At 66.8% G+C, this 115,343-nt stretch carries 91 protein-coding genes, 1 pseudogene and 1 riboswitch (1 of these 93 cut by a window edge); of the genes and pseudogenes, 45 read left to right on the forward strand and 47 right to left on the reverse strand.

What is annotated here, in order from left to right; translation table 11 throughout:
• From ACWV14_RS36620 to ACWV14_RS36655, 8 genes are all read left to right on the forward strand, one after another.
• On the forward strand, nt 1-1,468 hold the 3' portion of the coding sequence (locus tag ACWV14_RS36620) for an ABC transporter substrate-binding protein (protein ID WP_454908722.1). The gene continues 155 nt to the left of window position 1, outside the view; 1,468 of the gene's 1,623 nt are visible here — the last part of the coding sequence; the start codon falls outside the window, past its left edge; its stop codon occupies nt 1,466-1,468.
• Nucleotides 1,469-1,630: 162 nt separating this feature from the next.
• Entirely contained in the window at nt 1,631-2,587 is a 957-nt protein-coding gene (locus ACWV14_RS36625) for an ABC transporter permease (RefSeq protein WP_454908723.1), read from the forward strand.
• Nucleotides 2,588-2,597: 10 nt separating this feature from the next.
• Complete coding sequence (locus ACWV14_RS36630) at nt 2,598-3,503, forward strand: ABC transporter permease (RefSeq protein WP_454908724.1); 906 nt, start codon at nt 2,598-2,600, stop codon at nt 3,501-3,503.
• Complete coding sequence (locus tag ACWV14_RS36635; protein WP_454908725.1) at nt 3,503-5,131, forward strand: ABC transporter ATP-binding protein; 1,629 nt, start codon at nt 3,503-3,505, stop codon at nt 5,129-5,131. The genes ACWV14_RS36630 and ACWV14_RS36635 overlap by 1 nt, the downstream gene beginning before the upstream one ends.
• A gap of 11 nt (nt 5,132-5,142) precedes the next feature.
• Nucleotides 5,143-6,231, forward strand: a complete 1,089-nt coding sequence (locus ACWV14_RS36640) for a tartrate dehydrogenase (protein WP_454908832.1) — start codon at nt 5,143-5,145, stop codon at nt 6,229-6,231.
• Nucleotides 6,232-6,252: 21 nt separating this feature from the next.
• On the forward strand, nt 6,253-7,731 hold the full coding sequence (locus ACWV14_RS36645; RefSeq protein ID WP_454908726.1) for an NAD-dependent succinate-semialdehyde dehydrogenase: 1,479 nt from the start codon (nt 6,253-6,255) through the stop codon (nt 7,729-7,731).
• A 146-nt stretch (nt 7,732-7,877) separates the two neighbouring features.
• A complete protein-coding gene (locus ACWV14_RS36650; RefSeq protein WP_454908727.1) occupies nt 7,878-9,317 on the forward strand; it encodes an aldehyde dehydrogenase family protein in 1,440 nt (479 codons plus the stop codon).
• A gap of 76 nt (nt 9,318-9,393) precedes the next feature.
• Nucleotides 9,394-10,719 (forward strand): NAD(P)/FAD-dependent oxidoreductase, encoded by a 1,326-nt coding sequence (locus tag ACWV14_RS36655; protein WP_454908728.1) that lies wholly within the window; start codon nt 9,394-9,396, stop codon nt 10,717-10,719.
• 42 nt (nt 10,720-10,761) lie between these two features.
• Here the strand turns inward: ACWV14_RS36655 and ACWV14_RS36660 are convergent, their stop codons facing one another.
• From ACWV14_RS36660 to ACWV14_RS36675, 4 genes are read right to left on the reverse strand one after another with little or no spacing between them, the layout of a single operon-like run.
• Complete coding sequence (locus ACWV14_RS36660) at nt 10,762-12,099, reverse strand: MmgE/PrpD family protein (RefSeq protein WP_454908729.1); 1,338 nt, start codon at nt 12,097-12,099, stop codon at nt 10,762-10,764.
• A 53-nt stretch (nt 12,100-12,152) separates the two neighbouring features.
• Complete coding sequence (locus tag ACWV14_RS36665; RefSeq protein ID WP_454908730.1) at nt 12,153-14,252, reverse strand: acetate--CoA ligase family protein; 2,100 nt, start codon at nt 14,250-14,252, stop codon at nt 12,153-12,155.
• 3 nt (nt 14,253-14,255) lie between these two features.
• Nucleotides 14,256-15,047 (reverse strand): enoyl-CoA hydratase/isomerase family protein, encoded by a 792-nt coding sequence (locus tag ACWV14_RS36670; RefSeq protein WP_454908731.1) that lies wholly within the window; start codon nt 15,045-15,047, stop codon nt 14,256-14,258.
• A 32-nt stretch (nt 15,048-15,079) separates the two neighbouring features.
• A complete protein-coding gene (locus ACWV14_RS36675) occupies nt 15,080-16,054 on the reverse strand; it encodes a tripartite tricarboxylate transporter substrate binding protein (protein ID WP_454908732.1) in 975 nt (324 codons plus the stop codon).
• Between the two features lie 179 nt (nt 16,055-16,233).
• Here ACWV14_RS36675 and ACWV14_RS36680 point away from each other — a divergent pair, with 179 nt between their 5' ends.
• The 7 genes from ACWV14_RS36680 (at nt 16,234) to ACWV14_RS36710 (ending at nt 23,135) form a co-directional block, all read left to right on the forward strand.
• Nucleotides 16,234-17,034: an IclR family transcriptional regulator gene (locus ACWV14_RS36680; protein ID WP_454908733.1), complete on the forward strand. Its 801-nt coding sequence runs from the start codon at nt 16,234-16,236 to the stop codon at nt 17,032-17,034.
• A 237-nt stretch (nt 17,035-17,271) separates the two neighbouring features.
• On the forward strand, nt 17,272-17,991 hold the full coding sequence (locus ACWV14_RS36685; protein WP_454908734.1) for a cupin domain-containing protein: 720 nt from the start codon (nt 17,272-17,274) through the stop codon (nt 17,989-17,991).
• A 20-nt stretch (nt 17,992-18,011) separates the two neighbouring features.
• A complete protein-coding gene (locus ACWV14_RS36690; protein WP_454908735.1) occupies nt 18,012-19,337 on the forward strand; it encodes an NAD(P)/FAD-dependent oxidoreductase in 1,326 nt (441 codons plus the stop codon).
• A 161-nt stretch (nt 19,338-19,498) separates the two neighbouring features.
• On the forward strand, nt 19,499-20,164 hold the full coding sequence (locus tag ACWV14_RS36695) for a haloacid dehalogenase type II (RefSeq protein WP_454908736.1): 666 nt from the start codon (nt 19,499-19,501) through the stop codon (nt 20,162-20,164).
• Between the two features lie 35 nt (nt 20,165-20,199).
• Nucleotides 20,200-21,264: a phosphotransferase gene (locus ACWV14_RS36700; RefSeq protein ID WP_454908737.1), complete on the forward strand. Its 1,065-nt coding sequence runs from the start codon at nt 20,200-20,202 to the stop codon at nt 21,262-21,264.
• A complete protein-coding gene (locus ACWV14_RS36705; RefSeq protein ID WP_454908738.1) occupies nt 21,261-22,619 on the forward strand; it encodes an aspartate aminotransferase family protein in 1,359 nt (452 codons plus the stop codon). The genes ACWV14_RS36700 and ACWV14_RS36705 overlap by 4 nt, the downstream gene beginning before the upstream one ends.
• 15 nt (nt 22,620-22,634) lie before the next feature.
• The gene (locus ACWV14_RS36710) at nt 22,635-23,135 is read left to right on the forward strand and encodes an Lrp/AsnC family transcriptional regulator (RefSeq protein WP_454908739.1); all 501 of its coding nucleotides are present in this window, start codon (nt 22,635-22,637) and stop codon (nt 23,133-23,135) included.
• A 73-nt stretch (nt 23,136-23,208) separates the two neighbouring features.
• Here ACWV14_RS36710 and ACWV14_RS36715 read toward each other — a convergent pair whose 3' ends face one another.
• From ACWV14_RS36715 to ACWV14_RS36730, 4 genes are all read right to left on the reverse strand, one after another.
• Nucleotides 23,209-23,889 (reverse strand): hypothetical protein, encoded by a 681-nt coding sequence (locus ACWV14_RS36715; RefSeq protein ID WP_454908740.1) that lies wholly within the window; start codon nt 23,887-23,889, stop codon nt 23,209-23,211.
• Nucleotides 23,890-24,051: 162 nt separating this feature from the next.
• On the reverse strand, nt 24,052-25,068 hold the full coding sequence (locus tag ACWV14_RS36720) for a patatin-like phospholipase family protein (RefSeq protein ID WP_454908741.1): 1,017 nt from the start codon (nt 25,066-25,068) through the stop codon (nt 24,052-24,054).
• A gap of 255 nt (nt 25,069-25,323) precedes the next feature.
• Complete coding sequence (locus ACWV14_RS36725; protein ID WP_454908742.1) at nt 25,324-26,883, reverse strand: linalool dehydratase/isomerase domain-containing protein; 1,560 nt, start codon at nt 26,881-26,883, stop codon at nt 25,324-25,326.
• On the reverse strand, nt 26,858-27,460 hold the full coding sequence (locus ACWV14_RS36730) for an SCO family protein (RefSeq protein WP_454908743.1): 603 nt from the start codon (nt 27,458-27,460) through the stop codon (nt 26,858-26,860). The genes ACWV14_RS36725 and ACWV14_RS36730 overlap by 26 nt, the downstream gene beginning before the upstream one ends.
• Nucleotides 27,461-27,549: 89 nt before the next feature.
• On the opposite strand from ACWV14_RS36730, the gene ACWV14_RS36735 reads away from it, so the two are divergent.
• From ACWV14_RS36735 to ACWV14_RS36745, 3 genes are all read left to right on the forward strand, one after another.
• Entirely contained in the window at nt 27,550-28,269 is a 720-nt protein-coding gene (locus ACWV14_RS36735; protein WP_454908744.1) for a TetR/AcrR family transcriptional regulator, read from the forward strand.
• A gap of 11 nt (nt 28,270-28,280) precedes the next feature.
• Entirely contained in the window at nt 28,281-28,421 is a 141-nt protein-coding gene (locus ACWV14_RS36740; RefSeq protein WP_454908745.1) for a hypothetical protein, read from the forward strand.
• Nucleotides 28,422-28,692: 271 nt separating this feature from the next.
• Nucleotides 28,693-29,838 (forward strand): helix-turn-helix transcriptional regulator, encoded by a 1,146-nt coding sequence (locus ACWV14_RS36745; RefSeq protein WP_454912879.1) that lies wholly within the window; start codon nt 28,693-28,695, stop codon nt 29,836-29,838.
• 43 nt (nt 29,839-29,881) lie between these two features.
• Here the strand turns inward: ACWV14_RS36745 and ACWV14_RS36750 are convergent, their stop codons facing one another.
• The 5 genes from ACWV14_RS36750 to ACWV14_RS36770 form a co-directional block, all read right to left on the reverse strand.
• Nucleotides 29,882-32,014: a putative bifunctional diguanylate cyclase/phosphodiesterase gene (locus ACWV14_RS36750; protein WP_454908747.1), complete on the reverse strand. Its 2,133-nt coding sequence runs from the start codon at nt 32,012-32,014 to the stop codon at nt 29,882-29,884.
• A 62-nt stretch (nt 32,015-32,076) separates the two neighbouring features.
• Nucleotides 32,077-33,546: an aminotransferase-like domain-containing protein gene (locus ACWV14_RS36755; RefSeq protein ID WP_454908748.1), complete on the reverse strand. Its 1,470-nt coding sequence runs from the start codon at nt 33,544-33,546 to the stop codon at nt 32,077-32,079.
• A 199-nt stretch (nt 33,547-33,745) separates the two neighbouring features.
• Nucleotides 33,746-34,927: an MBL fold metallo-hydrolase gene (locus ACWV14_RS36760; RefSeq protein WP_454908749.1), complete on the reverse strand. Its 1,182-nt coding sequence runs from the start codon at nt 34,925-34,927 to the stop codon at nt 33,746-33,748.
• A gap of 209 nt (nt 34,928-35,136) precedes the next feature.
• Nucleotides 35,137-36,861 carry an IlvD/Edd family dehydratase gene (locus ACWV14_RS36765; RefSeq protein WP_454908750.1) on the reverse strand — a complete coding sequence of 575 codons (1,725 nt, stop codon included), beginning with the start codon at nt 36,859-36,861 and terminating at the stop codon, nt 35,137-35,139.
• A 5-nt stretch (nt 36,862-36,866) separates the two neighbouring features.
• Nucleotides 36,867-37,874, reverse strand: a complete 1,008-nt coding sequence (locus tag ACWV14_RS36770; protein WP_454908751.1) for a Bug family tripartite tricarboxylate transporter substrate binding protein — start codon at nt 37,872-37,874, stop codon at nt 36,867-36,869.
• A gap of 155 nt (nt 37,875-38,029) precedes the next feature.
• Here ACWV14_RS36770 and ACWV14_RS36775 point away from each other — a divergent pair, with 155 nt between their 5' ends.
• The gene (locus tag ACWV14_RS36775; protein ID WP_454908752.1) at nt 38,030-38,923 is read left to right on the forward strand and encodes a LysR family transcriptional regulator; all 894 of its coding nucleotides are present in this window, start codon (nt 38,030-38,032) and stop codon (nt 38,921-38,923) included.
• Nucleotides 38,924-38,966: 43 nt separating this feature from the next.
• Here ACWV14_RS36775 and ACWV14_RS36780 read toward each other — a convergent pair whose 3' ends face one another.
• The 7 genes from ACWV14_RS36780 to ACWV14_RS36810 all read right to left on the reverse strand — a co-directional run bounded on the left by ACWV14_RS36780 (nt 38,967) and on the right by ACWV14_RS36810 (nt 47,771).
• A complete protein-coding gene (locus ACWV14_RS36780; protein ID WP_454908753.1) occupies nt 38,967-42,029 on the reverse strand; it encodes a two-partner secretion domain-containing protein in 3,063 nt (1,020 codons plus the stop codon).
• 54 nt (nt 42,030-42,083) lie between these two features.
• A complete protein-coding gene (locus tag ACWV14_RS36785) occupies nt 42,084-43,763 on the reverse strand; it encodes a ShlB/FhaC/HecB family hemolysin secretion/activation protein (protein ID WP_454908754.1) in 1,680 nt (559 codons plus the stop codon).
• A 157-nt stretch (nt 43,764-43,920) separates the two neighbouring features.
• Nucleotides 43,921-44,670 (reverse strand): class I SAM-dependent methyltransferase, encoded by a 750-nt coding sequence (locus ACWV14_RS36790; protein ID WP_454908755.1) that lies wholly within the window; start codon nt 44,668-44,670, stop codon nt 43,921-43,923.
• Nucleotides 44,667-46,163, reverse strand: a complete 1,497-nt coding sequence (locus ACWV14_RS36795; RefSeq protein ID WP_454908756.1) for a PAS domain S-box protein — start codon at nt 46,161-46,163, stop codon at nt 44,667-44,669. The genes ACWV14_RS36790 and ACWV14_RS36795 overlap by 4 nt, the downstream gene beginning before the upstream one ends.
• Before the next feature lie 85 nt (nt 46,164-46,248).
• Nucleotides 46,249-47,229, reverse strand: a complete 981-nt coding sequence (locus tag ACWV14_RS36800; RefSeq protein WP_454908757.1) for a hypothetical protein — start codon at nt 47,227-47,229, stop codon at nt 46,249-46,251.
• 29 nt (nt 47,230-47,258) lie between these two features.
• The gene (locus tag ACWV14_RS36805; protein WP_454908758.1) at nt 47,259-47,507 is read right to left on the reverse strand and encodes a CsbD family protein; all 249 of its coding nucleotides are present in this window, start codon (nt 47,505-47,507) and stop codon (nt 47,259-47,261) included.
• Nucleotides 47,508-47,579: 72 nt separating this feature from the next.
• Complete coding sequence (locus ACWV14_RS36810) at nt 47,580-47,771, reverse strand: CsbD family protein (RefSeq protein WP_454908759.1); 192 nt, start codon at nt 47,769-47,771, stop codon at nt 47,580-47,582.
• Between the two features lie 268 nt (nt 47,772-48,039).
• Here ACWV14_RS36810 and ACWV14_RS36815 point away from each other — a divergent pair, with 268 nt between their 5' ends.
• Nucleotides 48,040-50,265: an ATP-binding protein gene (locus ACWV14_RS36815; RefSeq protein WP_454908760.1), complete on the forward strand. Its 2,226-nt coding sequence runs from the start codon at nt 48,040-48,042 to the stop codon at nt 50,263-50,265.
• A 69-nt stretch (nt 50,266-50,334) separates the two neighbouring features.
• On the opposite strand, the gene ACWV14_RS36820 is transcribed toward ACWV14_RS36815, so the two are convergent.
• Complete coding sequence (locus tag ACWV14_RS36820; protein ID WP_454908761.1) at nt 50,335-52,773, reverse strand: catalase; 2,439 nt, start codon at nt 52,771-52,773, stop codon at nt 50,335-50,337.
• Nucleotides 52,774-52,898: 125 nt separating this feature from the next.
• Here ACWV14_RS36820 and ACWV14_RS36825 point away from each other — a divergent pair, with 125 nt between their 5' ends.
• The 3 genes from ACWV14_RS36825 to ACWV14_RS36835 all read left to right on the forward strand — a co-directional run bounded on the left by ACWV14_RS36825 (nt 52,899) and on the right by ACWV14_RS36835 (nt 55,005).
• Nucleotides 52,899-54,071, forward strand: a complete 1,173-nt coding sequence (locus ACWV14_RS36825) for a PAS domain-containing sensor histidine kinase (RefSeq protein WP_454908762.1) — start codon at nt 52,899-52,901, stop codon at nt 54,069-54,071.
• Nucleotides 54,072-54,262: 191 nt separating this feature from the next.
• Nucleotides 54,263-54,679: a DUF2934 domain-containing protein gene (locus ACWV14_RS36830; RefSeq protein ID WP_454908763.1), complete on the forward strand. Its 417-nt coding sequence runs from the start codon at nt 54,263-54,265 to the stop codon at nt 54,677-54,679.
• 2 nt (nt 54,680-54,681) lie between these two features.
• Complete coding sequence (locus ACWV14_RS36835; protein WP_454908764.1) at nt 54,682-55,005, forward strand: hypothetical protein; 324 nt, start codon at nt 54,682-54,684, stop codon at nt 55,003-55,005.
• A 149-nt stretch (nt 55,006-55,154) separates the two neighbouring features.
• Here the strand turns inward: ACWV14_RS36835 and ACWV14_RS36840 are convergent, their stop codons facing one another.
• Nucleotides 55,155-55,544: a hypothetical protein gene (locus ACWV14_RS36840; protein WP_454908765.1), complete on the reverse strand. Its 390-nt coding sequence runs from the start codon at nt 55,542-55,544 to the stop codon at nt 55,155-55,157.
• Nucleotides 55,545-55,710: 166 nt separating this feature from the next.
• On the opposite strand from ACWV14_RS36840, the gene ACWV14_RS36845 reads away from it, so the two are divergent.
• The 4 genes from ACWV14_RS36845 (at nt 55,711) to ACWV14_RS36860 (ending at nt 58,648) form a co-directional block, all read left to right on the forward strand.
• Nucleotides 55,711-56,427: a glycosyltransferase gene (locus ACWV14_RS36845; protein ID WP_454908766.1), complete on the forward strand. Its 717-nt coding sequence runs from the start codon at nt 55,711-55,713 to the stop codon at nt 56,425-56,427.
• A 176-nt stretch (nt 56,428-56,603) separates the two neighbouring features.
• A complete protein-coding gene (locus ACWV14_RS36850) occupies nt 56,604-56,957 on the forward strand; it encodes a hypothetical protein (RefSeq protein WP_454912880.1) in 354 nt (117 codons plus the stop codon).
• A gap of 160 nt (nt 56,958-57,117) precedes the next feature.
• Nucleotides 57,118-57,543: a CopG family transcriptional regulator gene (locus tag ACWV14_RS36855; RefSeq protein WP_454908768.1), complete on the forward strand. Its 426-nt coding sequence runs from the start codon at nt 57,118-57,120 to the stop codon at nt 57,541-57,543.
• 28 nt (nt 57,544-57,571) lie between these two features.
• Nucleotides 57,572-58,648, forward strand: a complete 1,077-nt coding sequence (locus ACWV14_RS36860; RefSeq protein ID WP_454908769.1) for an extracellular catalytic domain type 1 short-chain-length polyhydroxyalkanoate depolymerase — start codon at nt 57,572-57,574, stop codon at nt 58,646-58,648.
• A gap of 53 nt (nt 58,649-58,701) precedes the next feature.
• Here the strand turns inward: ACWV14_RS36860 and ACWV14_RS36865 are convergent, their stop codons facing one another.
• The 6 genes from ACWV14_RS36865 to ACWV14_RS36890 all read right to left on the reverse strand — a co-directional run bounded on the left by ACWV14_RS36865 (nt 58,702) and on the right by ACWV14_RS36890 (nt 65,624).
• A complete protein-coding gene (locus ACWV14_RS36865) occupies nt 58,702-59,112 on the reverse strand; it encodes a hypothetical protein (RefSeq protein ID WP_454908770.1) in 411 nt (136 codons plus the stop codon).
• 355 nt (nt 59,113-59,467) lie between these two features.
• On the reverse strand, nt 59,468-62,080 hold the full coding sequence (locus tag ACWV14_RS36870) for an excinuclease ABC subunit A (protein WP_454908771.1): 2,613 nt from the start codon (nt 62,078-62,080) through the stop codon (nt 59,468-59,470).
• A gap of 10 nt (nt 62,081-62,090) precedes the next feature.
• Nucleotides 62,091-62,492 (reverse strand): response regulator, encoded by a 402-nt coding sequence (locus tag ACWV14_RS36875; RefSeq protein WP_454908772.1) that lies wholly within the window; start codon nt 62,490-62,492, stop codon nt 62,091-62,093.
• Entirely contained in the window at nt 62,489-62,650 is a 162-nt protein-coding gene (locus ACWV14_RS36880; RefSeq protein ID WP_454908773.1) for a hypothetical protein, read from the reverse strand. Before ACWV14_RS36880 ends, ACWV14_RS36875 begins: the two co-directional genes overlap by 4 nt.
• Nucleotides 62,651-62,734: 84 nt before the next feature.
• Nucleotides 62,735-63,223, reverse strand: coding sequence for a hemerythrin domain-containing protein (locus tag ACWV14_RS36885; RefSeq protein WP_454908774.1), 489 nt, complete (start codon nt 63,221-63,223; stop codon nt 62,735-62,737).
• Between the two features lie 88 nt (nt 63,224-63,311).
• Nucleotides 63,312-65,624: an FdhF/YdeP family oxidoreductase gene (locus ACWV14_RS36890; RefSeq protein WP_454908775.1), complete on the reverse strand. Its 2,313-nt coding sequence runs from the start codon at nt 65,622-65,624 to the stop codon at nt 63,312-63,314.
• Between the two features lie 219 nt (nt 65,625-65,843).
• On the opposite strand from ACWV14_RS36890, the gene ACWV14_RS36895 reads away from it, so the two are divergent.
• The 5 genes from ACWV14_RS36895 to ACWV14_RS36915 all read left to right on the forward strand — a co-directional run bounded on the left by ACWV14_RS36895 (nt 65,844) and on the right by ACWV14_RS36915 (nt 71,932).
• Nucleotides 65,844-66,626 (forward strand): exodeoxyribonuclease III, encoded by a 783-nt coding sequence (locus tag ACWV14_RS36895; protein WP_454908776.1) that lies wholly within the window; start codon nt 65,844-65,846, stop codon nt 66,624-66,626.
• 171 nt (nt 66,627-66,797) lie between these two features.
• Complete coding sequence (locus tag ACWV14_RS36900) at nt 66,798-67,304, forward strand: 2Fe-2S iron-sulfur cluster-binding protein (RefSeq protein WP_454908777.1); 507 nt, start codon at nt 66,798-66,800, stop codon at nt 67,302-67,304.
• Entirely contained in the window at nt 67,301-68,287 is a 987-nt protein-coding gene (locus ACWV14_RS36905; protein WP_454908778.1) for an FAD binding domain-containing protein, read from the forward strand. Before ACWV14_RS36900 ends, ACWV14_RS36905 begins: the two co-directional genes overlap by 4 nt.
• Nucleotides 68,284-70,599 (forward strand): xanthine dehydrogenase family protein molybdopterin-binding subunit, encoded by a 2,316-nt coding sequence (locus ACWV14_RS36910; RefSeq protein ID WP_454908779.1) that lies wholly within the window; start codon nt 68,284-68,286, stop codon nt 70,597-70,599. The genes ACWV14_RS36905 and ACWV14_RS36910 overlap by 4 nt, the downstream gene beginning before the upstream one ends.
• A gap of 34 nt (nt 70,600-70,633) precedes the next feature.
• Nucleotides 70,634-71,932, forward strand: coding sequence for a cation:proton antiporter (locus tag ACWV14_RS36915; RefSeq protein ID WP_454908780.1), 1,299 nt, complete (start codon nt 70,634-70,636; stop codon nt 71,930-71,932).
• A 19-nt stretch (nt 71,933-71,951) separates the two neighbouring features.
• Here the strand turns inward: ACWV14_RS36915 and ACWV14_RS36920 are convergent, their stop codons facing one another.
• On the reverse strand, nt 71,952-75,140 hold the full coding sequence (locus ACWV14_RS36920; RefSeq protein ID WP_454908781.1) for an EAL domain-containing protein: 3,189 nt from the start codon (nt 75,138-75,140) through the stop codon (nt 71,952-71,954).
• 400 nt (nt 75,141-75,540) lie between these two features.
• Between ACWV14_RS36920 and ACWV14_RS36925 the strand changes: the two genes are divergently transcribed.
• The 5 genes from ACWV14_RS36925 (at nt 75,541) to ACWV14_RS36945 (ending at nt 81,122) form a co-directional block, all read left to right on the forward strand.
• On the forward strand, nt 75,541-75,861 hold the full coding sequence (locus tag ACWV14_RS36925; protein ID WP_454908782.1) for a hypothetical protein: 321 nt from the start codon (nt 75,541-75,543) through the stop codon (nt 75,859-75,861).
• A 62-nt stretch (nt 75,862-75,923) separates the two neighbouring features.
• Entirely contained in the window at nt 75,924-76,352 is a 429-nt protein-coding gene (locus tag ACWV14_RS36930) for a universal stress protein (protein WP_285412618.1), read from the forward strand.
• Nucleotides 76,352-78,973, forward strand: a complete 2,622-nt coding sequence (locus tag ACWV14_RS36935) for a cation-translocating P-type ATPase (protein WP_454908783.1) — start codon at nt 76,352-76,354, stop codon at nt 78,971-78,973. Before ACWV14_RS36930 ends, ACWV14_RS36935 begins: the two co-directional genes overlap by 1 nt.
• Nucleotides 78,974-79,150: 177 nt before the next feature.
• Entirely contained in the window at nt 79,151-79,579 is a 429-nt protein-coding gene (locus ACWV14_RS36940) for a universal stress protein (protein ID WP_454908784.1), read from the forward strand.
• Nucleotides 79,580-79,647: 68 nt separating this feature from the next.
• Nucleotides 79,648-79,719, forward strand: a riboswitch (Fluoride riboswitch).
• A gap of 86 nt (nt 79,720-79,805) precedes the next feature.
• Nucleotides 79,806-81,122 (forward strand): voltage-gated chloride channel family protein, encoded by a 1,317-nt coding sequence (locus tag ACWV14_RS36945; RefSeq protein WP_454908785.1) that lies wholly within the window; start codon nt 79,806-79,808, stop codon nt 81,120-81,122.
• Nucleotides 81,123-81,360: 238 nt separating this feature from the next.
• On the opposite strand, the gene ACWV14_RS36950 is transcribed toward ACWV14_RS36945, so the two are convergent.
• Nucleotides 81,361-82,299, reverse strand: coding sequence for a LysR family transcriptional regulator (locus ACWV14_RS36950; protein WP_454908786.1), 939 nt, complete (start codon nt 82,297-82,299; stop codon nt 81,361-81,363).
• Nucleotides 82,300-82,365: 66 nt separating this feature from the next.
• On the opposite strand from ACWV14_RS36950, the gene ACWV14_RS36955 reads away from it, so the two are divergent.
• The 6 genes from ACWV14_RS36955 to ACWV14_RS36980 all read left to right on the forward strand — a co-directional run bounded on the left by ACWV14_RS36955 (nt 82,366) and on the right by ACWV14_RS36980 (nt 86,864).
• Nucleotides 82,366-82,689 carry a hypothetical protein gene (locus ACWV14_RS36955; RefSeq protein ID WP_285412625.1) on the forward strand — a complete coding sequence of 108 codons (324 nt, stop codon included), beginning with the start codon at nt 82,366-82,368 and terminating at the stop codon, nt 82,687-82,689.
• A gap of 11 nt (nt 82,690-82,700) precedes the next feature.
• Entirely contained in the window at nt 82,701-83,705 is a 1,005-nt protein-coding gene (locus tag ACWV14_RS36960; RefSeq protein WP_454908787.1) for an alpha/beta fold hydrolase, read from the forward strand.
• Nucleotides 83,702-84,673 (forward strand): Bug family tripartite tricarboxylate transporter substrate binding protein, encoded by a 972-nt coding sequence (locus ACWV14_RS36965; RefSeq protein ID WP_454908788.1) that lies wholly within the window; start codon nt 83,702-83,704, stop codon nt 84,671-84,673. Before ACWV14_RS36960 ends, ACWV14_RS36965 begins: the two co-directional genes overlap by 4 nt.
• A gap of 362 nt (nt 84,674-85,035) precedes the next feature.
• Nucleotides 85,036-85,677 carry a hypothetical protein gene (locus ACWV14_RS36970; RefSeq protein ID WP_454908789.1) on the forward strand — a complete coding sequence of 214 codons (642 nt, stop codon included), beginning with the start codon at nt 85,036-85,038 and terminating at the stop codon, nt 85,675-85,677.
• A 40-nt stretch (nt 85,678-85,717) separates the two neighbouring features.
• Entirely contained in the window at nt 85,718-86,224 is a 507-nt protein-coding gene (locus ACWV14_RS36975) for a hypothetical protein (protein ID WP_454908790.1), read from the forward strand.
• An 88-nt stretch (nt 86,225-86,312) separates the two neighbouring features.
• Entirely contained in the window at nt 86,313-86,864 is a 552-nt protein-coding gene (locus tag ACWV14_RS36980; protein ID WP_454908791.1) for an SMI1/KNR4 family protein, read from the forward strand.
• Nucleotides 86,865-87,282: 418 nt separating this feature from the next.
• Here the strand turns inward: ACWV14_RS36980 and ACWV14_RS36985 are convergent, their stop codons facing one another.
• The 11 genes and pseudogenes from ACWV14_RS36985 to ACWV14_RS37035 form a co-directional block, all read right to left on the reverse strand.
• Complete coding sequence (locus ACWV14_RS36985) at nt 87,283-88,689, reverse strand: ABC transporter ATP-binding protein (protein WP_454908792.1); 1,407 nt, start codon at nt 88,687-88,689, stop codon at nt 87,283-87,285.
• The gene (locus ACWV14_RS36990; RefSeq protein WP_454908793.1) at nt 88,686-89,522 is read right to left on the reverse strand and encodes an ABC transporter permease; all 837 of its coding nucleotides are present in this window, start codon (nt 89,520-89,522) and stop codon (nt 88,686-88,688) included. The genes ACWV14_RS36985 and ACWV14_RS36990 overlap by 4 nt, the downstream gene beginning before the upstream one ends.
• Nucleotides 89,519-90,484, reverse strand: coding sequence for an ABC transporter permease (locus ACWV14_RS36995; protein WP_454908794.1), 966 nt, complete (start codon nt 90,482-90,484; stop codon nt 89,519-89,521). The genes ACWV14_RS36990 and ACWV14_RS36995 overlap by 4 nt, the downstream gene beginning before the upstream one ends.
• A complete protein-coding gene (locus ACWV14_RS37000) occupies nt 90,481-92,037 on the reverse strand; it encodes an ABC transporter substrate-binding protein (protein WP_454908795.1) in 1,557 nt (518 codons plus the stop codon). Before ACWV14_RS37000 ends, ACWV14_RS36995 begins: the two co-directional genes overlap by 4 nt.
• Before the next feature lie 157 nt (nt 92,038-92,194).
• A pseudogene (locus tag ACWV14_RS37005) lies at nt 92,195-94,206 on the reverse strand (TonB-dependent siderophore receptor); the annotation flags it as partial.
• 101 nt (nt 94,207-94,307) lie between these two features.
• Nucleotides 94,308-94,679, reverse strand: coding sequence for a DUF2946 family protein (locus tag ACWV14_RS37010; RefSeq protein ID WP_454908796.1), 372 nt, complete (start codon nt 94,677-94,679; stop codon nt 94,308-94,310).
• Between the two features lie 84 nt (nt 94,680-94,763).
• Nucleotides 94,764-96,191, reverse strand: a complete 1,428-nt coding sequence (locus tag ACWV14_RS37015; RefSeq protein WP_454908797.1) for a PepSY-associated TM helix domain-containing protein — start codon at nt 96,189-96,191, stop codon at nt 94,764-94,766.
• Nucleotides 96,191-98,227 (reverse strand): TonB-dependent receptor, encoded by a 2,037-nt coding sequence (locus tag ACWV14_RS37020; protein WP_454908798.1) that lies wholly within the window; start codon nt 98,225-98,227, stop codon nt 96,191-96,193. The genes ACWV14_RS37015 and ACWV14_RS37020 overlap by 1 nt, the downstream gene beginning before the upstream one ends.
• A gap of 49 nt (nt 98,228-98,276) precedes the next feature.
• Complete coding sequence (locus tag ACWV14_RS37025) at nt 98,277-98,936, reverse strand: DJ-1/PfpI family protein (RefSeq protein ID WP_454908799.1); 660 nt, start codon at nt 98,934-98,936, stop codon at nt 98,277-98,279.
• Between the two features lie 169 nt (nt 98,937-99,105).
• The gene (locus ACWV14_RS37030; RefSeq protein ID WP_454914585.1) at nt 99,106-101,277 is read right to left on the reverse strand and encodes a TonB-dependent siderophore receptor; all 2,172 of its coding nucleotides are present in this window, start codon (nt 101,275-101,277) and stop codon (nt 99,106-99,108) included.
• Between the two features lie 164 nt (nt 101,278-101,441).
• Nucleotides 101,442-101,837, reverse strand: coding sequence for a DUF2946 domain-containing protein (locus ACWV14_RS37035; RefSeq protein ID WP_454908801.1), 396 nt, complete (start codon nt 101,835-101,837; stop codon nt 101,442-101,444).
• 80 nt (nt 101,838-101,917) lie between these two features.
• Between ACWV14_RS37035 and ACWV14_RS37040 the strand changes: the two genes are divergently transcribed.
• Nucleotides 101,918-102,277, forward strand: a complete 360-nt coding sequence (locus ACWV14_RS37040; protein WP_454908802.1) for a hypothetical protein — start codon at nt 101,918-101,920, stop codon at nt 102,275-102,277.
• Between the two features lie 124 nt (nt 102,278-102,401).
• The gene (locus tag ACWV14_RS37045) at nt 102,402-104,726 is read left to right on the forward strand and encodes a TonB-dependent receptor (protein ID WP_454908803.1); all 2,325 of its coding nucleotides are present in this window, start codon (nt 102,402-102,404) and stop codon (nt 104,724-104,726) included.
• Nucleotides 104,727-104,750: 24 nt separating this feature from the next.
• Here ACWV14_RS37045 and ACWV14_RS37050 read toward each other — a convergent pair whose 3' ends face one another.
• From ACWV14_RS37050 to ACWV14_RS37075, 6 genes are all read right to left on the reverse strand, one after another.
• Entirely contained in the window at nt 104,751-106,112 is a 1,362-nt protein-coding gene (locus tag ACWV14_RS37050) for an ABC transporter ATP-binding protein (RefSeq protein ID WP_454908804.1), read from the reverse strand.
• Nucleotides 106,113-106,114: 2 nt separating this feature from the next.
• The gene (locus tag ACWV14_RS37055) at nt 106,115-107,857 is read right to left on the reverse strand and encodes an ABC transporter permease (protein WP_454908805.1); all 1,743 of its coding nucleotides are present in this window, start codon (nt 107,855-107,857) and stop codon (nt 106,115-106,117) included.
• Between the two features lie 162 nt (nt 107,858-108,019).
• A complete protein-coding gene (locus ACWV14_RS37060) occupies nt 108,020-108,181 on the reverse strand; it encodes an HHHH-motif protein (protein ID WP_454908806.1) in 162 nt (53 codons plus the stop codon).
• A gap of 186 nt (nt 108,182-108,367) precedes the next feature.
• Complete coding sequence (locus ACWV14_RS37065) at nt 108,368-110,221, reverse strand: phage integrase family protein (RefSeq protein ID WP_454908807.1); 1,854 nt, start codon at nt 110,219-110,221, stop codon at nt 108,368-108,370.
• Nucleotides 110,222-112,486: 2,265 nt separating this feature from the next.
• Nucleotides 112,487-113,443 (reverse strand): ParB/RepB/Spo0J family partition protein, encoded by a 957-nt coding sequence (locus ACWV14_RS37070; RefSeq protein ID WP_454908808.1) that lies wholly within the window; start codon nt 113,441-113,443, stop codon nt 112,487-112,489.
• Between the two features lie 447 nt (nt 113,444-113,890).
• Nucleotides 113,891-115,132, reverse strand: coding sequence for an AAA family ATPase (locus ACWV14_RS37075; protein WP_454908809.1), 1,242 nt, complete (start codon nt 115,130-115,132; stop codon nt 113,891-113,893).
• Between the last annotated feature and the right edge of the window lie 211 nt (nt 115,133-115,343).

A 115,343-nucleotide genomic window follows, 5' to 3' on the forward strand; every position in this document is an offset into this window, starting at 1 on the left:
GGGCATGGCGGTGTCGGCGCACGCGCAGACGCCGCGGCGCGGCGGCCGCATCCGGGTGGCCGGCGCCACGGCCGCCGCGACCGACACGCTCGACCCCGCCAAGCAGTCGAACCAGACCGACTACTCGCGCTGCAACATGGTCTACAACGGCCTGACCTCGCTGGATGGCAGCCTGGCGCCGCAACCCGCGCTGGCTGAATCCTTCACCACGAAGGACGCGAAGACCTGGGTGTTCACACTGCGCAAGGGTGTCGCTTTCCACGACGGCAAGGCGCTCGCGCCCGCCGACGTGGTCTTCTCGGTGATGCGCCACAAGGACCCCGCCGTCGCCTCCAAGGCCAAGGTGCTGGCCGACCAGATCGAGAGCGTGAAGGCCACGGGCGCGAACGAAGTGACGATCGTGCTGAGCGCGCCCAACGCCGACCTGCCGGTGATCCTGGGCACCTTCCACTTCCAGATCGTCAAGGACGGCACCACCGACTTCAACGCCGGCATCGGTACCGGCCCCTACAAGCTCAAGGAATTCAAGCCCGGCATCCGCTCGCTGGTGGTGCGCAACGATGCCTACTGGAAGCCCGGCAAGCCGTACCTCGACGAGATCGAGTTCGTCGGCATCGGCGACGAGAGCGCGCGCGTCAATGCGCTGCTGTCGGGCGGCATGGACCTGGTGGCCTCGGTCAATCCGCGCTCGGTGGAGCGCGTGAAGGGCACGCCCGGCTTCGGCATCTTCGTGACCCAGTCGGGCCAGTACTCCGACCTGGTGATGCGCAAGGACGTGGGCCCCGGCGCCAACCCCGACTTCGTGCTCGGCATGAAGCACCTGTTCGACCGCGAGCAGATGAAGAAGACGATCGCGCTCGACTACGCGGTGGTCGGCAACGACCAGCCGATCGACCCGACCAACCGCTTCCACTTCGCCGGCCTGCCGCAGCGCCCCTTCGACCTGGACAAGGCGAAGTTCCATCTGCAGAAGTCCGGTGTCACCGGCAAGGTGCCGATGGTGGCCTCGCCCGCCGCGCTGTACTCGGTGGAAATGTCCCTCCTGCTGCAGCAGACCGCGCAGCGCGCCGGCCTGGAGATCGACATCAAGCGCATGCCGGCAGACGGCTACTGGTCGAACCACTGGCTCAACAGCCAGGTGGGCTTCGGCAACGTCAACCCGCGCCCGAGCGCCGACGTGCTGCTCACGCAGTTCTTCCAGTCGGGCGCGGCCTGGAACGAGTCGCGCTGGAAGAGCGAGAAGTTCGACCAGCTGCTGCTGGCCTCGCGCGCCGAGACCGACCTGGCCAAGCGCAAGCAGATGTACGCCGACATGCAGACCATGATCCACCAGGACGCGGGCATCGGCATCCCGCTGTTCCTGGCAAGCATCGACGGGCACAGCGCCAAGCTCAAGGGGCTGTCGCCGATTCCGCTGGGCGGCCTCATGGGCTACAACTTCGCCGAGAACGTCTGGCTTGAATCATGACTCTCCCCCCAGGCTTCGCGCACTTCGTGTCGCTTCGCCAACCCCCTTCCGGGGGCAACACCTGCGGCCCGGCAAAGCCGGTTCCGCGGTGTTTCCCGAAGGGGCCTGGCTCCGCCGGCCGCGTCGGTGCGCTACTGCCTCCGGTGAAATGGGATTGCTGAGATGAATCGACTGATCCTCAAGCTCTTGGTGCAGCGCGTTGCGCTGGCGCTGCTGTCGCTTCTGGCGGTATCGGTGATCGTGTTCTCGATCACGGCGGTGCTGCCGGGCGACGCGGCAGAGGAGCAACTCGGGCAGGACGCGACGCCGGAAGCCCTCGCCGCGCTGCGCGTGCAGATGGGCCTGGACGTTCCCGCGCCCAGGCGCTATGCGCAATGGCTGCTCGGCATGGCAAAGGGCGACCTGGGCCGCTCGGCGACAACGCAGATGCCGGTGTCGGAACTGGTGGCCAGCCGCCTGCCCAACTCGCTGCTGCTGGCCGCCGTCACCGCCCTGTTCTCGGTGCCCATCGCGCTCGCGCTGGGCATCGCCTCGGCGGTATGGCGCGGCTCGTGGTTCGACCGCGCGGCCTCCACCTCGGCGGTGGCGGTGGTGTCGGTGCCGGAGTTCCTGGTCGCCACGCTGGCGGTGCTGGTGTTCGCGGTGAAGCTGCGCTGGCTGCCGGCGCTGTCCTTCGTCAGCGACATCGATTCGCTGGGCCAGATGCTGCAGGCCTTCGCGATGCCGGTGCTCGTGCTGTGCTGCGTGATCGTCGCGCAGATGATGCGCATGACACGCGCCGCCGTGATCGACCAACTCGAGGCGCCCTACATCGAGATGGTCCGGCTCAAGGGCGCCTCGCCGATGCGCACGGTGCTGGCGCACGCGCTGCCGAACGCGGTGGGGCCGATCGCCAATGCGGTGGCGCTGAGCCTGTCGTACCTGCTGGGCGGCGTGATCATCGTCGAGACCATCTTCAACTACCCGGGCATCGCCAAGCTGATGGTGGACGGCGTCTCGCAGCGCGACATGCCGCTGGTGCAGACCTGCGCCATGATCTTCTGCAGCGCCTACCTGATCCTGGTGACCGCCGCCGACATCTGCGGCATCGTCGCCAACCCGCGGCTGCGGCACCGCTGAAGGAAGCGTCATGGAAACGTCCACAACTTCCAAGGCCGTGAACGCCGCGGCCTCCCTGGCGCCAGTGGCGCAAGAACGCCGGGGCGGCTCGAGGCGATGGCTCGGCGCTTTTGGCGTCTCCGGCCTGCTCGGCCTCACAGTGCTGGTGTTCTGGGTGCTGGCGGCGGCATTCGGCCCCTGGCTGCTTTCGTTCGGCACGGCGGCCACGGGCACCTCGAACGTGTTCATGCCGATCGGCCCGGCGCACTGGCTCGGCACCGACTACCTCGGCCGCGACATGCTGGCGCTCGTGGTCCAGGGCGCGCGCTACACGGTCGGCGTGGCGCTGCTCGCCACGGTCGTGGCCAGCGGCATCGGCACCACGCTGGCGCTGCTGGCCGCCGCCAGCGGCCGCTGGATCGACGCGACGCTCAGCCGCGGCCTGGACACGCTGACCGCAATCCCGAGCAAGATGTTCGCGCTCATCATGGTGGCGGGCTTCGGCTCCTCGGTGCCGATGCTGGTCGCCACCGCGGCCATCATCTACGTGCCGGGCGCCTTCCGCATCGCTCGCTCGCTGGCCGTCAACATCAACGCGCTCGACTACGTGACGGTGGCACGCGCACGCGGCGAGGGCACGCTCTACATCATGCTGCGCGAGATCCTGCCCAACATCGTCGGCCCGATGCTGGCCGACCTGGGCCTGCGCTTCGTCTACATCGTGCTGCTGCTGGCGAGCCTGAGCTTCCTGGGCCTGGGCATCCAGCCGCCGGCCGCCGACTGGGGCTCACTGGTGCGCGAGAACATCGGCGCGCTGGCCATGGGCGGTGCCTCGGTCATCGTGCCGGCGCTGGCCATCGCGAGCCTGACCATCTCGGTCAACCTGGTGATCGACAACCTGCCCGGCCGTGCCGCGCGCGAAATGGGGAAACGCTGATGGGAGCACCACTCACCGTCGAAGGCCTGAGCATCTGCGCGGGCACCAGCACACTGGTCGACAACCTGAGCTTCTCGGTACAGCCCGGCGAGGTGCTGGCGCTGATCGGCGAGTCGGGTTCGGGCAAGACCACCACCGCGCTGGCGCTGATGGGCCATGCACGCCAGGGCTGCCGCATCTCGGCCGGCCGGGTGCGCATCGGCGACACGGAGGTGCTGTCGCTCGATGCCCGCGCCCAGCGCGCGCTGCGCGGGCGCACCGTCTCCTACATTGCGCAGAGCGCGGCCGCATCCTTCAACCCGTCGCGCACGATCATGGACCAGGTGATCGAGCCCACCGTGATCCACGGCCTGTGCAAACGGGCCGAGGCACAGGCCAAGGCGGTGCAGCTGTTCCGCGAGCTGGCGCTGCCCGACCCGGAAGGCATCGGCGCGCGCTATCCGCACCAGGTCTCGGGCGGCCAGCTGCAGCGGCTGATGGCCGCGATGGCGCTGATCGGCGACCCCGATCTCGTGATCCTCGACGAGCCGACCACGGCGCTGGACGTGACCACGCAGATCGAGGTGCTGCGCGCCTTCCGCCGCGTGGTGCGCGAGCGCCGCGCCACCGCCGTGTACGTGAGCCACGACCTGGCGGTGGTGGCGCAGATGGCCGACCACATCCTGGTGCTGCGCAACGGCAGCATGCGCGAGATGAACGCGACCGGGCAGATCCTCGCCGCGCCGGCCGACGAATACACCAGGAGCCTGCTTGCCGCCGCACGGCCGCAGACGCGCGCTTCGGCCAGTACCGCGGACGACGGCCGCGAGCTGCTGCTCGAGGTGCGCCAGCTTTCGGCGGGATACGGCCCGGTGGACGCGCAGGGGCGCCCGGCCAAGCCGATCCTGCAGGACATCGACCTGAAGCTCTACCGCGGCCAGGCGATCGGCGTGATCGGCGAATCGGGCTCGGGCAAGACCACGCTGGCACGCGCGGTGGCGGGCCTGCTGAAGCCAAGCAGCGGCAGCGTGCTCTTCCACGGCCGCGAACTGAAGCCGGCGCTGCAGCAGCGCGAACGCGACGAGCTGCGCCGCATCCAGATCGTGTTCCAGATGGCCGACACGGCGCTGAACCCGTCGCAGACCATCGAGCGCATCCTGGCGCGGCCGCTGGAGTTCTACAAGGGCCTGCGCGGCGAGCCGCTGCGGCGGCGCATCCGCGAACTGCTCGACCTGGTGAAGCTGCCGCAGACCGTCGCCGGGCGCCTGCCGGGCGGCCTTTCGGGCGGGCAGAAGCAGCGCGTGAACCTCGCGCGCGCACTGGCGGCCGAGCCCGACCTGATCCTCTGCGACGAAGTGACCTCCGCGCTCGACACGGTGGTCGGCGCCGCGGTGCTCGACCTGATCGCGGAGCTCAGGCGCGAGCTCGGCGTGTCCTACCTCTTCATCAGCCACGACCTGCACACGGTGCGCGCCGTGTGCGACGAGATCGTCGTGATGCAGCACGGCCGCAAGCTCGCACAGGTGGCGCGCGCCGACTACGACCGCGGCCCGCACCACCCCTACTACGAGCTGCTCGCGCGCTCGGTGCCGGAGTTGCGTCAGGGCTGGCTCGACGACATGGACCGCACCCATGCCCTCGCATCATGAGAAAGACCGAAATGACGCCCACCTTCCGCATCGCGGTGATCGCCGGCGACGGTATCGGCAAGGAAGTGATGCCCGAGGGCCTGCGCGTGGTGCAGGCCGCCGCGGAGCGCTTCGGATTCGAACTCGACTGCCGCACCATCGACTGGGCGAGCGCCGACCACTACGCGGCGCACGGCCAGATGATGCCGGACGACTGGAAGGAGCAGCTCAAGGGGGTGGACGCGCTGTACTTCGGCGCCGTCGGCTGGCCCGCGACGGTGCCCGACCATGTGTCGCTCTGGGGGTCGCTGCTGAAGTTCCGCCGCGAATTCGATCAGTACATCAACCTGCGCCCGGTGCGCCTGTTCGAGGGCGTGCCCTGCCCCCTGGCCGGCCGCAAGCCCGGCGACATCGACTACCTCGTGGTGCGCGAGAACACCGAGGGCGAGTACACCTCGCTCGGCGGCATCATGTACGAAGGCACCGAGCGAGAGATCGTGATCCAGGAGTCGGTGTTCTCCCGGCACGGCACCGACCGCGTGCTGCGCTTTGCCTGCGAGACGGCGCGCGCGCGCAAGCGCAAGCACCTGACGGTGGCCACCAAGAGCAACGGCATCGCCATCAGCATGCCGTGGTGGGACAAGCGCGCCGATGCGGTCGGCCTCGACTACCCCGAGCTGACGATCGACAAGCAGCACATCGACATCCTGTCGGCGCGCTTCGTGCTGCAGCCCACGCGCTTCGACGTGGTGGTGGCGAGCAACCTGTTCGGCGACATCCTCTCCGACCTCGGGCCCGCGACCACCGGCACCATCGGCCTTGCGCCTTCGGCCAACCTGAATCCGGAGCGCAGGTTCCCGTCGCTGTTCGAGCCGGTGCACGGCTCGGCGCCCGACATCTACGGCCAGAACATCGCCAACCCGATCGCGATGATCTGGTCCGGCGCGCTGATGCTGGACTTTCTCACCCAGGGGCAAGGCGCGGGGCGCGCCGCGCACGACGCGATCCTGCAAGCCATCGAGGCGGTGCTGCGCGACGGTCCGCGCACGCCCGATCTCGGCGGTTCCGCGAGCACAACCGAAGTGGGCCTTGCGATCGCCGAGCGCGTCGCGGCGGCCTGAAACCAGGAAAGACTTTAGACCATGACCACCGAACTCCAACATGCAGACCTGATGCCCGGCCGGCATCTCATCGGCGCCGAGTGGCGCGAAGCCAGCGACGCCCGCCGCCTCGATGTCACCGACCCCGCGACCGACGGCGTCTTCGCGAGCGTGCCCGACGGCACGGCCGCCGATGCACGCGCGGCCGTCGATGCCGCGCATGCGGCCTTTCCCGCATGGCGCGCCGTGCCCGCCAAACAGCGCGCGCAGATCCTCAAGCGCTGGAACGACCTCGTGATGGCCCGCCAGGAAGACCTGGGACGGCTGATCTCGCGCGAACAAGGCAAGCCGCTGGCCGAGGGCCGTGGCGAGGTGGCCTATGCGGCCAGCTACATCGAGTGGTTCGCCGAAGAGGCGACGCGCGCCAACGGCGAAGTGATTCCCGCGCCGGTGACGGGCCGCCGCATGCTCGCGCTGAGGGAGCCCGTGGGCGTGGTCGCCGCGATCACGCCGTGGAATTTTCCGGCGGCCATGATCGCGCGCAAGATCGCGCCGGCACTCGCCGCCGGCTGCACCGTGGTGTGCAAGCCGGCCGAAGACACGCCCCTGACCTCGCTCGCGCTCGTGAAGCTGGCACAGGAAGCCGGCGTGCCGCCGGGCGTTCTCAACATCGTGACCGCCTCGCGCGAACGCACGCCAGAGGTGGTCGATGCCTGGCTCGACGACTCGCGCGTGCGCAAGATCACCTTCACCGGCTCGACGCCCGTTGGCAAGCACCTCGCACGCCGCTCGGCCGACACGCTGAAGAAACTGTCCCTCGAACTCGGCGGCAACGCTCCCTTCATCGTGTTCGAAGACGCCGACCTCGACGCCGCGGTGGAAGGCCTGATGGCCGCCAAGTTCCGCAATGGCGGCCAGACCTGCGTATGCCCGAACCGCGTGTTCGTGCAGGCCGCGGTGCACGATGCCTTCGTGGACAAGCTGGCCGCACGGGTCGGCGCGCTGCGCGTCGGGCCTGCCAGCGACGAGTCCTCGCAGATCGGTCCGATGATCAACGCGCGCGCGGTCGAGAAGATCGAGCGCCACGTGCGCGATGCCGTATCGCGGGGCGCGCGCATCGTCGTCGGCGGCAAGCGGCTGCGCGATGCGCGATGCGACGGCCCCAACTACTACGCACCCACCGTGCTGGTGAATGCCGACGCGACGATGGAGTGCAGCTGCGAGGAGACCTTCGGCCCCGTGGTGCCGGTCACGCGCTTCGAAAGCGAAGCCGAAGTGATCGCCGCCGCCAATGACACGCCCTTCGGGCTCGCGGCGTATTTCTATTCGACCGACGTGCGGCGCATCTGGCGCATGGCCGATGCGCTGGAGTCGGGCATCGTCGGCATCAACGAAGGTGCCCTGGCCGCCGAAGCGGCGCCCTTCGGCGGCGTGAAGGAATCGGGCTACGGCCGCGAAGGCTCGGTGCATGGCCTGGAGGACTACATGCACACCAAGTACGTCTGCCAGGGGCAGCTGTAGCAGCACATGCGGGCAGCACGATCCGCCGAGGGCGGCTCTCAAACACGCGTTTCCCGCTTTTCTCCAGGCATCGTTCAGCATCAAATCGGCGGCGTTTTCCTTAGCATTGATCGACAGTTGAACTACCCGTGGAGTGAAGCTTGATGATGGCATCTGACAACCGCAGCGGGGACGACGCCCGGTTCTATATCGATGGACGCTGGCAAGCCCGTACCCACGCCGAAAGGATCGCGGTCGTCAATCCGTTTTCCGAAGAGATCGTCGGGCATGTCGCAGCCGGATCGTCCGCCGATGTGGACCTTGCCGTCGCCGCAGCCCGGCGCGCTTTCGAAACCTTCTCGCTAAGCACGATCGACGAACGGCTCGCATTGCTGGGCCGCGTCCTGGCGCTGCTGGAGGAGCGTGCGGAGCTGTTCGCGCAAGCCATCGTGACGGAGATGGGCGCGCCCATCGGCTTCGCCCGAAGCGCCCATGTGCCTTTCGCGATCGCGCATGTGCGAACCCAGATGGAAGTGCTGCGGCGCTACGAGTTTCTTTCCGTCGAAGACGGCTTCGCCATCTCGAAGGAGCCGATCGGCGTGTGTGCGCTGATCACGCCCTGGAATTGGCCGCTGTACCAGATCACCGCCAAGGTCGCGCCCGCGATCGCCGCCGGCTGCACGGTCGTCCTGAAGCCCAGCGAGTTGTCGCCCTACAGCGCCCAGCTCTTCGCGCAGGTGATGCACGACGCCGGCGCGCCCCCCGGGGTCTTCAACCTGGTCGGCGGCACGGGGGAAGTGGTCGGCGCGGCGTTGGCGGCGCACCCCGACGTCGACATGATCTCCATCACCGGCTCGACGCGTGCCGGCATTCTCGTGGCGCAGGCGGCCGCGGTGACGGTCAAGCGCGTGGTGCAGGAACTGGGCGGCAAGTCGCCGAACCTGTTTCTCGACGACGCCGATTTCGGGCAAGGCGTAGCGAAGGGCCTATTGGCGGGCATGCGCAACGCGGGGCAGTCGTGCAGCGCGCCGACACGCATGCTGGTGCCCGAATCGAGGCTCGCCGAGGTGGAGGCGTTGGCACTTGCGGCGGCGTCCGGCATCACGCTCGGCGATCCGCGCGATGAAAAGACCTCGATGGGGCCGATTGCCAATGCCGCGCAATACGCCAGGGTTCAGGCAATGATCGCCAGCGGCATCGAAGACGGCGCCAAGCTGGTCTGCGGCGGCCCGGGCAGGCCCGATGGCCTGGCCCAGGGCTATTTCACGCGCCCGACGGTGTTCTCCGATGTGACGCCCGCCATGCGAGTGGCGAGAGAAGAAATTTTCGGCCCCGTGCTGGTGGTCATGCCCTACCGGGACGAGGCGGAGGCCATCGCCATTGCCAACGACACGGTCTATGGGCTTGGAGCGAGCGTGCAGTCCGGCGACCGCGAGCGGGCGCGGCGCGTGGCGGCCCGGCTGCGCGCCGGCCAGGTGCATATCAACTATCCGGTCTGGAACGGCCACGCGCCTTTCGGCGGCTACAAGAGGTCCGGCAACGGCCGCGAATACGGCGTCCACGGATTCGAGGAATACCTCGAGACCAAGGCTGTCGTCGGCTATTGATCCCGTCTCCAGGATCCGCCGACGAACGGCAAGCATGCCTGCAGGTTTTCACTGACCGCTCACGAATATTCCGAGAATGCCCGCACCTCTATCTTCCGTAGGATCAAGCCCGGACCTGCCGACGCACGCGGATGTCGTCGTGATCGGCGGCGGCATCATTGGCGTTTTTGCCGCCTACTACATGGCCAGGCGCGGCATGAAGGTCGCGCTTGTGGAAAAGGGGCGCGTCGGCGCCGAACAGTCGAGCCGCAACTGGGGCTGGTGCCGCCAGCAGAACCGGGACGCTCGCGAATTGCCGATGGCCACGAAGAGCCTGGACCTGTGGGAGCAATTCACGGCGCAAACCGGTGAGGTCACAGGCTTTCAGAGATGCGGCCTGCTCTACCTCAGCAACAGCGAGAAGGAGCTGGCCGGCTGGGCCCGCTGGGGAGAGTTCGCGCGCACGGTTGACGTGAAGACCCAGATGCTGAGCGCGCAAGAAGCGGCGCAACGCGGTCGGGCAACCGGCAAGCCTTGGAAAGGCGGCGTCTTTGCCCCCACCGACGGTACCGCGGACCCTTCGCGCGCGGCCCCGGCTGTGGCACGGGCCCTTCTGAAGCTTGGCGCAACGGTGCACCAGGGCTGCGCAGCGCGGGGCGTGGAGACAGAGGGCGGGCGGGTCTCGGCGGTGGTCACGGAGCACGGAACGATCCGCACCAAGGTCGCGGTGCTCGCCGGAGGAGCCTGGGCATCCTCGTTCTGCCGCCAGTACGGCATCCGGTTTCCGCAGGCTGCGATCCGGCAGACGGCACTGTCGGTGGCCGCGAGCGGCAAGGACATACCGGCAGCACTCCACACGACCGGCGTTTCCATGACACGGCGCCTGGACGGTGGCTACACGCTGGCCGTCAGCGGCAGAGGACGGGTGGACCCCACACCGCAGCTTCTGCGTTTCGCACCGCAGTTCCTGCCCATGTTCCAGCGAAGGTGGCGCAACCTCGCGCCCGGCGGACTGGAAGGCGTGCGCTCGGGCCACGAAGGCTGGTCCCGGTGGCAGCTCGACAAGCCGACGCCGATGGAGCGGATGCGCATTCTCGATCCGAAGGTGGACGCGGCGGCTGTCGAGTTGACGTACAGGCGCGCGGTGGAACTCGTGCCGACACTGGAAGGCAGTCCGGTCACGGCGGCCTGGGCGGGCTATGTGGACAGCACGCCCGACGGTGTCCCGGGAATCGGCGAGGTATCGAACCTGCGCGGACTGGTGCTGGCGGCCGGCTTCAGCGGCCATGGCTTCGGCATTGGCCCGGGGGCCGGGCATCTGATCGCCGACATCGTCAGCGGCGCGGCCCCCCTCGTCGATCCACGCCCCTATCACCCCGACAGATTCCTGTCGTCGGCGTGGGGCAAGGTCGCGGACTTCTAGAGACGGCCATGACGCCCGAGCGCTGCAGTGGCCCGCGCGACGTCAGCCGCCTAGCCCCTGCAGATCGCCCGCCTGCTCCAGCGACCAGATGTTGCGCAGCAGCGTGCGCGCCCGCTCGGTGCCGATCACCGGCGCCGCCAGTTCCAGCAGCTTGTCTTCCAGCTCCGCGTCCGACAGCGGCAGCTCGGGGTCGCCCTTGCGGTCGGGCTGCAGCCAGACGTGGCGCTGGCCGTCGATCGTCTCGATCTCCACCCGGGCAGAGCGTCGGCCCGGGAAGGCGGCGTCGATCTCCGGATCGACCACGGCCGTGATGCGCGCCATCATCGCGCGCGTGTCGGCATCCGCAAGCCGCTCGGGCGTGTACGCCGCGAGCCGCACGCTGCCATGCACCAGCGCCGTGGCCACCACGAAGCGCAGGCTGAAGCGCGCCTCGTTTTCGGTGCGCGGATCTTCGTAGCAGGCGATGTCGAGCGCGGGACCGTAGGTGGCCACGTGGACGCTTCGGATGTCCGCGGCCCGCAGGCCATGCCGGCGCGCCAGTTCCAGGGCACCGTCGATGGCAGCGAAGGTATGGCCGCAGCCGATGTGGTTCTTGAAGGTCAGCCGGGTGATGTGGAAGTCGCGCCCCAGCGTGTCGCCCACCGCCGACCAGTCCGGAGCGTCGCTCATGGCGCGGCCGAAGCCCGCCTCGCCCTCGAGCACGTCCAGCGAGCCCGTCACACCCTGCGCGGCCAGTTGTGCCGCGAGCACGCCGCCTTCAGCGGCACGCCCCGCATGCAGGGGCTTGGACATCGAATCCATGCGGAAGGCCTGCTGCAGCCCCGCCGCGAAGGTGGCGGCCGTGGCCAGCGCATGAGCGAAGGGCGCGCCGTGCAGCCCCAGCAGGCCGGCAGCGGCGGAGGCCGCTCCGAAAGTACCCACCGTGCCCGTGTTGTGCCAATGGCGATAGTGCGCCCGCCCCATCGCCACGCCGATGCGGGTCGAGACCTCGTAGCCGAGCACCACGCCGCGCAGGAATTCCAGGCCGCCGGCGCCCCGGTCCTGCGCGACGGCCAGCGCGGCCGCCACGGTGGCCGCGCCGGGGTGGTACATGGCATCGCGGAAGCTGTCGTCCACCTCGGCCGCATGGGCCGCCGTGCCGTTGAGCAGGGCCGCCGCGCGCGCCGGCGCCAGGCGGCCATCGGGCAGGCGCGCACGGCCACGGTCGAGGTCGTCGGCGAGCAGCGCGCGAAGCTGCGGCATGGGCGCGACTTCCAGGCCGGGAAACAGAGCGGCATGCCAGTCGATCACGGCGCGCTTGGCGTGGTGCAGTACCTCGTCGTCCAGCCGGGCCTGGCGGAATTCGGTGGCGTAGCGGGCGAATACTTCGGTGGCGTACACGGGATGTCCGATCGGTTCGAGAAGAAGAGAAAAAGAAGAACTGGATCTGTCGCTCAGGCCAGCACGACCACACCGTCGGCGGCACGCACGCCCTGCCCCTGCGGCAGCACGAAGACGGGATTGATCTCGGCTTCGACCAGGCGCTCGCCAAGCTGCGCCGCCATCTTCGAGAAGGCGACGATTGCGTCGATCAATGCTTCGACGTCGGCCTTGGGCCGCCCACGGAAACCTTCCAGCAGCGGCCAGGTCTTGAGATCGCGCGCCATCGACAGCGCCTCGGTCCGTCCGAGCGGCTTCAGCCCGTGCGCGTCCTGCGCCAGCAGCCGCATGGTGGTGTCCTTGAAAAGCTCCGCCGTCACGCCGCCCATGCCCAGCAGGATGGCCGTGCCCAGTGCATCGCGGTGCATCCCCAGGATCAGTTCCGTGCCGCCCGCAACCATCTCCTGCACGAGAAAGCGCTGCGGATGCACGCCGGTGCGGGCCTTCACCTCAGCTGCCATGCGGCCGATGCGCTCGCCGATGGTGTCGCTGTCCAGGCCGACGGCAACGCCGCCCACGTCGCTCTTGTGGGTGATCTGCGACGACAGGATCTTGAGCACGACGCGCCCACCCAGCTCGCGCGCGGCGGCTTCCGCCTCGGCCGGCGACGCGACCACGCGTTCCGCGGCGCAAGGCACGCCGAAACGCGAGAACAGCTGCTTGGCCTGCGCCTCGTCGAGCGAACCCGACGGCAGCTCGCCGACCTCCACCGGCGGCAGGGCCGCGGCGTCTTCCATGGACGCCACGAAGCGCTGCACGCGCAGCATGCCCGCCAGCGCGGCGGTGCAGCTCTCGGCTGCGGTGAAGGCCGGCACGCCGCGCCGCGTGAGCAGTGCGCCCACTTCGGGCGCATGCGGGCTCACGTAGGCCATCACCGGCTTGTCGGAGTTCGGCAGGCACTCCTGAATGGCACCGGCCAGCAGTTCGGGCATGGCCAGGCTGGAAGAGCCGACGATGATCACCAGCGCGTCGTAGCTCGGGCTTGCCAGCAGCGCGTTGATGGCGCCGCGCAGCAGGTCGGGGCGCAGGCCCGCGAGCGTCACGTCGATGGGGTTGCGGTCCAGCACGGCCTCGCTGCCGCTCTGCAGCGCGCGCAGTGCGTCGGCGGTGGCCTCGTCGGGCGCGGGCGTATCGAAGCCCGCCACGCCCAGGTCGTCCGACACCAGCGTGCCAGCGCCGCCCGTGGACGTGAGGATGGCGACGCGCCCGCCGCGCAGCTTGCGGCCCGTGGACAGCGCGACGGGAATATCCAGCAGATCCGAGAAGCTCTGCGCCCGGATCACGCCGACCTGCCTGAACAGCGCGTCGTACATGCTGTCGGCACCTGCCATGGCACCGGTGTGGGACACGGCGGCCTTCGCGCCCGCCTCCGAGCGGCCGATCTTGAAGGCAACGACCGGCTTGCCCAGGCGTGCGGCCTTCAGGCAGGCCGCGCGGAACTTCGCGGGGTCGCGCACGGTTTCGACGTACAGCGCAATTACCTTGGTGGCCGGGTCGTCGGCCAGGTGGTCGATGAAGTCGGCCAGTTCCAGGTCGACCTCGTTGCTCGTGGAGATCAGCTTCGACAGGCCGATGCCGCGCGCCGCAGCGCGCGACAGCAGCGAGCCCAGGATGCCCCCGCTTTGCGAGACCACGCCGATGCCGCCGGCCTGGAACTCATCCATCTCCAGCGCGCCGGACGGCGACAGGACGATGTTGTCCGTGAGGTTGACGAGCCCGATGGTGTTGGGGCCCAGGATGCGCATCGTCCCTGCTGCCTCCACCAGTTGCTGCTGGCGCCGCGCGCCCTCCTCGCCGGTTTCGGTGTAGCCGCTGGCCAGCACGATGGCGGCGGCGCAGCCCAGCGCCGACAGCTCCTTCACGGCCAGGTGCGCGCGCTCGGCCCCCAGCAGCACGACGGCGACGTCGGGCACTTCCGGCAGCGACGCGATGTCGGGATAGCACGGCAGCTCGCCGATGCGCTCGACCTTGGGGTTCACCGGCAGGATGCGCCCGGAAAAGCCGTGCTTCTGCAGGTAGGCCACGGGGCGGCCGGTGGTCTTCTTCGGGTCTGCCGAGGCGCCGATGACGGCGACGCTGCGCGGCGACAGCAGCTTGGCGATGGCTTCGTTCATGGCTCAGTCCCTGGAGGCCGTCTTGGCCAGAAAGGCTTCCACCGAAGCCCGGTGTTCGCTGCTGGTGTAGCAAATGCCTTGCGCCTGGCTGCCCTGCGCGAACACGTCGTGCGAGGTCAGTTCGAAGCTCTGGTTCAGGATGGTCTTGGTCAACGCCAGCGCAGTGGAAGACGCGGACGACAGCTCGGCAGCCCACGCCTGGGCGTCGGCCAGCAAGGTCTCGGCGCTCGTCTTGCGGTCGACGATGCCCAGCGCAAGGGCTTCTTCCACCTTGACCTGGCGGCCCGTGAAGATCAGCTCCTTGGCCTTCGGCAGGCCCACGCGGCGCGGCAGGAAGTACATGCCGCCGCCATCGGGAATGATGCCGCGCAGCACATAGCTCCAGGCAAAGCTGGCCCATTCGCTGGCGATGATGAAGTCGCAGGCCATCGCGGTGTCCGCCCCCAGGCCGGAGGCGGCGCCGTTGACCGCCGCGATCACCGGTTTGGGCATGGTGTGCAGCAAGGCCTGCACGTGGTGCACGCGCTGCTGGCGATGCCAGCCGTTGAAGCCCACCTCGCCTGCCGGTGCGTTCATGCGCTTCTGCATTCCGCTGATGTCGCCGCCGGCGCAGAAGCCCTTGCCCGCACCGGTCAGCACCATGGCCCTGATGGCCTTGTCGGCCGCCACGTGCTCCAGCACGTCGATGAATTCCGTGCGCATGTCGTCGCTCATGGCGTTGCGCTTGTCCGGGCGGTTGAATGTCACGGTCGCGATGGCGTCCGTCACCTGAAACTCGATGAGGGTGTATGTCATGTGCTTTTTCCTGGGCGGCCGATGGCCGCCGTTCAATCGGCCTTGATGCCGTTTTCCTTGATGACGCGCGCCCAGCGTTCTTCTTCAGCCCGCACGTAGCTGTCCAGCTCCGGCGGCGGCCCGGCATTGATCACGAGGCCTTCGTGCTCGATCTTGCGTACGAAGTCGGGCGCGCGCGCCGCCTTGCGAGCGGCGGCGTTGAGCCGGTCGATGACGGCCGCCGGCGTGGCGGCGGGCACGTACAGGCCATACCAGCTTTCCACCACATAGCCCGGCACGCTGGCGGCGATGGCCGGCACGCCCTTGAATGCGGGCGAAGGCTCGGCCGTGGTCACGCCGAGCGCGCGCAGCTTGCCGCTGTCGACGAAGTTGGAGACCGCCGCCGCGGTGGCGAACATCATGTCGACCTGGCCGCCCAGCAGGTCGGTCAGCGCCGGACCGGCACCGCGGTAGGGAATGTGCGTGAGCTTGACCTTCGCGAGGTTGGCGAGCATCTCGCCGGCCAGGTGCGCGGAGGTGCCCGCGCCTTGCGATGCATAGGTCAGCTTGCCGGGATTGGCCTTCGCCGCGGCGAGCAGGTCGGCCACGGACTTGTAGGGGCTGTCGGGCCGCACCACCAGCACGTTGGGTCCGCGACCGATGAGCATGACAGGCGCGAAGGCCTTGTTGCTGCCGTAGGGAAGCTTGGGCTGCAGTGCCGGGTTGACGGCGTGGGCGAACGAGGCGACCACTACGCTGTACCCGTCCGGCGCGCTCTTGGCCACGTTGTCCGTGCCGATCAGCGTTCCCGCGCCCGGCTTGTTGTCGACGATCACGGGCTGGCCCAGATCCTTGGACATTTCGACGCCCAGAGTGCGGGCGATGATGTCGGTGCCCCCGCCCGGAGCGAACGGCACGACGAAGCGGATGGGCTTGTCTGGGTAGGCGGCGAACGCCGCGCCGAAGGCCGCGAGGCCCAGGAAGAGAAAGAAAAGCGCGCGCAGCCGGCGCAGGCAATAGGCAGCCATGATCTGATGTCTCCAGAACCAAGTGTTGAATCCCGTTGTGGTCGCGAACGTTCTTGGCTACGCCGCGGATGGGTTGCGCGGACTTTAGGAGGAAGTGATCGAATCAGGGGATGCAAATTCCATTGGCTGGAATTTCCCTATGATGATTTGCTGCTTGCAAGACCTCCTCAGCCCACGCCATGACCGATCAAGCCCGCTTTTTCCTCGACCACAAACCCGGTCGATCGCCCGCGAACCGCTCGCTGGAACGGGGGATAGAGATCCTTCGTGCGTTTCGTCCCGGCTCGGAGCTGCTGGGCAATGGCGAACTGGCCGAGCGCACGGGCCTCTCCAAAGCCACGGTGAGCAGGCTCGCACAGACGCTCGTCGGCACCGGCATGCTGCAACTCGACAAAGCCGAGCGCGCCTACCGGCTGGCGCCCGGGGTCTTGAGCCTTTCTCATGCGATGCGAACCGCATCGCGGGTCTTGCAGGCGGCGGCTCCGCGCATGCTGGAGCTGGCCAGGAAGCGCCACATCAATGTGGGGCTGGCTGCGCCCGACCGGGAAGAGATGGTCTACCTGGAATCCATCCGGTACGCCAAGCGCGCGGCGCTGCGCCACGTGGTTTCCGGCCAGCGCGTGCCGATGGAACTCACTTCGCTCGGGCGCGCGTACCTGGCCGCGCTCACACCGCGTCCCCGGGCCCAGCTGATGCAGCTTCTTTCACGACGTCGCCTGCACTGGAAGGGCATTCAGGCCGAGATCAAGCAGGCATGCGCCGATGTGCAGGAAAGAGGTTTTTGCGCCGCCTCCTGGCAGCCTGAAGTGGTTGCGCTGGCCACGCCGCTGGAAGTGGAAGGCTCGATCTACGCGCTGAATGTCAGCCTCTCGACGAGCGAGTCGATCGCGGAGATCGCGCGGGAGCTGGGACCGTCGCTTATCGGCTTGGCGCAGGCCGTTCGCCACGACCTGGCCCTGCAGGAGCCGAGGTTCGGTTGAGGCCACGGGCAGGAGGCCATCCTTGATGCCTGTCCGATATCGAAGGCCGCCAGCGCATGCATGACCGCAGGATCTGCTGCAGCGACTCGCACAACGGCAGCCTGCTCTGTGCAAGCCCCTCATTGAAGCACCGGTACAAGGGGCACGCAGCCTAAGCTTTGCTTCCAGGATGCCCGGCCCCCCTGGCACCGACTGACAGCTTCACCAAAAACATCGCGCATCGCGCAGGAACAATCAATGACCCAGGCCCTGGTACTGCATCGCGCCGACGGCGCGCCCGTTTCAACCGCCTTTCGCAGGGCTGCGTTCGGCAAGGACGATCCTTTTGCGCGACATCGCGAGATCGCGTGGGAAGGACCGGGCTCGATGAGCGCGGGCCGCACCAGCTTCATCGGTGAGCTCGAAATCGCAAGCTATCCCCACATCGAGACCATCGTCGTGGTCGAGGGAGAGCTGACCCTGACAGCGGCCGGGGCGGCCCCGGTGGTGGTGGGTCCCCAGGCGGGCGTCGTCATAGGATGCGGTACCTCGCTCCATGTCCAGGCCGGGTCTCGCGTGCGTTTCGTGTTCTGCGCCGCTGCTTGCGAGAAGCCGACCAGGCGCGGTCTCTTTCCCCTGTACGCCGACGCCAACTTCAAGCCCTCCGCCACGCTGCCCGCGGAAGTGCTGCTGGGCCCCTCGCCGGAGTGCCGCAGCGACAACGTCTTCATCGACGACAGTGCGCAATACAGTGCCGGCACGTGGGACTCGACGCCCTACCACCGGATCGTTCGCCCGCATCGCGTGAACGAGTTCATGCATCTCCTGGCCGGCAGCGTGCGATTCGCCGCCCCTGATGGCAGCGTGCTGTCATTGGGTACGGGCGATGCACTTTTCGTGCCCCAGGGTGCACCGATCGGGTGGGAAAGCAGCGATCGCGTGGCGAAGTTCTACGTGGTCCAGACCGTCCAGGGCTGAGGCGTCGAGCGCGCTGCGTCATGTCTCCTCCGCTGAACCACGTCCACACGTCCTCCAAGCTGCCGGCCCGCGCCGATGTCGTCGTGATCGGCGGCGGCATCATCGGCGTCTTCAGCGCCTACTTCCTGGCAAAGCGCGGTTTGTCGGTCGCCCTCGTCGAAAAGGGCCGCATCGGCGCGGAGCAGTCGAGCCGCAACTGGGGCTGGTGCCGGCAGCAGAACCGCGACGCTCGCGAACTGCCGCTGGCGAGCAAGAGCCTCGACCTGTGGGAACAATTTGCCGCCGAGAGCGGTGAAGACACGGGCTTTCAGCGCTGCGGGCTCCTGTACCTCAGCAATGACGAGGCCGAGATTGCCCGCTGGGCCAGCTGGCGCGATTTTGCGAAGACCGCAGGCGTGACGACCCACATGCTGAGTGGCCGAGAGGCAGCCGAGCGCGGGCAGGCAACCGGCCGCGCCTGGAAAGGCGGGGTCTTCTCGCCCAGCGACGGCACCGCCGATCCCGCCAAGGCCGCGCCCGCGGTGGCCGCCGCGCTCATCAAGCTCGGCGGCAGCGTCCACCAGGACTGCGCGGCCCGCGGCATCGAGACGGAAGGCGGACGGGTCAGCGGCGTGATCACGGAAGCCGGCGTCATCAAGACACGCACGGTCGTGATGGCGGGCGGCGCCTGGGCGTCATCGTTCTGCCGCCAGCTGGGCATCCGTTTTCCGCAGGCCTCGGTCCGCCAGTCCATCATGAGCGTGTCGCCTGTGGCGCATCGCTTGCCGGCGGCCCTGGTCAGCGGGAACGTGTCGGCCACGCGCCGCAACGACGGACGCTACGCACTGGCCATCAGCGGCCGCGCGCGCGTGGACGTGACGCCGCAGTTCATGCGCTTCGCGCCGCAGTTCGTGCCAATGTTCGCCAAGCGCTGGCGCAACCTTCGCCCGGGCGGCCTGGAGGGCATTCGAGGTGGCCATGAAACGCTGGCGAGGTGGCGCCTCGACGCGCCGACGCCGATGGAGCGGGTGCGCATCCTCGATCCCAAGCCCGACATGTCCGCGATCAGGGAGACCCACCGCCGCGCCGTCGAACTGCTGCCCCAACTCGGCGAAGCCAGGATCACGCACGCCTGGGCCGGCTACATCGACAGCACGCCGGACGGTGTTCCCGGCATCGGCGAGGTGCCGGGCATCCCGGGATTCATTCTGGCAGCGGGCTTCTCGGGGCACGGTTTCGGCATCGGCCCCGGCGCCGGCCACCTCATCGCGGATATCGCCAGCGGTGCCGAGCCGATCGTGGATCCCGCACCGTACCGGCCGGAGCGGTTCAACGGCTCGGCATGGGGCAAGGTCGCCGATTTCTAGGCCGCGCGATGTGGTCGTGATCGACGGCTGAACGGCGCCGTCAAAAATGTCGGAGCCCCTTCGGATTGACAAAGAAACTGCTCGGTATCCACAGCGATATGGCATCTCCTGCATAGGGGGCAAACCTAGACTTGTTTCATCTCAACGCAGCAGGTCTACCGATGATCTTCAAACCCAAATTCATCAGCTTCGATTGCTATGGCACGCTCATCAACTTCGAGATGGGCCCGACGGCGAAGGTCTTGTTCAAGGACCGCGTTCCAGCCGACCGGATGCCGGCGTTCCTCGACAGTTTCAAGGCCTACCGCCTCGATGAGGTGCTGGGCGAGTGGAAGCCTTTTTTCGACGTGGTGGAAAACGCCATCCAGCGTGCCTGCAAGGCGCACGGCATCGAATGCCTGGCATCGGATGCCGTCTCGTTGTACGAAGCCGTGCCGACCTGGCAGCCGCATCCGAACGTGGTCGAAGTGCTGGAGGCCATCGCGCCGCATGTGCCGCTGGTGATCCTGTCGAACTCGATGGTCGACCTCATTCCCCACAGCGTTGCGCACCTCAAGGCGCCCTTCCATGCGGTCTATACCGCCGAGGAAGCCCGCGCCTACAAGCCGCGCATGCAGGCCTTCGAGCACATGTTCGACCGGCTGGGATGCGGGCCCGGCCAGATGATGCATGTCTCGTCGAGCTTCCGGTACGACCTGATGACGGCATCCGATCTCGGCTTCATGGCCAAGGCCTTCATCGACCGGGGCCACGAGCCCACGTCGACCGAATACGGCGTGAACCGCCTGACGGACGTTCGCCAGCTTCCGGCGCTGCTCGGACTCTGATGTCCAGCCTTGACTCCCGCCCTGGCGAGGGCGCGATGCCTGAAGAACACCCGGACGAGGCCGCTGCACTGAGCACCGCGGCGCCGAATCTGGCGCCGGCCGAGGTGCAGGCGCTGGTGGCGCGCCTCTACGGCCTCGAGGTCGGCGTGAAGCCACTGGCCGGCGAGCGCGACCAGAACTGCGCCCTGGAATCCGCCGACGGCACGCGCTACGTATTCAAGGTCAGCAACACGTCCGAGCCGGTGTCGCTGGTCGATTTCCAGATCGCCGCCATCGAACACATCGCCCGCACGTCACCCAGCCAGCCGGTTCCCCGCGTCGTGCGGATGCTGGACGGACGCGCGCGCGGCACCGTAGCGCTCGCCGACGGCACCCGGACCACCGTGCGCATGCTCACGTACCTGGAGGGCATCCAGATCCGGGAGACGCCGCGCACCGCCGCACAGCGCATCGCGATGGGCAAGGGTCTGGCCGAACTGGACCTCGCCCTGCAGGGTTTCACGCACCCTGCGGCCACGCACGACCTGCTGTGGAACGTGTCGGCGGCGCACCGGCTGACCGCGAAGCTCGACAGCCTGGTCGAAGGACCGCGACGTACGCTGGCCCGATCGTTCATGACACGCTTCACCGGGCATGTGCTGCCCCGACTCGCGTCGGTGAGGGCGCAGGTGATCCACAACGACTATCACCTCTACAACGTGCTGGTCGCACCGCATGACCAGGCGCGCATCACCGGCATCATCGATTTCGGCGACATGCTCCATGCACCGCTGGTCGGCGAGGTCGCGACGGCTGCCGCCTTCCACATGGCCGGCAATGCAGACCCGTTCGAAGGGCCGGCGCAGTTCATCGGCGCCTACCAGGGCGTTCTGCCGCTGACCGCGCCGGAGCAGGACATCGTTGCCGACCTCATGGCGACGCGCCACCTCATCACGGTGTTGATCTCGGAGTGGCGCGCCCTGCGCTACCCCGAAAACCGCGCCTACATCATGCGGCACAACCCCGCGGCCTGGGAGGCGCTGTCGCAGATGGCGGACCTCTCCCGCCACGAGGCGCGCGACCGCTTGCTGACCCCCACACGAACCGGAGCCTCCTCATGAAAACCACCGCCGACTTCAACATGGTCAACGCCTACATTCCAGGCCGCGCCAACGTCGGGCCCGCCACCGAGGCAATGATCGAACGGCGCAATGCGCTGCTCGGCCCCGCCTATCGGCTGATGTACGAACACCCGCTGCACATCGTGCGCGGCGACGGCGTCTGGCTGATGGACCCTGAAGGCCGCCGCTACCTCGACGTCTACAACAACGTGACCTCGCTCGGGCACTGCCATCCCGCGGTCACCGAGGCGATCTGCCGCCAAGTGCAGACGCTCGCGACCAACACGCGGTACCTGCACGACACCATCCTCGAGCTGGCCGAGCGCCTGATCGCGAGCGTCCCCGGAACGGACCTTGCCCACCTGATGCTGACCTGCACCGGCAGCGAGGCCAACGACCTGGCTTATCGCATCGCCAAGGTGCGCACCGGCGGCACGGGTGTGATCGTGACCGACACGGCCTATCACGGCATCACCGACGCGGTGTCGCAGTTCTCGCCATCGCTGGGCGTGACGGTCGCCCTCGGCCCGCACGTTCGGCTGGTCCCGGCGCCGCGCCTGTACCACGCCGAAGGCGCCGACCTTGGAGAGCGCTTCACGCGCGACGTGGAGGCCGCGATCGCCGAACTGCAGCGCCACGGCATCAAGCCGGCGGCCTTGATCGTCGATTCGCTTTTCACCAGCGACGGCATCCTGCCCGAGCCTGCGGGCTTCCTGAAGGGCGCGGTCGAGGCGATCAAGCGCGCCGGCGGCCTCTTCATCGCCGACGAGGTGCAGCCGGGCTTCGGTCGCACCGGCGAGCACATGTGGGGCTTCCAGCGCCATGGCCTGGTTCCCGACATCGTCACCCTGGGCAAGCCGATGGGCAACGGGCAGCCCATCGCGGGCCTGCTCGCGACCGCAGACGCGCTGGCGGAATTCGGCAAGCACTCGCGCTACTTCAACACCTTCGCGGGCAACACGGTCTCTTGCGCAGCCGCGTTGGCGGTGCTGGAGACCATCGAACGGGAGCGGCTCATGCCGCATGCCGACAAGGTCGGCAAGTTGCTGCGCGACGGCATCGCCGGGCTCGCAGCAAGGCACGAGGCCATTGGCGACGTGCGCGGAGCGGGGCTCTTCGTGGGGGTCGAGCTCGTATCGGACCGCGCGACACGCGCGCCGGATCGCGGCTTGACCAGCCGGGTGGTCAACCTGATGCGCGACAAAGGCGTGCTGCTCAGCGCCTGCGCCCAGGGGCACAACGTGCTCAAGATCCGCCCGCCGCTGGTCCTCTCGGCGGAGCAGGCCGGCATGGTGATCGACGCGCTCGACGAGTCGCTCGCCGAGGCGCAGCGCACGCCGCCCGAGTCGACCTGAACGTACGATGGCGCGATGGGATCAGCAGTTTCCTTCGACCGGTTCGACCTCAAGATCCTCGTGCATCTCCAGCGCGAGGGGCGCTGCTCGAACGTCGACCTGGCGGAGTCGGTGGGCCTGAGCCCCAGCCCGTGCCTTTTGCGCACGAAGCGGCTGCAGGAAACCGGGCTGATCCGCGGCTACGGCGCCGACATCGCGCTGGAAAAGCTGGGCGACCACGTCATCGTGTTCTCGGAGGTCACCATCAGCAGCCACCGCCCGCACGATTTCCGCAAGTTCGAGGAAGCCGCCGCGAAGTACGAGGAGATCGTCGAGTGCTACAACGTCAGCGGCGGCTACGACTACCTGCTGAAGATCGTGGCGCCGGGCATCGGCTACTTCCAGGCGGTGATGGACAAGATGCTGGAAGACGACATCGGCATCGAACGCTTCGCCAGCCGGATCGTCCTTCGCCATTCGCTCGGGCGCCGAGGGTATCCGCTGGGCATCATCGCGGCGCAAAAGCGGTGGGAGTGAGGTTGTGCGCTCCGGGGCTCGGGGCCGGGCTGCCGCGAGATGAACGGCAACCATTCATAGGAATTTGCTCTTTTCAATAGATTGCCGAGCAGCAGAGTATTTTGTTCTGAAAATAAAACCGCAGCTTGGATCCGACCACAGACCTGGGACGCGGGGGAGAAAGAACAGGCCTATAGAGGTAACGACTTCCAACAGGTAAAACTTGATTTGGCTGTATCAGTCCGTGGAGCGCAGCCGTCCTCATAACTTCATGGGTGCCTTCACCAATGATTCCTATTTTTTCCGTGTAGGCGTAAACCTCCACTGAATACCAATCGATTTCGATCAAGCGGCTGGCAAAGTTGTGGCCTGTCGAATAGCCAATGTCGTCGTCCACGACATTTCCAGTACTTGAACCCACCGCGGCATTACATACGATCAAGACGAATCGCGATGGCTCGTTAAGCCCGGAGCTGACAAGGGCGTCTATTAATTGGACGCTTGACAATAATCTGCCGCCGAGCGAAACACCCCTGTTCGTTGGAAATCTTTGATCAACACAATGATGTCCGATGATAAAAACTTTATCGTAATTCAAAGAGCCGAGAAGTTTGGGCTGCGGTCTCTGACCATTATCGACATGCCAGACGATGCTTCCGTCGGCCTGGTTGATGGAAATGCGATGGACAGCATAGCTTTTGCTGATCAACCGCGTTTTCAATGCGGCCGAGCTATCCTCGCCCGAGACGTAAACAATCAATGCTGATTTTGGCATGACTCTATCTTTTGAAGATTGTTTGGCTTCCCTTGATTCCAGGAAAAGGCTTTAAAAGCAAATTCTGGCCATGCAAAGCGCATTACCTTCCATATTGGGCACATCGTCTGCGAGTGACACACGTCCAGACAGACCGGACAAGGCCGTGTCAGCTCGCATCGCTCACGTCCAGTTCTTCTGCACCCAACCGCGCACCGCCGCCCACTCGGGCGAGGTCTTGATGTAGTTCTGCGTCGCACTCACCAGTTCGCCCACGTGCTCGTAGTCGTCCAGGCCGAACGGCCGGGCCAGCGGTACATTGCCTCGCATGTAGTTGCCGCCGAGCATCTGCCCGGCCTGGGTCGCTGCCAGCTCCGCGGTGGCATCCATGGTGAGGTTGAGCAACGCCGTGGCCGGCACCACGCCATTGCTGAACGGCCACAGCCAATGCGTGACGCCCCAGTCCAGCGGATTGGACACGGCGCCGGGCGACACGCCCACCGGATTGACGCCGGTGCCCAGCGACAGCATCACGATGTCCGACGGGGCGCTGGCGTAGCCCTGGTAGAGCGCTTCCACGATCGCCGTCATCGAGGGGTTGTTGGCGAAAGTGCCGCCGTCGGCGAAGTAGCCGAAGCCGCCGACCTGGTACGGCGGGAAGTACGTCGGCGCGGCCGAGGTGGCCAGCGCGGCGTCCACCATGCTGATGCCGCGGTAGGCGTTGTTCCGGCCGTTGGAGATGGTGCACGGGACCCAGCTTTTCTGGTTCGCATCCCACAGCCGCGCGGAGTTGACGGCCACGAAGCGGCTCGCCGACGACAGCGCGCCATTGCCCACCAGTTGCTGGGCGACGGTCTGCAAGCCGGTATTGACGTACTGGCACTTGAAGATGCCCGGGCCGCTGCCCAGCAAGTCTTCCGTCGACTGCGCCGGGGCCCGGTCCTGTTGCCTGGCTTGTGCATCCAGCAACCAGCCGTTGGGCTGGAAGATCTTGGCGCCGTCGTTCTGGTAGACGTTGACGATGGCATCGATGTCCACGTTGTTCACCAGGCCCAGCGAGATCAGGCCGCCGGTGGAGGTGCCGGCGAAACCGTCCGCGCCTTTGACGATGCCGAAGCGCTGGTCGAGGTCCTGGATCAGCAGCGCCGTGATGACGCCGCGAATCCCGCCGCCGTCGCAGCAGAGAATCTTGAAAGACATGGCTACGCTCCTTGCTTGAGTGGACGGGCAGTCGGAGCGCTCTGGCCCGTTGGCGCCCTGACGAAACCCGAAAGCATGAGCACTGTGGCGCCTCTTGAGGCGCCGATCCATTTCATTCCATTACAGGCCCGGACCGGGTTCGACAGGCGCCAGTGGCGGGGCCGATGTTGAAGACCGAGAACAACTGCGCTCGACGCTGGCCTAGGTCCAGCCCGATGGGCAGCCTGGCGCCGACCTTTTCACAGGTGCGCAGGGTCAGCCGCCAGGTGAAAAAGCGAGTTCGAAGCTCACTGCGTCGCCCTCCGGGCAGGTCAGCGCGATCCCGCCTTCCACCAAGCGGATGTCGAACGCGTGCGACGCCGCCAGATGGTTGCCCGTGCCGTGCGCGACGCTCCGCGCGCCCTGCGTGAGCGTCCAGAGGCCGCAGTTCGACAGCCGCCCGATCTCGATATCGAAACCGCCCCGGCTTGCCGCGCAACGGCGCACGGTGAAGTGCAAGCGCCGCGCGCCGGGTTCGACATGCGCCTGCAGCACATCGATACCGTCGTCCACTCGCGTCAGTGCCGGATCGCGATGGTGCGACGCAGGCCAGGGCTCGTTGTACAGCCGCCAGAGCCCATCGGGCACATTCAGGCTCGCGTAGCCCAGCAGCACGTTGCCGGTCATGGCCTCCACCAGGGTTCGGTAGCCGTCCTTGTCCGCCAGCGTATCGTTGCGCGGGTAATGAAACCCGCCGTCGCGCCAACTCGGCGACATGAAGCGTTCCGCATGCTTCATGAGGCCGTCGAGCACTGCCGTATCGCCCATCTCCGACGCCCAGGTGGCGGCCCAGCCGAAGTCGGAGTCGTCGTTGACGATCTTCTGTCCCATCACCTCGGGCCGCTCGACGGAGCGAACCGACAGCATGTCCTCAGGCTCGCGGATGAGCCAGCCTGCAATCTGCGCGGGGTAATGGGTGTGCACGAACTCCCGGTTCCACATGTTCATCAGCGTGCCGCACCAGGCGTCCACCCAGGGAGACGGGCCGGCATTGTCCCGCACGGCACGTGTGTCCTGCGACATCATGGTGTTGTAGTGGCCATTGGCGCCCAGGCGCCCGAACTGCTCCCATGCCTTCTGGTAGCCCTGTGTCACTTCCTCTGCCATGGATTCGCCGGTGACCAGGTCGTGCATGCGAAAGCCGAGGATGGCGGGCTGGTTGCAGATCTGGAAAACGCAGTTGGGCTCGCATGCCACGCCGACGTAGCCGCTCTCGACCATTTGCCAGTAGATGTGCTGGTTGAGACTCTTCTGGTCGTATTCGAAGCGCCGCTCCTTGCCGCCCCAGAAGAACGACCAGTAGCTGAACGTCAATGCACCCGGTGCGGCGTAGCGGTCGTCGTCGAAAAGGTAGTTGTACAGGAGCGCCATCGACTGCACGTAGGCGCTGTACATGATGTTGTCGCGCCCGACCGGATCCCAGTCCTCGGCGTAGCCACCGGACAGGTGCGCGTTGAACACGCTGCCCCCGCGGCTCACGCGCGCCCAATACATCCACACCTCGGGCAGCAGCATCTTCTGCATGAAGCGCTCGAACACGGGCTTGAAGACGCCCGGCGCCGCCGGCAGGCGGTGGCGGTGCGCGAGCGCCATGGCGTAGGCCATGTACGCGAGCTGGAACCGGTAGCCACCGAAGTCGTCCTGTCCGGTGCCGCGGCCCTGCATGAAGGACCAGTCGTTGACCGGCTGGCGCGACAGATTGGCAAAGTGCCGCAGGTGGCCGGCCTGCCGGTCGTCCAGGCGAAGCGTTTCAGGTGGCTGCACTTGCATTGGCATCGGCATTGCGCTCCAGGTGCTTGCGAAGACGAGTGGATACCGTGGAGGCATCCAGCGTTTCGGCAAAGTGAGTGGCGTAGCGCCCGCCCGGCGCCATGAAGTAAGCGAGCGCGGTATGGGGCACGACGTAGCCGCCCGGTGCGCTGTCGTCTTCGATGGGCTCCGCGAATACGCGAAACGACTTCTTGGCGGCCGTGACCTGGTCGGGCGACCCTGTCAGCCCCAGGAAGCCGCCGGCATGGGCCGTGTATTTCGACAGGTAGTGCCGCAGCACTTCAGGCGTGTCGCGCGCCGGGTCGACCGAAATGTAGAGCGGCTGCACGCGCTCGGCCAATGGGCCAAGCATCTCCAGCGCCGCACCGAGTCTCGCGAGTTCGCGAGGACACACCACCGCGCAGTGCGAGAACCCGAAGAATACCAGGAGGTACTTGGCGCCGAAACTGCGTTCGTTCACGGGCCGGCCGAAGTGATCGACGAGATCGAACCGGCCACTGACCGGCGCCGATGACGCAACAGGGGTTGCAGCGACAGCGCCGCAACAGCAGGACGCAGTGGAGTCGGTGGGAGTTTCGCGCATGGACGGATTTTATTTGAACGCGTTCAATAACTTATGGGGTTTTCCCGCCCGCTCCTATACTTTTGCGTTCCATCACCCCGGTTTCATCGATGCCATTCCGCAAACCAAGCAGCGAGGTTCTCAGCCGCGCGCGCACCCCCGAGGACAAGGAGCGGGTCAAGGCCGCATTCGTCGCCGCGGGCCGGCGCCTGGTCAGCCAGGAGGGCATGGCGGCAGTTTCGCTGCGCCGCGTGGCCACCGAGGCCGGCTATGCCCCTGGCGCGATCTACCAGTACTTTCGCGATCAGCAGGACCTGTTCTTCAACATCCGCAGCGAAGACATGCAGGCCGCGACCGAGAAGTTCAGGCGCATGGTTGCGCGCACGCCTGACCCGGTGGAGCGCGTGAAGAAGCTGTTCATCGGCACGGCCGACTACTGGCTGTCGCACATGGAGGATTTCCTCGTCATCTTTCCCGCGCCCGGGGCTCGTGTCGCGACAGACGGTTTCGCCAAGTCGCAGGCGGTGCGCGAGATCCTCGCGCTGTACTACGAGACGGTTGACGCGTTGTTCGAAACGCTTCCAGAGCGCTCGGTGCCGTCGCGCACCGCCGCGGACCTGTTGCTCGCCGCGGTGCACGGCACAGTGCTGTTCCCGCACATGACGCCTGGCATGCCGTGGACCAACACGCGCACGATGGTCCGGCTGCTGGTGACGACGATGGTCGACCAATGGGTGGAGAGCGGAAGGCCGAAAGGCGCCGCGCACAAGGCCGTCGTAGGCGCGCCTGCGGAGAAGCGGCGATCGGTATCGGCGAAACGGCAATCGTGACCTGCTGGCGCATGTGGCGGCTGTACAGGCTGGCCAACCTGTCGGTGCGCAAGCGCCGCAAGGTCAAGCAGGTCGCTGGCGAGCGCCAGCAGCTCTGGTGGGCCTGGAGCACAACAGCCCCGCCCACCTGCAGCGGGTGTGCGAAGCCATGAACCACCCGCGTGATGGCCTCCAGTTGTTCGCTGCCAGCTCTGCAGGAGCCTTTTTGGCGAAAAGACGCTGGCGCGAGGGCTGCTGCACGGCCGCGGCGCTGGTCGGCATGGCGCGTGGCAAATACGCGAACAAACGGGGCATAGGTCGCATGTGACCTCGGTCAAGTACATTCGGCCAGTGAGCAAGCGCCAGGCTCCGAGCCTGCTGTGAAGCGCTTCAAGACTGCCCGCAAGGGACAATTCCGTTCACAAGAGCACGTAGAGGGCAACCATGGCTGGTTGGGACAGTGGTTTGATGGGCGCTGTTGTTGCAGCGTCGCGGGCTGCCTCGGACGCGTCGCGTTGGCAGGAGATGCTGTCTGCGCTGTGCCTGCGCTTCGACGCCACGGCCGCATGCGTGCACACGCCGCAAAACACCGACGGCGAGCGCGGCCTGTTCGTCGATCACGGCTTGCCCACGCACACGCTGCCCGATTACGTGAGCTACTGGGCCCCCAGAGACCCCTGGATGGCCAGCGCTGCGGCCAAGGGCACTTGCGTGCATGCGGGCGAGGTCAGCATCGGGCGCGAACTGGTCGATTGGGACACGCTCGACCGCCTGGACTACTTTCACGAGTTCGCGGCCCCTACCGGTGTCAAGGGCCTGCTTGCGATGATCGTCGACGACGGCACGCAACCGTCCGTGGCGCCCTTCACCGTCATTGGGCTGTACCGCCGCCCGGGCCGGGAGGAGTTCAGCTTTCAGGACAAGCGCGCCTTCCAGGCCGTGCACGCGCCGCTGCAACTCGCGCTGCACGCGCACTGGGCGCTGAACCGCAGCGTCGCCGTCGAGCGCGAAACGCTCGAGTTGCTCGACGCCGTGCCCAAGCCGCTGATGCTGCTGGCGCGCGACGCCCGCGTGCTGCATGCGAACACGGCCGCCGCCGGCCTGCTGGCGCGAAACGGCTGGGTGGGCACGCGCTACGGCATGCTCGTGCGCATGGGGCAACTCGGCGTGGACGCGATCGGTGCCTCGCTGCGCCTGGTCGCGCAGGGTCAGTTGCAGACGCATGCGCTTTGGAAGCCCGGGCCCGCCGGTGCTCGAGCCACGGCGCGGATGGTGCCGCTGGAGCAGCGCAATGCCACGCGCCTGAAATGGCCCGACGCGGTTGCTCTGCTCATGATCGACGAGCCCGAGGCTCTGTCGCCCGAGCGTCGGCTGGCGCAGGTTGCCGTGCAGTTCCGCCTGAGCCCGACCGAACTGAAGCTCACGCAAGCACTGATGCAGGGCGACACGCTCGCCCGCTTTGCCGAGCACCAGTCAATCGCGATCAGCACGGTGCGAACGCACCTTCGTCACATCTTCGAAAAGACAGGCGTGCGGCGACAGGGAGACCTCATTCGGCTGGTCGGCGAGGCGCAAGGCCGAGCGGCATAGTGCAGAACTGCCAATCCGCCGCAGCAGGCGTGCGTGTCGCCAACTAGCGCCGCAAGAGAAGCGCTGGATCGATCTTGCGATCTTCGCGCAGCATCGTTTCGATCGCCGCTGCGGGAAGCGCCGCGCTGAACCAGTAGCCCTGCATCTGATCGCACTGGTGAGCCGCCAGCAGCGCCGCCTGGCCTTCGCTTTCGACGCCCTCGGCAAGTACCTTCATCTGCAACTGGTGTGCCATCGTGATGATGGCGCGGGTGATCGACGCGTCTTCTGCCAGCGCGGTGACGTCGGGCACCAGCGAACGGTCGATCTTGACGACGTCCACCGGCAGCCGGCGCAGGTAACTCAGGCTCGAGTAGCCGGTGCCGAAGTCGTCGAGAGAGACTTCGACGCCAAGCGCGCGCAGCGCTTGCAGGTGCTGCACCGCCTGGTCGAAGTTGCCGATCAGCATGCTCTCGGTGACCTCGACGCCGAACAGCCGGGGATCGAGGCCCGCCGAGGCGAGCAGGCCTTCGATGCGGCGTGCCAGGTCCGGATGCAGCAACTGGCGCGCCGACAGGTTGACCGCCATGCGCAGAGGCGGCAGCCCTGCCTCCTGCCAGGCCGCGGCCTGCTCGATGGCGCGGCGCAGCACCCAGTCGCCGATGGCGACGATCAGGCCGGTCTCTTCGGCGATGGGGATGAAGCGATCCGGCGCGACGCGGCCCAGCGTCGGGTGATGCCAGCGCAGCAATGCCTCCACGCCCACGATGCCGCCATGCGCAAGATCGGCTTGCGGCTGGTAGTGCAGATCGAGCTGCTCGTCGCGCAGCGCTTTGCGCAGCGCTGTCTCCAGAGCCAGCCGGTCGGGGTCGTCGTCGTGCGGTGCACCGGCGTAGACGCTGGCCTGGTTGCGTCCCAGCATCTTGGCCTGGTGCAGTGCGGCGCTGGCGCGGCGCAGCAAGGTGTCCGCGTGGTCGCCGTCGGCGGGTGCCGTGGCGATGCCGATGCTGCAGGTCATATGAACCTCCTGCCGCGCGATCGACATCGGACGGGCGATGCTGTCGAGCAGCGCCTGCGCCGTGTGCAGCACCGGCACGGATGGCGCCGGCATGACGATCACGAACTCGTCCCCGCCGCGGCGCGCCACCAGATCGCCGCTGCGCACGGTGCCGCTGAGGCGCTGCGCCACTTCGCGCAGCACTGCGTCGCCGATGTCTGCGCCGAGACCGTCGTTGATACGCTTGAAACGGTCGAGCTCCAGCACCAGAACCACGGTCTGGAGGCTGGTCTGCACCGTCGCGTTCAAGCGCTCCAGGAGCAGTTGGCGGTTCGGCAGCCCGGTCAGTTCGTCGAACTGCAGCAGTTGCAGGATGCGCCGCTCGGTGGCACGGCGTTCGCGCAGGTCGTCGATGCAGACATGCGCGAAGGACGCCTGGCCGCTGGTCACCAGGCTGACGGAGACGTCGACCGGAATCTCATGCCCCGCCTGGTGGCGCACGGTGGTCTCGAAGCGCAGCGAACCCCGGTCGCACAAGTCGCGCCAGCGCTGCGGCCACTGCGCCACATCGATCTGGGTTTCGATGTCGGGTACACGCAGCCGCAGCAGTTGCTCGCGATCCAGGCCCAGCAGCCGGCAGGCCGCCGCGTTGGCGTCGCGATAGGCACCGTCGGGCCCGACCTGCAACAGAGCGTCGTTGGCCTGTTCGACGGCTTGTCGCGTGAGCTGCAACTGGTGCTGCGCCTGCTCGCGTTCGCTCACGTCGCGCGCAGACGGTATCAACCACACCACGCGGCCAGCCGGGTCGTAAAGCGGCAGCAGCGAGAAGTCCATCGACAAGGTGGCGCCGCCGCTCGTGGCCACTCGCACGTCGAAGCGCGAGGCCTCGCCGCGCACCGCGCCGGCCAGCGCTTGCTGGAGCCGCTGTCGCGAGACCTCGCAGGCTTGCCACCAGGGGGTGGTGTCGAAACGCTGGCCGAGCACCTGCTCCGGCGCGCTGCCGATGGCCTGCAATGCCGCCTGGTTGGCATAGCGCAGCACGCCGTCGGGGTCGAGCAGCCCGGCGAAGATGGAGGGGCCCAGACGGTCCAGCACCTCCTGCAGGGTCATCTGCGGGCCCGCCGATGCGGGACTGGCCGCCATGCGCGTGAGCGCTGCATCGCGGCGCGGGTCACCCGGGAGGGCGTGTTTCTTGGGCATGGGCCAGTTTGTCCCGCAGCCACCGCTGGCGGCGTGTGCAGATGCGGGCCCGAACGACCGGATCAGATCGACGGTTGAGAAGCCGTCGCGTCGCGCGGTGCGTCGTCGACCAGCCTTGCCAGCGTGCGCGTGGCGCGTTCCAGCGTTTCATTCCAGGGCTGGCCGCAGGTCAACCGGATGTGGTGCCGGAACTCCGCCCGCGCAGAGAACATCGGCCCCGGGGCCAGGCTGATGTGCTGCGCCAGCGCGGCCCCGTGCAAGGCCATCGCGTCGACGCCGCTGGGCAACTCGACCCACACGAAATAGCCGCCCGCCGGCCGCACGACCCGCGTTCCGTCGGGAAAAAGCCGGTGCACGGCGTCGAACAGGCTGTTGCGCTGCGCCTGCAGCGACATTCGCAGGCTTCGCAAGTGCCGGTCGTAGCCACCTTCTTGGAGGTACGCTGCCAGCGCCGCCTGCACAGGAATCGAACCTGACAGGCTCGTCGACAACTTCAGCCGTTCGACCTCGCGTGTGAACCGGCCGGGCGCGGCCCAGCCGACGCGGTAGCCTGGAGCCAGGCACTTGGAAAACGACGAGCAGTGCAGCACCAGGCCGCGTCGGTCGAAGGCCTTGGCCGGCAGCGGGGCGACCTTGCCTTCGTAAAGCTCGGAATAGACATCGTCTTCGATCAACGGCACATCGTGCCGGGCGAGCAGCGCGACGAGGTCGCGCTTCTTCGCTTCGGGCATCAGGCTGCCCAGGGGGTTCTGAAAGGTCGTCATCAGCCAGCAGGCCTTCGGACTGTGGAGCGCCATCACCTGCGCCAGACGACCGAGATCGATGCCCTCGCGCACATGGGTCGGCACTTCGATGGCGCGCAGGCCCAGCCGCTGCAGCGCCTGCAACGCCACGTAGAAAGTGGGGGACTCCACCACCACCGCGTCGCCGGGCCGCGCAACCGCATTGAGGCACAGGTTCAATGCGTCCATCGCTCCGTGCGTGAGCACGATCTCGTCGCTAGCCACGGCAAAGCCTTGGCGCAGATAACGTTTCGCGATCTCGCGTTTGAGCTGCAGGTTGCCGGGCGGCAGGTCTTCGGCCATGCGCCAGGGGTCGAGCCGCCGCATGCTGGAGACCAGGGCGCGCCGCAACCTGTCCAGCGGAAACAGCGTCGGGCTGAGGAACGCAGAACCCAGAGGCACGATGTTGCGCGCGCGCGCGGAGCCGAGGCACGCGTAGATCAGGTCGTTGATCTCGACAGGCTGCGATCCGGATCGCGGCTGCGACATTTCCGGTGCCGGCAGCGACGTCCCGTCGGCGCGAGCCGTGACGAAGTAGCCCGACCGTGACACCGCGCGCACCAGGCCGCGCGATTCGAGCAGATAGTAGGCCTGGAACACCGTACTCGCGCTCAAGCCCCGGCTGGAACAGGCCTGGCGCACGGAAGGCAGGCGGTCGCCAGGGCGCAGCACGCCACCGGCAATCTGCTGCTCTAGCTCCAGAGCCAGAAGTTCGTACCGCGTCGAAGCAGCGTTCGGACGATGGGGCATGGTGTGGGCACCGCGCCTCGGTCGACTGCCGGCTGGGTGGGTGGGGTTCTGGCAGTCTACTGATTGCGCCCTGCGATGCAAGCCGTTGCAACCGGCACCCCGAACAGGATGAAGCGCTCAAGCAAGCGATGCGGCGGTTCAAACACGTGAGCACAAGCTTGAGAACATCTTCGAGACAGGCCGGGTGACCTTGCCGTCGTCAGTCGGCAGGGCACTCCAAGGCGCCGGCGCGTGGATTGGCGCCTTGGACGCCTGGGCCGGGGCCGTCGGCGGGGAGGCCCCAATCTGCCTTTGCAGCAGCGTTGCCGACCTTCACGACACCTGACTTGCTGTACTCCCACCTGTCGAAGTAGTTGGTCGGCAGAATCTGCGGTACGCCTGCGTCTTGCAGGAACGCCTTCAGCTTCGGCTGGTCGTCCACGCTTGTCGCGTAGTGGGTGCCGTAGTTGAGATCGAAAGCACTCAACGTGTTGGCGCGCTGGTTCTGGTGCGTCGGCATCAGGGTGCGCACGTCGAATGCCGGAACGATGATGCGCGCCTGGTTCACGACGCGAGCCTCGGGGCCCACTTGCCAGACATCGATGTGGGGGAGTTGCGCCTCCTTGACTGCTTTCGCCAGGTTGGCAAGCGGGGAGCCGTAAGTCACGCCGTTGGCCACGCGCGGTGTTGTGAGGTCTGTTCCCCCCGCACCGCTGTCGTTGACGAAGAGGCTGAGGACTTCGCCCTTCTTGCGGGTCTGCGCCGTGATGAGGTAGCCGAACGTCTCGGGGCCGCCCACACCGTTGCTGAACGCACCGCAGTCGACGCTATGGACATAGCGCACGACATGCACGTTCACGAACTTGTTCAGTTCGATTTTCTCGCCGCCGATCAGCGATGTGCATTGCGAAGCGGGCAGGCCGGCTGCGACCATCTTCTGGCACACCGTCGCTGGCGCGTACACGGGCTTGCCCGTCTGGCGACCCCACTCGGGAATCTGCAACGAATGGTCGCCGTGGTCATGGCCCACCAGAATTGCGTCGATGGTGCCCTCGTGCGTCAATGAAGCAAACGCTTTCTTGACCGACGCGGGATCCGGCGCAGACCCTTGCGCACGCGTTTCGCCGTCGAGCAGGATGCCCAGGTTGCCGAGCTGATAGTGGTAATTCGAGATGCCGAACCATGTGATCTTCATCGATTGGGGCGCATCTGCAAGGGGATCGGGCGGTGGTGTCTCGGTCGGGTTTGCGCCCACGGAGCTTCCCCCGGCTGGCTCCCCGCCGCTCCAGATCCCGGCGATCGGAACCTCCCCACCCGAGCCTCCGCCGCAAGCCACGAGTGTTGCCACCGCAACGCCGGTCACGGTTGCTGCAACCACCAGATCTCTGATCTTCATGCTCATTGTTGTCTCCTGTTTTTAGCCGGCAAAGGAAAAGCGGCCGGTGGCGCTTGAGGTACCGGGATCTCATCTCCAGACGCCGTGGGCGAGCGCGGCAGCCAGGCAGACGCGACTGCCCCCTGCGCACAGTCCCTGAAGGACCCGCATGGACGTCTTCCTCGATTTTTTGAAACCGGGCGTTGACCCGGAGGCCCGCACCGGCGTTCGGGCGCCTACTTTTCGGGTGCCTTGCCCACCACCCGTGGCGCGCGCAGGAAGTCGAAGTCGACACCCTTGTCGGCCTGGGTGACCGTCTGCAGGAAAAGCTTTCGGTAGCCACGCTCCGCGGTGGGCTCCACGATCGTGGTCTGCGATGCACGGATGGCCAGTTCGTCGTCCGTGACGAGCAGAACGATCTCTCGATTCCGAACACTCAGCCGGATGCGATCGCCATTTCGCACGTACGCCAGCGGACCGCCGACGGCGGCTTCGGGGGTGACATGCAGCACGATGGTTCCGAACGCCGTGCCACTCATGCGCCCGTCGGAAATGCGGACGATGTCTTTGACGCCTGCACGCGCGAGCTTGCGCGGAATGGGGATGTAGCCGGCTTCCGGCATGCCGGGCGCGCCCTTCGGCCCGATGTTCTTGAGCACCAGGATGTCGTCGGCCTTGACGTCCAGGTCGTCGCTGTCCACCCGGGATGCAAGGTCCTCGCTGTTCTCGAAGACGACGGCGCGTCCCTCGTGCTCCATCAATTCCGGATGCGCGGCCGATTGCTTGATGATCGCGCCTCCGGGTGCCAGGTTGCCGCGAAGCACCGCGATGCCGCCTTGCGGATAGATCGGGTTGTTGAAGGGCCGCACGACGTCCTGGGCAAACCCATGGCCCGCCAATTCGATTTCCTCTCCCAGCGTGCGGCCGGTGACGGTCAAGGCTTCCAGTCTCAGCAGCGGTTTGAGCTCGCGCAGCAAGGTCGCCATACCGCCAGCTTTGTGGAAGTCTTCCATGTAGTGCTGGCCGGACGGCTTGAGGTCCACGAGCACAGGTGTCTCGGTGCCCATGCGATCGAGCCCCGCCAGGTCGATGTCGATGCCCAGGCGGCCGGCGATCGCGGTCAGGTGCACGATGCCGTTGGTCGAGCCGCCGATGGCGAGGAGAACGCGAAGCGCGTTTTCGAAAGCTGCCGGGGTCAGGATCTTGTCGATCGTCAGGCCCTTGCGGGCCAGCTCGACCGCCTGGGCGCCGGTTTGCTCCGCAATGCGAATGCGGTCCGCGGTCACCGCGGGCGGCGAGGCCCCGCCGGGCACGGTCATGCCGAGCGCCTCGGCCACGCACGCCATGGTGCTGGCCGTGCCCATGACCGAGCAGGTGCCGACACTTGCGACCAGCTGGTTGTTGACGTCGGAAATCTCTTCGGCGTCGATCTCCTCCGCGCGGAACTTGCCCCAGTACCGACGGCAGTCCGTGCAGGCGCCGACGCGTTCGCCGCGGTGGCTGCCTGTGAGCATCGACCCGGTGATCAGCTGGATGGCTGGAATGCCTGCCGAGGCGGCACCCATCAGTTGCGCGGGCACCGTCTTGTCACAGCCGCCGATGAGGACCACGGCATCCATGGGCTGCGCCCGCACGAGTTCCTCGGTGTCCATCGACATGAGGTTGCGCAGGTACATGCTTGTCGGTGCCGAGAAGCTCTCGTGGACCGAGATCGTGGGGAAGTCCATCGGCAACCCACCAGCCAGCATGACGCCGCGCTTCACGGCCTCGATGAGCTGGGGCATGTTTCCGTGGCAGGGGTTGTAGCCGCTTCCGGTGTTGGTGATGCCGATGACCGGGCGGTCCAGCGCATCGTCGGTGTAGCCCGCGCCCTTGATGAACGCCTTGCGCAGGAACATCGAGAAGCCTTGGTCGCCGTAGTTCGTCAGGCCCTTTTTGAGACCCTTGGGTTCTTCGCTCATGTTCTTTACTCGTCCAGTTTGATGTTTGCTTCGTCGATGACCTTGGCCCATTTCGCCACTTCAGCCTTCAACCTGTCCTGAGCCGCTTCGGGGGTCAGTGCGGTCTGGGGGGCGACACCCTGCAGGGCGAGTTGCGCCCGTACGCTAGGCTTTTGCAAGGCCTTGTAGATCTCCACGTTCAGCTTCTGCACGATGTCCCTGGGCGTTGCGGCCGGGACGAGGACGCCGAAGGTGGAGCTGACCAGGAGATTGGGAAACCCTGCTTCCGCTGTAGTGGGCACCTCCGGCAGGTTGGGGTCGCGATTGGCGGCAGCCACGGCCAGGGGCGTGAGCTTGCCGCCCTTGATGAACTGCTGGACGGCGGGCACGGTTTCCGCCATGAACTGCAGCTGCCCGCCCACCAGGTCCGTGATCGCCGGTCCGCTGCCGCGGTAGGGAATATGTTCAGTCGCCAGCTTGTACTGCGTCTTGAGCATCTCTGACGCCATCCGTTGAGGCGCGCCGGCGCCGGAGGAGCCGAACGAGACCTTGCCAGGGTTGGCCTTGATGTAGGCAACGAGTTCCTGCATGGATTTCACCAGGAGCGAAGGGGTCGCGACGAACACCAGCGGCACGCTGCCGACCACCGCGACCGTGGAGAAGTCCCTGACCAGGTTATAGCGGACCCTGTCCTTTTCCAGCGTGGCGATGGTGGCGTGGGAGGTCAGGGCCCCCATCAAGATGGTGTAGCCATCGGCAGGCGCCTTGGCGACCGCCTGAGCGCCGATGTTGCCTCCGGCACCGCCCCGGTTGTCGACGATCACCTGCTTGCCCAGCGCGGTGGAAAGCTCGGCGGCAATGACCCGGCCGATGATGTCGGTTGCGCCTCCTGGCGGGAACGGGACCACCATCGAGACGGGCTTGTCGGGGTATGCGGCAGCGGCGGCTCGCACCGGCAGGGCCCCGGCAAGTGCCGATGCGACACCTGCGAACACGACGTTCCGGCGCCCTTGATGGACGATTTTCCTGACCATTTCGATGTCTCCTTCTGTATCTGTGACCGCAATGGTCGGCCACCGGAGAACTTCAAACAATTTGCTTGCGATTGGTTCAGACTAAAATATTTTTTCGCTTTTGCGGTTCGCCATCGGCGCCTGAAGAAACGCCTCCCTCAGGAACCCCTTTCTCCATGGACTTGCGCTACATCCGAAGCTTCGTCACGACGGTCGAATGCGGATCGATCGCTGAAGCTGCGCGTCGGCTCGACATGACCGCTGCCGCCGTGGCGGCCAGGCTCAAGGCACTCGAGGAAGAACTGGGCACGCACCTCGTTCGGCGTTCAGGCCGTGTGGTGAAGCCCACGGCCGCGGGCCTGAACATCTTCGACAGCGCGCGCAACATGCTTCGCGACGAACGAGACATCCGTGCGCTCGCCAATGAGAAGGTGCAGTTGGGAGAACTCAGGTTGGGCAGCTTCGTCTCGGCGCTCACAACGGTTCTCCCGCCTGTGTTGCGCAGGCTGTATGCCAGCAATCCCAACCTCTCGGTCTCCGTCGTATCGAATGCTTCCACGGAGCTCTGCCGGATGGTGGCGACCGGCGACCTGGATGCGGCCGTCGTGGTCGAGCCGCAATTCGCCATTCCGAAGACCTGCGAGTGGCGCGTCTTGATGGAGGAGCCGCTGGTGGTCGTCGTCCCGCACGAACTGGCCCACCGCGAGGCGCACGACCTCCTGCGCACGGAGCCATTCATCCAGTACGACCGCTCGGTGGTCGGGGGACAGATGGCCGACCGGTATCTGCGTCAGCACGCGCTGTCCCCGCATACACGGCTGGAAATCAACGGCCTGATGTCCATCGCGGCCATGGTCGACCAGCGCCTGGGCATCTCGCTGTTGCCCGACTGGTCCGCACTTTGGTCCAGCGGGCTGTCCATTCAGCGTGTCCCGCTGCCCGGCGTCGCGCCTGTCCGCAAGAGCGGTTTCATATGGAGCTCACACAGTCCTCGCGCTCCGATCGCCCGCATGTTCCTGGCGCAGGCTGAAAGCCTGTTCGTAGGCTCCCGGCCCGGGAACGCACGCTGAGGGAGCGACCACCACCTCGCGTATCCGATCTATCGCGGCCTGTTCACTCGCCCACGAGTCCTTCCGGCAGGCGCATGCCGCTGCCCACCACGGTGAGCAGTTCCGCCGGCGTGTCGTCGCTGCTTGACGATTCGTCCCGGGTGGCGGAAAGCGCGGCGACCACGGCCGAACGACGGCGCTGCGCCTGTCCAGTCCAGATCCCTGGCACGGCCAACGCTTCGGGTTGCGAAGCCGCAACGCCAGGCGGCACCTGCGCTTGCTCGCGCAGGACCAGCGTGCCGTCGGCATAGCGAATGTCGTAGTTGGTCGCCTGCAGTCCACTCGCCGTGATCGTGTAGCGCCCCGCTGCCGATGCGCCCTGCGCCGTGCCGCCGTAGCGCAGTTGTCCACCCAGCACGCCTGCGGATTCACCGCCGACGAAGCCGTCGTAGACCACGCCGGCGCCGCCCTGGTACGGCGTGCCGTTGGCCGTCCGGGCATCGTCCAGCGCGCGCACCAGCAGGCGGGCCGGCGTGATGTCGCCGGTGAGCGTCGGGGCCGTCAGCAGGTAGTTCGCCGCATCGGCCCCTGAAAGCACCACGCTGCCGGCGAGCAACTTGCCGGCCCCCACGTTCGCATCGGCGAAGTGCAGGCTGCCCGCCAAGCCGAGGCTGTCGCCCGCCAGCATGCCGCTGAACGCGACCGTCCCGAACGACGCCGTCGTGGTGCCGTCGTAGACCTTGCCCACAGGAGCGCTCGCAACCGTCACGGACGCGGGCGTCACGCTCAGGCTGCTGCCCGGTACCGAGACGAAGCGGTAGCCCAGGCTGGAAAGCAGGCCGCCGGTGTAGTCCATGCCGTAGGTTCCGACATTGAGATGCCCGCCGCTCGAATAGCTGGCCGTGGGCAACCCGAAGGTCGCGGTGCCGGACAGGCCGGCGCTCGCCGCGCTGTCACCGTCGATGAAGCCGCCCGCGCCGAGCGTGTAGCCGCCGGGCACGGCGCTGCCGTAGACGACGGTGCCGCCATCGGGGGTGATCTGCAGCGTGGGCGCCACGCTGTAGAAGAACCAGTTGCCGGTGCTCGCGTAGGCGGGCGTGGTGCCGGTATAGCTCACGTCGTAGTGCTTGCTGAAGCCGGACGTGACGTTGCGGGTGCTGGTGGCCGGGTCGGCCGCATAGACCAGGTAGCGGCCGCTCGAAGACATGCCGTTCGCGATCGTATTGGTGAACGTCCGGTCGGCCGCCATCACGGTATCGCCGGGGCGGTTGAGCACCGTGTTGAGCGTGATGTCCTGCCCCTGCAGCGTGAGCGTCGCATACGCGGAGATGCCGCTGAGCGTGCCCGTTGAAATCGTGAGCGCCGACCCGGTGGCGGACCCTCCGATGTTCAGGCCGAAGCCGTCGCTGTAGGGCTTGATCGTCACCGACGGCGCATTGACGAGGGCGCCCGCACCGCTGCTCACGATCAGGCCGTCGGCCAGCAGGCTGACGCGCTCGCCGGCGTCGACGCTGGAAGAGATGTAGATCCCGGGCGCCTTCAGGGTGACGGTGCCGGGCGCATGGATCGTGTTGTAGACATTGATCGCGTTGCCCGCTTCCGCAGTCAACGACAGGCCGGCCGCCGCCACCGACACCGGATCGTAGAAATTGATGCTGTTGGTCGCCTGCAGGCTGACGTTGGTGGTGGCGGCGCTGAGCGTGGAGCCGAACACCGTCGACAAACCGCCGGAAGGCAGATCCCCGAAGCCGATGATCGGCGTGTTGAAGCCGCACGGGTCACGGCAATCGATGATGTCCAGGTCGGTGGGGTCCAGCAGCAGCGTGCCCATCGACCCCTTCGCCGCGGTGGTGTCGACCCTGGCGCTGAAGCCCAGCGTGTCCTTGCCCGACACCTCGACGAAACCGCCGTTGCCACCGTTCGCCCCGCCTCGCGCGGCGATGGCGCCCTGCGCCACGGTCTGCCCGTCGGACCAGACGATGACGCGCCCGCCATTCCCCTGGCCGGTGGCGCTGGCATCGATTCGGGCGTTGACCGACAGCACGGTCTGGCGGGCGTTGTGCACGTCCGCGTTCTTGCCCTGGAAGTCGCCGCCGACCAGCACGGTGCCGCCGCCGTCGCGGCCGCCGGCATCGACCTGCGCGTTGCCGAACAGGCCGACGCGCCCACCCAGCAGATGCACCGTGCCGCCGGCGCCCTGCGCGTTCGACACATCGACGCGCCCATCGACCGAGAGGTCACCCGCGTGCGCATCGGCCAGCACGCGGCCGCCGCCGCTGGCGTCCAGCGTGCCGCCCGCGTGAATCTCGGCCTTTGCGCCCTCGGCCGCCAGCACGATGCGGCCGGCCCGGTTTTCCAGCGCGCGCGCCTCGACGACGCCTTCGTTGTTCACCGCGGCGCGCACCACGTCGTCCGCCGCCCGCGCCGTCATCAGGACCTGGCCGCCATCGGCGCGGATGGCCTGGCCGTTGTGCACCAGCGCATCGAGCGCGCCCCGGTTCACCGTCAGGCCCAGCAGGCCGTCACCCGCGAAGTCCAGCGTGATGTCGCTGCCCGCGGCCATTGCCACGCTGCCCAGCCGCGCGACGACCGTGCCCTGGTTGCTGACCTGGCCGCCGAGCAGCGCGACATAGCCGCCGTCCGACGCGGTGATCTGCCCCTGGTTGGTGACGCCGGCCGGCGAGAGGCCGGTGCTGGTGAAGCGGTAACGCCCCGCCAGGAAGTCCGCGTCGCCCAGGCCGAGGGTGCTGGCCACCAGGCCGCCCACGTTGACCTGCGCGCCAGCGCCGAACAGGATGCCGTTGGGATTGAGCAGGAAGACCTGCCCGTTGGCTTCCAGCCGGCCGTAGATGGCCGAGGCTTCGGTGCCGAGCACCCGGTTCAGCGCGACCGCGCCGGCCCCCGGCTGCACGAAGCGCACCGTCTCGTTGGCGCCGATGCCGAAGCTGTTCCAGTTCACCGCCAGGCGGCCACTCTGCTGGGTGACCGTGGTGGTGTTGCCATCGACCGTGATGGCGCCCTGCCCTGCGCTCACGGCGCCGCCCTGCGGCATCGCGAATGCGGGCCCGCCCACGCCCAGGGCGGCAAGCAGCGCGGCACGCCAGGTCCATCGTTCGCAGTGATTCATGGGTTATCTCCCGTCAATGTCGATGTTGGATGCGTTTCGGCTCGCGGCCGCCGCTCAGAAGCTCTTGCCCAGCTGCAGCCACAGCCTCGGGCTGCGGTCGCGCTCCGCCGTGGGCGCGCCCGACGTGCGCCAGGCCACGGTGGTCAGCAGGCTGTAGCCTTGCGGATGGCTCCAGCGCACCCCGAAGCCGCCGCCCGAGAGCTTGCGGTGGTTGGTGCCGGGCGCGGCGCCGGCCACCGGGTCGTGGCTCAGCCGCCCGCTCGCGGCGTCGTAGAAAAGCAGTGCCTGCCAGGCCGCGGCCACGCTGTAGCGCAACTCCAGGTTGGCGAGCCAGGCGTCGTCCGAGGGCGCCTCGCCCTGCGGATACGCCCTCACGCCGTAGACGCCGCCGAGCGCCATCTTCTCGGCGCTGTCGAGGTTGCGGTTGGTCGCCTGCGCGCTGAACTGCGCATGCAGCTGCAGCCGTTCACTCAGCGGCTGCAGGCGGCGCAGCCACAAGTTGGCCTTGGCGAAGTGGCCCTGGCTGCGCAGGCCCTGGGCATCCAGCGCCGTGTCGGTGCCGTCGAGCGACAGCTTGCCGAACGTCAGGCCGAGGCTGCCCTGGGTGACGCCGCCGCCGGGCGTCGCGTCGACGCGGTCGCCCGACAGACCGAGCGTGACGTTGTTCAGGCGCCGCCGAGACGCCGTCGAGGTCAGGTCGATGCGGTCGTCCAGCCGCTTCTGCTCGTAGACGATCTGGCCGCTGAGGTTGGCCGCGCGGCTGCGCACGAACGGATGCGTGAGAAACACGCTGGCGATCCGCGCGGTGCCGTGCGCCTCCAGCACATCGAATTCCTTGCCGAGGCGATAGTCCAGCGCGCTGTAGGAAGCGCCCAGCCGCGTGCCGGAAGCACCCACCGGCACCTGGTAGGCGGCGCGCGCGAAGTTCAATCCCCCGCCCCCGCTCAGGCCGCGCAACTGCAGCGCATCGCCCAGGCCGAAGGGGTCGTTCACCGTGATGCCGCCACCGAGGCGGGCCTGGCCGGTGGCCCGGCTGCCATGGTTGTCCAGGCTCAGGTCGCCGTTGACGCGTGCCGCGTCGCGCACCGCGATGTCCAGGTCGCTGGTACCCACCGATGCGCCGGGACGCAAGCTCGAGCGGACGTCGAGGCCGGGCGTGTCGGCGAGCAGCAGCAGGCTGCGCTCCAGCGGCCGTGCCTGCACAGGCTGGCCCGGCTGCAGCGCATCCAGTTGCTGCCGCACGAAGCCGTCGGATTGCCGCGAGGTGTTGTCGAGACGCACGGCACCCAGCCGGCCCTCGAGCACCCGGATCTCGACCTGGCCGGCAGCAAGGTCCTGTGCCGGGAGGTAGGCACGCGCCAGCATGTAGCCGTGCGCGCGGTAGTGCCGCGTGACGCGCTCGACCGCGCTCTGGAGGTCGTCCAGGCTGCGATCGCCACCGGGCAGGTCATCGACCAGCCGGGCGAGTTCGGCCTCGGGGAACGCCTGCGAGCCCGTCACGCGAACCGCGGTCACGCGCACACGCAGACCGCCCTGCGGCGCAAGGGCGGGCGGTGGCGCCGAGGACGGCAGCACCTGATCGGTGGAACGGGGAGCCGGCGTCGGGGTGAGCGTCTGCTCGAGGAGCTGGCCCGCATTCGGAAGGGTCGCAAGGGGCGCCACCGCCGGCACCTGTGCCCAGGACGCGCCCGAAGCCGATGCAAGCAGCGACGCCACGGCCGCGGTTCGGAACACCGGGCTTCGGAGCAGCGGCAGGGCTTGTGCGGGGGCGCTTTGCAGCAAGCGCCGGGGCCGCCGCGGAACAAGTGGACTCATCGAACAAGAAGTGTAACATTTTGTTATAAAAATCTTACACGTTGACGCGTATTTTGTCGATGCCGGGAAGATGGCTTCAGCGCCGCGCCTCGATCAGATGGCGGCTCGAGTGAGCGACAAAAGCCTCGCCTTGGCGCATACGACGATCGAGCGCAAGCAACTCGTCCCGGTACTTGCCCGTCGAGAAGTCCGGCACCCACCACACGCACTTGCGCAGAATCCAGACCACCGCGCCCACGTCATGGAACACCATGCGGCAGCGCGCGGTGCGCAGATCCGTCACGGTCAGTCCCGCGGCATGCGCCGCCGCAGCTTCGTCCCGGGGATCGCGCATACGCCGCTGCACCGGCAGCGGCCCCAGGAAATGCTCGATCAGCTCGAAGGCCGAGGCCGGCCCCACGTGCTGCGCGAAGTAGCACCCGCCCGGCTGCAGAACGCGATGGATCTCGCGCCAATCCGGACGCACCGGATGCCGCGATGTGACCAGCTCGAAAGACGCGTCGGCGAAGGGCAGACCGGCATCGCCCGCCGTCTCCACCACCTGCACGCCACGCGGACCCAGGCGCTCCTTCGCCTTGCGGGCGTTGGGCGGCCAGGCTTCCGTGGCGCACATCAGCGGCGGAAAACGGGCAGCCTCGTCCAGCACCTCGCCGCCGCCCGTGTCCAGGTCCAGCGCCGACGCCACCCCGGCCAACCGCTGGGCCAGCAGGCGGGCATAGCCCCACGGCGGGCGCTCCTCGGTGGCACGCTGCGCCAGCCAATCGAAGCCCCAGCCGCTCACGTCGGCTGCTTCGGCCTGGGCCACCAGTTCATCAAAGGATTTCATTCGCTTCGTTCAGCCGAACTCTGCGCCGCGGGCTTCGACGCCACGAAGCATCCATGGTCGCGCGCCCAGAGCAACGCTTCACCCCGGCTGTGGACATCCAGCTTGGCATAGATCGTTGCGACGTGATTGCGCACAGTACTCAGCGCCACGCCGAGTTCTTTCGCGATCTCCTTGTCCGAATGCCCCCGGCACAGCGAATCGAAGACGTCGCGTTCACGCTTCGTGAGATCCCCGAGTTCTGCGGAGTTGCCGGCGCGTTTCACATTCGCCAGCTTCTCGATGAGCGATCGACTGAACCAGGAAGCGTCCTGCATCACCGTCTCGATGGCGCTGACAAGTTCGAGTTCGGAGCGCTTGCGATCGGTGATGTCCAGCCACGCAAGAAGCACGCACTCCTGTCCGTTGATGGTGACTGTCTCGGCGGACACCAGTGCGTCGATCGGATCGCCCTCCTTGCGGCCGATCCTGAAATCCGCATTCCTCACGCTGGCGCCCGGGGCGAGCCGCTGCGCGATCTTCGATGGGACTTCGCCCGGCCAGACCCCGGCCTCTTCGCCGGCCCGTCCCACGACATCCTCGCTCGCGTAGCCTGTGGCGGCGCTGAACGCCTCGTTGATGTCCAGGAAAACCAGGTCCTCCGCCCTGAGCACCGCGCTGGGCACGGGCAGCATGCGAAACGCCTTCTGGAACCGTTCCTCGCTCTGCCGCAGGGTGCTCTCGGCCTTGCGCCGCGGCTCCAGGTCCATGAAGGTGAAGAGCATGCAGGCCTCGTCTCCGATGTCGATCGGCTGGCCCGCCACCACCACCGGCTTGTGGCCGCCATCGGGCAGCCGAAGCTCGGCCTCCATCTGCGGGATGGTGCCGCCTTCGCCGAGCCGCTCCACCGCCAGGTCGCGCCTGTCGGCATTCTCGAAAACGTCGAGCTGGTATACCGAGCGCCCGATGACCTGCTCGCGCACATAGCCGGTCATCTCCAGGAAGCCCTGGTTGACCTTGATGTAGCGCTGGTCGCTCAGCCGGCAGATCACGGCCGGTGCCGGGTTGGCATTGAAGGTCTTCTCGAAGCGGTTCTCGGCGCTGGCCCACTCGCTGGCATCGTGCAGGATGAGCGCCAGGCAGTCGGGCTCGCCGTCGCTGTTGGTCAGCACCAGGCTGCGCACGCGGTGCACCCAGTTGACGCTGTCGTCGTGCGCCGGAAACACCTCGACGATCACGTCGCTGAAGCATTCGCCGGCGATCACGCGCTCGATGGGGTACTGGCCTTCCTGCAGTGGGTGGTTGTTGCGGTAGCGCAGGCGAAAACGCTCGCGGTACTGCGTCACGTCGCCGCCCAGTTCGGCCACCTTGTCCACGCCGTGCATCTTCAGGGCGGCCTCGTTGGCCCAGACGATGCGCTGGTCGGGCTCGATCAGCATCACGCCCTCGGTGAGCCCGGTGATGATCTGCTGGAGCTGGCGCCTGTCGGTCTGGGTCTGTAGAACGCGATCGTTCATGGTGTACGTATTGATCAGCGGAAGTCCCGCATGCGCGCCATTAGAACCCGGCTGCGCGATGCGGGAGCTTGCGCTTCTTCGCTCGTCAGTCGCGCGCGCTGCGCCGGCCCAGGAAGCCTGCGCCGCCCGACACCAGGGCACCCAGCAACAGCACGATCACGCCGGCCCAGGCCGCGTGGCTCACGCCCCTGGCCGCGGCATCACCGGCTTCGCGGGCCTTCTGCTCGGCTTGCTGCTTGAAGGCGTTGTACTTCGCCACCGCCTGGTTGAAGGTCTGCTCGTAGTTGTCGGCCACCTGCTCGGCTTCGGCGCGGCTCTTGCCGGTGCGTGCGGCAATGATGTTCACCAGCGCATCCTTGTCCGCCGCATCGAGCCCCGGCTGCGCCTTCTGGCGCAGACGCTCGAAGAAGGCCGCGAGATCGTCCGCCGAAGTCTGCGGCGCGGTGGCCGCGTCGGCGGCGGTCGCCTTGCCGTCGCTGGCCGCCGCACGGGCGTCGGCCTTCAGCTTGTCGGGGTCGAGCGCGGGTTTGCCGGTCTGGCGCAGCAGGGTTTCCAGCTGGGCGCGGGCGTCCGACATGTCGAAGTTGATCCCGCTCTTCTGCAACTGGTCCTTCACACCCGAAGCCAGCGTGGGCGCGGCGGCCGCCACGCCCTGGCCGGCGAGCGACAGGCCGGTGCTCGCCACACCCGAGGCCGCGCCGATGACGCCGCCTGCGAGCGTCGAGATGGCATAGACCGTGACCAGCGTCGTCACCGCCCAGCACAGCACGCCGTGCAGGATGCCCTTGCCCGGCGCCGAGCGCCCGGCAAAGAAAGCGCCCACGGCCAGCGCTATGAGCGTGGAAGCGCCGACCCACAGGCCGGTTCCCATGCCAAAGCCCGCGAGCGGATTGCGCTCGCGCAGCGCATCGATGGAGCCGGTGCCCACGGCCGTGCCAAGCACGCCCAGGAACAGGTAAGTCGCCAGCGCAAGGAACAGGCCGACGAAGACCGCGCCCCAGGAGACACGCCCCCGATACACCTCGGCGGATTGCGGCAGGAGCACCGTTGCAGTTGTGGTTGTCATGTTCTTCTCTCCCGTTGAATGCACGCGTCTCAGCGCTTGGCCCAGAGGGCACCCAGAACGAAGCTCACGCTGGCCACCACTGCGAAGGTTGCGACGGGGTTGACCACCGCCGATTCACGCACCTGGTCGAGCACGGCGCCGTAGCCCTGCTGTGCCTTGCCGGCCACCTGCCTGGCCTTGCCTTCCAGTTGGGTCGCGGTGTCGCCGGTGGCGGCGCCGAATGCGTCCTGGACGCGGCCCGCGATGTTCTGCATCGTTCCTTCAGCTTTTTCAAACATGCTTTTTCCTTCGTTGTAGGGTTGGTGGTGATTGGTATCGCTCGCCGGGCGCGTCGCCCGACGCAAGGACTGCTACTTGCGCAGCTTGTCCACGGCGTCCTTTGCCGCGTCCTGCGTCTTTCCGACGCCCTCCTGGGCTTTGCCAGCCAATTTCTCGGCCGCACCCTCGACTTCAAGACGCTTGTTGCCGGTGACCTTGCCCAGCGCCTCCTTGACCGATCCCTTGACCTGCTTGAGATTGCCGTCGATCGTGTCCTTGTTCATCTCATGACCTCCAAAGGTTGCCCGGGCGGTATTGCCCAAGGCGTTCGCATCAGCAGCGAATGGGGAAATCGTAGATTCGCAACGGGCTTCGAAATACACACAGATGCACTAGAAGACGTAGTGCATTTGCCCTGATTCCGGGCGTGATCCTTACGGGGCCGTAGGACGGCAGGCAGCCGGGGTGTCGGAGCCATGCCTGCGGGCGACGCGGGAATGCCCGGGGTAAGCCAGCGCGCAAGCGGTGCGTCAGCCGAGACCTGAATTTTCCATGGATGCCACTGCCTGCCTACCCTCCCATCGGCCAATTTGGGATATTCGGGGACCCATGAACGACATCCCGCCGCCGCCCCGCCCTCCGAGCCGCATGTTCCTGCGGAATGCCGGAGAACTCGGCGGCCTCATTGAACGCTTCGATTGGTCCTCCACCGCGATCGGAGCGATCGACCGTTGGCCCGACGAGATGAAGTCGGTTCTCGCCTTCGTGCTGCGCAGCCCCACACCGATCGTGACACTCTGGGGCGACAGCGGCGTCATGATCTACAACGACGCCTACCGCCCGTTCGCGGGCAACCGGCATCCCGCACTGCTTGGCAGCAACGTGCTCGAGGGCTGGCACGAGGTCGCCGATTTCAACGCCAACGTCCTGCAGAAGGTGTACCGGGAGGGCGGCACGCTTTCCTATCGGGACCAGGAGCTCACGCTCGTGCGCGACGGCACGCCGCGCGTGCTGTGGGCCGATCTCGAATACTCGCCGGCGCTCGATGCAGCAGGTGCGGTCCTCGGCGTGATCGCGATCGTCGTCGAGACGACCGAGCGTGTCCTGGCCGAACGACGCGCGGCGTCCGAGCACGAGCGCGCCCGCGTGAACGCAGAACGCGTCCAGCTGGCGCTCAATGCGGGCGCGATCATCGGGGCGTGGTTCTGGGACCTGCCCACCGACAGCTTCACCATCGACGAAGCATTTGCCAACAGCTTCGGCATCGACCCGGCACTCGGGCGCAGCGGGATTCCACTGGAGCAGATCGTCGCCACGGTGCATCCCGATGATCGCGACGGCCTGCTGGAAGCGATCGAGGCCGCCATTGCGCGGGGCGGCGCCTATGCGCACCAGTACCGCGTCAAGCGAAGGGACGGCCGCTACTACTGGATCGAGGCCAACGGCCGTGTCGACCATGCCGAAGATGGCACGCCGGCCAGTTTTCCGGGCGTGTTGATCGACGTCGAGGAGCGCCGTGCGGTCGAGGCCGAACGGGATCGCGCGATTGCGATGCTGCGCAACCTGAACGATCAGCTGGAACAACGGGTGACCGCGCGCACCTCGGAACTGCTGCAGGCCGAGGAGGCGCTGCGCCAGGCGCAGAAGATGGAAGCCGTCGGCCAGCTGACCGGTGGCATTGCGCACGACTTCAACAACCTTCTGGCCGGCATCTCCGGCGCGCTGCAGCTGATCGGCATCCGTGTCGCTCAGGGCCGGCCCAACGACATCGAGCGCTACATGGGCGCGGCGCAGGGCGCCGTGAAGCGCGCGGCGGCGCTCACGCATCGGCTGCTGGCGTTCTCGCGCCGGCAGACGCTCGATCCGAAACCCACCAACATCAACCGGCTGGTCGCCGGCATGGAAGAACTGGTGCGCCGCACCGTCGGCCCTGCCATCGAACTGGAGGTGGTGGGCGCCGGGGGACTGTGGCCCGCGCTGGTCGATCCGTCGCAGCTGGAAAACGCGCTGCTCAACCTTTGCATCAATGCACGCGACGCGATGCCGGACGGTGGCCGCATCACCATCGAGACCGCGAACAAGTGGCTCGATCGGCATGGTGCGCGCACCCATGATCTTCCCGAGGGCCAGTATCTGTCGCTGTGCGTGACCGACACCGGCACCGGGATGACGCCCGAGGTCAGGGAGCGGGCCATAGAGCCCTTCTTCACGACCAAGCCCCTGGGGCAGGGCACCGGGCTGGGCTTGTCGATGATCTACGGCTTCGCCAAGCAGTCGGGCGGCCAGGTCCGGATCTATTCGGAGGTGGGCAAGGGCACCACCGTGTGCATCTACCTGCCCCGCCACCATACCGAGGGTGAAATCGACGACGACGGCGTACAGGTGCGGCCCCCTCCTCGCTCGGAACAGGGCGAGACTGTCCTGGTGGTCGATGACGAGCCGACAGTCCGGATGCTGGTCACCGAGGTGCTCCAGGAACTCGGCTACAGCGCGATCGAGGCGGCCGACAGCGTGGCGGGCCTGAAGATCCTCGAGTCGGACGTGCGGATCGATCTGCTGATCAGCGACGTGGGCTTGCCAGGGGGCATGAACGGTCGGCAGATGGCCGATGCGGCGCGTCGCACGCGCCCGGACCTGAAGGTCCTGTTCGTCACGGGCTATGCCGAGAACGCGGCGGTGGGCAATGGCCACCTCGAGCGCGGCATGGCCGTGATGACCAAGCCATTCCCGATCGAAGCCTTGGCGGCGCGGGTCCAGGAGATGCTCGCGCAGCAATGACTGCAGTGCGCCCCTCTGCCGGCCGTCGTGCGGCCGATCTCGGACTTTCCTGAACAGGCCCTCCGCCGATCAGGCCCGTGGCGGGTCGTTCTCGCGCCCGAAGTGGCGCGGGCCGCCCACGGCCGCGATGAACGCGGCGATGGCGTCGTCGGCACCCGCGGCATCGGCCAGGATCAGCCCCGGGTCCGCCGACCCGTCGGGCAGCATCATCGGGATTTGCGCCTCTGCCAGCAGCGCGCTCGACGCGCCCAGCGCCAGGATGGTCTTGCAGTGCCAGTACTGGTCGCGCAGGAACTCGAGCGTATGGGCATCGGCATCGAGCGACTCGATGGCCGGCGCGCCGTCGGGCAGCACCAGCGCATCGAACAGGAACCCGGGCGAGTTCTCCATGGTCGCATCGACGGCGAACTTTTCGCCGCCGCCGCCGACGCAGGTCCCGAGCCGGGCGCCGACGAGCCGCGGCACCGCGCCCTCGGCCACGAGCGCGGTGACAACCTTCTGCAGCGACGCGCTCTCGACCCCGTTGGCCACCAGCACAGCGACCTTGCGCGTGCGGATGCCGCCGTCGCCGGGCCGGGCCATCAGCGACAGCGCGGGCGACTGCTCCACCTCCGGCGTGGCCGGCGTTTCAATCGCTTTCGGCAGCGGCTTCGGCAGCTCCATGCCGAGGTCCTGGGCCAGGCGCTGCGCCAGTTCGGGCGCGGCGTTCAGCAGGCTGGCCACCACACGCTCCCGGATGGCGGGCACCGTGACCTTCGAGAGCTCGAAGCGGAACGCATTGCCGATGTGGGCCTGCTCCACTTCGGTCTGGCTCTCGAAGAAAAGCCTCGCCTGCGTGTAGTGGTCCGCGAACTTCTCGGGCTTGATGCGCACCTTGTCCGCGCTTTCCTTGGCGTCGACGCGCCGTGCAACGCTCATGAAGCCCTGTGCCGCGCCGGCCTGGAACGGGCAGCCGCCGGCCAGCGAGTTGGGCTCGTACGCCACGCGTCCGCGATGGATGGCCTGGCGGTGCATGCCGTCGCGCTGGTTGTTGTGCACCTGCGCAATCGGCGCATTGATCGGCAGCTCGTGGAAATTCGGCCCGCCCAGGCGGCTGATCTGCGTGTCCACGTACGAATGGATGCGCCCGGCCAGCAGCGGGTCGTTCGTGAAGTCGATGCCGGGGACGACATGCGCCGTGCAGAAAGCCACCTGCTCCGTCTCCGCGAAGAAGTTGTCGGGGTTCCGGTTGAGTACAAGGCGCCCGACGATCTGCACCGGCACGAGCTCTTCGGGGATGAGCTTGGTGGCATCCAGGATGTCGAAGCTGAATTTTTCGGCCTGCTCCTCGGTGAAGATCTGCAAGCCGAGCTCCCACTCGGGGTATTCGCCCGCATCGATGGCCTCCCACAGGTCGCGCCGATGAAAGTCGGGATCGGCGCCGGAGATCTTCACGGCCTCTTCCCACACCAGCGAATGCGTGCCCAGCTTGGGCTGCCAGTGGAACTTCACCAGCACGCTCTCGCCTGCGTCGTTGACGAGGCGGAAGGTGTGTACGCCGAAGCCCTGCATCATGCGGTAGCTGCGCGGAATGGCGCGGTCGCTCATCTGCCACATGAGCATGTGCGTGGACTCGGGCATCAGCGAGACGAAGTCCCAGAAGGTGTCGTGCGCGCTCGCGGCCTGCGGCATCTGGTGGTGCGGCTCCGGCTTCACCGCATGCACGAGGTCGGGAAACTTCATCGCGTCCTGGATGAAGAAGACCGGCATGTTGTTGCCGACCAGGTCCCAGTTGCCCTCGTCGGTATAGAACTTCACTGCGAAGCCGCGCACGTCGCGCGCGGTGTCCTTCGAGCCGCGCTCGCCGGCCACCGTCGAGAAGCGCACGAACACCGGCGTGACCTTGCCCGTCTCCTTGAAGGGCGCGGCCTTGGTGTACTGCGTGAGCGGCTCGTAGCACTCGAAGAAGCCGTGCGCGCCCGAGCCGCGCGCATGCACGATGCGCTCGGGAATGCGCTCGTGGTCGAAGTGCGTGAGCTTCTCGCGCAGGATGAAGTCCTCGAGCAGCACTGGCCCGCGCGCACCCGCTTTGAGCGAATTCTGGTTGTCTGCGATGTGCACGCCCTGGTTGGTCGTGAGCACCTGTCCGCTCGAATCGACACGCACGCGATCGAGCGTGCCGATGGTCGCATTGAGCGCCTCGGAAGCCACCGAGCCGGTCTTGTCCGACGCATTGACTTCGGACAGCGTGCTGGCGCCCGGCAGGCGCGAAGGCGGCGCGACTGTCACGCCCGCCGGCGTCGACTGCGCGTTGGCTTCGCCGTGCTCGAGCGGCTTGTTGACATTCGCGCTCATGCCGCTCGCCAGCGCCTGCGTGTCTATCGCTCGCTGCGCGGGCGCGTCGCCCTTGCCGGCAGCGACGGGCGCGGGGCTCGCGGGCCCGCTGTCGGTGTTGCGCGCCGCGGCGCGTGCCGCGAGGATTTCGGCTGTGCTTGAAGCTGCCGCTTTGACTGGGGGCTTTTTGGGCATGGTTCGCTCGTGAAGTTAGCCGGCGATGCTGGGTGTGCACTTGAAGCCTCCATGTAGGAGGCCACCGCACGGCGCGCGGTAACCGCGCTGACGCGGTGCGCACGCTTCGTGGCTACGATGGATCGATGACCACGCCCGACGAGGAAGTACCTCACACCACCTCTGCGAGCGGTGCGCGGGCTTCCGCGACGCCCGTCGACCCGGCAAGGGCCGCGATCCTTCTCTGGCAGCAGTCGCCCGACATCGCGTTCGTCGTACTCGACACGGCCGGCACGATCACCGCCTGGCAAGGCGCCGCTGCCGCGCTTTTCGGCTATGCCGAAGGCGACATCGTGGGGCAGCCCATCGATGTGTTGTTCGTGGCCGAGGACCGCGCCCTGGGCCTGCCCGCGCTCGAGCGCCAGGTCGCGGTTTCCGCGAATCGCTCGGAAGACGACCGCTGGCATCTGCGCCAGGACGGCGCGCGCATCTGGGTCACCGGCAGCATGGTCGCGCTGCGGGAGGAGGGAATGCATGTCGGGTTCGTGAAGGTGATGGCGGACCGGACCAACTTGCGGGCGCAGATCGAGACCACCGAGAACCGGCTGCAGGGCGCGCACGAAGCCATCCAGGGCCGCGACGCGTTCTTCGGCCGGCTTGTGCACGAAGTGCGCAACGCCCTCGGGCCGATGGGCATGGCTGCCGAGATCATGGCAAGGAAAGGGCTGGTGACCGATGAACTGGCCGGCCCGGCAGGCGTGGTCAATCACCAGATCGTCCTGCTGGAGCGGATGATGAAAGACCTGGCCGAGGTGGTGCGCTTCGGTGCGGGCAAGCTGAGTTTGAGCAAGACGAGCTTCGACCTGGGGTCGGAGATCGAGAAGATCGCGGCCGTCGTGCTCTCGGAGGCGAACAAGAAGCAGCATGTGGTCTCGGTGCTGGTGCCGCCCGTGCCCGTGGCCATCGTGGCGGACCGGCAGCGGGTCCACCAGATCGTGTTCAACCTTCTTCACAACGCCATCAAGTACACCCCGCCGGGCGGCAACATCTGGCTGCGCTGCACGGTCGAAATCGATCATGCGGTGATCAGGGTGGAAGACACCGGCATCGGCATCGATCCGTCCCTGCTGCCGGTGATCTTCGAGCTGTTCACCCAGGAGAATCCGCAGAACTCCGAAGGCGGCTTCGGGGTCGGGCTGTCGCTGGTCAGGGATCTGGTCCACGCGCATGGCGGCTTCGTGGATGTGCGCTGCGACGGCAAGGGACACGGCTGCGAGTTCAGCGTTCGCCTTCCGCTGCGCCCCGACGACAAGGCCTGACCGTCGGGCGTCCCGGCTGCGCAGGACGTGCAGTCGGCGGTTCAACCGACTCAAATCTCATACAGCCAGTGCTGAAGTGCGCCTACGCGGCGGCTCCCATGTGCGCTCGAACCTTCGGCCGTGCACAGCCCTTTACGGCCCTGGACAGCCCATGGCCGGCACCTCTCGACACCAGCACACAGGAGAAAGACATGAGCGACACCCCCGTCAGCAGTTCAGGAGACGGAACCCGCCCCGCCACCAGCGGCGGCGTCGACAACATGGGAGCGGGCAAGAGCTTCACCGGCAAGAAGACCGCGGCCGGCGAAGACGTGTCCGGCCCCGGTCCGGCGGAGCGCATGCAGGACAAGCGCAAGAACGTGGCCGCCACGAAGCAGGACGACTCTGCGGCGTTCGGCCTGACCGAGGACCTGACGCCGGCGTCCAATCGTGAGCCCGGTGTCGGCGAAGGCTCGCGCGAGGAAGCGATCCGCCGCGCCGCCTACGAGGCCTACCAGCGGCGTGAACGCGAAGGCGGCGGTGCCGGCAGCGAAGAACAGGACTGGCTGCAAGCCGAGCAGGAAGTCGAGCGGAAGGCTAATGCCTCCACCCCGACCCGAGGAACGTGACCATGGCGACGAGCAGCATCCTGGGCGGTGAACGCCCACCCCTCGAACCCAAGGGAACCGACGAGGAAAGCCTGGGGCCCAGCGACTCGAGCGACAGCGGCAGCGATGCCCTGGGCACGGGCGACCACGCGGCCAACGAAGGCGGCGAGGCCGGCTTCGAGGAAGCCACCAACGCGGACATCCTGCCCGACCGGGTGGGCGTCTTTCCCGATGACGCCTTCGAAGCGTCGACCTCCATCGACGACCCCGACGCGGCAAGCGCCGACGAGCTTGCCGCCGAGGGCGAACAGGACGAAGGGGACGACAGCAACGCCGACGAGACCTGATGCCAGGCCACACGACGGGCGTAGACAGGGTGCGGCAGCTATTGCACAGCGTCTTCAGGCACGGGCATCTGCGCCGCGGCCAGGGCCGCTTCCGGCGCTGCGACACAGCCACAGCCATGCGAAGCCGGCGTCGATCCTGAACGGGAAAGTCAGACCTCCTTCAGCGATGACAGCTTCACCGGCCCGTCCTGGCTGGCGAATGTCGGAGCGCCACCTTCGGCGTTCTGTTGTTGCTGGCTCACGCCGGTGATTCGGTGGCGCTCGGTGTCGTACTGCCTGACCGTGCCGTTCTGCTTCACGACGAGCCGCCGCTGCTGCGCAAAGAAGGCGTAGCTCACGCCGTTCTGGCTCCCTGTACTCGAAGGGTTCGACAAGCCGTCGGGCCACCAGCTGCTGTCCGGTGGCTCCAGCGGCTTCATGGGGGCCATGTCCTTCATGGGCTTCATCCGTTGCATTTCGCTCTCCTGCTTCATGTCTGTCGAAAACTTCTCGAGCATCCATTGGGCAGTTCGCAGGCCGGGCCGTGTGTCGGGGCGCATGTGGAACGCCTGTAGGTGGGCCGCTTCGGCGCTTCTTGCGAGGCTTCATGAAGGCGGCCTACACCGCCGCCGCTTGTCGCCTGACGCGCCACCCTCGACCGCGAATCTACCTTGCGGGCTCACATCGTCGATTCCACCAGAACAGCAACACCACGAGGGCCCCACCATGATCGGCATCGTCATCCCGGCGCACAACGAAGAGCAGGTCATTCGCGATTGCCTGGAGGCCACGCGTCTGGCCGCGCGACATCCGGCACTGATGGGCGAGCCGGTGGAAACGATCGTGGTGCTCGACGACTGCACCGACGCGACCGGCGTGCTGGCAGCGAACGCCGGTGCAGCGACCGTGAGCGTGCGGGCCCGCAACGTGGGCATGGCCCGCGCAGTGGGCGCGCAGGTCATGCTGTCGCGCGCTGCGAGATGGCTGGCCTTCACCGACGCGGACAGCCTGGTTTCCGAAGAATGGCTGGCCAGTCAGCTGTCGTTGCAGGCCGACGTGGTCTGCGGCACGGTGTGCGTGCAGGACTGGTCTCCCCACGGATGCCATGCCGATCTGCTGCAGGCGCACTTCCAGCAAACGTATTTCGACCGCGAGGACCACCGGCATGTGCATGGCGCGAACCTGGGTGTGTCTGCCGAGGCTTACCGCAGCGTGGGCGGCTTCAGGCACCTGGCATGCAGCGAAGACACGGAGCTGGTCGATGCGCTGGTCAAGGCGGGTCGGCGCGTCGTGTGGAGTTCACGGCCACGCGTGGTGACCAGCGCGCGCATCGACGCGCGGGCGCCGGGCGGATTCGCCGGCGCACTGCTGAATGCCGTGGCGCAGCGCATCGCGGAGGTCACGACGGCTCCATTGCTGGCGCCTCCTGCCGCGGCCGTCTGAACGGCCCCGTCGCGGACGCATCGGTCGGGCCGGTCTACCGGGTTCGGACCATGCCTGTCACCGCATTTCCCCCACGTGGCCCGACTCGAACAATGGCATGCTCGCTGCCCATGAGCCATCTGGGTGACCGAATTCTTTGCGCTTTGTTGGCTGCCTGCGCGCTGTCAGGCTGCGACGTGTCTCCGGAGCCGGCCGCACCGCCTGCGCTGAGCCCGGAAGCCATCTTCACGCGTGACGCGCCCGCCGAGCAGGTGTTCCGAGGCCGCCTCGCAGGAGCGCCCGCGCATTTTCTGGTCCATGACTGCGAGGTTTTCCAGGTCGAATACCGCGCGGGCAGCGAGGTCCACTGGACGAGCGTCCTCAAGCCCGACCCCTATCCGTTCTGGACCGCCTGCGAACGGCAGTCGCTGTCTTTCGATGGCACCGCATTGACCGCGACGCTCGGCCGCCGGGCCTTCGGTGCCGGTGGATGCTGCGCGACAGGCGGTACCTATCGCACGGTCGACGGCCGTAGCTGGAAGAAGCTCTGAGCCGGGCCGGTCGACCGGCCCGCGGTGACGCTCAACGCAGGAGGAAGCGAGATGTCAGTGGTTGTGGCTTCGGCAACTGATCGCGGGCATTGAGCGGGCGCCTTCACACCATCCAAAAAACATCCATAGACCATCCATATGGATGGTGATAGGATGACGCATGTCACCGACGACCTCGCCCAAACTCTCTCTCGCCAAAGCCCCCGAGTCCGAGAAGATCACCATCAACATGGGCTTCGTGGACCTCGGCCACATCGACCTGCTGGTGGCCGAGGGCTTCTACTCAAACCGCACGGATTTCATCCGCACGGCCATCCGCACCCACCTGGCGTCGCACGCCGACGCGCTGCGCCAGGCGGTGTCGAGAAAGACGCTGGTGCTGGGGTTGCAGAACTTCTCGGCGGCGGATCTCGAGGCCGTGCGCGCCGCGGGCGAGAAGCTGCAGATCCGCGTGCTCGGCCTGGCCGTGATCGCGCCCGACGTGAGCCCCGCACTGGCCCTCGCGACCATCGAGTCGCTGACCGTGCTCGGCGCATTCCACGCCCCACCCGCGGTGAAGGCCGCGCTGGCGGGGCGTGTTCATTGACCTCACCGGTACCTCACGGGCCCACACCATGAATCCACTTTTCTCTGGCCTGATGAGCGAGGCCGCCGAACTCACGCGCACCGGACAACTGGCCAAGGCCACCGAAGCCATCCAGCGCGCGCTGCGCGGGGAAGCGGGCGCGCGACCTGCAGTGCCAGCGGCGGGGACCGACGACGCTGACGTGATCGATGTCGAGGCGCGAGTGATCGAGCGCGAGGGTCCTGCACACACCCCGCCCCCGCGCGAGCAGCAAGGCGACGCGGACGTATGGACGCAAGCCTCGTTCACGCACAAGGGCCGGAGCATCGACTACATGCTCTTCGTGCCGCAGCGCCCCGCCAGTGAAGCCGCCACGCCGCGCCCCGTAGTGCTGATGCTGCACGGCTGCACGCAATCGGCGGCCGACTTCGCAGCCGGCACGCGAATGAACGAGCACGCACGGGACAGCGGCGCGATCGTGGTCTACCCCGATCAGACGCAACGCGCGCACGGTCAGAAATGCTGGAACTGGTTCAAGACACCCCACCAGCAGCGCGGACGCGGCGAGCCGGACCTGCTGGCCGCGCTCACGCAGCACGTCGTCGCGCAGCAGAACGCGGACCGTACGCGCGTGTACGTCGCCGGCCTGTCGGCGGGTGGTGCCATGGCAGACATCCTCGGGCATTGCTACCCGGACATCTATGCGGCCATCGGCGTGCATTCAGGTCTGCCACAAGGTGCGGCGCACGACATGATGAGCGCGCTGAACGCGATGCGCTCGGGGCCTGCGGCCAGCAGGTCCGGCCCCGACATTTCCTCGCCGCCCACCATCGTCTTTCACGGCGATGCCGACAGCACGGTGCACGCGAGCAACGGCCTGGCCATCGTGGCGGGTGCGACAGCCGGCGCAGTCGACGAAGGTCGATCTCCTGCAGGCAGGCGCTACACACGCACGCTTTACCCGGCGTCGCCTGGTCGCGGCGACGCGGAGCATTGGCGCCTGCACGGCGCGGGCCACGCCTGGTCTGGCGGCAGTGCGCAAGGCAGCTACACGCAGCCCGACGGCGTCGATGCAAGCCGGGAGATGCTGCGCTTCTTCCTCGGCCAGCGGCTGGACAGGCAATGAAAAATGCCCTCCGGGCTCACGCCTGGAGGGCACCTCAGTGTTGCCGAAGCAACTCAGCTCTTCATGGCCTTGATGTCGGCCTTGGCCTTGTCGTGATCGGCCTTGGCCTGGTTCACGCAGGCGCTCTTGGCATCGCCGGACTGGTCGTCGCACTTTTCCTTGGCCACTTCGTAGTTCATGGTGGCGGTTTCTTCGGCGACCTTCTTGGCGTGGCTGGCGCTCGGCTTGTAGTCCTGCTCCAGTTGGGCCTTGGCGACGTTTTCAGTGCCCTTGGCCTCCTTCATGCACACATCCTTGGCGTTGTCCTTGAGCGTGTCGCACTTGGCCTTGGCGACCTTGTAGTCGGCCGAGATCTTTTCCTTGGCCACCTTGTACTGGTCCTTGGTCATGCCGTCGGCCGCGTTGGCGGCGGTCATGGCGAAGCAGGAAGAAGCGATGGCAAGAACGAGAAGATGTTTTTTCATGGGAATGTCCCTCACGGAGTTGATTGATCTGCGGAGCGCACTGTGCGATTCCGGTGCAATCAATGTAGAAACCCGGCGCCGCGTCCCGGGTAGGACGACACCCCCAGGCCAGTTAGGTCGCCGCCATTCACGTGCGCAGGCAGGAGACGCAGGGCCTTGGCGCAGTTCACTGCGGATGTGCCTGTCCGCCAGCAGTTGCGCCATGTCGCCCGACATGTTCTGTATCGCGCCCCTGGCCGCCGCGCAGGCAACGAGCGTTGCATTGGGCTTGTCCGCGTTGACCGACGCGGTGCTGTTGATCGCGTTGCCCGGCTGGCTGCATCTTCGCCGACGAATGGGACGGTCGCACGCCCCCTCAGCGGGAAGCAGGTGAAGCCCAGCGTGCCAGATAGGGCGCGGTGCGGCTCTGCGCGCTCTTTGCAACGTCGCCTGGCGTACCGCTGGCGACGATGCGCCCTCCTTCCCCGCCGGCGCCGGGGCCCATGTCGATCACCCAGTCGCAGCCCGCAACCAGGCGCATCTCGTGCTCGATCACGATCACGGTGTTGCCCGCGTCCACGAGGCTGTTGAGCTGGGCGGTCAGCTTGTCGACGTCGGCGGGATGCAAGCCCGTGGTCGGCTCGTCCAGCACATAGAGCGCGTCGCCGCGCTGCGCCCGTTGCAGTTCGGTGGCGAGCTTGATGCGCTGCGCCTCGCCGCCCGACAGTTCCGTAGCGGGTTGCCCCAGCCGCAGGTAGCCCAGGCCGATGGCCCGCAGCAGCTGCAGCGGGCGCTCGATGGCCGCGTCGGCTTCGAAGAAGGCGTGCGCCTCGTCCACGGTCATGGCCAGCACATCGGCGATGGTGCGCTCGCGCAGGCGCACGCTCAATGTCTGCGGGTTGAAGCGCGATCCGTGGCAGGCCGGGCAAGGCGCGTACACGCTGGGCATGAACAGCAGTTCGACGCTGACGAACCCCTCGCCCTCGCAGGTCGGGCATCGGCCCTTGGCCACGTTGAACGAAAACCGCCCGGCGTCGAAACGGCGCGCCTTTGCGGCACGCGTCGCGGCAAACAGCTTTCGCACATGGTCGAAGAGCCCGGTGTAGGTGGCCAGATTGGAACGCGGCGTGCGGCCGATGGGCTTCTGGTCGACGCGCACCAGCCTGCGGATACCCTCCATGCCCTGCACGATGCGCCCACCGGTGTGGCCTGCGACTGCCGGCTCGTCCCCTTGCTCTTCCTCGGCCGGCGGCGGCTCGTGGCCCAGATGCGCGGCCACCAGTTCGACCAGCGCCTGGCTGACCAGGCTGGATTTGCCCGAGCCCGACACGCCGGTGACGGCGCTCAGCACACCGAGCGGAAACGCCGCCGCCACGCCCGACAGGTTGTTGCGCGTGACGCCCTCCAGCTGGAGCCATCCCTTCGGCGTCCGCAGCGCCCGCGCGGGCGTCGCCTGCTCCGAGAACAGGTAACGGGCCGTGTGCGATTGCGCCACATGGCGAAGGCCCTCGGGCGGCCCGCTGTACAGCACGAGGCCGCCCTCTTCTCCCGCGCCCGGCCCCACATCCACCAGCCAGTCGGCGCGCCGCATCAGGTCGAGGTCGTGCTCGACCACGAAGAGCGAATTGCCCGATCGCTTGAGCGTGTCGAGTGCGAGCACCAGCGCCTCTCCGTCCGCGGGATGCAGCCCGGCCGAAGGCTCGTCGAGCACGTACACCACGCCGAAGAGGTTGGAGCGGATCTGCGTGGCCAGCCGAAGGCGCTGCAATTCACCGGGCGAGAGCGTCGGCGTGCTGCGGTCGAGCGACAGATAGCCCAGTCCCAGCTCGAGCAGCGTGGTCACGCGCTCGAGCATCTCGTGGGCGATGCGCTGGGCGGCGATGCGCTTCTCCTGCGACTGGTTGGGCGTGCGCCGCACGTCGGGGGCGCTCGCATGGCTGCCGGCACCCGCCGTGCTCTTGCGAAGCGCAGCACGTCGGGCCGGCCCCGGGGCAGCGGCACCAGCGGCATCGCCGAGTGCCACGGGCCGCAGCACAGCCGCGAAACGGGCCAGCGGCATGCGCGCGATCTCGCCGATGTCGTAACCCGCGAAGCGCACCGACAAGGCCTCCTGCTTGAGCCGCTTGCCATGGCATTGCGGGCAATCGCCACCCACCATGAAGCGCGCGACGCGGTTCTTCATCAATGCGCTGTGGGTGGTCGCGAAGGTGTGCAGTACATACTTTCGCGCCCCCATGAAAGTGCCCTGGTAGCTCGGCTCCATCTTGCTGCGCAGGGCGGCGCGCGTCTCGGCAGGCGTGAAGCCCGCGTACACCGGCACCGTGGGCTGCTCCTCGGTGAAGAGGATCCAGTCGCGTGTCTTTTTCGGCAACTCGCGCCAGGGCTTGTCGACGTCGATGCCCATCGTCACCAGGATGTCGCGCAGGTTCTGCCCATGCCATGCTGGCGGCCAGGCGGCGATCGCGCGTTCGCGGATGCTGAGCGTGTCGTCGGGCACCATCGACTGCTCGGTAACCTCGAAAACGCGGCCCAGCCCGTGGCAGGTCGGGCAGGCGCCTTGCGGCGTGTTCGGGGAAAAATCTTCCGCGTACAGCATGGGCTGCCGCGCGGGGTAGTCCCCCGCCCGCGAATAGAGCATGCGCAGCAGGCTCGACAGCGTCGTGACGCTGCCCACCGACGAGCGGGCGCCCGGCGTGCCGCGCTGCTGCTGCAGGGCCACCGCCGGCGGCAGGCCGTCGATGGCATCGACCGCGGGCACGCCCACCTGGTCGATCAGCCGGCGCGCATAGGGCGCGACCGATTCGAAGTAGCGCCGCTGCGCTTCGGCATAGAGCGTACCGAAGGCGAGCGACGACTTGCCCGAGCCCGAGATGCCGCTGAAGACCACCAGCGCGTCACGCGGGATGTCGACGTCCACGTTGCGCAGATTGTGTTCACGCGCGCCGCGCACGCGAACGAACCGGTCAGCGGCAAATTTGGAATCCGGCATGGGACGCCCCTCAGGACAGGCTGCGCGCCTGGCCCGGATGCCGCTTCGCCGCGGCCTCGCAGTAGCTCAGGAACTCATTGATCTCGGCGGCCTTGTCGAAGACCGCGTCCGCACCGAGCCGCATGCAGGCGGTGCGGTTGCCAGGCGAGGCCGCGTTGGTCAGCGCCACCACCGCGCCCCTGCGCGCGCATTGCGCCAGTGCGGCGAGCACGCCGAGCCCCGATCCCTGCGTGAGGAACAGATCCACCACGAGCAGGTGCCAGCCGCCTTCGTTCGCCTGAAGCCAGGCGACCGCTTCGGCTTCGGAACGGGCGACCCCGATGACCTCCGCGCGCAGGAAGCCTTCGATCACCACCTTGAGGCTGTCCTGAATGACAGGCTCGTCCTCCACCAGGAAAACGGCGAACGTCATGCGCCTGGCCCTCCCGCCCGGCGCGTAACCCGGCTGGCGAAGTGATCGAAGGCCGACAGCACACGCGATCGATGGTCATAGGCGGCGCTGGCGGTGCCGGGCATCGATCCGACGGGATCGTCGGTGGACTGCCGGGCCGATGATGTCATGTCGTACATGGTTCGCTCCGATCAGGACGCAACAAAGCCGCCTGGAAGGCGGCTGTCTTTGCCTGTACGGGACACGGAGAAAAAAGACGTCCCTCAGGCCATGACCGACATCTCGGCCATCAACTCCTCCTTGCGGGCGGCCAGCTGTTCCCGCATCGCAACCAGGTCGAGTTTGCGCGCCGCCCTCGCTTTAGGGAAGAGCTCGTTGCGCTCTTCCTTCACATGGTGGTCGATGTACTCGCCCAGGACCTTGACCTTGGCGTCGAACATGTCGTCCACCTGGCCTGCTTCCTGAATCTGGGCGATCAGGTCTTTCGCACCTGCATGCTCGACCTCCGCTTCATCCAGAAGATCCGTCTCCTTGATGGCCGCGCGAGCCGCGGGATAGAAGATTTCTTCCTCGATCTGCGCATGCACCGTGAGCTCCATGCAGATCTGCATCGCGAGGTCGCGGCGCTTGTCACGCGCGGATGCGGCCCTGGACTTGGTCAGCTCCTCATAGGAAGCAAACATCTTCTTGACGTTCCTGTGGTCTGCATCCAGCAGGGAGCATGCATCGGGTTGAGCGCGCTTGGTGGTCATCGGGGGTCTCCGTGAGTTGATGAGTCGAAAGATCGCGATCCCTTGAAAGAACGCTCGTAGGACCGCTGCTCGATCAGAAGTCGGCACCTCAACGACTGTGTGGAAAGCACGACGCGCTCAGCCGGATCGGAATGGCCTTGGAAGCGGGCACCTTGCTCTTCTCGGCATGGTGCGCCAGCGGCACGAGCGGATTGCACTCGGGGTAGTAGCCGCCCGCGCAGCCCGCCGGGATGTCGTAGGGCGTGACGCGCAGCCCCCGGACGCTTCGCGCATGGCCGTCATCGACGGCCGTATGCACATCCACGCTGTCGCCTTCCGCAAAGCCGAGCCGCCGCATGTCGTCGAGGTTCATCAACAGCACGCGGCGCGTGCCATAGATGCCGCGAAAGCGGTCGTCCAGGCTGTAGATCGTGGTGTTGAACTGGTCGTCGCTGCGCAGCGTCATGAGCCGCAACACGTCGGGGCCGCGCTCGGGCGTGTCGGGGTCGGCGTGCAGGTTGCCGTAGCCCTTGAAGCAGGCCTTGCCGTTCGGCGTCTTCCAGACACGCTCCTTGGCCGGCAGTGGCCGCGGGAAGCCCCCTGGGGCCTTCAGGCGCTCGTTGAAGTCGTGAAAGATCTCCGGGAAAGCCTGCGCGATGTGGTCGCGTACCAGGGCGTAGTCCGCCACCCAGCCGTCCCAAGGCACCTTCGGGTTCGGTGGCAGGCTGGCCTTGGCGATGCCGGCGATGATGGCGGGCTCCGACAGCAGCGTGGCCGCCGCCGGCTCCGCGACGCCCCGGGAAGCGTGCATCACGCCGGTCGAATCCTCCATCGCCACGGTCTGCTCGCCGCTTTCCTGGCGGTCGACCTCGATGCGGCCCCGGCAAGGCAGGAGGTACGACACCTTCCCATGCACCAGGTGGCTGCGGTTGAGCTTGGTGGCCACATGCACGGTCAGCTGCAGGTCGCGCCATGCCGGCTCCAACCTTTCGGAATCGGGCACCGCGCGCACGAAGTTGCCGCCGAGCCCGATGAAGGCACGGACTTTTCCGGTGAACACGCCCTCGCAGGTCTCGACCGTGTTCAGGCCCTTCTCGCGCGGCGGTTCGAAACCGTACATCGTCGCCAGCTTGTCCAGGGGCGCCAGTTCCGGCTTCTCGGTGATGCCGACGGTCCTTTGCCCCTGTACGTTCGAATGCCCCCGCACAGGACAGATGCCGGCGCCCGGCCTGCCGACGTGCCCGCCGAGCAGCAACAGGTTGGAGACCATCTGCACGTTCTCCACGCCCTTGCGGTGCTGCGTGAGGCCCATGCCGTAGATGCCGATCACCGCCTTCGCGCCCGCGAAGGTGGCGGCCGCGGCCTCGAGCGCTTCGCGCGACAGCCCGGACTCCGACACGATGTCTTCCCATGAAGCTTCGCGCAGGAACGCCGCGAAGCCGTCGAAGCCATCGGTGTGTTCGGCAATGAATGCCGCATCCAGCACGCGCGCGCGGCCCGACGCCAGGGCGTCGTCATCGGCCGCGACCAGCGCCTTGCACATGCCGGTGAGCGCGGCGAGATCGCCGCCGTTCTTCAACTGCAGGTATTGGGTGCTGATCTGCGTGTTCGCAGGCGTGAGCATCTCGGTGGGCGACTGCGGGTTCACGAACTCCACGAGCCCGCGCTCGCGCAGCGGATTGAATGTGACGATCGGCACGCCACGCTTGCGCGCATCCTGCAGCTGATGAAGCATGCGCGGACTGCTCACGCCCGTGTTGTGGCCGATGATGAAGATCGCATCGCAAAGCTCGAAGTCGTGCAGCCGGACCGTGCCAACGGGCACGCCAATGGTCTCGGGCAAGGCCACCGAGGTGCTCTCGTGGCACATGTTCGAGCTGTCGGGCAGGTTGTTGTTGCCGTACAGGCGCGCGAGCAACTGATACATGTAGCTGGCCTCCAGCGAGGCCCGGCCCGAGGCATAGAAAACCACCGATGCGGGATCCTGTGCATGCAGCGCGCGCATCTGTGCGCCGATGCCTTCGAAGGCCTCCTGCCAATCGATCTCCAGGTAACGGTCGGACTCGGCGTCCCATTTCATCGGAACCGTCAGGCGCCCCTGCTCTTCCAGTTCATGGTCGCTCCATGCCAGCAGGCTGCTCACCGTGTGCTCGAGGAAGAATGACGCAGGCGCTCGTTTGGCGGTGAGCTCCCACGCGGTAGCCTTTGCGCCGTTCTCGCAAAACTCCGCCGGACGCGGATGCTCAGGCTTGGCCCACGCGCAACTCACGCAGGCGAAGCCGCCGGGCTTGTTCTGCTTCCAGAGTGCCTCCGCGCCGACGATGGGAATTCGTTCGCGCAGCAGATAGCTGCTCACGGCCTTCAGGGAACCCCAGCCCCCGGCTGCGTGGGTATAGGGTGCGAATCGCGTGCTGTCGTTCACTCGGGGTCCCACGATGAAGAATTGCGAGACCGTATACCCGTGCTGGCCAACGCTTGTAGGCCGCCGCCGAGCTCGTCTGTGCGTCGATTGCTGCCTGTAGCCCGAGCCCCGCGAAGACTGATGGAAGCTTTGTCACTGCTCAAGAAGTTGCCTTGTCCCACGCGCGTGTGCCCGCCACCGGACTGAAGATCCTCGACATCCTTTTTCGAGGTCGCTACGATGAAGATCGCAACTTTCAACATCAACGGCATCGGCAGCCGGCTCGAACGCCTTCTGGAATGGCTGGCGCAATCCAGGCCCGATGTCGCCTGCCTGCAGGAGCTCAAGTCGCCGAATGAAAAGATGCCGTTCGACGCGATCCGCAGCGCGGGCTACGGCGTGGTCGCCCACGGGCAGCGAGCCTGGAACGGCGTCGCCATCCTCGCGCGCGGGTGCGAGCCGATCGAGACGGGGCGCGGCCTGCCGGGCATGGACGACGATCCGCAGAGCCGCTATGTCGAGGCGGTGGTCCACGGCGTGGTGGTGGGCTGCCTCTATCTTCCCAACGGCAACCCGCAGCCCGGGCCGAAGTTCGACTACAAGCTGCAGTGGTTCCAGGCATTCAACCGGCATGCGAAGAAGCTCTTTGCGAGTGGCATGCCCGTCGTGCTGGCGGGCGACTACAACGTGGTGCCCACCGACGCCGACATCTACAACCCCGCATCCTGGCGCGAGGATGCGCTGCTGCAGCCCGAGAGCCGGGAGGCCTTCGCGCGGCTGCTGAAGCAGGGATGGACGGATGCCATCCGCGCGTGCCATCCAGACCGCGCGCCCTACACGTTCTGGACCTACTGGCGCAATCGCTATCCGAGGGACGCCGGGCTTCGCATTGACCACCTGCTGTTGAACGCGGAGCTGGCGCCCATGCTGCGCACAGCCGGCGTCGAGCGCGACGTGCGGGGGCGCCCCGGCGCAAGCGACCACGCGCCCGCATGGATCGAGCTCGACCTTCCCGCGGCCTGAAAGCTGGCTGACAGCCGGGTGCGAGCGCAGCGCGTCAGCATGCTGAAGGAAAAGGCTGACGCCGTTCCCGGCTTGCACGTGTTATGAGATCAGTCCCCGTGTTCGACGCACGGACGCACGTCTTGCGCGTCGCGACAACTGTTTACACCCCTCTTCCCCACGAGGACGCACATGCCAATCACCATCAATGGGTCAACGGCCGAGTTGCCTGACGATCCACGGGTCTCGCTGCTGGATTTCCTGCGCGAGCATCAACATCTGTTCGGCGCCAAGAAGGGTTGCGATCAGGGCGCGTGCGGCGCCTGCACCGTGCTCGTCGACGGCGAGCGCGTGCTCTCGTGCCTCGCGCTGGCGGTGCAGTACCAGGGCCGGTCGGTCACGACCATCGAAGGGCTCGCACCGCAGGGAGACATGCATCCTTTGCAGAAGGCCTTCGTCGCGCATGACGGCTTCCAGTGCGGCTACTGCACTCCCGGGCAGATCTGTTCGGCCGTGGGGATGGTGCAGGAACTTCGACAGGGCGTTCCCAGCCACGTGACCGCCGATCTCCGCACACCGGCCATCGCGCCCAGCCACGACGAGCTGCGTGAGCGCATGAGCGGCAACGTGTGCCGCTGCGGTGCCTACAACGGCATCGTCGCGGCGATCGCCGAAGAATTCGAGAGGGCTCCCACATGAACCCCTTCACTTACGGCCGGGCGCAGGACGTGGACGATGCGCTCCAGCTCGGCAGCCGGCCCGGCGCCAAGTACCTCGGCGGCGGCACGAACCTGATCGACCTGATGCGCGAGACCATCGAGCGTCCCATCACGCTGGTCGATGTGACGGACCTCGATCACGAGATCGAAGAGCGCGCCGACGGCAGCCTGCTGATTGGCGCGGCCACCCGCAACACCGCCCTCGCCTCGCACCCGGCGGTGCGAACGCGCTACCCGGTGCTGGCACGGGCCATCACCGCCGGCGCATCCGCGCAGATCCGCAACATGGCGACGGCGGGCGGCAACATGCTGCAGCGCACGCGATGCGCGTACTTCTACGACGAAGACGGCTCGCGCTGCAACAAGCGCAACCCCGGGCAGGGGTGCGACGCGGCGGAAGGCATCAACCGCCATCACGCGATCCTGGGTGCCTCGCCCAGCTGTGTCGCCACCCATCCGTCCGACATGTGCGTGGCGCTCGCGGCGCTGGGCGCCGTGGTGCATCTGCGCAACGCCGATGGTGAACGCACGCTGCCCTTCACCGACCTGCATCGCCTGCCCGACGATCACCCCGAGACCGAAACGCAGCTCAGGCCCGGTGAACTCATCACCGCCGTGGAGCTGCCCGCGCTGCCCTTCGGCGCGCGCTCCACCTACCGCAAGGTGCGCGACCGCGCCAGCTATGCCTTTGCGCTGGTGTCGGTGGCGGCAGCCCTGGAGCTTGACGGCGATACCGTCAAGGATGTGCGCATCGCCCTCGGCGGCGTCGCGCACAAGCCCTGGCGCGCGTGGAAGGCGGAAGACGCGCTGCGTGGGCAGCCGGCGACCGCGGAGGCATTCCGGGCCGCCGCGCAGGCGGAACTCGCCCAGGCGCAGCCCCTGCGCCACAACGGATTCAAGATCGAGCTCGCCAGGCGAACGATCGCGGCAGTGCTTGCCGAACTCAAGGAGATGAAAGCATGAGCATCATCCAGGAGACCGTCCAGGCGGTCATGAAGAAAGCCATCGAGGTCGCGCCCGACGCGTGGATGCCCGGCGGCAAGCCGGACCCGCTGATCGCGCGCCCGCAAGGCCTGATCGGTGCGCCCGTCTCGCGCCTCGACGGCCCCCTCAAGGTGCAGGGACAGGCGCGGTTCGCGGCCGAGTTCCCGATGGAGGCAATGGTCTACGCCGCCCTGGTGTACAGCACGGTCGCGCGAGGGCGCATTGCCACGCTCGACACGGGCGCCGCCCAGGCGGCGCCCGGCGTGGTGCTGGTCATGAGCCACGAAAACGCACCGCGCATGAAGCCCATGCCGCTGTTCATGTCCAAGGACAAGGCAGCCGGTGGCGACGACCTGCCCATCCTGCAGGACGATCAGGTCCACTGGAACGGCCAGCCCATCGCCGTCGTGCTCGCCCGGACGCAGGAGCAAGCCGACCACGCAGCGTCGCTGGTGCACGTGGTCTATGACCGCGAGCCGGCCACCACGGCGTTCGCGGCTGCGAAGGCCAAGGGGACGAAGCCCGGCACGTTCCAGGGCGAGCCGCTGAAGATGGAGATCGGCGATGCCGAGGCGGCGCTGGCTGCCGCACCGCATCGGATCGACGTCACGTACGCCACGCCGCGCCACAACCACAACGCCATCGAGCTGCATGCAGCAACCGTCGCCTGGAAGGGCGATGAGCTGTTCATCCATGACGCCTCGCAGGCTGTGGCGCACATGGCGTGGTCCATGGCTGAAATCTTCGGGATCGACGAAGAGCAGGTGCACGTGACCTCGCAGTTCGTGGGCGGCGGTTTCGGCGGCAAGACCCTCTGGCGCCACCAGGTGCTGGCGGCGGCGGCCTCGAAGCTCGCCGGGCGTCCGGTGCGCATCATGCTGTCGCGCGAGGGGGTCTATCGCGTGGTGGGCGGGCGAACGAACACCGAGCAGCGCGTGGCCATCGGCGCGCAGGCCGACGGGCGCTTCGACGCGCTGATCCACACCGGTGTCGTGACCATGACCGAGCACAACAACATGCCGGAGCCGTTCGTGCTGCCGGCGCGCTCCGCCTACGCGGCGGGCAGCTTCAAGCTCGACGTCGAGGTTGCGACGCTCGACATGCTGGCCAACACCTTCATGCGCGCCCCCGGCGAGGCGGTGGGCACGTTCGCATTGGAAAGCGCCATCGACGAGCTGGCCGATGCAATGAAGATGGACCCGATCGAGCTGCGCATTCGCAACGAGCCCGAGAAAGATCCGACCACGGGCGCGCCCTTCTCGTCCCGGCACATCGTCGAGGCGTACCGCGCGGGTGCGCAGCGCTTCGGCTGGAGCCAGCGAAATGCGACGCCGGGAACACGCCGCGAAGGCGAGTGGCTGATCGGCATGGGCTGCGCCACCGCCACGTACCCGTACTACCGCATGCCGGGCGGCGCGGCACGCATCACGCTCTCCCGCGATGGCCACGCGAAGGTGGAGATCGCCGCGCACGAAATGGGCATGGGCACCGCCACGGCGCAAACGCAGGTCACCGCCGAGCGGCTCGGGCTGTCCATGGACCAGGTCCGGTTCTGCCACGGCGATTCGAGCTTCCCCGGGCTTGTGCTTGCGGGCGGTTCTCAGCAGACCGCGTCGATAGGCAGCGCCGTCATGGCGGCGCAGCACGAACTGTTCGCCGCGCTGCTGAAGCTCTGCGGCAAGGACTCGCCGCTGCACGGCCTGGGACCGGACGAACTCGTCGGGCGCGACGGTGGTCTCGCAAAGGCCGAAGACCCCGCTCGGTTCGAAAGCTATGCGGCCATCCTGGCACGCGCCGGTCGCGACGCGCTGGTGGTCGAAGCCGACGCGCCCAAGCCCTTGGAGGTACAGCACTGGTCGATGCATTCGCACGGTGCCATGTTCTGCGAAGTGCGGGTGAACGAGGTCACCGGCGAGACGCGCGTGTCCCGTTTCCTGGGTTCCTTCGACTGCGGCCGCATCGTCAACGCCAAGACCGCGGCCAGCCAGTTCCGCGGCGGCATCGTCATGGGCCTGGGACTCGCGCTGATGGAAGAAACCCAGTTCGACGAGCGCACCGGCCGCATCATGAATCCCAGCCTCTCCGACTACCACGTGCCGGTGCACATGGACGTGCCGCAGATCGACGTGATGTGGACGGACATCCCTGACCCGCACTCGCCCATGGGCGCGCGTGGCGTGGGCGAGATCGGCATTACCGGCGTCGGTGCCGCCGTGGCCAATGCGGTGTTCAACGCATGCGGAAAGCGTGTTCGCACCCTGCCCATCACGCTGGACAAGTTGATGAGCTGAAGGCGCCATCCCGCCCCGCCGAGAAGACCCTCTCATGACCGCAGCGACCTGGGACCTGCTGGTCGGCGCCTTGCTGATCCTGATGGCGCTGTCCGGCACCTTGCTCAAGACGCTGCCCATCAGCGCGGCGGCGCTCTACATGGGCCTGGGCTTTGCGGTGGGCCCCGGCGGCTTCAACCTGCTGAAGCTGGGCATCAGGGCGGATGCGGCGCTGATCGAAACCATCGCTGAAGTCGCGGTGCTGGTTTCTCTCTTTGCAGTCGGCCTTCGCCTGCGCATCCGCCTGCAGTTGTCGAGCTGGGTCCAGCCGGTCCTGCTCGCCAGCGTGGGCATGGTCGTCACGATCATGCTGATGACGCTCGCGGGTCTGGCATTGAAGCTGTCGCTCGGGGCAGCGGTGCTGCTCGCAGCCATTCTGGCCCCCACGGACCCGGTGCTGGCGTCCGACGTACAGGTCAGGCATGAGAACGACCGGGACGATCTGCGCTTCGGGCTCACCGCCGAAGGCGGCCTGAACGATGGCGCGGCCTTTCCGTTCGTGATGCTCGCACTGGGGCTGAGCGGCGCGCACGGCCTGGGAACGGCGGGGCTGCGCTGGCTCGGCCTGGATGTCCTGTGGGCCATCGGCGGCGGTCTGGCGCTGGGGTGGACCTGCGGTGCCGCGTTCACACGGCTCGTGCTGTTCCTTCAGACTGCAAAGAAGCAGGCGCTTGGCATGGAGAGCTTTCTCGCGCTGGGCCTGATCGCTCTGACCTACGGCATCGCCCTGCACGCCGGGGTCTACGGATTTCTCGCGGTCTTCGTAGCCGGCCTGAGCATGCGCAATGTCGAGCGCCAGGTGGAAAGCAAGGCCGCGCTGGCCAGCCGGTCGAAGGCGCTTCCCAAGGCGAAGGTGGAAGCCGTCGCGCAGGCCAAGACGGCGGACGACATGACGCGCGACGTGCTCGAGTTTGCCAAGGAACTGGAGAAGTTCGTGGAGCTGGCGGCCATGCTCGTGATCGGATGCTTGCTGCGCGTCGAGATGCTGACCGTGAGGAACCTGCTGATTGCTGGTGTTCTGATCGCGGTGGCCCGCCCGGTCGCCGTCTACATCTCGACGTCGAGAAGCAGCTGGACCGCGTCACAGCGACGGCTGGGCGCATGGTTCGGCATCCGCGGGGTGGGCTCCATCTACTACCTCGCCTACGCGTCGACGCACGGCGCACGCCCGTCGGAGATCGGCGCCGTCGGCGAAGCAGTGCTGGTCACCGTGGCGGTCTCCGTGATCGTGCACGGCATATCGGCCACGCCGCTGATGAACCTCTATCAGGCGGCGACGCAACGCAGGAGCTGAAAGCACCGCCATCCAGGGCTCATCCCGCACACCGCTCGGGCCGCGAAGCCTGTGCGATCCAGCCCGCCAGCTTGTCAGGCGGCATAGGCCTGGCGATGAGAAAGCCCTGCAGCTCGTCGCAACGCGCGGCGCGCAGGCTGTCCGCTTCCTCGGGCCGCTCCACGCCCTCGGCCACCACGCGCAGTCCCAGCGCATGACCCAGGCCGATGATCGCCCGCGCGATGGCCATGTCGGTGGGGTCGCCGAGCATCCTGTGAATGAAGGAGCGGTCGATCTTCAGCTTGTCGATGGGGAAGCGGTTCAGGTAGTTCAGGCTCGAATAGCCGGTACCGAAATCGTCGATCGACAGCATCACGCCGAGCGACTTCAGCGCGCGCAGCTGCACCAGCGACTGCTCGGCCGCGTCCATCAGCGTCGACTCGGTGATCTCGATCTCCAGATCGCCGGGCGACACGCCGTGCTGCGCGATGGCGCCGCGCAGCACTTCGAGCAAGCCGCCGTCGCGCAGCTGCAGCGCCGACATGTTGATCGCCACCCGGATCGCGCCCAGACCGTCGCGGCGCCAGGCGGCGTGCTGCGCGCAGGCCTGCTCGATGACCCACGCGCCGATGGCCACGATCTGCCCCGATTCCTCGGCGATCGGGATGAACTGTGCAGGCGGCACCTGCCCCAGCTCCGCGCTCTGCCAGCGCAGCAGCGCCTCCACGCAGATCAGCGCGCCGGTGTGCGCGTCGATGCGCGGCTGGAAGTGCAGGCTCAGCTCGTCGCGTTCGATCGCGTGGCGCAGGCTGGATTCCAGCTGCAGCCGCTGCTGGGCGCGCTCGTTCATCTCGGGCGTGAAGAAGCGCGCGGTGTCGCGCCCGCTCGCCTTGCTCTGGTACATGGCCACGTCCGCATGGCGCATGAGCGCGTCGATGTCCTGCGCGTCGTCGGGGTACACCGCGATGCCCACGCTGCACGACACATGGATCTCGGCGCCGTCGATGTCGTGCGGCTGGCGAATCAGCGAGATGAGCCGGCGCTCGACCAGCGACAGGATCTCCTGGCCGTCGGCCACGTTGTTGAGCACCACGACGAACTCGTCGCCGCCCAGGCGGCTCACTGTGTCGCCGGGCCGCACGGCCTGGCTCATGCGCGCGGCCACCGAGCGCAGCAGCGCGTCGCCCACGTGGTGGCCCAGCGAGTCGTTGATGTTCTTGAAGCGGTCCAGGTCGATGAACAGCACCCCCACGCGCTGCCCCTTGCGCTGCGCCTGCTGCAGCGCAAGCCCCAGCCGCTCGATGCACAGCGACCGGTTGGGCAGCTCGGTCAGCACGTCGTGATGGGCCAGGAAGCGGATGCGCGCCTCGCTGCGCTTGCGGTCACTCACGTCGATGGACGTGAAGATGTAGTGCGAAATGCGATCCGGCCCGTCACGCACCACGCTGGCGACCAGCCAGGCGGGGTAGCTGTCGCCGTTGCGCCGGCGCACGGTGACCTCCCCCTGCCAGGTGCCGCGCTGGTCGAGCACCGGCCACAGGTCGGCGAAGTGCAGGGTGTCGTCGCTCATGAGCCGCTCGGGCGGCTCGCCCACGAGGTCGCTCAGATCGTGGCCCGTGAGGCGGCACAGCGCGCGGTTCGCCGTGAGGATGCGGTGCTGCCCGTTGATGATCAGGATGCCTTCGGAAGAGGCCTCGAACACCTTGGCCCAGAGCATCAGCCGCTGCTCCATCAGCTTGAGGTGGTTGATGGGCGTGAAGGCGGTGAGCAGCGCGTCCTGCCCCTGGTACACCAGCCGCCGCGCCGACAGCACCGCCCACGAGGGCTCGCTGCCCCCGAGCCAGCGCACCTCGAATTCGTCGACGGCGCCGCGGTCGGCCAGCTGCTGGAAGAAGCGCGAGCGCACGCCGGGCGCCACGCCCAGCGCCCACGGGTCGCGCGTGCCGCCGCCGAGCCAGACCTGCGCGCTGGGGTTGGCGTTGAGCACCTCGTGGTTCGGAATGGCCGTGACCATCAGCGGAATCGGAATGGCCGCGACCAAGTCGCGCTGCGCCTCGGCCGCACGGGCGCTGGCCGCAAGCTCCTGCTGCGCCTGCCGCTGGCGGTCGAGCTGCGCGAGCATGTCGTTGAAGCCGAGCACCAGCAGGCCGATCTCGTCGCCGCTGTCCCAGTGCGCGCGCAGGCTGTGGTCGCCGGTGCGACGCACGGTGTCGACCACGCCGGACAGCCGGCGCAGCGGCAGCGAGATCTGGCGCGCCACGTAGAACACCGCCGTGAGGATCATCAGCAGCAGGAACAGCGCCGTGCCCAGGTGCATCCACATGCGCGCGAAGAAGCCGTGTTCGCGCGAGGTGAGCATGGCGTCGAGCTCGCCGATGGCGCCCGACCACGCGCCGTCGAGCTCGGCAAACAGCGTCTGCTGGGCCGCGTCGAACGCCGCGAGACCGCGGCTGCTTGCGCTGCTGTCGCCGTTGTCGCCGCCGTCGCTCGACTCCAGCACGCTGCGCGATGCACGCCTGAAGCCCTCGACGCTCGCCAGCAGGCGTGCACGCGACGGGTCGAGCCGCGCTTCCAATGGTCCCTTGGCGGCGGCAAAGGCCTCCGCATAGTCGCTCCTGATGCTGGCCGCGATGGCGTCGATGCGCCCCTCGAGAATGAAGTACTGCGTGCGCGCCTCGGTCGCGGCGAGCCCGGTGGCACCGGGAGCGTGCAGGCGCGCAGCCATGTCGGAGCCGAGTTCGAGCAATTCCGGAAAGCGCAGCAGCACCAGCGACATCGTGTAGTAGCTGTCGAGGTCGGGGTCGAGGATCAGGTTCGACTGGTTGCCGATGCGCGTCACCAGCGCGCGCCCCTGCTCGAGCGCCGCGCGCCTGGCCGTCTCGCGCGCGGCGGGGCCGGCCTGGGCGGCCGACGCCAGCGCCTCGCGGAACCGCTGGCTCACCTCGGCGCTCTGCAAGCCATCCCCGTACTGCTGCTCGAGCTGCTCCAGCGCCTGCGGCGGCGCCGGGTCGGCGCCGTGCCAGCCGGCGGTGGCCAGCAGCGCCGGGCGCATGCGGTCGATGTAGGCCGCGCCCGCCATCTCCTTGCGGCCGAAATCGATCGCGATGAACTTCTCGTTGATGAGGATGCCGCTGATGAAGATGACCGCGCTCAGGTCGAGCAGGTAGATGACCAGCAGCTTGCGGCCAACGCTGAGCCGGCTGAGGCGACGCGTAATGAAATGCACCATATCCCTCCAGGGTCTGGTGCATGTATGCAATCTTTAGGCCTCGTTGGGTCGAAAGGCGAAAGATCGCTCGACGAAGCGCCGCGCCGGGCGCGCCGTCGCGGCGGCAAGGGGTCGGTCACCGTCCTGACCGACGCTGGCACCATCGGGCCGGTGTGCACAGCAGCGTCTGGCCGTCGGAGGCGGCGGCCTTGACGGCCGCGCATGCGATCTGTCCGCCGGGGCACGGGCAGGCCACTGGCGGGCGAAGCTGATATGCAAGACAGCGTCGACCGCATCGATGCGGGATTGACACGGATCAAGCCTGGACGGGGCCGATGTGCGAATACTGGCGCCTGCCCACGCAATTCCCTGACACGCACGATCCGCCGGATGCATTGCATTCGCGACCATGGAGGAAGCCATGCAAAGCATAGACAGCCTTGTTGAGCAACATATCCGCGAATCGGAGTCCCACCTTCGACACATCGACGAGTTGATGGCCAAGGCCAGCCAGCCTCCCATCGAAGCGTCGGCAGCGCCTGAACTCCGGACGCTGCTGAGCCAGGTCAGGAAAAGCCGCGCGCAACTGGCGCAAGAACTCGACGAACTGCGCCGAGGTTTGGTGGACGGAGATGAGCCGAACAAGGTTCAGCGCGGTGAAGGCCTGAATTCGGCCTTGCAGGCGGTGGGCCTGCAGCTCGAGCAAGCACTCACGGCAATCCTCGACTTCCGTGGGCTGTAGTTGGCGATCCGGCCGTTCGAATTCGAGATCGGCCGCTTCAGCAAGCAAGAAGGTGCGTCCGCATGAAAATCCTTGTAGCAACCGATGGTTCGAAGTACGCGCTACGCGCCGTCAAGTACGCGGCCAAGCTGATCGCATTGCTGCGGCCAGCCTCTCATTCGATCACGCTCATCAGCGTGCACGACAACACGGGCATGCGCATCGCGAATTCGATCCTGGGTTCGGAAGACGTGATCGCCTACCTGCATGAGCGCAGCACCGCGGAGCTGAAGGCGGCCATGACCTTTCTCAAGTCGGCGGGCATCGACCACAAATCGGTGATCCGTACGGGGCACATCGCACAGGAGATCGTCAAGTTCGCCAAGGAGGGGAAGTTCGACCTTGTCGTACTGGGATCCAAGGGGCGAAGCGCCATCGTCGATATTCTGGTGGGCTCGGTTGCCCAACGCGTGTTGGCGACTGCCCTGCAGCCTGTCGTACTGGTCAAGTAGTGCGAGTCGCTCCCCACGCGCTCGAAGAGAAGGAAACGGCTCGCTCCGAGCCCGCCACGGCAACGACTGGCGGCCTGACCGAAGCCGCGGCGCGACAGCGCCTGGCGTTGGACGGGCCGAATGAAGTTGCGGTCTCGCAGCCGCACGGCGTGCTGCGCCTGGTGCGCAAGGTGGCGTTGGAGCCGATGTTTCTGTTGCTCGTGGCCTGTGCAGCCATCTACATGCTGTTGGGCGATGCACAGGAAGCGCTCATGCTGCTGTGCTTCGTCTTCGTCGTCATGGGCATCAGCTTTGTCCAGCAGCGGCGCAGCGAGCGCTCCCTGGAGGCATTGCGCGATCTGTCCAGTCCGCAAGCGTTGGTCCGGCGCGAAGGTGCAATCCGACGCATTGCCGCACGCGAACTGGTCGTTGGCGATACGGTGCTGCTGGCAGAAGGAGATTGCGTGCCTGCGGACATGTCTCTCGCCGAAGCATCGAACCTCGCCATCGACGAATCGTTGCTGACCGGCGAGTCTGTCCCGGTCACCAAGCAGGCCGTGGCCGGCGAGGAAGCCAGGGCCGCGGATGCCAGCACGGCATTTTCTGGCACGCTCGTGACGCAAGGGACTGGGCGTGGGCGGGTGACGGCCACCGGCGCGCACAGCGCACTCGGACGCATCGGGATTTCATTGGCCGCAATCGGCGTGCAGGCCACGCCGATCCAGCGGGAGACGCGAAGCGTCGTCAAGTGGGTGGCCATTGTGGGGTTGGCGCTTGCCGCCGCACTCGCAACAGCCTACGGCATGCTTCGCGGTGACTGGCTGCAGGGTTTGTTGGCCGGGCTGACGTTCGCGATGGCTGTCATCCCCGAGGAATTGCCGGTGGTGCTCACACTGTTCCTCGGCCTGGGCGCCTGGCGGCTGGCGCGCGAGAAGGTGTTGGCCCGGAGCATTCCGGCCATCGAGTTGCTCGGGGCGACCACCGTGCTGTGCGTCGACAAGACCGGCACGCTGACGGCCAATCGCATGACCGTGCGGCGGCTCTGGTCCGGCGGGGCGAGGTACGACGCCCTGGAGGCACGAGGCGCCGCCCTGCAGGAGGAACTGCACGCGCTGCTGGAGTATGCGGTGCTGGCCAGCCATCGCCGTGCATTCGACCCGATGGAATCCGCCATCGTCGACATCGCGGGGCAACTGCTCGCCGGCACGGAGCATCTGCATTCGGACTGGACGCTGATCGACGACTACCCGTTGTCGCCGCAGATGCTGGCGATGTCGCGCGTATGGCGCTCACCCGACGAGCGAGCGTTCCTCATTGCCGCCAAGGGGGCCCCCGAGGCCATCGTCGATCTGTGCCACCTGGATGCGGACCACGCCGATCGCATCGCCAGCCAGGTCCTGGCGATGGCGGCCGACGGCCTGCGCGTCCTCGGCGTTGCGTCGGCCACCTTCGATGCCGACGTCCTGCCCGGGCTGCAGCACGACTTCGATTTCCGCTTCCTCGGCCTGGTCGGCCTGGAAGATCCGGTGCGGGCCGACGTGCCGCAGGCCATCGCCGAGTGCCGCGCTGCCGGCATCCGGGTCGTGATGATGACGGGAGACCATCCAGCCACCGCGGTCGCGGTCGCGCGACAGGCCGGGCTGAACACCGACGCGCCTGTCATGACCGGCGTCGAACTGGCCTTGCTGACCGACGGCGCGCTCACCGCACGGTTGGCCGCAACGACCATCTTCTGCCGGGTGCAGCCCGAGCAGAAGCTTCGTTTGGTGCGGGCTTTCCGTGCACGGGGCGATGTGGTCGCGATGACCGGCGACGGCGTCAACGATGCACCGGCCCTCAAAGCCGCGGACATCGGTGTGGCGATGGGCGCGCGAGGAACCGAGGTCGCCCGCGAGGCGGCTGCACTGGTCCTGCTGAACGACGACTTTGTCTCGCTGGTGACGGCGATCCGCTACGGACGCCGGGTGTTCGCCAACCTTCGAAAAGCGATTGTCTTTGTGGTGGCGGTCCACGTGCCGATCGTGGGGCTGTCGATCCTGCCGGTGGTCTTCGGCTGGCCCATGCTTCTGATGCCGGTGCACATCCTGTTCCTGCAATTGATCATCGACCCTGCCTGCTCGGTGGTGTTCGAGGCAGATCCTCTTGAAGAGGACGCCATGCAAGTCCCGCCGCGTCGCCCCGACCAGCGACTGTTCGATTCATCGGTCCTCATCAGAGGCCTGTGCCAAGGCTTGGGATTGCTGGGGCTGCTTGTGCTGACCCATGCGGGCGCGCGTTGGTTTTCGGTGCCGGACGACACGGCACGGGCGCTGACTTTCGTGGTGCTGGTGCTGTCGAACCTGGGCTTGATCCAAAGCAACCGCTCCTGGGGCCGCATGGCCTTGCACGGCACCAGCGCATCCAACCGCCAGTTCGGCTGGATCGCTGCGGGAAGCGTTGCCGTTCTTTGCGTCGCGCTCGCGGTACCCGCCATGGGTCGTCTGTTCTCGTTTGTGACGCCGTCACCGCTGCTGTTGGCGGCCGGCCTGGGAATGGCGGTGCTGAGTGTGCTTTGGTTCGAGTTCACCAAATGGATGCTTCGTCGCAGAAATTTCAGCACCATACCCCCGAGAGAAGCCACTGGAGCACCAGCGAATTCCTGATCCAGTCGCGCGCCGAAATGGAACCGAGCATCTCGTGCAATCGTGCTGCGGCAAATGCTCCCGCGGACCGTTTCGGTCGATCGCTTGATCTGCGTCAAGTAAGGCACGGAGCGCGGTGCCGCGAGCGGGTGCGCACGCGATAGGCTCCTTGAACCCAAAATCAATTGAGCCCAAACCATGAAGATACTTGTCGCGGTCGACGGATCCAAGAACTCTCTTCGCGCCGTGAAGTACGCGGCCAAGCTTGCGCATCTCCTGCGCACCGCTTCAAACAAGATCACCCTGATCAGCGTGCATGACGACACGGGCCTGCGCCATGCCAGGGCCTTTGTCGGGAAGGCGGAAGTCGCCGACTATCTGCGCGAACTCAGCGAGAAGGAGCTCAAGCCTGCCCGCAAGCTGCTGAAGGACGACGGCATTGGCTACGACATGGAGATCCGCACCGGCCACGTGGCTCAAGAGATCGTCGACTGCGCGAACACAGGCGGTTTCGACATGATCGTGCTGGGCTCGAAGGGCCGTGGCGCGCTGGCGGATCTGCTGCTCGGCTCCGTGGCGCAGCGCGTGCTCGCGAACGCAAAGCAGCCCGTCGTGATCGTGAAGTGACGGCGGCCGATCGTCCAAGCCCCCGCACTGACCGAATAATTTGCTTTGCGACAGACGCCGGTTACCATTGCCCCGCTGGAGATGGCATTCCTCCATGAACCGCAGCGGCATCGCCCGCAGCTGATGATGCCTACAGACACCTGATCACATCACAGGGCTGTAGGCGTCCGCGTTCACACACCGCTTTGCTGGTCGATCAGGCCCTTGTTTCTTGCACCTGATCCACATGACCCGTTTTCGCCGCCCCGAACAACTCGAGCTTCTGCCCTACATCGGCAAGTGGCTCGTCATCGCCAGCGTCGTCGCCTTCCTGGCCGGCTCCGCCTCCGCCTTCTTCCTTTTTGCCCTCGAACGGGCCACCAACTGGCGCGAAGCACACCGCCAGGTCATCTGGCTGCTGCCCCTGGCGGGCTTTGCCGTGGGGTGGATCTACTACCGCCTGGGCAAGCCGGTGGACGCCGGCAACAACCTGCTCATCGACGAGATCCACGATCCGAAGAAAGTCGTGCCGCTGCGGATGGTGCCCCTGGTGCTGGGAGGCACGGTGATCTCGCATCTCTTCGGGGCCTCCGTGGGCCGCGAAGGCACGGCCGTGCAGATGGGCGGCGCGCTGGCAGACCAGCTCACGCATCTGTTTCGCCTGAAGCATGAAGACCGGCGCATCCTGCTCATGGCCGGCATCAGCGCGGGCTTTGCCTCGGTGTTCGGCACGCCGCTCGCCGGTGCCATCTTCGGCCTGGAGGTGCTGGCCATCGGACGCATGCGCTACGACGCGCTGTTCCCCTGCATGGTGGCCGCCATCGTGGCCGACCAGGTCGGGCTGGCGTGGGGTGTTCATCACACGCACTATGTCGTCACCGAAGTGGCCCCGGTCGCCTTCTGGAGCGTGGTCAGCGTCGTTGCCGCGGGCATCGTGTTCGGGTTGGCCGGCCTGGTGTTTGCGACGGCCACGCATCGGCTCGGCGCGCTGATGAAGCGCTGGATCGCGTATCCACCATTGCGCCCGCTCCTGGGTGGCATCGTGGTTGCAACGGCCGTCTGGGCACTCGATGGCTACCGCTACATCGGCCTGGGCATTCCGACCATCGTCGAGTCATTCCAGACGCCTGTCGCGCCATGGGATTTCCTGGGCAAGCTGGCCTTCACCGTTGCATCGCTGGGCACCGGCTTCAAGGGCGGCGAGGTCACGCCGCTGTTCTACATCGGTGCGACCCTGGGCAATGCCATGGCGCCGGTGCTGCACCTGCCGTTCTCGATGCTGGCCGCCATCGGCTTCGTCGCCGTGTTCGCCGGCGCGGCCAACACGCCGGTCGCCACGATCGTCATGGCCATGGAATTGTTCGGGCCAGCTGTCGGCCCGCTCGCTGCCATCGCGTGCATCGCAAGCTACCTGGTCTCGGGCCACACCGGCATCTATCACGCCCAGCGCGTCGGCCACAGCAAGCACCGACGATCTTTGCCCGAGGGGCTGCGGATTGCCGACATCGCCCAGTTCCGCAGGCAGGCGAGTGACGAGAAGGCGGCCGCGGGGGAAAAGAAGTGATGCCAGCGCACGCACGCACGCACGCACGACCTGATCGCTCACGGAAGCGGGCCAGTTCCGCGCTGGGCAAGGCCGCCATATAGATACACGGAAATCATGCGATCCGTGCGGCAGCCGGTGCCATGCGCGGCATCGAGGCAAAGCTTCTCTCCGACAAACCGAAACACAGGAAAAGTCGACTGGAGACCCCGATGCACGAGCAATCCCGACGAGTATTTGATTCGCGAGGGTGGTCCGGTCACCCGCCCCGCGGCGTGTCGGAGTCAAGCACCGTGGTTTCGATTTCTCGAAATGCCGTGAACAACATGTCCCACAACGCTTGTGCAGGTAAGGACAGATGCGCGTCTGTCCGTCGAACGAGGCCGATGCGCCGCACGATGTCCGGTTGAACCAGGGGGCGGGTCTGCAACTCTGCGCCTCCCGCGTCCAGCGCCAGCCGCGGCAGAACGGCAATGGATATGCCGCTGCGCAGAAGACCCAGCATGGATGAAAGATGCTCCACCTCGTCGAACCACGGCAGCGCGATGCCGGCGGCCATCAGGGCATCGTCGATTTGCTGGCGATTGGCACTTGTGGACCGCAGTGAGACTGGACGCCATTGCGCGAGGTCGGACCATTCGACTTCGCGCATGCAAGACAGTGGATGGCCAGTTCGAAAAGCGATCACATAAGGGTCGTTAGCCACGTGCTCCACGTAAAGATCCGCGGTAGGGTCGCCCAGCACGCTGATCCCGAACTCTGCCTCATGCTGCAAGACCGATGCAGTGACACGCTGGCCTGTGTCGTCGCGCAATTGCAGCCTCACCTGCGGATAACGCTTGCGGAATTCGGCCAGGACCGTCGGCAGCAATGCATAGGCCACCGTCGTCAGGCAGGCCACGACGATGCGACCGGCCTCGCCACGCGCGCGACGACCGGCCTCCTCCACAGCGTCGTCCAGGCCGCTCAGAAGTGGGCCGGCCTCGCGCACGAGATCCAGTCCAAGCGGAGACAGCGTCACCCGTCGCGTCGAGCGCTCCACCAGTGACCCGCCCACCGCCGCTTCGAGCTGCGCAATACGCCGGCTGAACGCCGATTGAGTGATGTGAAGCAACTCGGCCGCGCGCACGAAGCTGTGCGTCGTGCTCAGCGCCAGCAAGGCCCGCAGATCGTCGGTACGGCAATTTATGCGTGCCATGCATTGATTGTGGAGAAAAGAGCATTTTGCCGAATAGCAAGCCCTTCGCACAATCGAATTCACACCATGCCCATCATCAAAATATTCCTCGCCCAACTACCTTCGCCGGCAGCGTGCGCTGCCATGGCCGAAGAAGTCGAATCCCTCTGCGTCAACTGCATGGATGCACGCAGCGACGCAGTCCAGCTGACCCTGCACGGCGATTCGTTGATGCTGCGGGGTGCCCCCGTGCTCGTCGAGGTGCACTACCGCGCGAGGCATGATCGCAGTGCCCCTGTCATGGACGTCTTCATGGACGCCCTTGACCGGATGTGCAGGCGTTTGCTTGGCGCGACGCCGCGCATTCGCTGCTTCGCAATTGATCAGGCGACGCTGTTTGCTCGCAATTGAGATCAGGCGCGATGTCATACGATCAAGACCACACGCTGCGCCTTCGAAGCATCCGTAGCTTCCATGTAGGGGGAAGCGTGCGCAGCCTGCGCGATTTGCCGGTGGAGATGCGACGCTTCGCTCAGAACGGGGCTGCGCGCGCCGTCGATCCGAATGGCGACCACGTGACCGGCCAGATGTACGTCCAGGCCTATCTGCAGGCTGAGCCGCGGCATCGTTGGCCGGTGCTGCTGTGGCATGGCGGCGGCATGACAGGCGCGAACTGGGAGAGTACGCCAGACGGCCGCCACGGTTGGCTCACTGAATTCCTTCACGCGGGCTTTGATGTCTATGTCTGCGACGCTGTCGAACGCGGGCGTGCTTCCTGGTCACGCTGGCCGGAGATCTATGCCGAGGCGCCACTTTTTCGCACATTGAACGAGGGATGGGACATGTTCCGCATGGGCCCCCCAGGCAGCTACGACAGCGACGGAAAACGAAGAACCACGTACGCGCACCAACGGTTTCCAGTCGAAGCTTTCGATGCGTTTGCGTCGCAGTGGGTGCCGCGTTGGGCAGGGCATGAAGACATCACATTGCGCGCCTACGATGCGCTGCTGGCCCATGTCGGAACCTGCGTCGTCGTAGGCCACAGTCAAGGTGGGGGGTTCGCGCTGGAAGCGGCGCGCCGACATCCGCAGAGCATCGCCGCAGTGGTCGCGCTCGAGCCGTCCGGCGCGCCCCGCGTCTCGCTCTCTCAGGCTTTGCAGTCGGCGCAGGTCGGGCTGACGCCTCACCTGATCCTGTGGGGTGATCACATCACCGACCATCCGGTCTGGACGCGCTATCGCGAAACGGTGGACGACTATGTGGCGACCCTCATTCGGGCAGGCGTGCCGGTCTGCATCGACGATCTGCCACGCGCCGGCATCCTCGGCAATTCCCACTTCCCGATGATGGACCGCAATTCAGAGTTGATTGCCGAGCGTGTCATCGACTGGCTTTCCAACAACACAAGAGACATGGACCCATCATGAACAGGCGCCAACTGCTATCCCTTGCACCGGGCCTCGCGGCCTTTGCGCTCAACGGCCAGGCGATGGCGCAAACGAGCACCTGGCCGTCGCGCCCTGTGCGCATCGTCGTGCCCTTCGGTGCGGGCAGCGGCAACGACATCGTTGCTCGACTGATGGCGGACCGGCTGTCGCGCAAGCTTGGACAGACCTTCATCGTCGACAACCGCGTCGGCGCCAATGGCGCCATCGGCGCAGATGCTGTCGCCCATTCTGCACCTGACGGCTACACGCTCTTCATCACGACCAACACGACACAGGCCGCGAACCCGAGTTTGATGAAGCGGCTCAACTACGATCCGATCAACGATTTCGCACCGATCTCCCGCCTTGCCAACACACCCGCGTTGCTGGTGGTCCATCCCTCTGTTGCCGCAAAAACGCTCCCGGAGCTCATCGCGCTGGCGAAGTTGAAACCAGGCAAGCTGAGCTACGCTTCGGGCAGTGCGGGAACGCTCGTTCCCGGTGCCATGCTGGCGCACACCGCGCGCATCGACATGCTGAGCGTGCCCTACAAGACCATTCCCCAGGCCTTGAACGATGTGATCGCGGGGCAGGTTGAAATGATGTTCACCGACATGGCCACGGGCCTGCCGCAGGTCAGGGCGGGAAAGGTCCGGGCCATTGGCATCAGCAGCTTGCAGCCCGCAGCGTTGCTGCCCGATGTGCCGCCGATCGCGAAGACGCTGCCCGGCTTCGAGTTGCTCGCCTGGTATGCACTTTATGCACCGCGTGGCACGCCGACAAATGTCATTGACAAGCTGAACGCCGAAACGCGCGCCATCTTGGCCGATCGGGATGTGCAGGAGCGCTTCTCGGCCCTCGGGCTCGAGCCGCTGAGTAGCAGCCCGCAAGAGTTGGCAGTTTTCGGTCGCAGTGAGTTGGAGAAATGGGGACGACTCATCAAGGCTGCCGGGATTGAGGCGGAGTAGCGATCAAGGGCATTTGCCCTTGAGAGCCCTACGCTGTATCAATTGATGCACGGTTTGCGTGGTGTTCCTTTCGGCGCAGATCAACCCCCTCCGGAAGCTCGTGCGTGCTTCGAGGATTTGCGTGCACCATAGAACGCTTGATGACTGCGGCGGGCACACACGAATCTGCAGTGCAGGACCGACAGCCTCCGGCCGGCTGCATCTTTCACACGGACAGGGGATCGCAATATGCAAGTGAAACCTATCGCAGGGCCCTGCAGGAAGCGGGGCTGCGAGGGTCGATGAGCTCGCCCGGCACAATGCAAAGCCGAGAGCTTCATGAAAACGACCTTTGGAAATTGCAACTAACGGATCAAGAGACGATGGCCATCCTGGACGATGAGAAATTTGCAACCAAGCTCGCAAAGCTTCGCGAAGATCATGCAACGTTCTCCCGAACCGACATTCATGCGGAATACGCCTCTGCAATCGGGAGCGTGACGGAATGGCGGTTCTCGACGGGCGACTATTTCGACCGCCTACCCTACGAAGACGAGCGGCAAGGTTACGCGGCGCCGAAGTTGCTCAAGAAGAAGTATGAGAACTTCGATGAGGCAAGGTGGCTTGGGAAGTACTGCGTCGGCTTTGCAGCGGAGCAACATGTGATAACGATCCTGCCTGAGGAACAAGGCATTCAACCCGTCTCTGCAAACCTCTACAAGAAGTTCGATGATCGACTCGATGTATGGAAGACCAGGCATCGCTGGAAGAAGACCCGGGAATCATCGTTGCAAGGGCTTGGCAGGTTTGAGAGTCTCTCGAATGCCGTTCTCTACATGACAGCCGGTCAGGGTGATGCCTTTGCGATCTACCTGTACACATATTCGCCGGAAGGGGTGCTTCTGCATACTGACGCATACTCGCAAGGGTGGTCGCAGGAGGTGCGCTGGGTTTATCAGTTCGACGAAAAGGGCGAACTTCGTGAAATTCGTACAGGGGGCGTGTTGTTCTGGCCGACCAAGTAGTGCTCGCCCATGAAAAGTCTCGAAGAATGATTTGATCGCGATGACGGTGAAAAACTGGGAGCAATTGATCTCCAGGGCTCGGCCACTGGTGGACTATCTTCATCGCGACGCATACTTTGATCGGGGATTCTCAGGTGATAGAACTGCGAACTCGGTGATCACTGATCCGGAGGTTGGTATCGATTGCGCCACCAATGATTCTTTTGAGGAGTTCGACGATTGGCAGACAGTCAGTGATTGTCCGAACGTCTTTCCGCCGGAATTTGAGTGGAAGAGATGGATCGACTTCAATCTGAGGAAGAACGACTACTTCGGGTTGAGGGAGAAAAGCTTCAACGGTGCCGACACGAAGTGGACAAGAGGGGATGGGTGTTTGCTCATCGAGTTGATGCACAGAGACATGCGGATCCTACTCAACTGCTACGCAAATGACAGCTTCCCTGAGATTTGGAAGAGCATCCAGAGCGCATACCTCAATGATGGTTTTCCATGTGGATGGGATGGAAAGCTTCCGTCCGGAAAGCTGGTTGTCTACTCCAATGAGTGATTGACATGATGGACAGACATCTGGCTGTCTTTTCTGTCGATTTCGGAGGAGGCGGCCGGAGAGTCGGCGGTGTGGGGCTGGAGGCAGTGTGAACGAGCTCAAGTTCAGGAAACTAGGCCTGTCCGGAGCCGAGATTGAGGCGCATGCCAGAGCGGGAAACAGGCTGGACAAAAGAACCAGCAAGGCCTATCGCTCGATGCACGAGACGGACAACCCGACAGACGAAGACGTCAGGGAACTAGAGAGTTCTGTGGGAAAGGTTCCGGAGGACTACAAGGAGTTCCTGAAATCCCACAATGGCGGCATTCCGAGCGCTACCCTGCTGAAGACTCGCTCCAACGAGCGCGTGATCAATTCGCTGCTTGCGCTGAAGGCTCCTCTGGGGTTTGGAGATTCGATCGAGAGTCACATGAAGGTCTATGACGGAAGAATCCCGAAGAATACTTTCCCCATTGCATCTGCGGGCAGCGGTGATTTGATTCTGCTCAACACTGAGTCAAGCAAGCTCGGAGAGATCTTGTACTGGGATCACAACTTCGAGTCCGATGATGATGACGCGAGTGACTACTTTGAGAACACAGAGGTGGTAGCCGGTTCTTTCTCCGAGTTCCTGGGCAAACTGACCCCCGATGTTGGGTGAGGGACAGTCGATGACGGCTGTGACATGCCTGCGCCAGCCTGCACATCGATCACTTGGTTCTGGCTGCTGCTGAAGAGAACCACACTTGGCGTCGCAAATCATCATTTCCGACCATGGCCGCCGGCGCAAAGGCACTGGCGGGGCGCAAGCGGGTCTCTTGGGCGAGTCCGACAGTTTGTTGGATTCCACCGACCCCTGACCCTAGATTGGCACACGACTTCATTCAAAGCTGCTCTGCCCCACCTGTCGCCTCGGGAACTTCAACCTTCTAGGTGGCAGTCGGTCGGCGCCGAGGGTTGGATGCGCTCGACGCACGTCGTCGAGCTTGCACCACAACCTGTTGCCGCCAGCCTCGCGTCCTTTCTCCTTCGCATGACCCGGGAAGGGTCGACCCGTCGCCTTTTTTTCGGCCAGGAACTCAGGTCTGCACGAATCTCCACCGAGTTGTTCCCACGACATCCGCAATGTCCTCGTCGTGCGTCACCAGCATCAACGCGGCGCCGCGCTCGTCCAGCGCATCGAGGAGCACGTCCATGGCCTCCTGCTGCGACAAAGGATCCAGCCGCGAGGTCGGTTCATCGGCAAACACCAGGGCAGGCCGCACCGTGAGCACGCGTGCAAGCGCGACGCGCTGCAGTTCGCCGCCGGACACCTCCGCGGGCCGACGCTCCAGCAAGTCCGCGGGTACGCCCAGCCGTTCGAGCTGCTGCAGCACACTCGGCCAGGCGCAGCGATGGCGCGCGGCTACATCCCGCAGCGAACTCTCGAGGCTGACGCGGGGCGCGAAAGATCCGACCGGGTCCTGGTAGAGCTTCTGGAAGGCGGTCGAGGACAGGCCCTCGGCACGCCGCACCACGCCCCGATCGGCCGGCAGCAGGCCCAGCAGCACATTGCCCAGCGTGCTCTTGCCCGTACCGCTGGGGCCTTGCACCACGAAGCGCTCGCCGGCACGGATTTGCAGATCGAGCCCGTCGAACAGCGGCTTGCCGCCAAAGCCCTTCGACAGGCCTTGCGCGCTCAGCACCGATGCACCTGCCGCTGCCGCCGCCCTCCGTGGCCAATGGGCCGGCTCGGCCGCAACAAGCCGCCGCGTGTACGCATGCCGCGGGTTCGCGAGGACAGTTTGGACGTCGCCCTGTTCGACCGCTTCGCCCGCGCGCAGCACGATCAGTTGTCCGCCCAGCGCCCGCGCGACGCGCAGGTCATGCGTGATGACCACGACGCAGCCGCCGCTGCGCTGCACCGACTGAAGCATCGCCACAGTATGGTCGCGCCAGTGCGCATCCAGACCCTTGGTGGGCTCGTCCGCCAGGAGTACGCGTGCGCCACCTGCACAGGCGACGGTTGCGGCGGCGCGCTGCGCCATGCCACCAGACAACTCCCACGCATAGCGCCGCGCCGAGGCGGCCAGACCCGCGGCATCGAGGTCTCTCGCGGCCGCTGCCTCGGCCTCCTCAAAGGCGGCGCCACGAACCAGTTCGTGCGTTTCGGACAGCTGGGGCGCGATGCGCATCAGCGGATCCAGCGCCAGAGCGGGCTCCTGTGGCAGCAATGCGAGCGTGCGCCCCCAAAGCGACCGACGCGCCCAGGCCTCCTCGGCACGGCTTTCGACGCCGTCCAGCAAGACCCTGCCTCCAGCGCGCAACGCCGCGGGAAGGTTACCCATCACGGCCTGAGCCAGCAGCGATTTGCCGGCACCGCTTTCACCGAGCAGCGTGAGCACTTCTCCGGGGCGCAGGCTGAAGGACACGTCGCGCAGCAGCGGTCTGGCGCCGGCGTGCACGCTGAGGTTTTCGACGCCGAGCAGGACAGAAGAAGTGGTCATGCCGTTTCCCCATCCGAAACGAGCAGCATCATCCCGAGCACCAGCAGCATCAGCAGCGCCACCGGCGCCGCGATGAGCCATGGCGCTTCCTCGTAGTGAGGGAGGAACTCGATCATCATCAATCCCAGTTCAGGCGTCGGTGGCTGCAGCCCCACGCCGATGAAGCCCAACGCGGCCAGCGCCAGCACGGCCTGTGCGGCGCTGAAGGCCAGCAAGGTGCCCAACACCGGTGCGAGTGCTGGCAGCAGATGCCTGCGCAGGACATAGCCCGGCCCGAAGCCCAACAGGCGCGAAGCCTGCACCGCATCACCCGCGAGCACCGGCCGGCTCGCCGCGCGAGCGACGCGAAAGTACTCGACCCACAGCGACAGCGAGAGGCCAATGTAGAGCGCCCAGTAGCGTCCCGGCGCCAGTGCGGCGAACAGCAGCACCAGCAGCAGGCCTGGCACCGAGAGCACCGCATCGGCCAGCATGACCAGCCCGCGTTCGATGCGCCCGCCGCGCCAGCTGGCAACAACGCCCAGCAGCACGCCGGGAATGGCTGCGGTCACTGCGGCCAGCAATGCGAGACCGAGCGAGAGCCGGGCCGCGTGTGCCAGGCGCGCAAGCACGCTGCGGCCCAGCACGTCGGTGCCCAGCCAGTGGGCCGCGCCCGGCGGCATCAGCGTGTCGGCGAGCGTCTGGCGGGCCGGGTCGATGCCGATCACGGCCGGCCCGAACAGCGAAAACACCGCGACCAATGCGAGGATGGAGAGGCCCGTGCGACGGCGCGTCGCCGCGCGCCGCGACCTCCGCCCGGTGAGCGCGGATGCGTCGAGCAGACTGCCGTTCATGCTGCCACCCCCCTGCGCCGGCGCGGATCAAGCGCGAGGCAAGCCGCGTCCACCAGCAGGTTGAACACCACGAACAGCAGGCCCATGCACAGTGCGGCCCCCTGGATCATCGGCACGTCGCGACCGAACACCGCATGCACCAGTGCATGACCGATCCCGGGCCAGGCGAACAAGGTTTCGACCACGACCGCGCCTTCGACCAGAAACACCGCGTGCACACCGAGATAGGCCACCACCGGCGTGGCCGCCTGGCGCAGGCCGTGGCGCACCAGTGCCTGCCGGTCCGACAGCCCCTTCGTGCGGGCGAACTCGAAGGATGGAGAAGCGGCCACCTCGCGCATCGCGGCCCGGGTCACGCGCGCAAGCCCTGCGGCTAGGCCCAGACCCAACGTGAGCGCCGGCAGGAGCACGCTGCCCACGTGGTCGTCGCCCGCCACCGGCAACGCCCCGAGCCGCACCGCGACCAGCACCATCAGCAACACGGCGAGCAGGAAGGGCGGCACCGCGCGCAGCACCACCGCCAGCGCCAGCGTGAGCCGGTCGATCCAGCCGCCCGCATGCAGGCCGGACCAGGTGCCCAGCGGCAAGCCGACGACGACCGCGATGAACAAGGAAGCGACCGCCAGGTCGATGGTGGCGCCCAGTTGATGCACCACTTCATTCCAAACCGAATTGCCGGTGACCAACGAAGTACCGAGATCAAGGCGTGCGATTTCTCCCCACCACTGCAGCAGCGCGAGCCACAAGGGCCGGTCGAGCCCGAGCTCGATGCGCACGGCATCGGCCGCCGCGTTGCTCACGAGGTCGTAGCCGTAGCGTCCCGCGGCGATGCGGGTGGCCATGTCGCCCGGCAGCGAACGTGCCATGAAGAAGCACACCGTGCCCACCAGCAGGCCCAGCGCGACGATCTGGACGGCACGGCGCAACAGGATGCCCGTCCAGGCGGTGCGTGTCCCGCTCATGCGCTCCACCTCATCGAGCTGAGCCGGTAGGAACGCTCCAGCGGATCGAGGCTGACACCGTTGACACGCCCGCTCACCGCGACCTGCTGGCGATACCAGGTGACCGGGATCACCGGCAATTCCGCCTGCAGCACCGCCGTGACCCGAGCACGCAGCGCGGCCGCGCGCTCTGCCGATGAGGTGCCGCGCGACAGTTCGGCCAGCGCCTGGACCAGCGCATCGCTGCGCCAGCCCATCGCGCCCCAGTCACCGCCCGTGGCGCCGAAATCCTGCATCAGCGTTCCTGTCGGGTCGGGCACGGTGCAGTAGTTGCGCGCGGCCAGGCCCAATTGCAGGCTGCCGTCGCGGTGGCCCAGCGGAATGTCGCCCGAATTGCCGACATTGACCTGAACCGCGATGCCGGCCTGGCGCCACTGCTCCTGCAGCGCCGAAGCGATGACAGGGAGCTCGGGTCGGTCGGGAAAGGTTCGCAGCGACAGTTGCAACGGCCGGCCCGAAGCGTCGCGCAGTCCGTCGGCCGCCCGGCGCCAGCCGGCCTCGGCCAGAAGTCTCGCGGCGGAGCCCGGGTCATAAGTCAGCGGCGGCAGCGTGGGGTCGTGCCAAGCCTTGAGCGTGGGCGGAAAGAGCTGCGTTGCCGAGAGCTCCGGGTCGCGCAGCAATGCCTTCGCAATACCGGCCCGATCGATGGACAGGCTCAACGCCTGACGCACGCGTCGATCCTTCAACGCCGGAAGGCCCGCGTTGACCTTGAGGATCGCGGTGCGCGGCAGCGTGACCGTATCGACGCGCACCCGGCCACGCTTGCGCAAGCGCACGAGGCTGGCTGGGTCGAGGCCATAGGCCAGGTCGGCCTGCCCACCCTCGGCCATCAGCGCACGGGTTTCGGCACGCCCGACCGTCAGGTAGCGCACGCGCTCCACGGCGGGCTTGGCGCCGTCGTAGCCGTCGAACATGGCCGCCTCCACTTGCTGCGGAGGTGCGAGCGACACCACGCGGTAGGGGCCGCTGCCGAAGACGGCCTTCACCTCGCCGCTGGAGCCGTAGCTCGCGGGCGCGAGCACCATCGTGCTGCTGTGTGCCAGCAGCGCAGGCAATCCGCCATAAGGCGATGCGAGCCGGACCACGATCACGCCGGCGCCATCGGCCTCAAGGGATTTGATCGGCGCCAGGCTCAGCAGCGCCGGCGCCACGCGCGCCGCCTGCAGGCAGCGCACGACCGCGGCCGCCGTGACGGGCGTGCCGTCATGAAAGCGCGCCGCGGCACGCAGCGTGAAATGCCACACCAGGCCGTCGGCCGACACGCGCCAGCGCTCGGCCAGGCCCGGCAGCGGGGTGCCATCGTCGCTGGCCTCCATCAGCGTCTCGGTGATCTGCATGCGGGTGAAGACGTAACCGCTGTTGGCGGGCGCAAGACCGCTTATTTCCCAGGGACCGACGATCTGCAGCGGCACGCGGGCCGGTTGTGCCTGCAACGCCGTCGATGCGGCGACGGCCGGGCCGGCCGCACATAGCTGGAGCGCCCGGCGGCGCGTCAAAACGAATGGCTGTGTCATCTCAGAACTTGGCCTGCAGGCCGACGGTGATGGTGCGCGATGTGCCTGGCGTGACCCAGACGCGGCTGTATGAACTCGTGTAGTAGGTCTTGTCGAACAGGTTGTCGACATCGAGCGTCACGCGCAGCGTGGGGTTGAGGCGCCAGTACGCAACCAGCTTGGCGGTGGTGTAGGCCGGCAGGTCGAACGCGGGTGTTCCCGCGTTCGCCTCAGCCTGCGTGCGGGCCTGGCCCAGGCGCTTGCCCATGTGGGTGAAGCCGCCGCCGATGCCATAGCGTTGGCCGTTGGAAAAGCCGTCCTCGTAGACCGCGAGCACGCTGCCGTTGACTCGCGGGACATTGAGCAACCGGCCGCCGACCTCCAGGGTGTTGTCCTTCGTGATCTCCACGTCGTTGAGTACCAGGCTGGCTTGACGCGCCAGTTTCTCGTGACCTGGCCCGAGAAGTCGAACTCCAGGCCCCGGCTGCGGATTTCTCCCGCCGCCACCGAATAGCCGGTGTTCACCGGATCGGAGGTCAGCACGTTGCGCTTGCGGATGTCGAAGAGCGCAGCGGTGGCGCCCATGCGCTGGTCCGCACTCTCCCATTTGGTGCCGAGCTCCAGCGCGCGGCCCGTCTCGGGCACAAAGCCGTTCGAGGCGAAATCGGAGCCTGTGTTCGACCTGAACGAACGGCCGGCGTTGGCGTAGAAAGTCCACTGCGGCGTCGGCAGCCAGCTCACACCGACGCGCGGCGAGGTCGACGAAGGTTCCTGGCTGGCCGTGGTGCCGTTTCTGCGATTGAGCAGCGACTGGCGGTAGTTGTCGGCGCGCACGCCCGCGACGAGCCGCCATTCCGGCGAAAGCTTGATCGCGTCCTGCACATAGAACGCGTTGTTGTTCTGGCGCTCCAGCGTGTCGGTGTTGGCCGTGGGCACCGGTTGAAGCTGTCCGTAGACGGGGTTGTAGATGTTGATCGCGTACGGCCGGGCAGTGGTCGGGTTCGCCCGCAGCATCAGGGAGTCCATGTCGAAGCGGAAGCTCTCCACGCCGAACAGGAGTTCGTGTTCGATGGCGCCGGTCTTCACGTTGCCCTGCAGTTCGGCCTGCAGTGCGATGTCGTTCGAGCTGTAGTCGCGGTAGCGGCGCTGCCGTGCGAGGTTGCCGTTGGCCAGCAGCGCAGTCGGCTCGGTGGAGAAGCCCTCGAGCGAAGTCTCGCGGTACGACAAGCCCACCCGGCTGCGCCACGTCGAGTTCCATTCATGGGACAGGATGAACTGGTGCGTCTGGTTCTTGACGGTCATGTCGCCATCGGCCGGTTCGCCGAGGAAGCGGCTGCGTGGAATGGCGCCCAGGCGGTTGTCGACCGCCACCACGCCGCGGTCCAGCGGCGTGGCATGCCGCAGGTATTCGCCCGCGTACTCCAGCACCGTGTCGGGTCCGAGCTTCCAGGTGAAGGCTGGTGCGATGACTTCACGTTTGGCACTGACGAAGTCACGAAAGCTGTTGCGGTCTTCCACCGCCACGTTGAGCCGGTAGGCGAAGTTCTCGCCGATCGGGCCGGTGCTGTCGAAGGCGCCACGCCTGAGGCCCTGGCTCCCGGCGTAGGCCTCGACCGAATTCGCGGCCGTCCACAACGGACGCTTGGACACGATGTTCAGCGTGCCGCCGGGTTCGCTGCTGCCGTAAAGCGCAGCCGCGGTGCCTTTGAGGAACTCGATGCGCTCCACACCCGCCAGATCGCGCGGCGCGTTGAACCCCCGGTTCGAGGAAAAGCCGTTGAGCAGCGTCGCCATCCCGGTGTTCTCGTTGCCGGGCAGGCCCCGGATGGCGATGTTGTCCCAGAGGCCGCCGAAGTTGTTCTGGCGCGAAACGCCGCCGACGTAGTCCAGCACGTCATCGAGCTTGGTGGCACCCAGGTCGTCGATGGCCTGGCGCGTGACGATGCGCACCGATTGCGGCAGCTCGCGCAGCGGCAGGTCCGTCTTGGCCCCGGCAGCTTCTTCGGCCTGGTATGTGCCCGACTCGCCGCGGCCGACCACTTCGATGGATTTCAGCTGGCCCTCGACAGGGGTATCGGAAGACTGGGCGATGGCCGGTCCGGCAAACAGCGCCGAGACGGACAGCGCAAGAGGAAGGCGGCGGAACAGGGGAACGCGTTTGCGCGCGCGTTCGGAAAGAATGGCGATCATGAATGGCACTCGACGAGACAGTGCCGCCGTGCCTTCGACGGGCTCGGCAGCAAGATAAAAAATGAACGCGTCACAGCCCCGCGGAGGGGTGCGGCGGAATGTCAGGTCGATGCGTACGGAGGATCGCGCGAGGCGAAGGGCCAGCGGCCCGGATCGGGCACGAAGGACAGCGCGGGCGGTGCCCGTGGAAGTGCCAAGGCAAACGCCACTTCGAGCGCGGCCAGCCGCCGAGCGGGCGCAGTGGCATGGTGCACATAAGCAAGGCACCACTCGCACAGGCCTTGAGCTTCCTCGCTATGCCCGAGAGAGCCGGCATCCACGCGGGCTTCGAGAGCGGCTTCCTGCTCCACACCTGCCATTGCCTGGCGCAGATGCCCGGCTTCGTGCAACGGCATGCCGATGGCCGCGTTGAAGAACACGGCCAGCAACAGAAGCTGAAGGAGGCGTTGGAGATGGAGAGGACGAAGCTGCATGGCGAGGCGGAAGGATCATACTGGCGAGAGCCGGTGGCGCGGACCAGGCACGTGCTACCCGAAGCAAGCGCGCAAAAAAATGCCTCAGGCAGGCACGCTTTCCGTTCTGGACGCCCTGCCGCTTATCCACATGTCCATCGCCAGCATGACCAGCAGGGACGCCCCCACCAGCGGAAAGGCGATACCGCCCAGCGCCAGCAGTGCCAGCACCACGCGCAACGTGCGCCGGTCCGAGGGCAGCGGCGGCACGCCGAGCCCACCTGCGGGCCGTCGTTTCCACCACATGGTCGCGGCACTCACGCACAGCAGCACGATGCCCAGACAGACCACAACCAGCAACGCCTGGTTGGGCACGCCGAATTCCTGCCCGAGGTGAACATTGATGCCCCATTCGAGCCAACGCGCGACTGGACCATAGTCCGCATAGCGCATGTCGATCAGCGTCTTGCCGCTGTACTGGTCGATGTGGATCATGCGCTGCTGCGTCAGGTCGCTCGGATAGGCCGACGCCGTGTAGACGCCGCTCGGCCCCTTGGGTGGGTTGACGGTGTAGCCCCGGGCGATGCCGAGCCGCTCGAAGATCCCAATCGCGGCATCGAGACCGATGGCACCGTCAGCAACCATGGGCTGCAGGGCCGCGCCCGGCTCTGCGTGCCCCTCATGACCTTCATGCCCGTCATGTCCCTCGTGACTTGAGCGCGGAACGCGCGCCTGTTCGAGCGACCACGAGGTCGGTGCGCCGTCTGCCAGGCGCTGCTGCGACATCGGCACCTGCACGCGCACACCTGCCGGATACCCGAAGTTCTGGCCGTTGACCCACTGGTTGACCTTGGCGCCCCAGAACACCGACCACGGCATGCCCGTGAAGGCCAGGAACACCAGTGCGGCGCCGACGAAGATGCCCGTCACCGCGTGCAGGTCTCGCCAGAACATGCGTTGCCGGAGTCGTCCGCGCACCGTGACCACGCCGCCACGGCGCCCGCGCGGCCACCAGAGATAGATGCCGGTGACCACCAGCAGGATCGCCCACCCCGCCGCGATCTCGATGGCACCGCGCGCCACCGACCCGAAGTACTTCAGGCTGTGCAGCTTGCGAATGGTCCAGGCCACGCTCCCGCCCTCGGGGAGAGCGCCCAGTACCTTTGCGCGATAGGGGTCGACGAACACGACGACCTGTTCGCCGCTCGCGCTGGCGATGCCCACCTCCGCCGACTCATCACGCGACGCCGCTGGCGTGTACTTGCGCAGCGTGCCGGGGTGAACCGCCAGCGCGGCCGCGACCAGTTCGCTGTGCGCCAAGGCAGGCCCCTGCCCTGCCTGCACGAACTTCAGGTCATGGTGGAAGTACCCGTCGATCTGCTGCTTGAAGACGAACAGGCCGCCAGTCAGCGCCAGCCAGATCAGGAACGGCAGCACGAGCAGGCCGGCATAGAAATGCCAGCGCCACACGGCGCGGTAGAGGCTGCCGGCAACAAAGGGCGCCGTGTGGCGCGGCAAGGCTTGTGCAGTCATCAGAACCTCAGGTTCAGGCTGGCGTACACACCCCGGCCGTCGCCGGGCGAGTAGCCGGAAGAGCCGCTGTCGTACCAGGCATAGACATACTTGCGGTTGGTCACGTTCTTCACCTGCAGGTTCACGTCCATCGTGGGCGAAACGCGGTACGTGGCGCCCAGGTTCAGCAGCGCATAGCGTCCGAAGCGGCCCAGCGTGTTGGTGCGCTCCACGTAGTAGTCGCCCTGCGCATTGGCCCAGGCGGACAGCTTGAGCTTGTCGCTCGCCTGGTAGTCCACGCCGGCGGACACCAGGTAGTGCGGCACGTTCTCGATCTCCTTGCCGCGCGTGGCGGGTGCACTCGGGTCCGGTGCCGTGATGCGGGCCACCTGGTGCGAATAGGCGACCCAGGCCGTGGTGCGTGCATTCGGCTTGGCATTGAGCTGGATGTCGAAGCCCTTTCTGAGCGTCTTGCCGACGTTGCCCAGGCCACCCGGGTCTGGCAGACCGTCGACGCCCAGGACGCGCGCGACTTCCCCGGAAGCGCGCTGCTCCCAATAGGCGACACGCCCGTCAAGCCATGGCAGCGGATTGAACTTGACGCCGGCCTCCCAGCCGTCGTTGATCGACGGTTTGAGGTTGCGCATCTGCGTGCGGTAGGCATCGATGCCGGTGCCGATCTGGAAGGTGCGGCCCCAGTTGGCGTAGAGGCTCGCCTGCGGATTCAGCGCATAGGCCACGCTGATCTTGGGCTGCTGGACGAGCCCGTAGTCATGCACCGGCGAGGTGATGCGGCCGAGCCGGTCGGTGAACTGGCCGCCCACGTGGTCGACCCGGAAAGCCGGCACGATCTTCAAGGCCTCGACCGGACGGATCACGGCCTGCACATAGGCCCCCTGCGTGTCGAGATCGAAATCCCAGTCGCGAAACTGCGAGGTGCGCATGCGCTCGGTGGTGCGGTAGCGCTGGCCGAGGTTGTGCTGCCACTGCGCGTCGAGCCCGCCTTCGAGTGTGAACTCGTGCGCCCAGTTGACCTGGGGCCGCCATGTCAGCGAGGTGATCACACCCTGCTGCTTTTCGTCGTTGTACCGCTCCTGCTGGGCGCTCGCTGCAGAGAAGCGCACCCAGCGCCGGTTCTCGTACTGGTTGGCATAGACCTTGGTCGACCACGACAGGGTGTTCGTCAGCTCACCGTCCAGATGCGCGCTGAGCTGCGCCGTCTCGCGCTCGCCGCGGTCGGCGGATGCATACGCGGGCGAGCTGCGCGGCGCGTGCATGGCCTGGTCGTAGCTCAGGTAGCCGGACTCCAGCGCCTTGTTACGGTAGTAGCGCGCTATGACGCCTGCGCGCCAGCGGCCATCGTCGCTGGTGTAGAACCACTTGCCTGAAAAGGCCAGCTTCCTCGCATCGGCGTGGTCGCGGTAGCCGTCCGAGTCGCGGTAGGCCAGCGAATAGTTCTGGCTCCAGTTGCCGCTCTCGATGCCCTTGGCGATCTCGACCTCCTTGGTGCCGAAGCTGCCGACGGTGAGGCTCGCGCGCCCCTGGTTGCCGCCGGTTCGCGTGATCACGTTCGCGTTACCGGCGATGTTGTTCAGGCCATAGCGCGGGTCGTTGGTGCCGCGCACGATCTCGATGGCCTCGATGTCCTGCGGGAACACAGCGTCGAGGAACGGCATGCCGCCCGCGTTGTCGTTGCTCGGGATGCCGTCGATCAGCAGCTTGACCGCATTGACGCGGCCTTCGCCGTTGAAGCCGCGAAACGAGAAACGTCCTGCATCAGTGCCTTGCTTGAACTGCGTGACCTGCACGCCCGGGGCGCGCGACAGCAGCTCCCAGCTGTAGTCGACATGCTGGTCCTCGAGCACGCTGGCCCCCAGGATGTCGACCGAACTGAACACCTGCCGTGCGGACAACGGTCCGCTGGCCGTGGCCTGGATGTTGACGGTGCCCAGCGTCAGTGCGGAACTGTCTGTGTTCTTGTCGGTTTGCGCGGCGACGGGCGCAGCGAAGACGACCGCGATGGCCGCGATGGCCGCGGCCAGGTTTGTTTTTTTCATCGAAATTTCTATGCGGATCGGGGATGCGATATGTTGTCCATCGGCTTTTTCAGGATTTGCGGCGGGCGAGCGCCGAATGCCCCTGTGCCATGAAGCCCTTGAACATGTCGTCCACCATGGCCTTGACCGCCGGCGGCGCAGTGCGCGGCGAGCCGGCGTTGAAGGGCGGCTCGGGGGCGTATTCCGCGAGCAGTTGCACCGTTTCGGCATACGGCTGGTCGCGCAGCATGGCGACCATGCGCAAGCCCAGGTCCAAGCCAGCGCTCACGCCGGCACCGGTGATACGGTTGCGGTCCTGCACCACGCGCGCTTCCACGGGGATGGCACCCACATCCGTCAGCAGCGGCCGTGCGACCCAGTGCGACGTCGCCTTGTAGCCCTTGAGCAGCCCCGCCGCGCCAAGCACCAGCGATCCGGTGCAGACGCTGGTCACCCATTTCGCGCTGGCGCCGCGCTGCGCGACGAAGCGCAGCAGCTCCTCGTCGCGAAGTGCTGCCAGCGTGCCCTCGCCGCCGCCGGGCACGAACAGGATGTCGAGTTCGGCGGGGCATTGCGCGAGCGTCGTGGTCGGCGAGATCGCCAAGTGGGTGTCGCTGGTCACCGGCGCCATGGTCTTGGCGACGTGGTGCACCGTCGCGCCCATGAGTCCGGCAAACATGTACTGCGGCCCCACGAAATCCAGCGCGGTGAATCCCGGGTAGAGCAGCATCCGATTTGCTCCTTGCCGGTCCAGTGCGCGGGCATGGCGCTCATGTCGTGCGTGACAGTCACCGGTGTGGCCTTGTCTTCGGCCGCGCCGGCCAGCCATGGCGATGCGGCCAGGGCGACCGCCGCCGTACGAAGGAACGACCTGCGTTCGATGGTCATGTCGCTTTCCTTCAGTAGTCCAGCCGCAGCGTCAGCTTGGCCGTGCGCGGCGTGCCCAGCTTGATCCAGTCCGAGACGAACTGATGGCTGCCGGTGTAGTACTTCTTGCCAAAGAGGTTGTCGATGTTGAATTGCAGCGCCGCCTTGGCGCTGCCCAGCGCGAAGCGGTAGGCCAGCATCGCGTCAACACGCGCATAGCCCGGCAGCTGGAAGGTGTTGCCCACATCGCCCTGGCGCTGGCTCTGTGCGAACACGCCCGCCCCGCCGCTCCACTGGCTGTCGAAGGCATAGCGCGCCCACAGGCTGGCTGTGTGTCGCGCGACGTTGGCCAGTTGCTTGCCTTGGTAGGTCGGGTCCTCGGTGACCCGCGTGTCGGTATACGCGTAGGAGCCGATGAGCGAGAGCCGCTTGGTGATCTCGCCGGACACGTCCCACTCCAAGCCACGCGAGCGCGCCTTGCCGATGGTGATGGTGTTGTAGTACGGCGCGGTATCGATGGGCACGGAGCCGCCGCGGTTGCGCTTCACCAATTGGTAGAGCGCCACGGTGGAGCTGAGCTTGCCGTCGAACAGCTCGATCTTGTGGCCGATCTCGAACTGGCTGGCCTTCTCCGCCTTCAGCGCGGCCAGCGTCACCGCGTCGCGCCCGTTGTTGGCCGAGACAGCATCCTGGTACTGCGCGTAGACCGCCTGGTTGGGCGCGAACTGCCACACCGCGCCCAGCCGCGGCGTGGTGAAAGAGGCCTTGTTCGGCGGCGTGGTGGTGTCGCTGGCGTAGACGGCGCTGGTGCGGTCGTGGCGCAGCGCACCGGTCAGGAACACGCCGTTGCCGAACGCCACCTGGTCCTGCACGTACAGGCTGGTCCAGCGGTTCTGGTCACGGATGTCCAGCGGCATGGCCGTCGTGGTGTCGAGCCTGGGCGTCATGCCCAGCAGCGGGTTGTAGATGTCCACCGCCGACAGCTGCTGGAAGTACGTGGTGCCGCTCTTGCGGCTGTTGTACGTGTCGAAGCCTACGAGCACGGTGTGCTTGACGCCGCCGGCGTCGAACTTGCCGATGAGGTCGACGTTGAACTGGTCGAGCTTGTACCGTCCGTCGGGCCGCACGTAGTAGTAATAGCGGCACATCGGATTGCCCGAGCCCGTGCAGCCGTCGCCAGGTGACATGCCCGCGCCCAGGTCGACGCGGTAGGGCGTCACGTCCATTTCGGAGGTGTCGCCGCGCACGCTCAGCACTTTCCCCTTGATCTGCCAGGTGTCCGACAGCTGGTGCGAACCCTCGAGCTTGAAGCTGGTGGTCTTGGTACCCGAAAGCGTGGGCGAATCGTTGAACTGTCGCGACCACGGCAGGTTGGCCGGCCGGTCGCCGATGGCGGGCACGCCGTAGTCGGTGCGGTAGCGCTGGCTGCTGTAGTCGATGGTCGCGGTCACGCTGGTGCGCGCATCGGGCACCCAGGCCAGGCTGCCGGTGAACGCGCCCAGCTTGTCGGTCACGTAGTCACGGATGGAGTCGGTGCTGTAGTACGAGGCGGCCACGCGCGCGCGCACGGTGCCGTCGGCATTCACCGGCCCCGAGGCTTCGATGCCGGTGCGCGACAGCCCGTACTGGCCGACCGTCTGCTCGAAGCTGAAGGCCGGCACGCTGCTGATCGGCTTGGTCACCACGTTGATGAGGCCGCCCGGCTCGGCGCGGCCATACAGCACGCTCGAAGGGCCCTTGATCACCTCGACCGACTGCACGTTGGCCATGTTGATCGGCACGCCGGCCACCTTGCTGCCGTCGATGTAATAGGTGGAACTGCCCGACATCGGGCCCATCGCGGTCATCGAGATGCTCGGAAAGCCGCGCAGGATCGCAAGCGGCTGCGCCGAACCGTTGAAGCCGAAGTCGGACTGCACGCCCGACACGTTGCGCAGCGCGTCGCCCAGGTTCAGCGCGCTCTGATCCTGGATGACCGACAGCGGCACGACTTGCACGCTTTGCGGGTTCTGCAGCGAGGGCGTGTCCGTGCGCGTCGCGGTCGCGCTCTCGGGGGCCTGGTAGCTGTCGCGGTCGGCGCTGACCGTGACAGGGGGCAGGCTCTGCTGCGCGCTGCCTTGCGCCAGCGCGGTGCCGGCGCCGAAGCCCAGGCCCGCTGCGCACAATGCGGCGGCCAATGGTTGGAGGCGGAATATTCTTCTCATGGGGTATGTCTCTGCGCAGGCCGCGCAGAAATTCAAATGCATCAACGCGCGCAGCGCGCGTTCGACGTTGGACATGGAAACTCCTGAAGCCGGACGCACCGGCCCGGCAAGATGCAAAAGATCCGCTGGCAGGCGTCAACGCCGGCAGCGGAAGGCTTCGGACTTCAGGAGATGCGCGGAGGCGCGCGGGGCTGCGCAGTCGACCACGCGAACACGGCGCGCGGAGCTGCAAGGAAGAGTGCGGGCAGGCCGTAGTGCAAGGTCGGCACGAACAGCACCGGCGAAGTTGCGGGCGGCAGGCCCAGCTGCACCGCATGCGACGAGCAATAGGGGCAGTGCGCACGCGCGTGATCGTCGGTCTGCTTGCTCTTCGACGGCTCGGCGGCCGCGCCGTCAACGTGGACCAGTTGCTGGCCCAAGGCCGTGCAGACCTCGATCCAACCGGCACCACCCTGCGAGGGCTGGAAAGCATGCGACAAGACAGGCGCAACAGAGCCCATCAGGACGGCCAGACAGGCGATCCATGAGATGAGTTTTCTGAAGCGTTGGCCGACGCGCATGGCGGGATTCTAGATGCCTGAATACAACGTTGGTTCACGACAAGGTGCCATCGAAAGGGTGCCTCACACATAATCGCCCCATGCCCGCCCTGCGCCACGCCCGCCATCTCGTCCGCTTCGTGCTGGCGTGGTTCGTGTTGTCGCTGGGGGTGGCGATCGCATCGCCGGTGGTCCAGCCGCAGGCGATGCAACTCGTGTGCTCGGCGGCAGGCGCCATCAAGGTGATTGTGCAGACCGACGACGGCGCGCGCGAACTCGGCGCCAGTCATCTCGACTGCCCGATGTGCATGCTGACCGGGGCACCGCCGCCTGCGGCGCAACCCGTCGATCTCCCGAACGTCCTGCCGCTGGGCCATGCCGTCCAGCCGATCCCGGCCGCGCGCATCGCAGCGGCCACCGCCGCGCCCTTGCCCGCGCGCGGGCCTCCTTCGCTCTCCTGACTCGTTTTCGGTTCCGTCGCACGTGACGCCGCCCATGGCAATTGCCATGGACATCCGTCGCACGCTGCCACGCACTTCCCTGCAATGAGTCGGCGCCCCCGGTGGGCGCCGAAGAGAGCTTCACATGAACAAGACCCTTTTGTCGCTCGCGCTCGGCGCGGCATTCCCCTGGCTGGCCGTGCCCGCCTTCGCGCAAGGTGCTGCGGCCGCAGAAGCCACCGCGGACAACACGCCCGAGCGCACCAAGTCCCTCGGCGTCGTCACCGTCACCGGCGGCCAGCCGACCTCGCTGCCCACGCAGATCCCCACCACCATCGAGGGCGTGACGCGCGAGGAGATCGAGACGCGCATCAACGCCACCGACAGCGAGGACGCGCTCAAGTACCTGCCGAGCCTGCTGGTGCGCAAGCGCTACATCGGCGACTACAACCACGCCATCCTGTCCACCCGCGCCTCGGGCACGGGCAACAGCGCGCGCTCGGCGGTGTACGCCGACGGCATCCTGCTGTCGAACTACCTGGGCAACGGCATCGCCAACGGCACCAACTTCGCGCCGCGCTGGGGCCTGGTCACGCCCGAGGAGATCGAGCGCGTCGACGTGATGTACGGTCCGTTCTCGGCGGCCTATCCCGGCAACTCCGCCGGCGCGGTGGTCGACTACGTCACGCGCATGCCGACGCAGCTGGAGGCGCACGTGAAGGTCGGCTACTCGTCGCAGCCCAACAACCTCTACAGCACCCGCCAGACCTTCAACAGCTGGCAGACCAGTGCGTCGCTGGGCAGCAAGAGCGGCGACTGGTCCTGGTGGATCGATATCAACCGCACCGACAGCGAGGGCCAGCCGCTGACCTTCACCACCGCCACCCTGGCCTCGGGCGTGGCCAGCCGCGCGGGCACGTCGGTCTACGGCGCGCTGGGCGGCCTCAACACCACCAACACGCCCTGGTACATCCTGGGCACGGGCACGCAGTACCACACGCTGCAGGACCACGCCAAGCTCAAGCTGGCCTACGACTTCTCGCCCACGGTGCGTGCCACCTACACGCTCGGCTGGTGGCAGAACACTTCGAACGGGCAGTCCGCCAGCTATCTCACCAATGCGCAGGGCCAGCCGGTGTACAGCGGCCTGGTGAACATCAACGGGCGCAGCTTCAACCTGGCGCCTACAGCCTTCCCGCTCACCGAGGACAGCGCCACGCACTACATGCACGGGCTCTCGGTCAAGAGCAACACCCAGGGCGAGTTCGACTGGGAGCTGGCCGCGAGCCTCTACGACTATTCGAAGGACACGCAGCGCGCGCCCACCACCGCACTGCCGCTCGCGGCCTACGGCGGCGCGGGCACGCTGCAGGACCAGGGCGGCACCGGGTGGAACACCCTGGCGGCCAAGGGCACCTGGCGCCCGCAGGGCGTGGGCGGCGCGCACATCGTCGATTTCGGCGTGGGGCGCGACGCGTACAAGCTCGGCATCGTGAAGACCAATGTGCTGGGCAACTGGCAGGACGGCGCGGCGTTCACGCCCGTGAGCAACGTGGGCGGGCGCACCGAAACCTACAGCGCGTGGGCGCAGGACGCCTGGTCGTTCGCGCGGAAGTGGAAGGCCGTGCTGGGCCTGCGCTACGAGCACTGGGAGGCCAAGAACGGCTTCACCGCCACGGCGGCCACTTCGCAGTCGTACGCCTCGCGCAGCGAATCCGACGTGTCGCCCAAGGCCGCGTTGGCCTATCAGCTCACGAGCGACACCGTGCTGAAAGCCTCCGTCGGCCGCGCCGTGCGCTATCCCACCGTCGGCGAGCTCTACGGCGCCACCTCGGGCGGCGCACTCTCCTTCATCAACGACCCCACGCTGAAGCCCGAGAAGTCATGGACTGGCGAACTGTCGGCCGAGAAGGACCTGGGCAACGGCCTGCTGCGCGCCACGCTGTTCCACGAGACCACGAAGAACGCGCTGTACAGCCAGCTGATTCCCAACTCCACCGTCTCGCGCGTGCAGAACATCGACAAGGTGCGCACCACCGGCGTGGAGATCGCCTACACCGGGCAGAACGTGTTCATCAAGGGCCTCGACCTGGGCGGCAGCCTGACCTATGCCGACTCGAAGACAGTGGCCGACGCCGCCTTCCCGGCCGCCGTGGGCAAGTGGCAGCCGCGCGTGCCGCGCTGGCGCTCGACCGTCTACGCCACGTACAGGCCCGATGCGCGCTGGTCGTTCACGGCCGCGGCGCGCTACAGCGGCCGGCAGTACTCCAACCTGGACAACAGCGACGTGAACGCCTTCGCCTACTTCGGTGCGAGCAAGTACTTCACGGTCGACTTCCGCGTGCGCTACCAGATCGACAAGCAGTGGTCGGCCGCCTTCGGCATCGACAACGCCAACAACTACCAGTACTGGAACTTCCACCCGTATCCGCAGCGCACCTACACGGCCGAGCTGCGGTTCGACCTGTGAGGCCGGGCGCGCATCGAGGGCCGTTCAGTTCACGCCGTGCAGGTGGGCGTCGTCGCTCGAATCATCGTTCTGCGGGACGAACACCATGCCGGTCTTCGCGTTGTAGTCCATCAGGCCCGCGTAGCGGCCCCAGGCGATCATGGTCTCGAAGGTCTTCTCGGGATTGTCGTAAGGCAAGGCGCTGCCGATGTCCTTGATCACGCGCTCGGCCTCGACTTCCTCGTACTCCTTGAGCAGCGCGATGATGATGTGGAAGAGCCGCAACTTGAAGACCTGCTCCTCGAAGATCGCGCGCTTGCCGAGCCGGTCGGCGGCCACGAACTTGCGGCCCAGCTCCGTGAAGCGCACTTCCTGGCGCGGCGTGTCGATGAGGTCGAGAATCTCGGCCGCCTTGAGGATCGCGATCGTCTCGCCGAACTCCTTGCCGATCTCGTCCGAGATGTCGTAGATGTTGGACAGGTCCGGCGAGTCGCTGAGGATGCTCATCAGCCCCAGGATCTGGCCCACGGGCACCAGCGGAATGGATTCCATGCGTGTGCGGGCGCGCGAGATCGGCTGGCCCTTCTCGCTCGCCTCGGGCGGCAGGTCAGGCAGCGTCATCGTGGTGATGGACTCGTGGATCACGCTGACCAGCCGCTGGAATTCCGGGTGCTTGGTGTCCCGCGGGTAAGGCAGCTTGTTCTCCAGCACGAGCCCGACACGCCCCGGCCGGGGGAACACGACCACGATGCGCGTGGCCATCTCCACGGCCTCCTCGATGTTGTGCGTGACCATGAAGACCGAGCTGAGATCACCATTCGGGCCGCGCCACAGGCTGATCAGCTCCTGGCGCAGGTTCTCCGCGGTCAGCACGTCCAGCGCGCTGAAGGCCTCGTCCAGGCACAGCAGCCTGGGCCGGGACACCAGCGCCCGCGCGATGCCCACCCGCTGGCGCATGCCGCCCGACAGCTCGCGGGGGAAGGCCGCGTGGTAGTTGCCCAGGCCGATCAGTTCGATCGCGCGGTTGACCGCGGCGTCGCGCTCGGCCCGGCCGATCTTTCTCGACATGAGGCCCACCGCGACGTTCTGCTCCACCGTCAGCCACGGGTAGAGCGCGAAGGTCTGGAAGACGACCGACGCGTCGGGATTCACGCCGTCGAGCGATCTGCCGCTGGCCAGCGCGCGGCCCGAGGTCGGCGCGATCAGGCCGGTGAGGCAGCGCAGGATGGTCGACTTGCCCGAACCGGACTGGCCCAGCAGCGCCAGGAACTCGCCTTCGTTGACGGCCAGGTCGATGTTGTCGAGCACCTTGAGCTCGTGGTTTCCGGCGGTCCTGAATGTCTTGGTGACGGCGCACAGCTCGGCCACCGGCTTGGCCGGCTCGGGGGAACGGGGGGTTGTGTTCATTTTCAATCCAGCTTGAATCGGCGCTCGGCGAAGGCGTACAGGCGGCGCCAGATGAGCTTGTTCATCAGCACGACGAAGATCGACATCACGCCGATGCTCGCGATGATCAGCGCCGTGTCCCCCTCCTTGGTGACGGTGGCGATGTAGGCACCCAGGCCCTGCGCCTTCAGGGTCGTGCTGCCCCAGGTGGCGAGTTCGGCCACGATGCTGGCGTTCCACGCCCCGCCGGCGGCCGTGCAGGCGCCCGTGACCCAGTACGGGAAGATCGCCGGCAGGATCAGCGTGCGCCACAGGTTCCAGTCGCGCAGGCCGTAGACCCGTGCCGCTTCCTTGAGGTCGTTGGGGATGGCCATGGCGCCCGCGATCACATTGAACAGGATGTACCACTGCGTGCCCATCGCGATGAGCAGGATGCTGCCCCAGTCGAGCGTGACGTGGGTGGCGACGAAGAAGCCAACGACGATCGGGAAGGTCATGTTCACGGGGAACGACGCGCCGATCTGCGCCAGCGGCTGGGCGAACCGCGCCACGCGCGGCTGCGAGCCGATCCACACGCCGACCGGCACCCAGATCAGCGTGGCCAGCACCGTCATGGCGGCGACGCGCAGGGCCGTCAGCGCACCGAGCCAGACGATGTGGCCGAAGGCAGCCAGCGTCAGCGCGCCGTGCAGCGCCGCCACGGCCGCCGCCAGGGCTCTCAGGACTTCGAAGCCGATCCACACGGCGAGCACGATGCCCGCCGCGCGCCAGAGCAGCTTCTGTCCGCCGGCCTTGATCCGCACCGGAACCCGCGCGGCCGGATTGGGCACCCGCGACACCCGGTCCTTCAGCGGCAGCCAGAGGCGCTCGCCGATCCAGGTGAACAGGTAGGCGCCGCGCAGCAGGTTGTAGACCCATGAGGTGGCCGGTGTCGCCGACTCGGTCAGCTCGATCTTGAACTTGTCGGCCCACGCCAGCAACGGGCGCCAGACCAGCTGGTCGCTCACGAGGATCAGCACGATCATGGCCACCACGGCCCACAGGGCGGCCGTGTTGTCGCCCTGCGCGATGGCCTGCGCCATGTAGGAGCCCAGGCCCGGCAGCTTGATGTCCTTGTTCATCACGCTGATGGCCTCGCTCTGCGCGACGAAGAACCAGCCGCCGCCGAAGGACATCATGGAGTTCCATATCAGGCTGTGGGCCGAGGCCGGCAGCTCGACGGTGCGAAAGCGCTGCGCGCGCGTCAGGCCGTACGTCGACGCCGCCTCCTGCATGTCGTTGGGGATGGTCACCATCGAGTGATAGAACCCGAACGCCATGTTCCAGACCTGCCCCGTGAAAATGGCGAAGATCGCGGCGCATTCGACGCCCAGCAGACTGCCGGGGAACAGCGCCATGAACCCCGCCACGGTGGCCGACAGAAAGCCCAGCACCGGCACCGACTGCAGCACGTCGAGAGCCGGCAGGATGAAGGCGCGCGCCGTGCGGTTCTTTGCAGCCAGGTAGCCGGTGGCAATGGCGAAGAACAGCGAGAAACCGAACGCGATCCACATGCGCATCAGGGTGCGGCCCGCGTAATAGGGAATCTGGCTCGGCGAGCTGTCGATCTGCGGCACTGCCGCCGGATCGAAGTGCACGATCATGCCCTTGCCGAAGTGCAGCGCGCTCCACAGGAGGCCCAGCAGGATCAGCAGGAACAGCGCGTCGATCCAGCCGAGCGTGCGCCGCTCTTCCACGATCGCAAGCTGGGGGGCGGTACTTTTCATGCGGGCTTGCAGTTCTTTGCTTCGACGACGGGGTGCCGGCCACGGTGTTGCTCGGCAGCCGGCTGGCTTTCAGGTTTCAGGAGGCGGCTCTTTCGTCCGAATGAAAAAATGCCCCGCTTCGCGAGGCATCCTGAGCTTGGCGGGCGGGATTTTCCTGGTGGTTCAGCGTACCCAGTGGCACACACGGTGGTGATGGCGCGCGTCCCACTTGCACACCTTGTGCTTGGGCTGATGATGGGGCGCGGCGGAAGCAACGCCTGGGGCCAACAAGGCCACGCCGGCGAATGCGAGGATGCCGGCAAAGATGAGCTGCTTGGTTTTCATGGTGGTCTTTCTAAGCAATGACATCGAGGAACGCGTCATACATCAGGCGCAACCCCTCAACGATCCGAGTTGACACTTGGATGACATTTGATAACAGCCATGGATTCAACGTCAGCCCCTAGATGGTTGGCGGCTTCGCATGCGAGTCGGGAACCACCGCATCGGCAAGCTGAGCCGAACGAACGGTCAGGTCTGGGCGGGTCGCCGCTTCGCCAGATACATCGAGGTCGTGCTCGGCAACGCGTGCCCCAGGTTGTTCTGCACCACCGCCAGCGGCAGCGGTGCCCGCCCCGCCCTGCCCTGCAAGGCGTGCGCACCATGGGTATGGCGCAGCCAGTGCGTGCTGGCCTTTCGCAGGTGTTCGGCGTCGGCGGCATCGAGGTCCTGTGCGGCGCGCGCCAGGAACGCCTTGATGGCCTGGTAGAGTCCCGAGGACGACCAGGCGGCCGGATGCTCGGCCCCGGTGTCGAAACGCGCCAGCACGGGAACGTTCCGATTGCCGGGTGCGTCGACCTGCCGGTCGAAACCGTGGCGCGCCAGTTCTTCCTCCAGTTCCTCGATCAGCTCCAGCGCCACCGGCACCTCGCGGCGCCCCCCTGCCCTGCCGGTCACCGACAGCAGCCAAACGGGCGCCACCGAACCGTCGCCCGGCGTGGCCTCCTGTCGTGGACGCAGGTCCCCGCAGCAGGCGCCGGCGATTTCGGCCAGGCGCAGCCCGGTCGCATACAGCCAGTGCATGCCGCGGCGCAGCCGTCGACCGGCCTCGGTGTCCCCATGTGAGCGCAACCGCGCATCGATGTGGTCCCACTGCGCGAAGCTCAGGGTGCGGTTGGTGCCGAGCGGCTGCCCAGCCTGCGAGGGCAAGGGCGTCTCGTCGAAGGGGTTGCCCGTCACGTACCCCTGGGCAGTGAGGAAGGCGAACAGGCTGCGGAGAATGACCAGCGCCTGGCGCAGCGCCACCGGCGTCAGCGGGCCCTCCAGCGGCCGCCACATCGGGGACCAGCGCTGATGATGGCGCCGTCCGCACCAGGCGACGGGCGGCCTGGCAAGGAAGGCACCGTAAGCCACCGCGTCCTCGCAAGTGAGCGACGACATGGCCTTGCCACGCTCCAGCACCGCCCATAGCAGCAGTCGCTCGGCCTCCTTGCGGTACGAGCGCTGCGTGGACGACAAGGGCTCCTGCGCGATGCCGCCACCCTTCGCGAGCAGCCAAGCGCCGATCGCCTCGTGGTCATTGGCCGCCGAGAGCCGGCATACCTCCCGCGGCGCGCGGCGGCTCCCGGCGCGGCCATCCAGTCCGGCGGGCAGCACGAACTTCTCGTAGGGCACCAGAGCGGTGGCGGGCGGAACCATCGCGTCCAGCGCGGCGGGGCCTAGCTGCGCGCGCCTGCGCGCCGCATGCACGCCGATGCGTACCCCCAGCACCTGCTCGTTGGCATGGAGCCAGTCGAGGATGCGTGCGGCCTTGTGTTCGCCCACGCCCGGGACCTTCGCCCACCAGCGCGCGCCGGCGTCGTTGATGCGCAGCACCAGTGCGGACAGCGTCGCAAGGCCCGCGCGTTCGAGCCGCTCGGCCAGGGCCGGATGCAGCCAGGCAGCCACGCTGTCGCCCGGGCGCGGGTCCTGTGCGACGAGGCTCTCGAGCCAGTGCAGCGCCTCCAGCTGGCGCTCGATGACGCGTGCGCGGCGCGAAGGCTGGGTGCCCCCCGCGGAGCGGGCCGTTCCCGCTGCGCCGCCGCCCTGCGGGAAAGCGGCTTCGTACGCCTCGATCTGTTCGGCCTCCGAGAAATCCTCCATGCCCTGGGCCTGGGCGAATTCGGCGAGGCTCGGCAGCGCCGGTGTCGCGGTGAAGCGCTCGGGGTCAAGCAGGATCAGGCGCGCGGTGCCCGGCTTCTGTTCACGGCGCGCGGCGGCGGCGAACGCATCTCGGATCCAGGCCACGGTGCGGCGCACCGTGCGCAGGTCGACGTGCTCGCCCTCAAGGCGCAAGTAGCGATCCCAGGCGGCGCGTTCATCGACCCCCTGGGCCAGTGCGCGCATGAACGCGAAGTGGCCCCGATGGAGCTTGCGGGGGGGTGTCGTTTTTTTCACTGGTGCTGGGTGCGCCGGGTGCCCGTCACGCTTGCCGGAACGTCCACCACCGGCGCGGTCCGCTCGCGGGTGGCGGCAGTTGCTCGGTGCGCCTGCCGTGAACGCGGCGTCGCAGTGCGACCTCGAGCGCGCCGTCTTCCAACTGGACCAGTTCCGCGGGACTCGGCGCGAAGTGGCGGGTCATCGCCCCACTCCCTGCGGTCGGGCACCGTTGGCGCCTAGCGCAATGCGTGCTCGGGTCCGGCCCGACGGTGCTCCCAAGGACACCCTTGTTCGGGTCATCGAGCGCACTGCCGCACTCAGTTGCAAGGTTTTATTCATAGACCGGTCGATGCGACGTGCCGCTGCCGCAGCGCCTCACCTTTTTTGCGGCGAACGGGCTGCGCCGGGTCACCCGTTTGCTTTGATTTTGCATAATCATCAATGCCAATTTTAGATGATCTCTTGGCGTTTTGGAGAAGCGAAAGTCGAGGTACGCGCTAAGTCCTTGATTCGATTGTGATTTTCTCGAGGCCTCCATCCATTCAGAAGGCGGAACATCGAGGCGAGAAGGACCATGCTGAGGCACTGGATTCGCTTCCGGGCCTAAGTGGGCGCTTGCATTGAGGATTTCACTGGGGGTCCTGCGCGCATGGGACGCCGCCCTGCTCCCTCACCCGCGCCAATCGATGGGGTGGGCATGATGTCAGCGCCACGTTTCTTGGCCTCGCTCTGATCGTCGGGCCTGCTGTCTTCGCATGTGGTGAGGGCTGCAGGCAGATCCTTCGTCGCGGGGCAATGTGAGAGGTATTGGGCAACGGCTCCAAGGGCGTGCCCGCCATTGAGCGGTTGTCTTCGCCTTTTCCCTTTGTGAGTACTTTTGGGATTTCAAGCGCGAAAGGCCGTTCGTCCGCGAAGCGGGCGCGTCATGCCGACAGGGCTCCTTTCGCACGGGAGTAAGCCCATACTTAGCTAGGAGAGAGCCATATGCAGGCCGAGAGGCATGTGCATCGCGTTGTCCGTTCCCGTGGAACCGCCCTCGCGGGGCGTGCTGCGGATGTGTTGACAGCCTCCACTACAAGGTGGGCGGCACGACGACCTCCCAGGCTGGAACCACAACGCGAGCAACTGCGCTGACCGCCGAGCGGATCGTGCCGCCCAGGCCGCGGTGGACGTCGGTTGCAGGCCAATATGGCGCTGTCGCCCGTGAGGGGCAGCTTCGCAGACGGGCTGTTTAATGCCACTGTCTTGTGTCCTCTGAAGAAGCGCCTCATCAGAGTACGGGCGCAAGTTCCCTGGCTCGGATTGCCGCAGCTCGCTATTCACTGCGGTCTCAAATCCCAACGATGCTCACATGAAGGCAGGCCCAGGTTTGAGCGGCGGGATCCCGCCAAGCGCATGTCGACAGGGAGAAAAGAATGGTGGAAAGTTGAGGGGCCAAACGCTGCGCGACCCTCACCCTCTGCAGACGTGATGGCGCAACGCGAAGCATCGGGGCGAGGCACGCCACGGACACGTCCAGTTCGAGCAGGGCACGCCGCACGCGCCTTGCACACAGCTCGAACCGCGTGAATCGTTCAGACTTGCCTTTGGAGGGAACGCGAAGTAAGCCGGGAGGTTCCGGTCGACGTCCGGCAGAAACCTCGGAAGCCTCGCGGCGTGACTCGAAACACCACGTCGCTGGCCTCCGACGCCATCCAGAATGCACTCGTGGAAGCGGCCCACCGGCAGTGCTTCGGCGCGGCCGCGGGCCACGCAGCGGCGAGCACTCACGATGGGGAAGACGGCTGTCCGACGGTTTTTCGGCCGCTGAACATCCGGTCGCCGACAGTGTGCAGGGGAGTTGCGCCGAGCGCGCCAGCCTTGACGCGGCCGGGGTCGCTTGCCCGGGGGCTGACCTGTGCGTGCTATTCACAGGACACCATGCGGCTTCATCTCTCAGCCCCGCGCCACCCAAGCCGGGGGCCGGCGCAGCGAGAGTGGCTTGGGGATGCGCTTCAACGACAGAGAGCATGCCTGCGGTGCAACTTGCGAGGCGCGGCGCCCATGAGCGCTCGATGGGCACCGGTGAAACATCCATACCGGGCGAGGGTTCCGGCCTGTCTGCATCCCGGCGACTCAAGCCCCGGGGAAGGTTCTTCCAGTCCAGAACCTCGGCGAATCGGGCTGGCGCCTTCCAGGCGCTCAGGAACTTCTCGAACCCCCTCCCCCTGATTCCTTGTCGCGCCTTCGCGATCAGCCGAGCATCCGGACCTTCTGCAAGGTCTCGCCGACGGACTTCAGCAAGATGTCCGGGGTCAAGCCGGATACGGCGCCGGATGTCAGGGTCAGCGTGACGGTGCCGTCTGGCGCGCGCAGGCAAGAACCGACGGTCTTTCCGTCGTTCACGATGGTCAGCTTCTCCGCCTTCGCCACAGCCTCCAACCCCTGCAGTCGGGCAACCACGGCGGCTGGTGCGAGCTTCATTCCACGCACCTTCTCGGCGCGCTTCAACACGCTGCGACGATCCTTGTCGAGCGCCGCATTGAGTTGTTCCGCATGCCGATGCTGCACTTCCAGCGGACTGCGGAAGCACTCCAGCACGGCCGAAGGCAGCTGCGCCACCATCAGTGCCTTGCGGATCCAGGTGTGGCTCACCCCGAGCTTCTCGGCCAGCTGGCGCTGGGTCGGGAACAACTGCTCCTCGAGGGCACGCTGGTACATCACGCCTTGTTCATAAGGCGAGAGATCAGCGCGCTCCCGGTTCTCACGATCCATGGCTGCGAAGAGTTCGGCATCGCCGAGTTCGTCGAGCCAGATGGCCGCCAGCACCGGAATCCCCAGCTCCAGACACGCCCGATGGCGCCGGTGACCAAAGACCAGTTCGTACTGGCCGGGTTCATCGACCAGCGGACGCACCAGGATCGGCTGCACGTTGCCGCCAGCCAGCTCGATGTCGGCCTTGAGGCCGGCGAACTCCGCGCTCTCGAACGAGGCCGGGTGGCGGTTGGCCCAGCGCGAGGCCCGGATGGTCGCGGGGTCGATCTTGCGCGTGGGTGTCGAGCCATCGTGCTGACGAAGCCGTTCGCGCAGTGCGGCCAATTCACCTTCGACGGCTTGCATCTGGCCGCGGAAGGCCAGCATCTGCCCGGGGCCGGTGCGGGGGGCGGGCTGACCCGTCTGTGCGGGTGGAAACCTGGTTTCCAGCGCCACGGGGGCCGCGCCTGGCAATGCAGGCGGGGCCGGGGTCATCGACACGGAGACCGGTGCCGCGGCGGGAACCGGTTCTGGAATCGACAGGCCGGCCGTCAATGCTTCGAGACGCTTGCGGGTACTAGCCATTGAAACCTCCTGGGCAATGGAAACCTGGTTTCCACGCGGGCCGCGTGGGACGGAATCGGCCGGACAAGGACGAAAAAGACGTCCGGGCCCGGATGCCTGGAAACCTGGTTTCCAGGCGGCAGGCCGCGACCACTGCGTGGAAACCTGGTTTCCACGCACGGGGCCCGCTCAGCCAGCGGCGGCAGGCGCGAGGCTCGCCGCGGAGGCTTTCAGCACTGCGCACGGCGCGACCGCGCGCCACGGGTGGCAGCGGCGTCGCGGTGGAAACCAGGTTTCCAGGCCGAGCCGTCGCCCTCTTCATTTCATGCAGCAAGGCTCTCATTGCACCTGCGCCTTGTCCGACCAGCTGCTGACCACCGATTGCTCGACCAGGTCGACGAAGGCGTCGTACGCATCGGCCGCGCGCTTGTAGGTCTTGGCCGCGCCTTCATATTTCTGCACGTCGTAGACGGTCGCGAACTCGGCCGCCTTGTTGCTGGTCACGCTGGTCTTGGGAATCTCCACCGGCAGCGTGTACTCACCATAGGTGGCCTGGATCCACTGCCGGACCGCCGGCGTGGCCGGATCGCTGGGGTCGACCCGGCTGAGCAGCACATGCAGGAACTCGAAAGCCTTGCGGGCGAGGTCGCCGCCTTGTGCATCGAGGTTTCCGCCCAGATCGGCGAGCAGCGACCAGAACTGCGCAGACGATGCGAAGTCGAGGCCCGAGGGCGGCACCGGCACGATGATCCCGTTGGCCGCCCACAGCGCGTTGATGGTCACGTAGGACAGCGAAGGCGGGGTATCGATGACGATCACGTCATAGAGATCACGCACGCTCTCCAGCCCGGCGTTGAGCACATCCCAGAAGCGCGCGCCTGGCTCCTGCATCTGGCGCGCCGGCAGCGCGAACTCGGCCGAGAAGAGAAAGGGCGCCGCCGCCACCAGGTCCAGCCCGTCCCAGTAAGTGGAGCGAATCGCATAGCGGATGTCGGACTGGCTGCCGTCGCACAGCGGGGCAATGGTCATGTCCTCGCTGATCTCCGCTTCGGGCAGCAGACCATGCAAGGTGGTGAGCGAGCCCTGGGGGTCGGTGTCGATGGCCAGCACGCGATGGCCACGCAGGCTCAGCCCCTGCGCCAGCACCATGGCCGTCGTCGTCTTGGCCACGCCGCCCTTGAAGTTCCCCACGGCGATCGTGAACGCCTTCTTGCCGGCAGGACGCATCTTGTCAGCGCGGTAGGTCCGCGTCCAGGCACGCAACTCGTTCAGCTCGAAACTGCGCTTGCCGCCGGCCGGCGTCAGCCGGCCGCTGGGCAGATCTTCCTTGGTGATGCGATAGGCCACGTGCGCCTTGTCGACACCGCACAAGGCTGCCAGTTGCGCGGTGGAGTAGATCGGTGCAACCTTGCGGGCTTCAGGTGCCAGCAGCCGCCCACGGATCTGCTCGACCATCGAGCCCGCGCGCACGGCCAGCGCCGCGATGCGCTGCATGTCGATGCGTGCACGCGGAGGGGAGGGGTTGGAGGGAGCGAGCGTGGAAACCTGGTTTCCAGCGCCGGCGGGAGCGGGCAACGCCATAGAGAACAGCCTTATTCAACAGAATTCAGCCATTCTATGAGAATCCGTCGAATGAACAAGATATGAAAACAGACTCACCCAACCGAGGCTGTCTATTGTGAGAAGAGTTGGGGACCAAGGTGAGATCGATTGGGATTGTCTCGCCTGGCGGGCCTCCAGGCGGTGCGGATTCCGAGGGATCCAGGCATCGATGACGCCCTCACGGCCCGGG

The sequence above is a fragment of the Variovorax durovernensis genome (genome assembly GCF_977011995.1).

What these genes read in the sequence shown, in the direction of transcription:
- ACWV14_RS36830 (WP_454908763.1), top strand. Translation starts at nt 54,263, where the DNA reads ATGAGCGACACCCCCGTCAGCAGTTCAGGAGACGGAACCCGCCCCGCC.
- ACWV14_RS36895 (WP_454908776.1), top strand. Translation starts at nt 65,844, where the DNA reads ATGAAGATCGCAACTTTCAACATCAACGGCATCGGCAGCCGGCTCGAA.
- ACWV14_RS36835 (WP_454908764.1), top strand. Translation starts at nt 54,682, where the DNA reads ATGGCGACGAGCAGCATCCTGGGCGGTGAACGCCCACCCCTCGAACCC.
- ACWV14_RS37050 (WP_454908804.1), bottom strand. Translation starts at nt 106,112, where the DNA reads ATGAACACAACCCCCCGTTCCCCCGAGCCGGCCAAGCCGGTGGCCGAG.
- ACWV14_RS36855 (WP_454908768.1), top strand. Translation starts at nt 57,118, where the DNA reads ATGTCACCGACGACCTCGCCCAAACTCTCTCTCGCCAAAGCCCCCGAG.
- ACWV14_RS36715 (WP_454908740.1), bottom strand. Translation starts at nt 23,889, where the DNA reads ATGCCAAAATCAGCATTGATTGTTTACGTCTCGGGCGAGGATAGCTCG.
- ACWV14_RS36805 (WP_454908758.1), bottom strand. Translation starts at nt 47,507, where the DNA reads ATGTTTGAAAAAGCTGAAGGAACGATGCAGAACATCGCGGGCCGCGTC.
- ACWV14_RS36625 (WP_454908723.1), top strand. Translation starts at nt 1,631, where the DNA reads ATGAATCGACTGATCCTCAAGCTCTTGGTGCAGCGCGTTGCGCTGGCG.
- ACWV14_RS36900 (WP_454908777.1), top strand. Translation starts at nt 66,798, where the DNA reads ATGCCAATCACCATCAATGGGTCAACGGCCGAGTTGCCTGACGATCCA.
- ACWV14_RS36700 (WP_454908737.1), top strand. Translation starts at nt 20,200, where the DNA reads ATGCCTGAAGAACACCCGGACGAGGCCGCTGCACTGAGCACCGCGGCG.
- ACWV14_RS36670 (WP_454908731.1), bottom strand. Translation starts at nt 15,047, where the DNA reads ATGACATACACCCTCATCGAGTTTCAGGTGACGGACGCCATCGCGACC.
- ACWV14_RS36925 (WP_454908782.1), top strand. Translation starts at nt 75,541, where the DNA reads ATGCAAAGCATAGACAGCCTTGTTGAGCAACATATCCGCGAATCGGAG.
- ACWV14_RS36745 (WP_454912879.1), top strand. Translation starts at nt 28,693, where the DNA reads ATGGCTGGTTGGGACAGTGGTTTGATGGGCGCTGTTGTTGCAGCGTCG.
- ACWV14_RS36950 (WP_454908786.1), bottom strand. Translation starts at nt 82,299, where the DNA reads ATGGCACGCATAAATTGCCGTACCGACGATCTGCGGGCCTTGCTGGCG.
- ACWV14_RS36695 (WP_454908736.1), top strand. Translation starts at nt 19,499, where the DNA reads ATGATCTTCAAACCCAAATTCATCAGCTTCGATTGCTATGGCACGCTC.
- ACWV14_RS36955 (WP_285412625.1), top strand. Translation starts at nt 82,366, where the DNA reads ATGCCCATCATCAAAATATTCCTCGCCCAACTACCTTCGCCGGCAGCG.
- ACWV14_RS36795 (WP_454908756.1), bottom strand. Translation starts at nt 46,163, where the DNA reads ATGAACGATCGCGTTCTACAGACCCAGACCGACAGGCGCCAGCTCCAG.
- ACWV14_RS36800 (WP_454908757.1), bottom strand. Translation starts at nt 47,229, where the DNA reads ATGACAACCACAACTGCAACGGTGCTCCTGCCGCAATCCGCCGAGGTG.
- ACWV14_RS36735 (WP_454908744.1), top strand. Translation starts at nt 27,550, where the DNA reads ATGCCATTCCGCAAACCAAGCAGCGAGGTTCTCAGCCGCGCGCGCACC.
- ACWV14_RS36680 (WP_454908733.1), top strand. Translation starts at nt 16,234, where the DNA reads ATGACCGATCAAGCCCGCTTTTTCCTCGACCACAAACCCGGTCGATCG.
- ACWV14_RS36640 (WP_454908832.1), top strand. Translation starts at nt 5,143, where the DNA reads ATGACGCCCACCTTCCGCATCGCGGTGATCGCCGGCGACGGTATCGGC.
- ACWV14_RS37065 (WP_454908807.1), bottom strand. Translation starts at nt 110,221, where the DNA reads ATGCGCGCACTGGCCCAGGGGGTCGATGAACGCGCCGCCTGGGATCGC.
- ACWV14_RS36665 (WP_454908730.1), bottom strand. Translation starts at nt 14,252, where the DNA reads ATGAACGAAGCCATCGCCAAGCTGCTGTCGCCGCGCAGCGTCGCCGTC.
- ACWV14_RS36755 (WP_454908748.1), bottom strand. Translation starts at nt 33,546, where the DNA reads ATGCCCCATCGTCCGAACGCTGCTTCGACGCGGTACGAACTTCTGGCT.
- ACWV14_RS36960 (WP_454908787.1), top strand. Translation starts at nt 82,701, where the DNA reads ATGTCATACGATCAAGACCACACGCTGCGCCTTCGAAGCATCCGTAGC.
- ACWV14_RS36810 (WP_454908759.1), bottom strand. Translation starts at nt 47,771, where the DNA reads ATGAACAAGGACACGATCGACGGCAATCTCAAGCAGGTCAAGGGATCG.
- ACWV14_RS36780 (WP_454908753.1), bottom strand. Translation starts at nt 42,029, where the DNA reads ATGAATCACTGCGAACGATGGACCTGGCGTGCCGCGCTGCTTGCCGCC.
- ACWV14_RS36750 (WP_454908747.1), bottom strand. Translation starts at nt 32,014, where the DNA reads ATGCCCAAGAAACACGCCCTCCCGGGTGACCCGCGCCGCGATGCAGCG.
- ACWV14_RS36645 (WP_454908726.1), top strand. Translation starts at nt 6,253, where the DNA reads ATGACCACCGAACTCCAACATGCAGACCTGATGCCCGGCCGGCATCTC.
- ACWV14_RS36915 (WP_454908780.1), top strand. Translation starts at nt 70,634, where the DNA reads ATGACCGCAGCGACCTGGGACCTGCTGGTCGGCGCCTTGCTGATCCTG.
- ACWV14_RS36975 (WP_454908790.1), top strand. Translation starts at nt 85,718, where the DNA reads ATGACGGTGAAAAACTGGGAGCAATTGATCTCCAGGGCTCGGCCACTG.
- ACWV14_RS36815 (WP_454908760.1), top strand. Translation starts at nt 48,040, where the DNA reads ATGGATGCCACTGCCTGCCTACCCTCCCATCGGCCAATTTGGGATATT.
- ACWV14_RS36770 (WP_454908751.1), bottom strand. Translation starts at nt 37,874, where the DNA reads ATGGTCAGGAAAATCGTCCATCAAGGGCGCCGGAACGTCGTGTTCGCA.
- ACWV14_RS37020 (WP_454908798.1), bottom strand. Translation starts at nt 98,227, where the DNA reads ATGAAAAAAACAAACCTGGCCGCGGCCATCGCGGCCATCGCGGTCGTC.
- ACWV14_RS37040 (WP_454908802.1), top strand. Translation starts at nt 101,918, where the DNA reads ATGCCCGCCCTGCGCCACGCCCGCCATCTCGTCCGCTTCGTGCTGGCG.
- ACWV14_RS36870 (WP_454908771.1), bottom strand. Translation starts at nt 62,080, where the DNA reads ATGCCGGATTCCAAATTTGCCGCTGACCGGTTCGTTCGCGTGCGCGGC.
- ACWV14_RS37010 (WP_454908796.1), bottom strand. Translation starts at nt 94,679, where the DNA reads ATGCAGCTTCGTCCTCTCCATCTCCAACGCCTCCTTCAGCTTCTGTTG.
- ACWV14_RS36630 (WP_454908724.1), top strand. Translation starts at nt 2,598, where the DNA reads ATGGAAACGTCCACAACTTCCAAGGCCGTGAACGCCGCGGCCTCCCTG.
- ACWV14_RS37030 (WP_454914585.1), bottom strand. Translation starts at nt 101,277, where the DNA reads ATGAGAAGAATATTCCGCCTCCAACCATTGGCCGCCGCATTGTGCGCA.
- ACWV14_RS37045 (WP_454908803.1), top strand. Translation starts at nt 102,402, where the DNA reads ATGAACAAGACCCTTTTGTCGCTCGCGCTCGGCGCGGCATTCCCCTGG.
- ACWV14_RS36740 (WP_454908745.1), top strand. Translation starts at nt 28,281, where the DNA reads ATGTGGCGGCTGTACAGGCTGGCCAACCTGTCGGTGCGCAAGCGCCGC.
- ACWV14_RS36675 (WP_454908732.1), bottom strand. Translation starts at nt 16,054, where the DNA reads ATGGCTGCCTATTGCCTGCGCCGGCTGCGCGCGCTTTTCTTTCTCTTC.
- ACWV14_RS36725 (WP_454908742.1), bottom strand. Translation starts at nt 26,883, where the DNA reads ATGCCAATGCAAGTGCAGCCACCTGAAACGCTTCGCCTGGACGACCGG.
- ACWV14_RS36865 (WP_454908770.1), bottom strand. Translation starts at nt 59,112, where the DNA reads ATGAAAAAACATCTTCTCGTTCTTGCCATCGCTTCTTCCTGCTTCGCC.
- ACWV14_RS37055 (WP_454908805.1), bottom strand. Translation starts at nt 107,857, where the DNA reads ATGAAAAGTACCGCCCCCCAGCTTGCGATCGTGGAAGAGCGGCGCACG.
- ACWV14_RS36685 (WP_454908734.1), top strand. Translation starts at nt 17,272, where the DNA reads ATGACCCAGGCCCTGGTACTGCATCGCGCCGACGGCGCGCCCGTTTCA.
- ACWV14_RS36930 (WP_285412618.1), top strand. Translation starts at nt 75,924, where the DNA reads ATGAAAATCCTTGTAGCAACCGATGGTTCGAAGTACGCGCTACGCGCC.
- ACWV14_RS36920 (WP_454908781.1), bottom strand. Translation starts at nt 75,140, where the DNA reads ATGGTGCATTTCATTACGCGTCGCCTCAGCCGGCTCAGCGTTGGCCGC.
- ACWV14_RS36720 (WP_454908741.1), bottom strand. Translation starts at nt 25,068, where the DNA reads ATGTCTTTCAAGATTCTCTGCTGCGACGGCGGCGGGATTCGCGGCGTC.
- ACWV14_RS36985 (WP_454908792.1), bottom strand. Translation starts at nt 88,689, where the DNA reads ATGACCACTTCTTCTGTCCTGCTCGGCGTCGAAAACCTCAGCGTGCAC.
- ACWV14_RS36710 (WP_454908739.1), top strand. Translation starts at nt 22,635, where the DNA reads ATGGGATCAGCAGTTTCCTTCGACCGGTTCGACCTCAAGATCCTCGTG.
- ACWV14_RS36995 (WP_454908794.1), bottom strand. Translation starts at nt 90,484, where the DNA reads ATGAGCGGGACACGCACCGCCTGGACGGGCATCCTGTTGCGCCGTGCC.
- ACWV14_RS36760 (WP_454908749.1), bottom strand. Translation starts at nt 34,927, where the DNA reads ATGAGCATGAAGATCAGAGATCTGGTGGTTGCAGCAACCGTGACCGGC.
- ACWV14_RS36990 (WP_454908793.1), bottom strand. Translation starts at nt 89,522, where the DNA reads ATGAACGGCAGTCTGCTCGACGCATCCGCGCTCACCGGGCGGAGGTCG.
- ACWV14_RS36965 (WP_454908788.1), top strand. Translation starts at nt 83,702, where the DNA reads ATGAACAGGCGCCAACTGCTATCCCTTGCACCGGGCCTCGCGGCCTTT.
- ACWV14_RS36635 (WP_454908725.1), top strand. Translation starts at nt 3,503, where the DNA reads ATGGGAGCACCACTCACCGTCGAAGGCCTGAGCATCTGCGCGGGCACC.
- ACWV14_RS36790 (WP_454908755.1), bottom strand. Translation starts at nt 44,670, where the DNA reads ATGAAATCCTTTGATGAACTGGTGGCCCAGGCCGAAGCAGCCGACGTG.
- ACWV14_RS37025 (WP_454908799.1), bottom strand. Translation starts at nt 98,936, where the DNA reads ATGCTGCTCTACCCGGGATTCACCGCGCTGGATTTCGTGGGGCCGCAG.
- ACWV14_RS36860 (WP_454908769.1), top strand. Translation starts at nt 57,572, where the DNA reads ATGAATCCACTTTTCTCTGGCCTGATGAGCGAGGCCGCCGAACTCACG.
- ACWV14_RS36825 (WP_454908762.1), top strand. Translation starts at nt 52,899, where the DNA reads ATGACCACGCCCGACGAGGAAGTACCTCACACCACCTCTGCGAGCGGT.
- ACWV14_RS37000 (WP_454908795.1), bottom strand. Translation starts at nt 92,037, where the DNA reads ATGACACAGCCATTCGTTTTGACGCGCCGCCGGGCGCTCCAGCTATGT.
- ACWV14_RS36765 (WP_454908750.1), bottom strand. Translation starts at nt 36,861, where the DNA reads ATGAGCGAAGAACCCAAGGGTCTCAAAAAGGGCCTGACGAACTACGGC.
- ACWV14_RS37060 (WP_454908806.1), bottom strand. Translation starts at nt 108,181, where the DNA reads ATGAAAACCAAGCAGCTCATCTTTGCCGGCATCCTCGCATTCGCCGGC.
- ACWV14_RS36875 (WP_454908772.1), bottom strand. Translation starts at nt 62,492, where the DNA reads ATGACGTTCGCCGTTTTCCTGGTGGAGGACGAGCCTGTCATTCAGGAC.
- ACWV14_RS37075 (WP_454908809.1), bottom strand. Translation starts at nt 115,132, where the DNA reads ATGGCGTTGCCCGCTCCCGCCGGCGCTGGAAACCAGGTTTCCACGCTC.
- ACWV14_RS36880 (WP_454908773.1), bottom strand. Translation starts at nt 62,650, where the DNA reads ATGTACGACATGACATCATCGGCCCGGCAGTCCACCGACGATCCCGTC.
- ACWV14_RS36705 (WP_454908738.1), top strand. Translation starts at nt 21,261, where the DNA reads ATGAAAACCACCGCCGACTTCAACATGGTCAACGCCTACATTCCAGGC.
- ACWV14_RS36970 (WP_454908789.1), top strand. Translation starts at nt 85,036, where the DNA reads ATGGCCATCCTGGACGATGAGAAATTTGCAACCAAGCTCGCAAAGCTT.
- ACWV14_RS36775 (WP_454908752.1), top strand. Translation starts at nt 38,030, where the DNA reads ATGGACTTGCGCTACATCCGAAGCTTCGTCACGACGGTCGAATGCGGA.
- ACWV14_RS36940 (WP_454908784.1), top strand. Translation starts at nt 79,151, where the DNA reads ATGAAGATACTTGTCGCGGTCGACGGATCCAAGAACTCTCTTCGCGCC.
- ACWV14_RS36885 (WP_454908774.1), bottom strand. Translation starts at nt 63,223, where the DNA reads ATGACCACCAAGCGCGCTCAACCCGATGCATGCTCCCTGCTGGATGCA.
- ACWV14_RS36945 (WP_454908785.1), top strand. Translation starts at nt 79,806, where the DNA reads ATGACCCGTTTTCGCCGCCCCGAACAACTCGAGCTTCTGCCCTACATC.
- ACWV14_RS36910 (WP_454908779.1), top strand. Translation starts at nt 68,284, where the DNA reads ATGAGCATCATCCAGGAGACCGTCCAGGCGGTCATGAAGAAAGCCATC.
- ACWV14_RS37035 (WP_454908801.1), bottom strand. Translation starts at nt 101,837, where the DNA reads ATGCGCGTCGGCCAACGCTTCAGAAAACTCATCTCATGGATCGCCTGT.
- ACWV14_RS36845 (WP_454908766.1), top strand. Translation starts at nt 55,711, where the DNA reads ATGATCGGCATCGTCATCCCGGCGCACAACGAAGAGCAGGTCATTCGC.
- ACWV14_RS36905 (WP_454908778.1), top strand. Translation starts at nt 67,301, where the DNA reads ATGAACCCCTTCACTTACGGCCGGGCGCAGGACGTGGACGATGCGCTC.
- ACWV14_RS37015 (WP_454908797.1), bottom strand. Translation starts at nt 96,191, where the DNA reads ATGACTGCACAAGCCTTGCCGCGCCACACGGCGCCCTTTGTTGCCGGC.
- ACWV14_RS36730 (WP_454908743.1), bottom strand. Translation starts at nt 27,460, where the DNA reads ATGCGCGAAACTCCCACCGACTCCACTGCGTCCTGCTGTTGCGGCGCT.
- ACWV14_RS36650 (WP_454908727.1), top strand. Translation starts at nt 7,878, where the DNA reads ATGGCATCTGACAACCGCAGCGGGGACGACGCCCGGTTCTATATCGAT.
- ACWV14_RS36840 (WP_454908765.1), bottom strand. Translation starts at nt 55,544, where the DNA reads ATGCGCCCCGACACACGGCCCGGCCTGCGAACTGCCCAATGGATGCTC.
- ACWV14_RS36655 (WP_454908728.1), top strand. Translation starts at nt 9,394, where the DNA reads ATGCCCGCACCTCTATCTTCCGTAGGATCAAGCCCGGACCTGCCGACG.
- ACWV14_RS36690 (WP_454908735.1), top strand. Translation starts at nt 18,012, where the DNA reads ATGTCTCCTCCGCTGAACCACGTCCACACGTCCTCCAAGCTGCCGGCC.
- ACWV14_RS36820 (WP_454908761.1), bottom strand. Translation starts at nt 52,773, where the DNA reads ATGCCCAAAAAGCCCCCAGTCAAAGCGGCAGCTTCAAGCACAGCCGAA.